Annotated in this window: 104 protein-coding genes and 1 pseudogene (2 of these 105 only partly in view); 51 read left to right on the plus strand and 54 right to left on the minus strand. The window is 40.0% G+C overall.

Annotation, left to right across the window (positions count from 1 at the left end):
* The 3 genes in view from IB67_RS02630 to aspS are tightly spaced (at most 58 nt apart) and all read left to right on the plus strand, a layout consistent with a single transcriptional unit that may run on beyond the window.
* On the plus strand, positions 1–501 hold the 3' portion of the coding sequence (locus tag IB67_RS02630; RefSeq protein ID WP_339747648.1) for a flavin reductase family protein. It extends 72 nt beyond the left edge of the window; the window shows 501 of its 573 coding nt (coding positions 73–573); its start codon lies off the left edge, out of view; its stop codon occupies positions 499–501.
* Positions 502–559: 58 nt separating this feature from the next.
* A complete protein-coding gene (gene fsa / locus IB67_RS02635) occupies positions 560–1213 on the plus strand; it encodes a fructose-6-phosphate aldolase (protein WP_339747645.1) in 654 nt (217 codons plus the stop codon).
* Positions 1214–1237: 24 nt separating this feature from the next.
* A complete protein-coding gene (gene aspS, locus IB67_RS02640) occupies positions 1238–2962 on the plus strand; it encodes an aspartate--tRNA ligase (protein WP_339747642.1) in 1725 nt (574 codons plus the stop codon).
* A gap of 49 nt (positions 2963–3011) precedes the next feature.
* Here aspS and IB67_RS02645 read toward each other — a convergent pair whose 3' ends face one another.
* Both IB67_RS02645 and IB67_RS02650 read right to left on the minus strand, forming a co-directional pair.
* Positions 3012–3305, minus strand: coding sequence for a transposase (locus IB67_RS02645; RefSeq protein WP_498875508.1), 294 nt, complete (start codon positions 3303–3305; stop codon positions 3012–3014).
* Positions 3215–4207, minus strand: coding sequence for an IS110 family transposase (locus IB67_RS02650; protein ID WP_498875439.1), 993 nt, complete (start codon positions 4205–4207; stop codon positions 3215–3217). The genes IB67_RS02645 and IB67_RS02650 overlap by 91 nt, the downstream gene beginning before the upstream one ends.
* A gap of 220 nt (positions 4208–4427) precedes the next feature.
* On the opposite strand from IB67_RS02650, the gene IB67_RS02655 reads away from it, so the two are divergent.
* From IB67_RS02655 to rpsB, 7 genes are all read left to right on the plus strand, one after another.
* Positions 4428–4757 carry an STAS domain-containing protein gene (locus tag IB67_RS02655; RefSeq protein WP_339747515.1) on the plus strand — a complete coding sequence of 110 codons (330 nt, stop codon included), beginning with the start codon at positions 4428–4430 and terminating at the stop codon, positions 4755–4757.
* Positions 4758–4761: 4 nt separating this feature from the next.
* Positions 4762–5433 carry a (d)CMP kinase gene (gene cmk, locus IB67_RS02660; RefSeq protein ID WP_072759553.1) on the plus strand — a complete coding sequence of 224 codons (672 nt, stop codon included), beginning with the start codon at positions 4762–4764 and terminating at the stop codon, positions 5431–5433.
* A gap of 20 nt (positions 5434–5453) precedes the next feature.
* A complete protein-coding gene (locus IB67_RS02665) occupies positions 5454–8021 on the plus strand; it encodes a bifunctional 4-hydroxy-3-methylbut-2-enyl diphosphate reductase/30S ribosomal protein S1 (RefSeq protein WP_072759555.1) in 2568 nt (855 codons plus the stop codon).
* Positions 7972–9351, plus strand: coding sequence for a ribosome biogenesis GTPase Der (gene der / locus IB67_RS02670; protein WP_084634387.1), 1380 nt, complete (start codon positions 7972–7974; stop codon positions 9349–9351). The genes IB67_RS02665 and der overlap by 50 nt, the downstream gene beginning before the upstream one ends.
* Positions 9352–9356: 5 nt before the next feature.
* Positions 9357–9689 carry a hypothetical protein gene (locus tag IB67_RS02675; protein WP_072759557.1) on the plus strand — a complete coding sequence of 111 codons (333 nt, stop codon included), beginning with the start codon at positions 9357–9359 and terminating at the stop codon, positions 9687–9689.
* Positions 9690–9716: 27 nt separating this feature from the next.
* Positions 9717–11438 (plus strand): HD-GYP domain-containing protein, encoded by a 1722-nt coding sequence (locus IB67_RS02680; protein WP_498875440.1) that lies wholly within the window; start codon positions 9717–9719, stop codon positions 11436–11438.
* A 156-nt stretch (positions 11439–11594) separates the two neighbouring features.
* Positions 11595–12368 (plus strand): 30S ribosomal protein S2, encoded by a 774-nt coding sequence (gene rpsB, locus IB67_RS02685; protein ID WP_072759561.1) that lies wholly within the window; start codon positions 11595–11597, stop codon positions 12366–12368.
* A 38-nt stretch (positions 12369–12406) separates the two neighbouring features.
* On the opposite strand, the gene IB67_RS02690 is transcribed toward rpsB, so the two are convergent.
* On the minus strand, positions 12407–13297 hold the full coding sequence (locus tag IB67_RS02690) for a DMT family transporter (RefSeq protein WP_072759563.1): 891 nt from the start codon (positions 13295–13297) through the stop codon (positions 12407–12409).
* Between the two features lie 262 nt (positions 13298–13559).
* Between IB67_RS02690 and hrcA the strand changes: the two genes are divergently transcribed.
* The 4 genes from hrcA to IB67_RS02710 are packed head-to-tail and all read left to right on the plus strand — an operon-like array spanning position 13560 to position 17879.
* Positions 13560–14600, plus strand: a complete 1041-nt coding sequence (hrcA, locus tag IB67_RS02695) for a heat-inducible transcriptional repressor HrcA (protein WP_072759565.1) — start codon at positions 13560–13562, stop codon at positions 14598–14600.
* Positions 14601–14659: 59 nt separating this feature from the next.
* On the plus strand, positions 14660–15343 hold the full coding sequence (locus tag IB67_RS02700; RefSeq protein ID WP_084634388.1) for a nucleotide exchange factor GrpE: 684 nt from the start codon (positions 14660–14662) through the stop codon (positions 15341–15343).
* Complete coding sequence (gene dnaJ, locus IB67_RS02705; RefSeq protein ID WP_424695329.1) at positions 15340–16482, plus strand: molecular chaperone DnaJ; 1143 nt, start codon at positions 15340–15342, stop codon at positions 16480–16482. Before IB67_RS02700 ends, dnaJ begins: the two co-directional genes overlap by 4 nt.
* Entirely contained in the window at positions 16479–17879 is a 1401-nt protein-coding gene (locus IB67_RS02710; protein WP_498875441.1) for a hypothetical protein, read from the plus strand. The genes dnaJ and IB67_RS02710 overlap by 4 nt, the downstream gene beginning before the upstream one ends.
* An 11-nt stretch (positions 17880–17890) precedes the next feature.
* Here IB67_RS02710 and IB67_RS02715 read toward each other — a convergent pair whose 3' ends face one another.
* From IB67_RS02715 to IB67_RS02725, 3 genes are read right to left on the minus strand one after another with little or no spacing between them, the layout of a single operon-like run.
* Positions 17891–18622: a LytR/AlgR family response regulator transcription factor gene (locus IB67_RS02715; protein WP_424695317.1), complete on the minus strand. Its 732-nt coding sequence runs from the start codon at positions 18620–18622 to the stop codon at positions 17891–17893.
* Between the two features lie 43 nt (positions 18623–18665).
* Entirely contained in the window at positions 18666–19655 is a 990-nt protein-coding gene (locus IB67_RS02720; RefSeq protein WP_339747481.1) for a sensor histidine kinase, read from the minus strand.
* A 36-nt stretch (positions 19656–19691) separates the two neighbouring features.
* Complete coding sequence (locus IB67_RS02725) at positions 19692–20069, minus strand: hypothetical protein (RefSeq protein WP_339747478.1); 378 nt, start codon at positions 20067–20069, stop codon at positions 19692–19694.
* 100 nt (positions 20070–20169) lie between these two features.
* Here IB67_RS02725 and nadE point away from each other — a divergent pair, with 100 nt between their 5' ends.
* The 6 genes from nadE to IB67_RS02755 are packed head-to-tail and all read left to right on the plus strand — an operon-like array spanning position 20170 to position 26948.
* On the plus strand, positions 20170–21048 hold the full coding sequence (nadE, locus tag IB67_RS02730; protein WP_498875442.1) for an NAD(+) synthase: 879 nt from the start codon (positions 20170–20172) through the stop codon (positions 21046–21048).
* Positions 21038–21547: a Mut7-C RNAse domain-containing protein gene (locus IB67_RS02735; protein WP_498875443.1), complete on the plus strand. Its 510-nt coding sequence runs from the start codon at positions 21038–21040 to the stop codon at positions 21545–21547. Before nadE ends, IB67_RS02735 begins: the two co-directional genes overlap by 11 nt.
* Positions 21544–24294, plus strand: coding sequence for an ATP-binding protein (locus IB67_RS02740; protein ID WP_498875444.1), 2751 nt, complete (start codon positions 21544–21546; stop codon positions 24292–24294). Before IB67_RS02735 ends, IB67_RS02740 begins: the two co-directional genes overlap by 4 nt.
* 17 nt (positions 24295–24311) lie before the next feature.
* Complete coding sequence (panD, locus tag IB67_RS02745) at positions 24312–24662, plus strand: aspartate 1-decarboxylase (RefSeq protein ID WP_072759593.1); 351 nt, start codon at positions 24312–24314, stop codon at positions 24660–24662.
* Positions 24663–24721: 59 nt separating this feature from the next.
* Positions 24722–26101 (plus strand): flagellar assembly protein A, encoded by a 1380-nt coding sequence (locus tag IB67_RS02750; protein ID WP_424695321.1) that lies wholly within the window; start codon positions 24722–24724, stop codon positions 26099–26101.
* A 49-nt stretch (positions 26102–26150) separates the two neighbouring features.
* The gene (locus IB67_RS02755) at positions 26151–26948 is read left to right on the plus strand and encodes a type I phosphomannose isomerase catalytic subunit (protein WP_072759598.1); all 798 of its coding nucleotides are present in this window, start codon (positions 26151–26153) and stop codon (positions 26946–26948) included.
* Positions 26949–27017: 69 nt separating this feature from the next.
* Here IB67_RS02755 and acpP read toward each other — a convergent pair whose 3' ends face one another.
* The 8 genes from acpP to IB67_RS02795 all read right to left on the minus strand — a co-directional run bounded on the left by acpP (position 27018) and on the right by IB67_RS02795 (position 36240).
* Positions 27018–27263, minus strand: a complete 246-nt coding sequence (acpP, locus tag IB67_RS02760) for an acyl carrier protein (protein ID WP_072759601.1) — start codon at positions 27261–27263, stop codon at positions 27018–27020.
* Between the two features lie 90 nt (positions 27264–27353).
* Positions 27354–29090 (minus strand): M3 family oligoendopeptidase, encoded by a 1737-nt coding sequence (locus tag IB67_RS02765; protein WP_498875445.1) that lies wholly within the window; start codon positions 29088–29090, stop codon positions 27354–27356.
* Between the two features lie 30 nt (positions 29091–29120).
* On the minus strand, positions 29121–30935 hold the full coding sequence (lepA, locus tag IB67_RS02770; protein ID WP_498875446.1) for a translation elongation factor 4: 1815 nt from the start codon (positions 30933–30935) through the stop codon (positions 29121–29123).
* 21 nt (positions 30936–30956) lie between these two features.
* Positions 30957–31739: a mechanosensitive ion channel family protein gene (locus IB67_RS02775; protein ID WP_072759606.1), complete on the minus strand. Its 783-nt coding sequence runs from the start codon at positions 31737–31739 to the stop codon at positions 30957–30959.
* A 21-nt stretch (positions 31740–31760) separates the two neighbouring features.
* Positions 31761–32744, minus strand: coding sequence for a tryptophan--tRNA ligase (gene trpS, locus IB67_RS02780; protein WP_339747454.1), 984 nt, complete (start codon positions 32742–32744; stop codon positions 31761–31763).
* A 123-nt stretch (positions 32745–32867) separates the two neighbouring features.
* Positions 32868–33320, minus strand: coding sequence for a M15 family metallopeptidase (locus IB67_RS02785; RefSeq protein WP_072759608.1), 453 nt, complete (start codon positions 33318–33320; stop codon positions 32868–32870).
* 153 nt (positions 33321–33473) lie between these two features.
* A complete protein-coding gene (locus tag IB67_RS02790; RefSeq protein WP_072759609.1) occupies positions 33474–33791 on the minus strand; it encodes a hypothetical protein in 318 nt (105 codons plus the stop codon).
* 124 nt (positions 33792–33915) lie between these two features.
* A complete protein-coding gene (locus IB67_RS02795) occupies positions 33916–36240 on the minus strand; it encodes a methyl-accepting chemotaxis protein (RefSeq protein ID WP_498875447.1) in 2325 nt (774 codons plus the stop codon).
* A gap of 342 nt (positions 36241–36582) precedes the next feature.
* Here IB67_RS02795 and IB67_RS02800 point away from each other — a divergent pair, with 342 nt between their 5' ends.
* On the plus strand, positions 36583–37800 hold the full coding sequence (locus IB67_RS02800; RefSeq protein WP_498875509.1) for an MFS transporter: 1218 nt from the start codon (positions 36583–36585) through the stop codon (positions 37798–37800).
* A gap of 62 nt (positions 37801–37862) precedes the next feature.
* Here the strand turns inward: IB67_RS02800 and IB67_RS02805 are convergent, their stop codons facing one another.
* Complete coding sequence (locus IB67_RS02805; protein ID WP_498875448.1) at positions 37863–39332, minus strand: ATP-binding protein; 1470 nt, start codon at positions 39330–39332, stop codon at positions 37863–37865.
* Between the two features lie 108 nt (positions 39333–39440).
* Entirely contained in the window at positions 39441–41375 is a 1935-nt protein-coding gene (locus tag IB67_RS02810) for a glucodextranase DOMON-like domain-containing protein (RefSeq protein ID WP_498875510.1), read from the minus strand.
* Positions 41376–41665: 290 nt separating this feature from the next.
* On the opposite strand from IB67_RS02810, the gene IB67_RS02815 reads away from it, so the two are divergent.
* Positions 41666–42814 (plus strand): IS110 family RNA-guided transposase, encoded by a 1149-nt coding sequence (locus tag IB67_RS02815; RefSeq protein WP_164542215.1) that lies wholly within the window; start codon positions 41666–41668, stop codon positions 42812–42814.
* Positions 42815–43139: 325 nt separating this feature from the next.
* Positions 43140–43628 (plus strand): hypothetical protein, encoded by a 489-nt coding sequence (locus IB67_RS02820; protein WP_498875449.1) that lies wholly within the window; start codon positions 43140–43142, stop codon positions 43626–43628.
* Between the two features lie 63 nt (positions 43629–43691).
* Here IB67_RS02820 and IB67_RS02825 read toward each other — a convergent pair whose 3' ends face one another.
* Complete coding sequence (locus IB67_RS02825; protein WP_498875450.1) at positions 43692–44621, minus strand: 1-phosphofructokinase family hexose kinase; 930 nt, start codon at positions 44619–44621, stop codon at positions 43692–43694.
* 130 nt (positions 44622–44751) lie between these two features.
* Between IB67_RS02825 and IB67_RS02830 the strand changes: the two genes are divergently transcribed.
* The 5 genes from IB67_RS02830 (at position 44752) to IB67_RS02850 (ending at position 50804) form a co-directional block, all read left to right on the plus strand.
* The gene (locus IB67_RS02830) at positions 44752–46413 is read left to right on the plus strand and encodes a sensor domain-containing diguanylate cyclase (RefSeq protein ID WP_424695456.1); all 1662 of its coding nucleotides are present in this window, start codon (positions 44752–44754) and stop codon (positions 46411–46413) included.
* Positions 46414–46581: 168 nt separating this feature from the next.
* Entirely contained in the window at positions 46582–48768 is a 2187-nt protein-coding gene (locus IB67_RS02835) for a heavy metal translocating P-type ATPase (RefSeq protein WP_072759645.1), read from the plus strand.
* A gap of 32 nt (positions 48769–48800) precedes the next feature.
* Positions 48801–49007, plus strand: coding sequence for a heavy-metal-associated domain-containing protein (locus IB67_RS02840; protein ID WP_072759646.1), 207 nt, complete (start codon positions 48801–48803; stop codon positions 49005–49007).
* Between the two features lie 35 nt (positions 49008–49042).
* Positions 49043–50134, plus strand: coding sequence for a pyridoxamine 5'-phosphate oxidase family protein (locus IB67_RS02845; protein WP_245789587.1), 1092 nt, complete (start codon positions 49043–49045; stop codon positions 50132–50134).
* A 31-nt stretch (positions 50135–50165) separates the two neighbouring features.
* A complete protein-coding gene (locus IB67_RS02850) occupies positions 50166–50804 on the plus strand; it encodes a FeoB-associated Cys-rich membrane protein (RefSeq protein ID WP_072759648.1) in 639 nt (212 codons plus the stop codon).
* A gap of 53 nt (positions 50805–50857) precedes the next feature.
* Here IB67_RS02850 and IB67_RS02855 read toward each other — a convergent pair whose 3' ends face one another.
* The 18 genes from IB67_RS02855 to IB67_RS02940 form a co-directional block, all read right to left on the minus strand.
* Positions 50858–52066 carry an iron-containing alcohol dehydrogenase gene (locus IB67_RS02855; RefSeq protein ID WP_498875451.1) on the minus strand — a complete coding sequence of 403 codons (1209 nt, stop codon included), beginning with the start codon at positions 52064–52066 and terminating at the stop codon, positions 50858–50860.
* A 241-nt stretch (positions 52067–52307) separates the two neighbouring features.
* Positions 52308–53666: an MFS transporter gene (locus IB67_RS02860; RefSeq protein WP_498875452.1), complete on the minus strand. Its 1359-nt coding sequence runs from the start codon at positions 53664–53666 to the stop codon at positions 52308–52310.
* A gap of 278 nt (positions 53667–53944) precedes the next feature.
* Complete coding sequence (locus tag IB67_RS02865; RefSeq protein WP_072759652.1) at positions 53945–54946, minus strand: 6-phosphofructokinase; 1002 nt, start codon at positions 54944–54946, stop codon at positions 53945–53947.
* Complete coding sequence (locus IB67_RS02870; protein ID WP_072759654.1) at positions 54943–56895, minus strand: sodium-translocating pyrophosphatase; 1953 nt, start codon at positions 56893–56895, stop codon at positions 54943–54945. Before IB67_RS02870 ends, IB67_RS02865 begins: the two co-directional genes overlap by 4 nt.
* Before the next feature lie 83 nt (positions 56896–56978).
* On the minus strand, positions 56979–57875 hold the full coding sequence (gene secF, locus IB67_RS02875) for a protein translocase subunit SecF (protein WP_072759656.1): 897 nt from the start codon (positions 57873–57875) through the stop codon (positions 56979–56981).
* Positions 57875–59299 (minus strand): protein translocase subunit SecD, encoded by a 1425-nt coding sequence (secD, locus tag IB67_RS02880; RefSeq protein ID WP_072759658.1) that lies wholly within the window; start codon positions 59297–59299, stop codon positions 57875–57877. The genes secF and secD overlap by 1 nt, the downstream gene beginning before the upstream one ends.
* A 21-nt stretch (positions 59300–59320) precedes the next feature.
* On the minus strand, positions 59321–59695 hold the full coding sequence (yajC, locus tag IB67_RS02885; protein ID WP_072759660.1) for a preprotein translocase subunit YajC: 375 nt from the start codon (positions 59693–59695) through the stop codon (positions 59321–59323).
* A gap of 39 nt (positions 59696–59734) precedes the next feature.
* Positions 59735–60559, minus strand: a complete 825-nt coding sequence (locus IB67_RS02890; RefSeq protein WP_424695454.1) for a bifunctional 5,10-methylenetetrahydrofolate dehydrogenase/5,10-methenyltetrahydrofolate cyclohydrolase — start codon at positions 60557–60559, stop codon at positions 59735–59737.
* Between the two features lie 29 nt (positions 60560–60588).
* A complete protein-coding gene (locus tag IB67_RS02895; RefSeq protein ID WP_072759664.1) occupies positions 60589–60945 on the minus strand; it encodes a hypothetical protein in 357 nt (118 codons plus the stop codon).
* Positions 60935–61573 carry an FAD-dependent thymidylate synthase gene (thyX, locus tag IB67_RS02900; protein WP_218587315.1) on the minus strand — a complete coding sequence of 213 codons (639 nt, stop codon included), beginning with the start codon at positions 61571–61573 and terminating at the stop codon, positions 60935–60937. Before thyX ends, IB67_RS02895 begins: the two co-directional genes overlap by 11 nt.
* A gap of 55 nt (positions 61574–61628) precedes the next feature.
* A complete protein-coding gene (gene rnhB / locus IB67_RS02905) occupies positions 61629–62342 on the minus strand; it encodes a ribonuclease HII (RefSeq protein ID WP_072759666.1) in 714 nt (237 codons plus the stop codon).
* Positions 62343–62355: 13 nt separating this feature from the next.
* Positions 62356–62847, minus strand: coding sequence for a DUF3242 domain-containing protein (locus IB67_RS02910; RefSeq protein ID WP_072759706.1), 492 nt, complete (start codon positions 62845–62847; stop codon positions 62356–62358).
* A gap of 16 nt (positions 62848–62863) precedes the next feature.
* Positions 62864–63886, minus strand: a complete 1023-nt coding sequence (locus IB67_RS02915) for a lipase family alpha/beta hydrolase (RefSeq protein WP_245789591.1) — start codon at positions 63884–63886, stop codon at positions 62864–62866.
* Positions 63883–64530 (minus strand): TIGR00153 family protein, encoded by a 648-nt coding sequence (locus IB67_RS02920; RefSeq protein ID WP_072759668.1) that lies wholly within the window; start codon positions 64528–64530, stop codon positions 63883–63885. Before IB67_RS02920 ends, IB67_RS02915 begins: the two co-directional genes overlap by 4 nt.
* Positions 64531–64570: 40 nt before the next feature.
* Positions 64571–65107 (minus strand): RsmD family RNA methyltransferase, encoded by a 537-nt coding sequence (locus IB67_RS02925; protein ID WP_072759710.1) that lies wholly within the window; start codon positions 65105–65107, stop codon positions 64571–64573.
* Positions 65108–65123: 16 nt separating this feature from the next.
* The gene (gene rsmI, locus IB67_RS02930; protein WP_072759670.1) at positions 65124–65849 is read right to left on the minus strand and encodes a 16S rRNA (cytidine(1402)-2'-O)-methyltransferase; all 726 of its coding nucleotides are present in this window, start codon (positions 65847–65849) and stop codon (positions 65124–65126) included.
* Positions 65836–66582 (minus strand): lipoate--protein ligase family protein, encoded by a 747-nt coding sequence (locus tag IB67_RS02935; protein WP_072759672.1) that lies wholly within the window; start codon positions 66580–66582, stop codon positions 65836–65838. Before IB67_RS02935 ends, rsmI begins: the two co-directional genes overlap by 14 nt.
* Positions 66583–66586: 4 nt before the next feature.
* A complete protein-coding gene (locus IB67_RS02940; protein ID WP_072759674.1) occupies positions 66587–67177 on the minus strand; it encodes a queuosine precursor transporter in 591 nt (196 codons plus the stop codon).
* Between the two features lie 321 nt (positions 67178–67498).
* Between IB67_RS02940 and speD the strand changes: the two genes are divergently transcribed.
* The 5 genes and pseudogenes from speD (at position 67499) to IB67_RS02965 (ending at position 71013) form a co-directional block, all read left to right on the plus strand.
* Entirely contained in the window at positions 67499–67918 is a 420-nt protein-coding gene (speD, locus tag IB67_RS02945; RefSeq protein WP_072759676.1) for an adenosylmethionine decarboxylase, read from the plus strand.
* 54 nt (positions 67919–67972) lie between these two features.
* Positions 67973–68851: a polyamine aminopropyltransferase gene (gene speE, locus IB67_RS02950; protein ID WP_084634391.1), complete on the plus strand. Its 879-nt coding sequence runs from the start codon at positions 67973–67975 to the stop codon at positions 68849–68851.
* Positions 68852–69209: 358 nt separating this feature from the next.
* Positions 69210–69719: pseudogene (iscB, locus tag IB67_RS02955) on the plus strand (RNA-guided endonuclease IscB); the annotation flags it as partial.
* Between the two features lie 33 nt (positions 69720–69752).
* A complete protein-coding gene (locus IB67_RS02960) occupies positions 69753–70457 on the plus strand; it encodes an HNH endonuclease (RefSeq protein ID WP_498875511.1) in 705 nt (234 codons plus the stop codon).
* 28 nt (positions 70458–70485) lie between these two features.
* A complete protein-coding gene (locus tag IB67_RS02965) occupies positions 70486–71013 on the plus strand; it encodes a cupin domain-containing protein (protein ID WP_072759682.1) in 528 nt (175 codons plus the stop codon).
* A 40-nt stretch (positions 71014–71053) separates the two neighbouring features.
* Here IB67_RS02965 and IB67_RS02970 read toward each other — a convergent pair whose 3' ends face one another.
* Both IB67_RS02970 and IB67_RS02975 read right to left on the minus strand, forming a co-directional pair.
* Entirely contained in the window at positions 71054–71890 is an 837-nt protein-coding gene (locus tag IB67_RS02970; RefSeq protein ID WP_072759684.1) for an endonuclease/exonuclease/phosphatase family protein, read from the minus strand.
* Positions 71878–72429, minus strand: coding sequence for a hypothetical protein (locus IB67_RS02975; RefSeq protein WP_072759686.1), 552 nt, complete (start codon positions 72427–72429; stop codon positions 71878–71880). The genes IB67_RS02970 and IB67_RS02975 overlap by 13 nt, the downstream gene beginning before the upstream one ends.
* Before the next feature lie 213 nt (positions 72430–72642).
* On the opposite strand from IB67_RS02975, the gene IB67_RS02980 reads away from it, so the two are divergent.
* Complete coding sequence (locus IB67_RS02980; RefSeq protein WP_498875160.1) at positions 72643–73842, plus strand: IS110 family RNA-guided transposase; 1200 nt, start codon at positions 72643–72645, stop codon at positions 73840–73842.
* Between the two features lie 32 nt (positions 73843–73874).
* Here IB67_RS02980 and IB67_RS02985 read toward each other — a convergent pair whose 3' ends face one another.
* The gene (locus IB67_RS02985; RefSeq protein WP_072759429.1) at positions 73875–75392 is read right to left on the minus strand and encodes an outer membrane protein assembly factor BamB family protein; all 1518 of its coding nucleotides are present in this window, start codon (positions 75390–75392) and stop codon (positions 73875–73877) included.
* Positions 75393–75622: 230 nt separating this feature from the next.
* On the opposite strand from IB67_RS02985, the gene nadX reads away from it, so the two are divergent.
* Genes nadX through nadC form a run of 3 tightly spaced genes read left to right on the plus strand, consistent with a single transcriptional unit; the run spans position 75623 to position 78188 of the window.
* Positions 75623–76372 (plus strand): aspartate dehydrogenase, encoded by a 750-nt coding sequence (nadX, locus tag IB67_RS02990; protein ID WP_245789572.1) that lies wholly within the window; start codon positions 75623–75625, stop codon positions 76370–76372.
* A gap of 31 nt (positions 76373–76403) precedes the next feature.
* Entirely contained in the window at positions 76404–77348 is a 945-nt protein-coding gene (gene nadA / locus IB67_RS02995) for a quinolinate synthase NadA (protein ID WP_072759427.1), read from the plus strand.
* A 6-nt stretch (positions 77349–77354) separates the two neighbouring features.
* Positions 77355–78188, plus strand: a complete 834-nt coding sequence (gene nadC / locus IB67_RS03000) for a carboxylating nicotinate-nucleotide diphosphorylase (protein WP_072759425.1) — start codon at positions 77355–77357, stop codon at positions 78186–78188.
* Between the two features lie 6 nt (positions 78189–78194).
* Here nadC and IB67_RS03005 read toward each other — a convergent pair whose 3' ends face one another.
* Together IB67_RS03005 and IB67_RS03010 are read right to left on the minus strand one after the other, a co-directional pair.
* Positions 78195–78710 (minus strand): NUDIX domain-containing protein, encoded by a 516-nt coding sequence (locus IB67_RS03005; protein WP_245789570.1) that lies wholly within the window; start codon positions 78708–78710, stop codon positions 78195–78197.
* A gap of 29 nt (positions 78711–78739) precedes the next feature.
* Positions 78740–79519, minus strand: a complete 780-nt coding sequence (locus IB67_RS03010; protein WP_072759424.1) for a hypothetical protein — start codon at positions 79517–79519, stop codon at positions 78740–78742.
* A gap of 203 nt (positions 79520–79722) precedes the next feature.
* Between IB67_RS03010 and IB67_RS03015 the strand changes: the two genes are divergently transcribed.
* Positions 79723–80352 carry a hypothetical protein gene (locus IB67_RS03015; RefSeq protein WP_072759422.1) on the plus strand — a complete coding sequence of 210 codons (630 nt, stop codon included), beginning with the start codon at positions 79723–79725 and terminating at the stop codon, positions 80350–80352.
* Between the two features lie 116 nt (positions 80353–80468).
* Here the strand turns inward: IB67_RS03015 and IB67_RS03020 are convergent, their stop codons facing one another.
* Positions 80469–83783 carry a PD-(D/E)XK nuclease family protein gene (locus IB67_RS03020; protein ID WP_498875453.1) on the minus strand — a complete coding sequence of 1105 codons (3315 nt, stop codon included), beginning with the start codon at positions 83781–83783 and terminating at the stop codon, positions 80469–80471.
* Positions 83780–87250, minus strand: coding sequence for a UvrD-helicase domain-containing protein (locus tag IB67_RS03025; RefSeq protein ID WP_072759418.1), 3471 nt, complete (start codon positions 87248–87250; stop codon positions 83780–83782). The genes IB67_RS03020 and IB67_RS03025 overlap by 4 nt, the downstream gene beginning before the upstream one ends.
* A gap of 153 nt (positions 87251–87403) precedes the next feature.
* On the opposite strand from IB67_RS03025, the gene IB67_RS03030 reads away from it, so the two are divergent.
* Together IB67_RS03030 and IB67_RS03035 are read left to right on the plus strand one after the other, a co-directional pair.
* Complete coding sequence (locus IB67_RS03030; protein ID WP_072759416.1) at positions 87404–88330, plus strand: aldo/keto reductase; 927 nt, start codon at positions 87404–87406, stop codon at positions 88328–88330.
* A 203-nt stretch (positions 88331–88533) separates the two neighbouring features.
* The gene (locus IB67_RS03035) at positions 88534–89094 is read left to right on the plus strand and encodes an ECF-type riboflavin transporter substrate-binding protein (protein WP_072759414.1); all 561 of its coding nucleotides are present in this window, start codon (positions 88534–88536) and stop codon (positions 89092–89094) included.
* A gap of 58 nt (positions 89095–89152) precedes the next feature.
* Here the strand turns inward: IB67_RS03035 and IB67_RS03040 are convergent, their stop codons facing one another.
* On the minus strand, positions 89153–93799 hold the full coding sequence (locus IB67_RS03040) for a sister chromatid cohesion protein PDS5 (protein ID WP_072759412.1): 4647 nt from the start codon (positions 93797–93799) through the stop codon (positions 89153–89155).
* 217 nt (positions 93800–94016) lie between these two features.
* Here IB67_RS03040 and IB67_RS03045 point away from each other — a divergent pair, with 217 nt between their 5' ends.
* From IB67_RS03045 to IB67_RS03065, 5 genes are all read left to right on the plus strand, one after another.
* Complete coding sequence (locus IB67_RS03045) at positions 94017–95759, plus strand: ABC transporter ATP-binding protein (RefSeq protein WP_218587314.1); 1743 nt, start codon at positions 94017–94019, stop codon at positions 95757–95759.
* Positions 95728–96561: an energy-coupling factor transporter transmembrane component T family protein gene (locus IB67_RS03050; protein WP_072759408.1), complete on the plus strand. Its 834-nt coding sequence runs from the start codon at positions 95728–95730 to the stop codon at positions 96559–96561. Before IB67_RS03045 ends, IB67_RS03050 begins: the two co-directional genes overlap by 32 nt.
* A 17-nt stretch (positions 96562–96578) precedes the next feature.
* Entirely contained in the window at positions 96579–97334 is a 756-nt protein-coding gene (locus IB67_RS03055) for a pseudouridine synthase (RefSeq protein ID WP_072759406.1), read from the plus strand.
* 51 nt (positions 97335–97385) lie between these two features.
* Positions 97386–98423 carry an extracellular solute-binding protein gene (locus tag IB67_RS03060; protein ID WP_072759404.1) on the plus strand — a complete coding sequence of 346 codons (1038 nt, stop codon included), beginning with the start codon at positions 97386–97388 and terminating at the stop codon, positions 98421–98423.
* A gap of 133 nt (positions 98424–98556) precedes the next feature.
* Positions 98557–99243, plus strand: coding sequence for an HI_0787 family protein (locus IB67_RS03065; RefSeq protein ID WP_072759402.1), 687 nt, complete (start codon positions 98557–98559; stop codon positions 99241–99243).
* A gap of 2 nt (positions 99244–99245) precedes the next feature.
* Here IB67_RS03065 and IB67_RS03070 read toward each other — a convergent pair whose 3' ends face one another.
* From IB67_RS03070 to IB67_RS03120, 11 genes are all read right to left on the minus strand, one after another.
* Positions 99246–100076 (minus strand): alpha/beta fold hydrolase, encoded by an 831-nt coding sequence (locus tag IB67_RS03070; RefSeq protein WP_072759400.1) that lies wholly within the window; start codon positions 100074–100076, stop codon positions 99246–99248.
* 96 nt (positions 100077–100172) lie between these two features.
* Positions 100173–101243, minus strand: coding sequence for an ABC transporter permease subunit (locus IB67_RS03075; RefSeq protein WP_072759398.1), 1071 nt, complete (start codon positions 101241–101243; stop codon positions 100173–100175).
* A gap of 1 nt (position 101244) precedes the next feature.
* Positions 101245–102309, minus strand: coding sequence for an ABC transporter permease subunit (locus IB67_RS03080; RefSeq protein ID WP_072759396.1), 1065 nt, complete (start codon positions 102307–102309; stop codon positions 101245–101247).
* The gene (locus IB67_RS03085; RefSeq protein ID WP_072759394.1) at positions 102306–103898 is read right to left on the minus strand and encodes a sugar ABC transporter ATP-binding protein; all 1593 of its coding nucleotides are present in this window, start codon (positions 103896–103898) and stop codon (positions 102306–102308) included. Before IB67_RS03085 ends, IB67_RS03080 begins: the two co-directional genes overlap by 4 nt.
* Before the next feature lie 109 nt (positions 103899–104007).
* Positions 104008–105123, minus strand: a complete 1116-nt coding sequence (locus IB67_RS03090; protein ID WP_072759392.1) for a DUF3798 domain-containing protein — start codon at positions 105121–105123, stop codon at positions 104008–104010.
* 152 nt (positions 105124–105275) lie between these two features.
* Positions 105276–105818, minus strand: a complete 543-nt coding sequence (locus tag IB67_RS03095; protein ID WP_245789567.1) for a thermonuclease family protein — start codon at positions 105816–105818, stop codon at positions 105276–105278.
* A gap of 15 nt (positions 105819–105833) precedes the next feature.
* Positions 105834–107060 (minus strand): M48 family metallopeptidase, encoded by a 1227-nt coding sequence (locus IB67_RS03100; protein WP_072759387.1) that lies wholly within the window; start codon positions 107058–107060, stop codon positions 105834–105836.
* A gap of 20 nt (positions 107061–107080) precedes the next feature.
* On the minus strand, positions 107081–107914 hold the full coding sequence (locus IB67_RS03105) for an energy-coupling factor ABC transporter ATP-binding protein (RefSeq protein WP_245789565.1): 834 nt from the start codon (positions 107912–107914) through the stop codon (positions 107081–107083).
* A gap of 16 nt (positions 107915–107930) precedes the next feature.
* On the minus strand, positions 107931–108785 hold the full coding sequence (locus IB67_RS03110) for an energy-coupling factor ABC transporter ATP-binding protein (RefSeq protein WP_245789563.1): 855 nt from the start codon (positions 108783–108785) through the stop codon (positions 107931–107933).
* On the minus strand, positions 108767–109549 hold the full coding sequence (locus IB67_RS03115; RefSeq protein ID WP_072759385.1) for an energy-coupling factor transporter transmembrane component T family protein: 783 nt from the start codon (positions 109547–109549) through the stop codon (positions 108767–108769). Before IB67_RS03115 ends, IB67_RS03110 begins: the two co-directional genes overlap by 19 nt.
* 24 nt (positions 109550–109573) lie before the next feature.
* Positions 109574–110146, minus strand: a complete 573-nt coding sequence (locus IB67_RS03120; RefSeq protein WP_072759383.1) for an ECF transporter S component — start codon at positions 110144–110146, stop codon at positions 109574–109576.
* A 169-nt stretch (positions 110147–110315) separates the two neighbouring features.
* Between IB67_RS03120 and sufC the strand changes: the two genes are divergently transcribed.
* The 6 genes in view from sufC to mscL are tightly spaced (at most 27 nt apart) and all read left to right on the plus strand, a layout consistent with a single transcriptional unit that may run on beyond the window.
* The gene (sufC, locus tag IB67_RS03125; RefSeq protein ID WP_072759380.1) at positions 110316–111068 is read left to right on the plus strand and encodes a Fe-S cluster assembly ATPase SufC; all 753 of its coding nucleotides are present in this window, start codon (positions 110316–110318) and stop codon (positions 111066–111068) included.
* Positions 111069–111083: 15 nt separating this feature from the next.
* Positions 111084–112493 (plus strand): Fe-S cluster assembly protein SufB, encoded by a 1410-nt coding sequence (sufB, locus tag IB67_RS03130; protein WP_072759378.1) that lies wholly within the window; start codon positions 111084–111086, stop codon positions 112491–112493.
* A gap of 24 nt (positions 112494–112517) precedes the next feature.
* Positions 112518–113663: a SufD family Fe-S cluster assembly protein gene (locus IB67_RS03135; RefSeq protein ID WP_178137753.1), complete on the plus strand. Its 1146-nt coding sequence runs from the start codon at positions 112518–112520 to the stop codon at positions 113661–113663.
* Positions 113638–114897, plus strand: coding sequence for a SufS family cysteine desulfurase (locus IB67_RS03140; RefSeq protein WP_498875454.1), 1260 nt, complete (start codon positions 113638–113640; stop codon positions 114895–114897). The genes IB67_RS03135 and IB67_RS03140 overlap by 26 nt, the downstream gene beginning before the upstream one ends.
* Positions 114894–115304, plus strand: a complete 411-nt coding sequence (gene sufU / locus IB67_RS03145) for a Fe-S cluster assembly sulfur transfer protein SufU (protein WP_498875455.1) — start codon at positions 114894–114896, stop codon at positions 115302–115304. The genes IB67_RS03140 and sufU overlap by 4 nt, the downstream gene beginning before the upstream one ends.
* Before the next feature lie 27 nt (positions 115305–115331).
* A protein-coding gene (gene mscL / locus IB67_RS03150; RefSeq protein WP_498875456.1) for a large conductance mechanosensitive channel protein MscL crosses the window boundary here: on the plus strand, positions 115332–115343 show its 5' end (the start). It continues 342 nt past the right edge of the window; 12 of the gene's 354 nt are visible here — the first part of the coding sequence; the start codon lies at positions 115332–115334; the stop codon falls past the right edge of the window.

Raw genomic sequence — 115343 nt, forward strand, 5'->3', positions numbered from 1 at the left:
TCGTCAGAAAAGGTGAATTTCATGTCTGCTGCGTGGCACACTCAGATATCCTTTGATCCACCACTGTATGGGGTTCTTATATCTCCAAAAAGATATACAAATCAATTGATTCAAAAGTCGAAAATGTTCTCAGTGAATTTCCTGAAATACAGTGATTACAAAATCGCAGGCTATGTTGGAAGAACTTCGGGAAAGGAAATAGATAAAGCAAAAGTTTTCGAGTTGAAATACTCTCAAGGACAGTTGTTGAACGTCCCTGTGCTTGAGAATGCTATTTCATGCTATGAGTGTAAAGTAGTTGAAGAACGAACATACGGTGACCACATCCTATATGTCGGTGAAATCCTCGGAGTACACTATGATGAAAACTTTTACAAAGACAACCTTTCAAAAGAACTGCTGCTTTATCACGGCAACGACAGATACACATTTGCAGTAACAGACAGCGTAAAATTTGGAAAAGAGGAAGTTTTGGAAGAGTTAAAAAAATCTAATTTTTGAAAAAAGTGATATAATTTTGATATAATTCTATCTAAGACGTGTAGGGGAGGTGGAAAGTATGAAAATTTTCCTTGATACTGCAAACATTGATGAGATAAGACAGGGCGTTGAGTGGGGGATAGTAGATGGTGTCACTACAAATCCAACGCTCATAGCAAAGGAAGGCGCAGACTTCGAGAAACGCATCAAAGAGATTTGTGAACTCGTACAAGGACCGGTCTCGGCAGAAGTAATTTCTTTAGATTGGAAAGAGATGGTCGAAGAGGCAAGGAAACTCGCCTCAATAGATGAATACGTAGTAGTTAAGATTCCAATGACGCCAGATGGCATAAGAGCAGTTAAAGTGCTCTCGGCAGAAGGCATAAAGACAAACGTAACGTTGGTATTCAGCGCAAACCAAGCACTCCTTGCAGCAAAGGCAGGAGCAACGTTTGTAAGCCCATTCATTGGTCGAATTGATGACAACGGGAACGACGGTTTGAAACTACTCGAGGAAATAATGCAGATATACACAAATTATGGATTCGAAACAGAAGTCATAGCAGCAAGTGTACGCCATCCTATGCACGTTGTTGAAGCAGCGATGATAGGTGTGGATATTGCAACGATACCTTTCGACGTTTTGAAAAAAATGTTTTTGCACCCCCTCACAGATGTTGGAATAAAAAGATTTCTGCAGGATTGGGAGTCTTACAAGGCTAACAAGAAATGAAATATAGAGCAGGGAGGAAAATAGATGTATAGAACACATACTTGCGGCGAATTAAGGGCATCTGACGAAGGCAAACGCGTAGTATTGGCCGGATGGATCGAAAGGATTAGAGACCTCGGTGGTGTAAAATTCATAGTACTGAGGGACAGATACGGTAGAACGCAGATAGTTGTGAATCCCGATTCTCCAGCTTACGAGACTGTTGCTCAACTTTCACGAGAAGACGTGATCAACATCGAAGGTGTTGTTAGAAAAAGGCCACCCGAGGCGGTTACATCCGACTTAACCGGTGAGATAGAGGTCCTTGCGGAAAAATTAAACATACTCTCAAAATCTGATCTCCCTCCATTCTATCCGGGCGACGATGTTTCCGAAGAAATGCGCCTGAAATACAGATACCTCGACTTAAGGACGCAGCGGATGACAAATAACATTATTACGAGGCACAAACTTGCTTTCGCAGCAAGAAGATATCTTTCGGAAAACAACTTCCTTGAAATAGAAACACCGTACCTTACAAAAAGCACACCGGAAGGCGCTCGTGACTTCTTAGTACCATCTCGCCTAAAAAAAGGCAACTTCTACGCACTTCCGCAAAGTCCACAACTTATGAAACAGATACTAATGGTCTCAGGAATGGATAGGTACTTCCAGATAGTACGGTGCTTCCGCGACGAAGATTTAAGGGCAGACAGACAACCAGAATTCACTCAAATAGACATAGAAATGTCGTTTGTTCATATGGAAGATGTTTTACAAATGGCAGAAGGGTTGATAAGATCAATGTACGCGGAAGTTGGAATAGAACTACCAGAAAAGTTCGACAGAATAAGTTATGATGAGGCTATGGAAAAGTATGGTTCAGACAAGCCAGACAGAAGATACGGTATGGAACTCCAAGATTTGACTCAATTTTTCAAAAGTTCAGAATTCAAAATAATCCAAGACGTCCTATCGAAAGGTGGTTCGGTCAAGGGATTTAAAGCTCGTATACCGATGAGTAGGAAAATAGCAGATGAGTATTCCGAATTTGTCAAGAATTTCGGACTTGGTGGTGTGCTCTGGTTTAGGCTTGAAAATGGTCAAATCGCATCGACAACAGTTAAATATCTTGAAAAAGAGTACACAGAGATCTCGAAAGCGTATTCAATGGAAGAAGGAGACGTATTCATATTGGCAGCACATGATAATAGAGAAAGGCTTAGCGAGGCGCTCGGAGCCTTGAGACTCAAAATCGGAAGAGAACATGTGAAAGTCGAAGGTTTCGATGCACTGTGGGTAATCGACTTCCCGTTCCTCGAATGGAGTGAAGAAGAAAATAGATTCGTCGCGAGACACCACCCATTCACAATGCCGTATGAAGAAGACATAAACAGCGGTGTGGAACTCTCAAAAGTCAGAGCTCACGCATACGACATGGTAATTAACGGCTTTGAAGTTGGAGGCGGAAGTATAAGGATACACTCAAGAGAGCTTCAAGAGAAAGTTTTTGATATAATAGGATTAACGAAAGAAGAAGCACAAGAAAAATTCGGTTTCTTCTTAGATGCTCTTAGATACGGTGTACCACCACATGGTGGTATAGCATTTGGTTTAGATAGACTTGCTGCTATTGCGGTTGGCGCGGATAATATAAGGGAAGTTATCGCATTCCCAAAAACATCGAGCGGAACGTGTCTGCTTACAAATGCACCGTCAAAAGTTTATTCATCACAACTCGAAGAACTTGGAATCGTTTTGAAGGAGTAGGTATTTTTGAGATAACAAATTAGGAGTCAACTATGTAAAATTAAAAGTTTTACTCCGAAGTAGCTAATGCAAAACCAACATTGAATTTTTCACGCTTTTTCAACATCGCATACATCGTTCTCAACAACTTGTGCGCTACTGACATTATCGCTTTCTTGTACGGTAATCCTTGCACTCTTTTTCTCTCAAAGTATTCTCTAAAGTATTCGTTGTGTATTACAACACTCACTGACATTAGCCAAATTATTCGTCTTAAGTGTGCATTATCTCTTTTGGAAATATGACTTTCAATTTTGCTTTTACCTGATTGATATATACTTGGATCAAGTCCACAATATGCAATGAGCTTTTTGTAGGAACTGAACCTTGAAATCTTGCTTCTGCTAAGAAATGCATCGCACTGTTTTGTCCAATGCCTTTAATCGAAGTGAGTAGTTCAATATCCACATTGTTCGAAGAACATTCGCAATATTGAGTAAGCTTGCTATCACATTCTTCAAGCTGTTGTTGGAAAAGTCTGAGTCTTGTAATGTTTTGAACGAGTAACATCTCTTTCATAGGCCAATATTGAGCGATAGAATTACTTGCAAGTTCTTTTAGAAAAGCAACAGAAAGTTTCGGCTTTCTTCCGGCAGGTTTTGAGAAGAAGGCATTCAGAGTATTGATAGAAGCCTTTTGAATAGCTTTAGCAGAAGGGAAAGAGGAAAGCAGGTCTAAGATAGCATCGTTGTATATATTGGTAAATCTTTCAAGCTCAGGGAAGAGGAGATTAAGAAGCTTTTCGATATTGTTCTTGATTCTTGAAATATCATGTATGATGTTTTCACGTTCCCTAACAATATCCCGGAACTCAGGATTGAGGAATGGGGAAGAAGGAAGCTGGTGTTGAAGGTAAAATAAAGTGCAAGCGATAGAGCGAGCATCGATTTTGTCGGTTTTGGTCTTTCTAAGAGAAATAGAAGGGGAATCTTTGACAATAAGAGGGTTAAGGACGATGCAAGAGAAATCGTTAAGGGCAAGGAAGGAAAGCAAATTGAGGTGATAACATCCGGTAGACTCCATAGCCAAAACGATGGAGTCTTTGGGGAAAGAAGAAAGACTGTCAACAAAGGAGGCAAATCCTTGCTTGGACATCTCGAAAACTTTCTCGAAAATGATGGAATCAGGCTTGGAAATGGCACAGACGTTGAACTTTTCTTTGGAAACGTCAATGCCAACGAAAATGGAGAAAACTTTGGTATGCATGATATGACCTCCTTTTGTTTGATAGAAAGGCGAGGGCAGGTGCCTGCTGAACCAAACCTCCATGATGACAAGGGTTTCAAACCCAATCAACTTATCATGGTTAAAGGCAGGCAACAGACTCCAAAAATGGCTTGAAAGCCAAGGCGAAAAAAGTTGTCCTGCCCTTGCCTATCTTTTGACTAAAATATTTATACCATAATTTTACGTAGGAGGTGTGGATATGGCTATTAAATTCGATAAGAAAGAATTAGCCGATAAGTTGATAGTGACTATTCATGGCGAAATTGATGCATACCATTCTGGAGAAGTGAAGAAATTTCTTAAAGATGTCATCACTGAGTCCAAAACTAACAAAATAGTGCTCGACATGTCAGAAGTAAATTACATTGACAGCGCTGGTTTGGGCAGCCTGGTTGCACTTTACAAAGATGCGCGAATGGCTGAAAAGGAGTTAGTCCTCGCGTCGTTAAAACAAACCGTAATGCGTATATTTGAAATGACAAGGCTTGATAGAGTATTTAAGATAGTTCAGACAGTCGAGGAGGCTTGATAAATTGTACTGCAAAATAGCAATAGACGGACCAGCCGGATCCGGGAAGACTACTGTTGCCAAAGAGCTTGCCAGAAGGCTTAACATAGATTACCTCGATACTGGTGCTATGTACAGAATTGTTGGGCTTTATCTTAAAGAAAGTGGTATAGGTCCCGATGCTGACGAAGAAGAAATTCAGAAAAAACTTGAGAATTTGTTTATTGAATACAAAGATGGGAATTATTTAGTTAATGGTAAGATTGTAGGAGATGAGATTCGTACCGCCGAAGCCGGAGTTTACGCTTCGCAATATGGTGCCAATCCGGCGGTGCGAAATTTTCTTACTAACTTGCAGAAAGAGATATGTAAGAATCGAAGCATAGTTGCAGAGGGGAGAGATATCGGTACAGTTGTGATGCCAGATGCACAAGTGAAAATCTTCCTTGTAGCATCTCCAGAAGTCCGAGCTAAAAGAAGATACGAAGAACTTAAAGCAAAAGGAAAAGAAATAAGTTTTGATATCTTGCTTAATCAGATCATTGAACGCGACAAAAACGACACATCAAGAGAGATTGCACCACTTGTTAAAGCTCCAGACGCGGTAGAAATCGACACTTCAAATATGACAATAGAAGAAGTGATAGAAGAAATTTTGAGAATAGTCAAGAACAAATGCAGAGTGATTGACAATTAATCTATTAAGGAGTTTCACATATGCCAGCCAAAATTTTGATTGGTCCGTATGGTTTTTGTTTTGGCGTTGAACGAGCTGTGGATAATGTAATTGCATTATTGGAAAAAGGCGAAAAGCTTTTCACAGATGGCGAGGTTGTTCATAACAAGAACGTAATTTCGCACTTGAAAAGTCTCGGATTAAGCTCGGAACCTGTTGAAAATGGCACTTTTGTAATAAGAGCACACGGACTGCCGCCAAAGATAACTCAAGAAATAGCAAAGAACCATAAAATATTGGATCTTACTTGTCCAATCGTGCTGAACGTCTTTAAATTAGCAGAAAAACTGAATTCTCAAGGTTTCACGATAGTTGTATTTGGGAAACCCGACCATGCAGAGATGATCGCGCTGAAAGGGCATGTCCAAAGCGCTATCATAACAAAAGAACCTCTCAAAATTGATTCAAAGAAGATAGCGTTACTCAGTCAAACGACAAGCTCAAGCGATGACTTCCATACATTTGTCGAAAAAATGAAGGAATTGAATTCTGATGCCGAAATATCTGTATACAACACGGTATGTGGTGTTACCACAGAACGGGAAGATGCAGCAAAAGAACTCTCAAAAATGTGCGATTTAGTAATAGTAGTTGGTGGAAAAAACAGCTCGAATACAAGAAAACTTTACGATATCTCTTCAAAAGGAACCTTAACACTTCATGTTGAAGATTTGAAAGAATTCGAAGAGATGTTAAAAAGCAAAGCAGAGATTGAAAGCATCATTACCAATGAAAATTCAACGATTGGAGTGCTCAGTGGAACGTCAACATCACAAAGAGATGTTAATATCCTTGTGAAACACATTCTTGAAAAATACGGTGGGAGGGAAAGTTTCATGGCGGAATTAAACAGAAACAGCACATCACAGGTCGAACAACAGGAAAACTTCGAAGAACTTCTCGAGCAGTACGAAAGAGCAACAGAGGCAAGCCCTGTGGGTAGGGGGAAAATAGTAGAAGGCATCGTCACAGAAATTACGCCAACAGGACTAACCGTAGACTTTGGATGGAAAGGCACAGGCGTTGTACCATTGGAAGAGATGTACAAAGAATTATCAGAGTACAAAGTCGGTGACAAAATCATTGTGAGGATAGAAAAGCTGAACGAAGATGAAGGCACAGCTCTGCTCTCCGAAAAGAAACCGATGGCAAGGAAGGTAATTGAAAACATAGGCAAAGCTTATTCAGAACAGAAAACAGTATATGGAAGAATAATCGAAAGGATAAAGGGTGGTTACAGAGTTATTCTCGAGAATATTGTCGAAGCATTCTTGCCTGGCAGCGAATCTAATATAAAAGAGGGAGAAGAGCTTCCAAGGGAAAAAATGCACTTTGCAATTATAAACTTCGAACAGCGCGGGAAGAAATTGAACATAGTAGTCTCCAGAAAGCGCTTATTCCAAAAACTAATAAATGAATTTTTTGAAACGCGTAAACAAGGCGATGTCATAGAAGGAATAGTGGAGCAAATAGATGAAAGGGGCGCGTTTGTAAAGATTGGTGGCATACTGACTGGATTCTTACCAAATAGCGAAATATCTTATAACTCATCGATCAAGGCATCCGATGTATTAAGCATAGGTAAAGTTATGAAATTCTTAGTTAAAGAATTAGACCCAGCACGAAAGAGAATAACGCTGAGCCTCAAAGCACTGATGCCAGACCCATGGGAAAGTGTTGATAAGAAATTCAAGGTCGGTCAAAACGTAACTGGCGTGGTGACATCAGTCAAACCGTTCGGATTCTTTGCCAAAATAGATGATGGAATTGAAGGTCTCGTTCCTGTTTCTGAAATTTTTTGGGGCAAACCCGGCAAAGTTACAGATGTCGTAAATGTTGGAGAGCATGTAAAACTTCAAATATTGGAAATCGTACCTGAAAAGAGAAGGATACTCCTTAGTTATAAGTCCGTCGAAGGTGATATATGGGAAAGGCTCCAGCAAAAACACCCTGAAGGTAGTGTCGCAGAAGGAAAGGTTATAAAAGTTTTACCAAATGGTGTAATAATTGAAATCGAGCCAGGACTCACTGCCTTCTGCAATATATCGGAAATTTCCTGGAATTTTGTTGACAAAATCGAAGATGTCGTAGCAGAAGGTCAGCATGTAAAATTCCAAATTCTCTCAATCGACAAAGAAAACAAAAAGGTCAGAGTAAGCATTAGAAAAGCAACCGAAAATCCATGGGAGAAATTTGCCGCAGCACACAAAGAAGGAGATACAGTCAGTGCTAAGATAATAAAAAGCGTAGATAAAGGCTACATCGGCGTGTGTGAAAATGTAGAGGTGTACATTCCGAAAACACAAGTTTACGAAAATTTAAGCATTGGAGAAGAAGTAAGTGGTAAAATAATAAAGTTGGAGAAACAAAAAGACATTTATAAAATAATCGTCAGTCCAAAAGCATACGGAAGCGAAACAATGAAAAATATGCAAAATCAAGAAAAAACGAACTTTTCAAATGTAACTTTGGAACAAACGCTGGAGGGAAAAGCAAATAATGCCACTGAATCGGAAAGAACCGAAGAAACAACCGGAGGAGAAAAGTGAATTAACTGGATCAAAATTTGGAAAAGCGCCTATAGTTTTGATAGTAGGTAAAAGTAATGTTGGAAAATCGACACTTTTTAACAAACTGATTGGAAAGAGGAAATCAATTGTTGCAGATGAACAGGGAACAACAAGAGACGCGGTCATAGACCGCGTCCTTTGGTATGATAAATCATTCCAGCTGGTGGATACTTGCGGTATATTCGAAGGAAAAGAAAATGAAATATACGAGAGAAGTAGAGACGCAACCATTAAAGCTCTTGAAGAAAGTGCTCTTGTTCTTTTTATTGTCGACGGCAAGAATGGATTATCGTCTGAAGATCACACTATAGCTTCAATTCTAAGAAAATCAGGTGCGGACGTACTACTGGTCGCGAACAAAACCGAAAGCGAGAAATACTACCAGAAGGTTTATTCTGAACTCTTTTCATTGGGATTTGGAGAGCCGTTCCCAGTTTCGGCAGAACAGAGCAAGAACTTGGACGAGCTAATAGAGAATGTGATCAGCAGGCTTGAGGAAAAAGGCTTCGATTTAGAATACACTGAAAATAACGAAAATTTGATCAGAGTAACGATAGCTGGCAAACCAAATGCTGGCAAATCCTCCCTCTTTAACATGATAATTAATGAAGAAAGGGCTTTAGTCACTCCCATAGCTGGCACTACGCGAGACACAATAGACGAAATTGTAAAAATAGGGGACAAGAATTACCTATTTGTCGACACAGCAGGGTTAAGGAAAAAAAGCAAGATTGAAGACTTCATAGAAAGAATAAGTACTTTGCGAACAATAGAGGCAATTGAAAAATCCGATGTCGTCGTTCTGGTAATCGATTCGACCCAAGGAATAACAAGACAAGATCAGAGAATTGCCGGTCTTGCCGAGAAGAATGGGAAGGGCCTCGTTGTTGTTTTCAACAAATGGGATCTTGTGAAACACGCAGACAGGCGTGTAAAAGACTTTATGGACATGTTTAAGGAAAAGCTCTACTTCGTTGATTTTGCTCCCGTAATCTTCACCAGTGCGGTTAACAAAGTTGGATATAAAGAATTGATGAAGGCTATTAACACTGCTTACGCTTCGCTCCATAAGAAAGTACCTACAAGTGCTGTTAATGCCGCTATACAAAGAATGATAGCTAAGCCACCTCACGGACTGAAGTTGTATTATGGACTTCAAGTGGATATAAGGCCTCCGACATTTTTATTCTTCGTAAACAAAATCGAAGTTCCGGAAAGCTTTCAGAACGCTATAAGGAAAAACATAAGGGAGCAAATTGATCCATTTACAGGTGCACCTATATTCCTGAAATTCAAAGAAAGAGAGTAGCGCTAATGAAGAAAGATAATGACGCGCAAAGAACAGAACCGCTTACGGATGATTTTATTAAAAACTTAGAAAAACTCATAGAAGAAACTGACTGTCCAGAATGTGTAAAATGTGGCTGGTGCTGTAAACATACGGTGTGCTATTATGGCGAATGGGATTACGAAAAGAGACAGTGCAAATTTTTAACGGAAGAAAATCTATGCAGTAAATACGATGAGATAAATGCTTTTGAGGATAAGATAAGGTTGGACAAGAAGAGCAGATTATTTGGAAGCGGTTGCTGCTTAAACTATGAAAACCCTTATAGGCTCGAAATTCTCAGAAGGTTAGGTAAATAAAATAGATCGTTTTACGGGGGGCGAAGGATGTACGATTCTAAAAAGTTGAAGAAGGTAGTAATGTACAGAAATTTGACAGTAGCCTTAATAACAACGATAGTCATTGGAGTCATATTCTTAATGTGGCTCAACGTTTTTATCACAAAGGATTCAGAAAAGAATTTTGAAATCATAGACAGTGCTTTCCAAAACATCTTGAGCGCACTGAAAGAATCGTTAACTCTTCAAACAAGTAATGTCGATAAGTTTCTCTTAAATAATCTACAACTTGCGAAATCTTTGGTATTAAACCTTGGTGGATACGACGCTCTAAAATCGATAGAGAAGATATATGAGTCTTCCTTAGAAGATGCTGGTGAAGTCTTCGTCGATATTGATGTTGCTTTGGTTGACCTAAACGGAAAGGTACTTTCCTCAACGGGATATCACTCTAACGTCAGCGAACTCAGATTCAAGCCTTCAGAACCATCAGATCAGCAAACTCCGAAATTCCTCACATTCCTGCCAAACGAAAACCGATTGGTAATCTATTCTTGGTTTAGGATAAGCAACAATGAATTCTTAACGTTTATCCTTTATCCAGACCCACGACTGTATGTGAACTTGATAAAAGGATTAGCAACACTCAAAATTGGAAATACAAAAGAAATCGCAATATATGTAGACTCGGAAAATAGACTGGATATTTCTGGAAAGGTCTTAGATTCGGTTATAGACGCGGGAATAAAAGACAAGATTATAGTAAGGAGAATAACAAGCACTACGCTTTACAAACCATACACTTTATCAACTTACGAAGGTCTGACGACGAATTTATACCTCAAAGTAACGTTTGACTACATGAACTATGTATACATCATAGCCCTCATAATAGTTTTATTTATACTTATTGTCTTGATATTCACATATCTTTCAACACGTTCGGCGATAACCCCATTTGCAAGTGACATGACAAAATTGGGAATTGCAGTTCGGGAGGTCGGAAATTCTGGAATCCTTCCACCAGCAGGAACATTCAATCTAAGAGATACTCAGGAATTTTATGGAACACTTTCAGCCATAATGCAAGAGCTCAGTGCAACTCTTGAAGAACTCGAAGCAACAAACGAGGAACTTGAAAAGGCATACAATGAAGTGTCCGCAAAAAGTAAAGAGTTTAGGCGTTTGTTGTTAAACATGTCTGAGAGACTTGCCATGATTGCGGAAGGATATGACGAGGAAACTGGTCATCATATTTACAGAGTCAAAATTCTGTCGCGCTTCTTAGGTGAAAAGTTGCAACTCGATGATGAAAGAATTGAAGAACTTGGCATGTTTGCAAGCTTGCACGATATTGGAAAGATATTCATACCGCATGAAATACTAAAAAAACCCTCGCGCCTCACACCTGAAGAATGGGAAATAATGAAGCAGCATACAATACTCTCAAAAAGAATCTTAGACGTTCCCGGCTTCGAGACAGCGCTTAACATTGCTCTGTACCACCACGAAAACTACGATGGAACAGGTTATCCATTTGGTCTGAAAGGTGAGGAGATACCTATCGTGGCACATATTGTCAAGCTTGTAGATGTATACGATGCGCTTAGGTCGGAACGGCCGTATAAAAAGGGACTTTCGCACGAAGAAACACTAAGAATTATCTTAGAAGGGGATGGTAGAACTTCACCAAGCCATTTTTCACCAAAACTTCTAGAAGTTTTTGAAACGCACAACAATGAAATAGATGAACTTTGGAGGAGTATTTAACAAAACATTAATTGACTAATTTGAAATATATGGTACAATTCTGCTTGCTGATAAAAAAATCCGCACGCTTTCCGTTTCCCACCTCGGTGCTCTGAATTCTAATCGGAGTCGGTGGGTTAAAGGGGGCGGAGGATAAAACCAAATGGAGGTGCAGGTATGCCAGTCGTAACGATGAAACAACTTTTAGAAGCAGGTGTTCACTTCGGACACAGAACTCAAAGATGGAACCCCAAGATGAAGCCGTATATCTACGGAGCAAGAAAAGGTATCTACATTATTGACCTTCAAAAGACCGTAAAGCTCTTGGACGAAGCCTACGATTTCGTTAGAGACGTAGCAAGCAAAGGCGGAACGATCCTCTTCGTTGGAACAAAGAAACAAGCTCAACAGGTTGTTAAGAACGAAGCAGAAAGATGCGGTGGATTCTACGTTAACAACAGATGGCTCGGTGGACTTCTCACAAACTTCTCAACGATTCAATCAAGGATTCAAAGACTCATCGAACTCGAAGAGATGGAAGCAAACGGGGAGCTCGACAGGCTTCCTAAGAAAGAACAAAGCAAATTGAGAAAAACGCTCGAAAAACTTAGAAAGAACCTGGGTGGCGTCAAGAATATGAGAAGTTTACCAGATGTCATATTTGTCGTGGACCCGAGGAAAGAAAAGATAGCTGTCGAAGAAGCGAATTACCTTGGAATTCCTATCGTAGGTATGGTAGATACAAACTGTGACCCAGATCCAATCGACTACGTAATTCCATCAAACGATGACGCAATAAGGGCAATCGCTCTTATCGCAGCCAAGATAGCGGATGCTTACTTGGAAGGCAGAGAAGGCGTTGCGTACTCAGCAGAAGAAGCTCAGGTAGTATCCGAACCAGAAGAGATAGAGATAAACATTCCAGAAAACCTTGAAGAAGAAGAAATATAACAATTGAACAAAATATAAAAACACAAAAGACCTCGGCGTCAAGCCGAGGTCTTGTTTTTAGCTCTCGAACTAAGGTACGAATTGGCAACAAGTGATGCAAGTATCATGACCATACCGATTATTTGAATAAAGAGTATCTTTTCATGACGAATCAGGCTACCAGCCAATACAGAAACGATTGTCGTCAAATTAGAAAATAGAGACGAAACGGTCGGTGAGACTTTGCTGAGCATGTAATTTACCAAGAAGAAAGCAACTGTTGAAGATAAAACACCAAGGTACAGAGCACTGATAATTGCTGATAAATTCGTCGTTATCTCGAACTGACCAGTGATTAAACTCATGGTTGTGAAAAACAAAAAACCTGTCAGCATCATTGTGAATGTTATTTCCATAGGTTCGAAGAGCGCTGATAACTTCCGCGAGAAAATATTATAAAGTGCTGCAGAAAAGACGGCACACAGAACTAACACCTTTCCTATGAAAGCTCCTTTTTCAAATCCGCCGCCTCCAACTATTAGAGAGACGCCCAAGAAGCTTGTGAATGCAAACAAAACCTGAAACCAGTGTAGCTTTTCCTTAAGCATGAATGGACTGAGAAAAGCAATAACAATGGGTATCATCGCTATTATCATACCAGCCTCTGAAGAAGTTGCGTACCTCAAACCATTCGTTTCAAAAATAAAATACATTATAGGCTGGAAAATAACAACTTTCCACAGCTTCCAGTAAGGCTTCCTACTTATACGGACAACTTTCAGAAAACTTAGCAACAGAATAGCAGCGGTTGCTATACCAAACCTATAAGACAAAAACGTGTAAATCCCCACGTACTCAATGCCAGCCTTTGTGAACAAAAAAGAAAGTCCAAATATCAGCGAAACGGTAACTCCAGCAAGATAAACTCTCCAGTTTCCATTCTTCCCCATTATTATTCCCCTTTCACAGGAATTCACGAAAATTCTCATGGAACATCAATGGTTCGCAAAGCGTACCATGTTCACAACAATATTTTAAACCATAATCCTGAGCTTGAAAAGATAGGAATGTTCGGACTTCTCAAAAGCTAAAGAATTGACAATAGTACACATTTATGGTAATATTTTAGCAGACAAAACATATGATTGCTAATTTGTTTGACAATTCACAGGATATACTTTTATCGATTTCGTAATATCCGGAGGTGATAGAATGGACATCACCGAAAGGCAGAAAAAAGTGCTGTACTGTATTGTACAAGAGTACATAAACACGAAAGCTCCAGTAAGTTCGAAGAGAGTCTTAGAAAACGCTGCACTTGAAAGGTCAGGCGCAACTGTCAGAAATGACATGAACAGGTTGATGAAGGCTGGTTACATATATCAGCCACACACATCGGCGGGTAGGGTACCTACCGATAAAGGTTTGAGATTTTACGTTAACGAACTCAGAAAAATAAGAGATGAGATAAAGTCAAAGAGCACCCACGTTGAGACAGTTGCGAATTTCCCAATGGGCGATATGGAAAAAGTGCTAACTGGGGCAGCCAAATTGCTGAGTTCATCAACAAAAGGCATGGTAGTTATAGAGAAGCCAAGTCCGTTGAATCTTAGGATCAAAAGAATTGTGATAACACCTGTTAGCAGAAACTTTTCTATTGCAAATGTCGTAACTTCGCTTGGTCTGAGTTCTTCTATACCTCTCCAACATGCAGAAATCGATAGCGGCGAAGAGATAACACACATTGAGGAAGTCCTGAACAAGCTGATTCAAGGTCTAACACTTAACGAATTCAGAACGAAATTGAAAGACATCTTCTCGAAGTTAAACAATCTCAATAGCATAAACGGCTTTGAAATAAGTAATATGAGCAAGGGATTCTTGGAGATAACTGAACGCTTATCGATGGAAAGCTACGAGGATTATATCACCGAAGGACTTTCAAACCTTTTAACAAACGACAGGATTAATTTACGAAAACTGCAGAATATACTTGCTTATGTATCAACCGATGTTTTCTACAAAGACCTCTTAGAACTCAAGAATGATGTCTATGTGGGTAAAGAACATGGTTTGCGTTTCTTGGATGACTTCTCAGTCATTATAGGACCATTCTATGCGGAAAACAACCCAATAGGACGAATCGCCGTCTTATTTGATAAGTTCAGCCGATATGATCATGTGTTCGAAAGCTTTGAATTCATGCTCAATAGATTGACTGAATACTTCACAATAGTCTCGAGAAATGTGTGAAATGTGTTAAATGCGTAAACTAATAAAATATATAAAAGATGAACTGAGGAGGGAAAAATATGGAAAAGGAAAGAAAACTGGAAAATTTAGAAGAGAAGGAAAGGAAAATTGCTTCAGATAACACAGATAATTTGACTGAAAATAAAGAGGAAGTTTCGAATCTTGAAAAGGAAAACAAGGAGTTAAAAGAAAAGATCTCCGAGCTCGAAGCGCAGTTGAAAGAAATCCAAAACGCGGCTCGGGTTATAAAAGCAACATTCGAAAATTACAAGTTAGACGCCGACAGGCAGATAAGAGATGCGAGCAGAGCTACCTCTTTAAGGATTATGAGAGCGATGATACCTCTCTTAGACGATTTCAAACGAGCTTTTAAACATTTTGAGCTATCAAACAACCTCGAGGAATTCAAAACTGGAGTGGAAAAGATATACGAGAAATTTGTCAGAACACTTGAAAATGAGGGGTTAAAACAAATTGATGCAACTGGCAAGTTTGACCCGTTCAATCACGAAGCATTCGAAAGGGAAGAAAGAGAAGACTTGGAAGAATACACGATCACCGAAGTTATAGAAGATGGTTATACCTTCAACGGTCAGGTTATTAAACCTGCGAAAGTAAAGGTTGCAGTCAAGCCAAGAAAGAAAAAAGAACCTGCAGAAAATACTGAGAACACAAACAGTAACAAAGACAACAGTGAAGGTAAAAGCTCTGAAAGCAGTGCGGAAAATAGAGGTGAGGCATAATGCCAGCTAAAAAGGATTATTACGAGATACTTGGCATTCCAAAAAATGCCTCTGACGATGAGATTAAAGCGGCTTACAAAAAGCTTGTCAAAGAATGGCATCCGGATAGGCACGTCGGAGATAAAAAGAAGCAGGCAGAACAGAAATTTAAAGAGATTCAAGAAGCATACGAAGTACTCAGCGACCCGCAAAAAAGAGCAATGTACGATAAGTTTGGTTATGTAGGCGAAGGTGGTTATGTATACGAACCAAACGGAACAAATTTTGGAACTGGCGGTTTTGGTTTCGGCTTTGAGGATATTTTCAGAGATTTCGATGATATATTCAACATATTCTTTGGTGGGCAGAGAACCTCAACAGCTTCTCAATCGTCCCAGAGAGGTTCACGGCGAAGCGCCCGAAGGGGTGAAGATATAAACGTTGAATTAGTTATAACGGATGCCGATATATTCACTGGAAAAGATGCAACGATCGAATACGATAGATACGAAGTGTGTGAGAATTGTCATGGCGAAGGCATTGAACCCGGCAGTAAGTGGGTAACTTGTTCAAAATGTCATGGTACCGGTGTTGTAAGAGAAGAAAAACGCACACCATTTGGAGTGTTTATTAACCAGCACACTTGCGATGCCTGTGGCGGTACAGGTTCGATTCCTGGAGAAACATGCCATGTCTGTCGCGGCAGTGGAAGGATAAAAAAACGAACCACAGCTGTGGTGAATATACCATCAGGAGTCGAAGACGGAAGCGTATTACGAATCCCTCGAAAAGGAAACGCAGGTAGTTACGGTGGCGAATACGGTGATCTGTACGTTCATATCCGAGTCAGACAAACAAGTGACTACAAACGCGAAGGTGATGATATAATAGTAACTGTACCAATAGATTACGTAACAGCAATTCTTGGAGGAGCAACGTTCGTCGAACTCCCGAATAAAGAAAAAATTGAAGTAGAAATACCTGCTGGTACACAGCCAAATGATAGAGTTGTTATCAAAGGCAAGGGAATTCCAAATACAAGAACAGGTAGGCGCGGTAACTTGGTTGCTGAATTTAAGGTTTCGATACCAAAGAAGGTATCAGGTAAAGAGAGAGAACTCTTGAAAGAGATAGCAAAAGAAAGGGGTATTAAGGTTTGAGACTTGACAGGAACAAGCTACAGAACGCTCATAAAAAAACGTACAGAAGACTTCCAAACAGTAGAAAGAACAGCAGAAATGGATCCAATAGTTTCAAGCTTTTTTCTGCTATTTTCTTGATATTAGTGATAGGTTTATTCTTCATTGGTTTTTCAACAATAATAAACTCTGACAATAACACAATGAAACTTTTTTCTTTTCTGAAGCAAGCTGATAAAACGAATAGCGAAAATGTAAATGAGGAGAAAGAAATCTTTCTTGACTTTGGGCAAGAAACACGAGTAACGAAGGTTTTGAAAGTCAACGACGAGTATTTAGTTGTAGGTGACGTACTGACAAACGAGAAGGAAAAATACCAGATCTTTTTAGCAAAGTTGGATAAAGATGGCAATATAATTTCAAAAACGTTTTTTGGAAACGATGGAGACGAATTTGCATATGATGTTATTAAGGAGAGCGACGGTTACATAGTCGTAGGGGTTTCTTCTTCAAAAAGTTTCGGAGTCCGTGGCAGGTACGATGCTCTGCTTATAAAATACAATGAACAAGGAAAAATCCTTTGGTACAAAGTTTACGGAGGACCTGACTGGGATAGAGCATACAAAGTTCTGAAAACAGAGAACGGATACGTCATCGTAGGTGATAATTACGCAAAAGGCGGAGATGTGTCGCAAAATTTTGGCGAACACGACTACTGGATTGTAAATATATCAAAAGATGGAAAAATAATATGGGACAGGAGCTTTGGTGGTATACGATGGGATAGAGCATATTCAGGCGGATATCTCGAATCTCAGAAATTAATTCTATCCGCTGGTTCTTCAAATTCATTCACAGACGGGAACCGATACGATGGATACGTTGTAGCTTACGACACAAAGGGTAATTTAGTTTGGAAGTCTACGTTAACAAACTCTTATACACTGTGGCCTCTCGATTTAGTTGTTACAAATAACTCAATTTACGTCGCAGGATATGTTTACGAAAGAATGCCGCCAAACTCTAATGGCAACAATTCGCAGAATGCCTTAGGAGTTGAGAAGGGCTTCATTGCAAGGCTTTCGGAAAGCGGTCAAGTCGTATACCTTAAAATGTTCGGTGAAAATGCAAGAATACACTCAATAGCCGTAGATTCTTCAACAAGAGATAGCAATTCTGAGAACGAGACAGTACTGTTCGCTGGTTATAAAACCGATAAAAATGTAAAGATGCCTTGGTATGGTTCTTTCATCTTCCAAGCAGATATGGAAAAACCTGCTGTGATAGAAAAATACTTGGACACAGAATATGGTATGTTGTTTAACATTCTAAAATCAGAAAATGGAGTCGTTATATCCGGAAGCATTATGAAAGAAGGGAAAATTGTTGGGCTACTGAGGATAATGCCAAATATATAAGTGTTTAAGTCTTATTCGAGCAACTCTTTTAAAGACTCCTTGTAATTTCTTCCAACTGGCACAATATCGCCATTTGAAAGCTCAAGAGCCATGCTTCCGAAGTAATTTTTGATTATCTTCGTTATGTGCTCAACATTTATAATATAAGACTTGTGGACCCTAAGGAATTGTTCTTCAGGAAGTCTTTCTTCACAAACCCTTAAGGAAGTTTTCGTAGTCAATTTTCCTTCATTTGAGACGACAACCACTTCACCTTCGTTCGCGTAAATGTATAAAATTTTGCTGATATTCAAAAACAACACCTCTCCGTCAATTTCGACGGAGAATTTTTCTTTTTTCATCCTCTTTATGAATTCCCTCATTTTTGACTGTTGAATTTCGCCCTCTTGGTTGCCTTCTATAATCTTCTTTGCTTTTCCGATAGCAGTTCTTAAACGCTCTTTTCTTATAGGTTTTAAAAGATAGTCAATTGCGTTTTCTTCAAAAGCTCTTACTGCGTATTCTGAATATGCCGTCGTAAATATCACATAAGGCCTATGCTTGATGTTTTCAAGAACATAAAAGCCGTCGTATTCTCCCAAGTTTATATCTAGGAAAACCAAATCGGGCATCTTTGTGTCGATCAACTCGATAGCTTCACGTGCGTGAGATGCTATGCCCAATATATCTAAACCTTCCTCTTTCAACATCTTTTCAAGTACAAGAGCAAGCAACTTTTCATCTTCAACAATTACGCAAGTCATATTCTCACCTTTACCTCCAATTCACTAATTTCATGTCAAACTCTTAGCGGGTAGCAAGCCATCTCAGAAATACCTTTGTTCCTTTTCCTGGTGATGTCTCGTAAATTACTTCTGAATCCTTATCAAACGTTTTCAGCAAATTCTCAACCATCTGCAGACCTGCACCCTTCACTATTTCCGGTGCACCCTTTCCATTGTCTTGAATACTCAAGAGAATAAATCCTTCAGTTAACTTAGTTTCTATTGTTATAACACCACCGTTTGTGGACTTGGTTACACCATGAATTATCGAGTTTTCCACAATCGGTTGAAGGATTAAAGACGGAATTTTCACACCCTCACATTCCGATTGAACGTCTATCATATAGTCGAAATTGCTCAACCTGATCTTTTGTATATCCAAGTATTTCTTCGCTAAGGAGATTTCATCTTTCAATGTCCAAATTTCAGGAGCTTCCAGAACTGCTCGAAAAAGCTCTGAAAGATTTATAAGATACTCGCGCAATTTGTCGTTGTTTTCTCCAAGGTCAATCATTGAAACCGCAGTGCTCATAGCGTTGAACAAAAAATGAGGATTAGTCTTGTACCTAAAAACCTGCATCCTTAACTTCATCTGGGTTTCATTAAGCTTTTTATACTCTACAATCTGCCTTTCAAGCTCTCTTCTTAGAGTAACGTAAGATATCCCGAAAGACACCAAGAGGAATGTTGAGACTACAAGTAGTGCATTCAAGAAATTGCTCAAAGTATCTATCGGGTACATGGCAATCCACATATTAAACAAATTAATAAAAAGAAAGCCCAGACCAACTACTGCAACTATAACGAGCAAAATATATGCGACTTTCATCATTTTCGTTGAATCAGCCAATTCTTTGCCCCACATTCTGAAAACATAATACGTTATGCCAACAGTATTCACAATCAGAAAAGTGGCAATTATTGAGAATAAATAAAGATTAGACGGTATGAAATACATTACATAGACAAAAATAATAAGCGATATTAGTTGTAAAAAAAGGAAAACTCGCAAAACTTATCTCCTCCTTGCTGTCTAAATTTTTCAGAATTAGTTTTTGTTTTTATAGAACATCAGATTAGAAATCGATCCAACAACAACACTTATAAGCATCCAAGCAAATCCAAATCCCGCCGAGCCCTTTGCGACAACGGTGAGCAGAATTTGGTATGTAACATACTCAGAAAAGAAAATATATGCTAAGAACTGGAGCGTAAAAAAAGAAAAAATAGGTGAAATTACAGAAATTAGAAGGATTTCCTTCAAATTTATCATTGCTCCCAAGAATAAAGCGTACAGTATAACGAATAGGACCGGAAAATATCCGAAAGAGAAATTCGGAAACAGGTTATAAAACGTTGCATATGAATTTACGACAGAAAGCATCAGCGCTTGAAATATTATAGCCAGCCATTTCTTGCTTGTCATATCTCTTCCTCCCTTTTACATTTCGTTAATATTTTACCATGTTTCATAATGAGTTATGATAAAATATTAATGTGAAGTGCGTTGACAAGGAGGTGAAAATATGAGTTTTAGTTTGGAAGAAGAAAGTGGAAGAATAGAGCATTTCATTAAGGAGTTTATCGAGAAATACGGATACAAAGGTGCCGTGATTGGAATCAGTGGAGGGATTGATTCAGCAGTTGTACTTGCCCTATTAGTAAATGCAATTGGAATAGATAAGATAAAAGCATTTATCTTACCAGAGAGAGACAGTTCGAAAAGAAGTATTGAAGATGCAAGGTTAGTCTGTCAACATTTCGGAGTTGAATACAAAATAGAAAGTATTACAAAATCTTTGTCAGGTTTAGGTATTTATAAACTATTCCCACCTGCTTTTTTCATACCCGAAAAGCTTAAAATAATCTATGCCAAAAATAGGTGGAATAGATACGACGACCCGTATGCCATGGATTTGCAAAATTCAGGTGATGAGCTCTTCTTGAAAGGCATAGCATACTACAGATCCAAACATAGGATAAGGATGTGTAAGTTATATTTCGAAGCGGAAAAACTCAACTACTGCGTCGTTGGAACGACGAACAAGACTGAACTGAAACTTGGACTTTACGTAAAATGGGGCGACGACTCTGTCGATATCGAACCTATTAAACACCTTTATAAGACACAAGTTTTTGAGCTTGCAAGGTATCTAAATGTACCCGAGAAGATTATAAAAAAACCACCGACGCCAGATCTCGTTCCCGGCTTAACCGACGAAGAGGCGTTTGGGATGAAATATCAAGAGGTCGACAATATTCTGATGGAACTCGAAAGAAATCCTGAACTCCTTGAAGAGAATATAGATAACGAAAAATATAAAAGAATTAAAAAGTTGATCGGACTTGCTAAGTACAGAGAGATTAAATCTTTGGGTATTGAGGACATGAAAGATGCTCGATAAAAACGAGAATTCATATGGCTCAAAGACAGGTTTAGTATGCGATTTGACTGTCGTCAAACTCGGCAAGAAACTCAGAATCTTAGGATACGACGTTGAAATAGTGAAAAGCTCAAATATGGCCACGATAGAAAATGTCGTCAAGACAAAAAACATAAAAAAATTACTAATTACTAAATCTCGCGAATTGGCAAGGAAGCTATCAGGCATATTAGTATTAAGCAACAATGTCAGTGAACAAATTGAAGAAGTTCTGTCAAAGATTCAAAGCACAGCGCGAGGAAATCCAAGATGTAGTGAATGCAATGCAGAATTGATAGAATGTTCAAAGGAAGATATCGTCGGAAAAGTTCCTACGTACATATTTGAAAGTTTCGAGCGTTTTAAACATTGCCCAAAATGTGGCAAAATATTTTGGGAGGGGTCTCACTTTCAACTCAGAGGAATTTGGAATTTAGCCGACCTGAAGGACTTTAAACTTCGAAGGGGTGAATCAAAATGATAGGAAGTAAAATATGCAAAGCGCTTACCGATATATTTGAAAAAAGCAAATTATCAGAATCAGCACAAAAAGTTGCCGAAGAAATTGCATCTTTTGTTGGAGTCGATAAAATTTCGATCGCTTTTTACGAAAAAAGCAAATCAGCATACCGTGTACTTTTAAGCAACTTCTTGCCAGTTCAGTCAAAAATTCATTCAAGTATTATAGACAAGCGCGATAGTTTATCGAAAATAAGGCTTGATGACGAATTGTCTGAATATGGAGAAGCCTACGTATCACAGCTTATCTACGGAGAGTACGGCGATAGTACCCCTATTGGCATCGTGCTCACGCCAAGGCTTCCTTCGAAAATCACTAATTACAGGGAGATCTTAGACTTCTTGGCATTTGCCCTGTGGTTTATTCCAACATACGAGCAATCCAGGAATTACTTAAGCAAATACAGATCCCTCTGGATGCTGACAACACTCTTCGAAAGTGCAAAATCCACCTCAGAGATAGTTGAAGCTTTTCTGAAAGTAATGGCAGATATACTGGAAGCAGAAATATCAGCAGTAGTGAAAATCAAAGACAAGGTCGAAGTGCAAGTGTATGATCAAAATTCGGGCTCGTTCGATACTTTCAAGTTCGAAATATCAGAGATGCCAAACGAAACTTTGAGATACTTCAAAGGCACAGAAAAGGTCGTTTACAAACCCGTCGGATTAAATGTTGTGCTCAAAGCGAATGTTTTATCCGCTGTTATTGTGCCTGGCGATATCAATTCAGAAGAATGGTACATTTTTGCGAACAAGAAGGCAAGGGATACATATTTGGAATCAAAGTCATTCGATTCTATGGATTTGGACTTAGCAAGAGATTCGGTAAGAAGGTCAATTCTTGCAAGGGGAAGAGTCGAGTTTGAAAAACGCTTGAGAGAAGAAATTGTAAAACTAAAAGAATTGCAAGAAAACCATGAAAAGCTAATAGAAGAACAAAAAGAGCAGATAAGGAAAATGAACGCTGTGCATTACATAAGCCAGGCTATGCGAACTATGTACAGCGTAAGAAATGTCTATAAGACTTTGTTATTGGGGCTTACTTCCGGAAGGTTACTGGGGTACAACCGAGCTTTATTACTCGTATACGATGAAAAACGAGACACGCTTATTGGAAAGATGTGGTTCGGCCCAGACAGCGAAAACGTAGAGGAAGATTGGAAGAAAGCAAATCAAAGAGCAATGAGATACGCCGATGTTGTTCAGTACCTGAGAGAAGAGGCAATGACGATCGAAATAAACAATAGACTAACAGAGCAAATCGAAAACAGAATATTTCCATATAAGGCGCATCCGATACTTGAAAAGTGTGTACTGAGAAAGAAGATATTTGTTGGAACCGAAAGATTGATCGACTCTATGGGAGTAGATGTTGCGGACATCGTTAATCTGCTCGGCACAAAAGAATTTGCTGTAATACCACTTGTAGGACGAGAAGGCACATTTGGAGTAGTGATAGTGGATAATTTCTACACAAAAAAACCTATCAGAGAAAGTGATATAGATATCTTAAAAATAATTTCTGACAGTGCAGGGCTCGCAATAGAGACCGCACTTAACTATGAAGAATTGCGTAATAAAACTGCATCGCTTGAAAGGCAGAAGAGTCTCATTGAATATTTACGCGAGTTCTCAGATTCTGTACTCCAAAACATGTCTTCGGCGATAATCGTTTTAGACAGAGAAGGGAAAGTGAACGAGTGGAACAAAAAAGCTGAAATTTACTTCGGTCGACCCAAGGAACAAATGACAGGCATAGAATTGAGGTCTCTCGGACCTGAATTTGAGGACATACAAGAAATGTCTTTTCAAAGCATGAGAATTAAAGAAGAGATAAACTTAAGTAATTACTTAATCTCATTGGGCGGTCAGGAAAGGTATTACGACATCCGCATAACACCATTTTGGGATACGGAGAGAATAATGCTCCGAGGCGTTATAATAACCCTTGATGATGTAACAGATAGAGTTAATTTAGAAAAAGAACGCAAGAAGCAAGAGAAACTTGCTGCACTTGGTGAAATGGCTGCAAGAGTTGCACACGAATTAAGGAACCCAATCTCAGTTCTTGGAGGATTTGTTAAAAGACTTCAAAAGAACGTTGATAACCCGGAAGCGAGAAGTAGGTATGTAAAAATTATAGAAGACGAAATCCTGCGTCTCGAACAAATAGTGAACGAAATACTTGATTTTAGCAGAGAACCGAGATCATTGGAATTCCGGTATTTCAATATAAACAAACTCATAAACGATGTGTATATTCTCTTGGAAGAAAAAATCCGAGAAAAGAACATACTTTTCACATTTAATGCCGATTCCGAAGAAATAACAGTATATGCTGAATACTCAAGAATGAAGCAGGTTGTAATAAATTTATTGCAAAATGCAATTGAAGCTACTCCAAATGATGGTAAGATATTAATAGAAACTAAAATCAAACTCGACAAAGTCCTGGTATCTGTCTGGAATGAAGGGAAACCGATAGACAAAGAAACTGCAGATAAACTTTTTACACCGTTTTTCACCACTAAGGTCTACGGTACCGGACTGGGACTGGCTATATGCAAGAAAATTGTTGAGGATGAGCATAAAGGAAAGATATACCATGAAGCAACCGATAACGGTAATCGCTTTGTCGTTGAAATCCCCAAGGTGGAAGACACACAAGTACCTGAAGGAAATTTGAACAGTCAAATAGACAATAATTAAAAAGGAGGAGTACAAAAATGATGGAAATTATGCTTAAAGCAAAGATTCATATGGCAACCATCACGGAAAAGGAAATTGAATATGAAGGAAGTATAGGTATCGATGAAGAACTATTAGAATTGAGTGGAATAAAGATAAACGAAATGGTAATAGTCTCGGATGTCAACAACGGAAATAGACTAACAACGTATGTGATACCGGAACCCCGTGGTTCAAGAAAGATTTCATTGAACGGCGCGGCTGCAAGACTTGTTGAAAAGGGAGACAGAATAATAATAATGGCATTTTCAATATACGATCCAAATGAATACAAAGGACCCAAGATTCTGATATTGAATCCAGACAATACTGTCAAAGAGATTAGGTGACATTCAACCAGAAAAATTATCGGCACGCTCTCTGATTTGCTCTTGCAAGGGGGAATAGCATGAATGTAGTCATTTCCGTAACACCGGACAAGATGGAAGCTTACATAAAACTTTCGAATATACTTCCGGGAGAGAATGTCACTTTAGATAAATTAACGGAAGAAATAAGAAAAGCGAAAATAACACACAACATAGATTTGGGGGCTCTTCGGCACCTGTGTGAAGAGCCGGTTGAGGACACACCTGTGCTTTTTGCCCGCGGTGATTTACCAAAGAATGGAGAAGACGGAAGAATAATATTTGAAGTACTGAGTCAAAGATCTTTCACCACTTCCGGAAACAAAGTTGATTTCAGAGAGTTTCCAGTGCAGAAAAGAATAATCGTCAAAAGTGGTCAGAAAATTGCAACCATTTATCCACCAACAGAAGGCATCCCGGGTCGAAATGTCTACGGAGAACCCGTTCCGGCTAAGAAAGGCAACGAAGCAAAAGTAGTACTTGGAAAGAACGTTGCACTTAGCGAAGATGGAATGTACATAATTGCAACAAACGAAGGAATATTAAAAATAGATATTGAAAAGGGAATGATTGAAGTAAGTGAATACTTAGAAATAGATGGAGACGTTAACTATGAAACTGGAAACGTCGAATTCCCCGGTGTAGTTTTAGTGAAAGGCGATGTAAAACCAGGCTTTATAGTTCGCGCAAAAGGGGACGTTGAAGTCAATGGTGTTGCAGAGGCTTCAACAGTAATCTCGTTAGAAGGAAATGTAAGAGTTTCTGGTGTAAAAGGTAAGGATAAAGGATTGATAAAGGCAAAAAAGGATGTGCATGTAAAGTACGCCGAAGCGGTAACAATAGAAGCCGAGAATCTCTACTTCGAATCCAATCTGATGAACTGCACTGTAAGGGTCACGAATTCTATAATCGGGACAGGACCTCGTGCGAATATCATCGGTGGCGAATACATCGCGCTATCAAAAATAGAAGCCGAAGAAATAGGTTCAGACTTTGGCGTTAATACATATCTGGAAGTTGGTGTAAACCCTTACATTCGCGAAGAACTGAAATTACTAAATGTCCAAATAGAAACAGATAAGACAAGCTTACAAAAGTTAATCAATATCGTAAAGCAATACAAGGAAATGAAAGAAAAAGGAGTGACTATACCTCCGGATAAAGAAGAACAGTTCTCTAAAGTAACAAGAACACTCATTAACCTTCGGGAACAACTCGAGAGAAATTTAAAAAGAAAGCAAGAACTTGAAGAGAAACTGTCCGTTATGCGTTATCAATGCTCAGTCGTAGCAAGAAAAGTATTATATCCTGGTGTTGAAGTCTTTATGCATGATGCAAGGTACATGACGGACAGACCATTGCCAAAGGTAGTTCTTAAATACGAAGACGGAAAGATAATTGCCGGAGGATATGGGGGGTAAAACCTCAACTCTCTTGGCTTTCTAAATTTTAAAAAATAGGAGGGTTAAGATGCAGTTCAAGATTATACCTCATTTTCGCTCAATGATCTGGGGTAACAGTGATATAAACGTTATCTTCGAGCTTGAAAATGAAATGCCAATAGGTGAAATTTGGCTTCTTTCAGGACACCCATTATATGAAACAAAGCTTGAGAATGGGATTTCCTTAAACGAATTTGGGCGTTCAATATACGACAGTAAATATGAGAGATTCCCAATACTGATAAAACTCGTATCAACAAAGCAGTGGCTAAGTGTGCAAGTTCATCCAGACAACGATTACGCAAACTCTTTCGAGAAAGAACCTTGGGGAAAAAGCGAAGCCTGGTATTTTCTTACAGACGGTGAATTTGCAATTTGCGAAGATGTTGACAAGATGAAAGAGTACATAAATAATGGCAAAATGGATAAATTAAACGAAGTTATGACTTTTGTAAAGGTTAGGAAAGGTACGTTTGTAAACATACCAGCCGGGACTGTACATGCTCTGGGTCCGAACAGCACAGTCATAGAAGTCCAGCAGTCGTCAGACCTTACATACCGCATATACGACTGGGGAAGGCCAAGGGAGACCCATATTGAAAAAGCGATTCAAGTAAGCAAAAGTATCAAAATATCCGATATACTCTCTGAAAATACAGCCGGATTACAAACACCATACTTTACTTTCTCAACAACACTACCAGAAAAAGACAGCCTCATAGTCGAAATACCAACAGAAATTACTAAAGATTTCTGTGCGAAAATAATCCTAAAAGAAACGGTTGACAACCAGAGCGATAAGATATATGTATACAATTTCTTATAGTCTTGAGAGCTTGGAATAAAAACATGCGGGTAAAAACCCGCATGTTTTATTTTTTCTATTCACTTTTGATTAATCGCTGATTTTTTCTTCAAGCAAATCAAGAATATTTTTAACTGTCACAAGTTTCTCGATTTCTTCGTCTTCGAGCTTTATACCAAACTCGTCTTCAAAAACCATAACAAGATCGAATGCATCGAGTGAATCTGCTCCCAAATCTTCAATCAAATGGCTATCTTCGTCAATATCTTCGATGGGTACGTTCAGCTTCTCAGAAATGATTTCCGCTACTTTTTTAAAGAGCTCTTCTCTATTCACATTAATCGCCTCCTACAAGGATTTTCTATGATGTCTTGCTATATTTTAATAAAACACTTCCGCTTTGTCAATATTTTTAAAATATTCCTTTTAATCCCGAGATGCTTCTTCTAACTCATCTACAAGGTGCTCAATGAACCTAAATGCCCTTTCCCAGAATCCTTCTTCCTTGACATCAATTCCAACACTGGCTAATAATTTTTCCGGTGTATACTTGCCTCCGCTTTCAAGCAATTTTAAATATTTCTCAGGAAATGTTCTTCCTTCTTCCAAGTACTTCTGATAAAGCGTAATCACAAGGCAGTGCGCAAAATTGTATGCATAGACGTAGAATGGTGTTTCAAAAAAGTGAGAAACCATCGCCCATTCATTTTTGTACCATTCAGGAATTTCGACAACATCTCCAAATACATTCTTCAGTTCATCGTGGTATATCTCATTCAACTCATTCCAATCGGCGTACCCATCTGCACTAATCTTCTCATGTGCTCTCAATTCAAACTTAGTAAACATATTCTGCCTAAATGTTGTTGCTATTGTATCTTCGATTTTCGAAGCAAGAAGTGCCATTCTTTCTTCCTTTGAAAGCTTATTCTTGAGATTATCAAAGACTAAGAACTCTCCAAAAACAGAAGCGAGTTCAGCAAGAGTCAGTGGTGTGTCGTGGTTGAAAAATGTCTGCTTTCTTGACAGAGTGCCATGTAATCCATGCCCAAGCTCATGTGCCAATGTCATAACATCGTACATATCGCCGTTAAAATTCGTGAGAACGTACGGAGGTAGTTTCGTCGTTGAATATATACAGTAAGCACCTCCAACCTTTCCCTTCTTAGGTAGCAAATCAATGCGCGAAGTATCGAAAAATCCTTTTACAATATCACCAGCTGATTGGTTAAATGCATAATACGATTCCAAGATAACGTCCTTAGCTTCATCGAAAGTGAATATTCTCCTCTCAGCACTTATTGGCGCGTATATGTCTGCAAGTGTCAGTTTTTCGCCCAGTATTTTCGATTTCCAATCATAATACCTGCGCACCAGATTTGTGTATTGGTCAGTAACTTCTATTAATTTATCTACAACTTCGTCGCTCACTTCATTTTCAAAATTCATCATCGATATCGGCTTTGGAAAGCGTCGAATTTTGCTCTCTGTGTCGTAGTTTTTGACTATCAGGTTATAAACTTCGGTTATCACCATTGAATCGTTTTGGAACCTTTCAAAGAACATCTTCATTGCTCTTTTCCTGAGCTGGCTATCTGTCGACCTGCGCAGCGCTTTAATTTCTTCGACCGTTAACGTTTTAAACTGACCATCGATTTCTATATCAAACGTGTAAGCACTCTCTAACCTACTATGAATCTTAGAAATCGCTCCTCTTCCGGAGACGGACATTAAAGCCAGAACTTGCTCAGCTTCCTTAGATAGGAGGTGTTTTCTTCTTTCCATAATCCTCCTGAGTTCATGTTCGTAGTTTTTATCTAAATCAATCATCTTTTCAAGCGATGCATCATCGAGAGCAGCAAGTTTAACCTCCATCTTCACGAGGCTCTCCGAAAGTTCAGTCTCAAGCTGTTGAATACTTCCGATGAGCTTCTGGCTTTCTGAACTCTCAGTATCCGTAGAGTACCTCATCCACGCATACTGAGAGGATTTTGCAAAATTATCGGTTGAATCTTCTATCTTTTTAATCAATTCAACTAATCTTCCTAATTCCTGTTCATTTTCAAATTCCTCAACGTATTTTTTTATTTCGTTCAAGCGCAGTTTTGCATTTTCAGTAGCAGCTGTATCGTCTTGAAAAATCTCTTTCAGATTCCAGTTCAAGACAGCTCCCTCCTATCCTTAGAAAATCTCTTATTCTTCCTCCTCACCAATCCTGAGCATTGCTAAGAAAGCTTCTTGAGGTATCGTCACGTTACCAATTTCCCTAAGCTTTTTCTTACCTTCTTTCTGCTTTTCAAGAAGCTTCATCTTCCTCGTAACGTCTCCACCGTAACACTTCGCCAACACGTCTTTTCTCAGTGCCTTAACTGTTGAACGTGCGATGAACCTACCGCCAGCTTTCGCTTGGATAGGAATTTCAAACTGATGTTGAGGTATGAACTCAGCGAGTTTATCGACAAGCTTTCTTGCTATCGTGTATGCTTTGTCGCGGTGCGCAACGAACGACAGTGCATCAACAGGTTCTTTATTCACGTATATCGCAATCTTTACGAGATCACTCTTTCTGTATTCAAGGAACTCGTAGTCCATTGATGCGTATCCTCTACTCACTGCTTTCATCTTATCGAAGAAATCGAAGATGATTTCCGCAAGTGGAACTTCAAAGTGCATAACAACACGCTCGTGACCGGCGTTTTCCGTTGAGATCATCGTACCGCGCTTTTCGTTCTGCACCAAGTTCATCAACTTTCCTATATAATCTGGTGGCGTAATTATCGACAACTTAACGTACGGCTCGTAAATCTCTCGCACTTCTCCTTCTTCTGGGAACTTAGCCGGGTCGTTTATGAACACCTCTTCGCCCGCATGCGTGATTACCTTGTACTCAACGTTCGGCGCAGTTAATATGACAGCCATATCGAACTCTCGCTCAAGCCTTTCCCTGACAACATCCATATGAAGTAGTCCAAGAAAACCGCACCTGAAACCAAAACCAAGCGCTGGCGAGTGATCTGGTTTGTAAACGAGCGCCGCATCGTTGAGCTTGTATTTATCCAGTGCCTTTCTTAACTCTTCGTAGTACTCAGGCAATCCTGGATACATACCCGCAAATACCATCGGTTTTACTTCCTTGTATCCCGGCAGTGGCTCTGGAGCTGGGTTATCAGGTTTTGTTATCGTATCACCGATTTTGGCTTTGGAAACGTCTTTCAACCCTGCAATGATATAACCGATATCCCCTGCTTTCAGAGAATCGACAGGCAACATATCAGGAGTGAACGTACCTACCTCTATGACTTCATAAACTTCGTTTGTAGACTTCATCATTATCTTGTCGCCTGATTTAATCTCGCCATCGAAAACTCTAACGTACGTAATTGCACCGCGGTATTTATCGTACTTCGCATCGAAAATAAGCGCACGCAAATGCCCATCATCGGATGTTTCCGGTGGTGGAACGAGCTTTATAACCGCCTCCACAAGTTCTTTAACACCAATACCTTCCTTGGCACTTATCTTAAAAATATCCTCGCCTGGAATACCTATCAAATCTTCAATCTCTGCAACAGTCTCTTCGATATTAGCAAGTGGCATGTCGATTTTATTCACAGCTGGTATTAACTCTAAATCATGTTCGAGTGCCTTATACGTATTCGCAACTGTTTGAGCCTGAACCCCCTGCGTTGCATCAACTAAGAGAATAGCACCCTCGACTGCCGCCATGCTTCTGTCAACTTCATAAGAAAAGTCGACGTGCCCTGGTGTATCGACAATGTTTATTTCGTACTCTTTTCCATCTTCTGCTGTGTAGAAAACTCTAAGTGGGTGTGATTTTATCGTTATTCCGCGTTCTCTTTCGATATCCATACTGTCAAGGTACTGTTCTCGCATTTTCCTCTTCTCAACGGCATTCGTCATCTCTAAAATCCTATCGGTAAGCGTCGTTTTACCATGGTCAATATGCGCAATTATACAGATGTTCCTAACATTTTCTATTTTCCTCATCTATCTCCATCCCTCCGAAAATTATTTCACAAGCTTGACTTCAACGATACTGAATGGAATCTTGATACCATTCTTATCGATTTCCGACTTAATTCTGTGCGCGACTGCATTTAGCGTGTCAAAATATGTTTCTTTTTCTGTCCAAAAACGCACCGTGTAAACAACGCCATTAGAATCGAACGATTTGAAGACAACATTGTTCTCCACAGAATTATCCTTTACCACCAACGGCTCTTCTTCGAGGACTTTCTTCAAGATTGAAACAACTTTATCAAGATCAGAAGAGTAATCGACCGTAACATCCACATCTATTCTTCTGTACCTACCGGGCCAAAATTTCGTTACAGTGCCTGACCAAACCTTCCTGTTTGGAATCAGTATCATCTTGCCGTCAAAAGTCTTCAGATGAACGTGGTTCATCTTAACTATATCGACAATCCCCGTCAGGCCATCTATATCGACCACTTCGCCCTCAAAGACCTTGCGCGTAACAAGAACCAGAATACCGGACATAAAATTCGTTAATGGTTCTTGCAACGCAAGACCTATCACTATACCAGATATTCCCAAACCTGCAAGGTATGGAGCAAGGTTGACATCCCAAATAGCCAAAATACCGGCTATCGCAAAACCATAAATCAAAAACGCAAGGATTAAAGACAAAGTTTTCGGTGCTTTAACCTCTTTACCTAATGTTGAAATGAATTTATTGATAGATCTCATTATAATTCTGTGAACAATATACGCAATGACTACAGCCAATATTGAGAAAAGTATGTTCTTCAAAATCACTGGTTCTAACATTTTTACCCTCCTTCATCCAGATCAGTACATTATCTTGATCGCTTCTCTAACTTCCTCCATCGTCTCTTGTGCAACTTTCCTTGCCTTTTCGTTCCCTTCTTCCATCGCTTCTTTGACTTCAGCATCGGTTATTGAATTGTACCTATCCCAAATCGGCTGCAATTTCTGCACCATGTTCTTTAGCAATAGTTTTTTACAATCGATACATCCTATCTTTGCCTGAGTACAGCCTTCCACAACCCACTGAGCTTCTTCTGGCTTATCCGCTGTGCCGAAAGCCTTATGATAATCCCACACTGGGCACACTTCCGGATTGCCTGGATCAGACCTTCTCTTCCTATTAGTATCAGTTACCATAGGCATTACCATCTTTGAAAGCTCTGCTTCCGTTGTGATGAGTGGAATCGTGTTGCCGTAGCTCTTGCTCATCTTCCTTCCGTCGGTTCCAAGGAGTTTTGGAACTTTCGAGAGTAATTCCTTCGGTTCTGGAAAAACCTCTCTCTTGAAGATATAATTGAACCTTCTTGCGATTTCCCTCGTAAGCTCTACGTGGTAGACTTGGTCTTCGCCAACTGGAACGCCATCTGCTTTGTAAATCAAAATATCGGCAGCTTGCAAAACCGGGTACATTAAGAATCCAGCATTTGAAAGGTCTCTGTTTGTGATCTGCTGGCGCATTTCTTTATAAGTCGGCACGCGCTCGAGCCAGGAGAGCGGAGTAATCATCGAGAATAAAACCATCAACTCTGCGTGTTCTTTAACAGCGGACTGGACAAAGAGCGTAGACTTATCGAGCCCAACAGCGATGAGAGTTTTCATTAAGTCAAAAGTAAATTCTTTTAATTCGCTCGTATCTTCGTAGTGCGTAGTCAGTGCGTGCCAGTCTGCTATAAAATAAAACGTGTCATTGCCTTCGTCTTGTAACTTGAGCCAGTTTTCGAAAACACCAACAAAATGACCAACATGCACTTTCCCAGTTGGCCTAATACCGCTCAAAATTCTCACAAACTTCAACCTCCCAGTCACATGTTCAAAATTATTGTCTTTCGTTATTATACCACATTTTAGAAAAATAAAAACGGGCGGATATCTTCCGCCCAGCATACATACGAAATCCTTTTATGAATCTCACTCTTGCTTGCCATTCTTCAAAAACCGCCTCCAATTTTTCATCTGCAGGTGTGGATAGTCCGGAAAATCCTTCCAAGAGCCGCCCCACTCCAGCCCAACTCTCTCTGCGATTTTCCCGCAAATCGCCCAAAGTTTATGATCATTCCAAACAACTTTTCCATCAACAACAGGTACGAAATCAGCTGCTAAGCCGTGACAATGCGGAGAATCTCTAAGATTAGTGACTACTCGATTTTCTGATGAACTGATAGGTGGTAAACCAGCCTTCTTACGGGCTTCGTTTACTTTCTCAACAGGTGCTCTGCCTTGCAAATACAGTGCATATTGTTCCTCTTTTGTTCTCAAAGTGTTGTAAATCAATACCTTTACACCAACATTTTGGCACTCTATTATGAATTTCTGAAGCAACGTTCTGAACTCAAGATTCAGATCATCTAAACTTCTGTTCATTCATTTCACCCAAGAAGATATATCTACAAGAATTAAAAATAAAAGGGTGACTACACCCCCCGAAATCTATATGCCGTATAGTATATATCTACAAGAATTAAAAATAAAAGGGCAGTTCTTCAAACTGCCCTCGCTTTTTGAAAAACATACCTATTAACTTTTTTCAGTATCTTCCTCTAATACGATTTTTTCAAACTCGGTCTCGGCAATATCCTCCGGGTTTCCACGCTTTACGACTATTGTTTTCTCAGTTGGGAGAACCTTGAATCTTTCCCACGGAAATTCGTAAATTTCGCGAAGGTCTCTAACTTCGTCAGGCACTTCGATTAATTCTATTTCCAGTTTCGACTCTTGGAAAACCCAATCACCTATTTCATACGTTCCGTAGACGGTAACAAACTTCGTTGCATCCTCCCATTTGAACCAACGTGGGATGAAATACCCAAATGAGTACAAGTTCCACTTAATCATCATAAAACCTCCTTTGAAATCAACAGGTCGCAAATAACCTTGACACAGACTTTAACATGCACATGTAAATTATACCACAAAAACAAAAAAGTGGGCTCTCGCCCACTTTTGTAGCAATTAAACTTTAGCAACTCATTTCTCCACATTGCTTTTTTATCTCTTCCAACAACGATATCAATCTATTTGCAGTTCCTTCCACTTCTCTGTAAGCCCTTTCTGCCTCCTGCAATTTGCCATGTTTCACGTATTCCATCACTTTCTCACCATTGTAGTGTACCTGTTCGTGCAATTTCCCAACTTCTTCCCACATGCTTTCCATGCCTTCTGGTGGTCTTGTAAAGTCATATATTGTTCCGAACGCACACCTGTGTGGGTTGAATTGTAGCATCTCTTCTCTCCCGTTCTTCACCGAATTGTATAGCCTCTCCAGCCAAGTTCTGTGGACTTTAATCGCTTTTTCTATTTCTTGCACATAATCTTCTTTCTCAGACACCACTATATTTTTTCTCACATTTTCTGATATCCTCAGGATCGTGTTACTAACTTCTGTATCCGCTTTGTGAACCTCTGGAAGCAGGTTTTTCACTTTGTTTATCTCTTCTGTAAGTTCACTCGTCCGTGCAACTATTTCATTCACGTTGTTCGTTGCGCTCTGCATTGCCGAGCTTATCTCTTGTGCAGACGCACTTTGTTCTTCACTTGCGGCCGCCAGAGTCTCTGCTTTATTGTTTATTATTTCCATCAATTTGTATATATTATCAAAGACATCCCTAACCTTTTCCACACTCTTTCTTGACTCGTTCAGTACACCTGCATTTTCGTTTACCGACATGCTGACTTTTTCTACACCAATTTGTATGTTATTCAGTATACTCTGTATATCACTCGTTGACTTCTTACTCTCTTCTGCCAGCTTCCTTATCTCATCTGCGACGACTGCAAATCCTCTTCCCGCTTCTCCTGCTCTTGCCGCCTCTATCGCCGCGTTTAAAGCGAGCAAATTTGTCTGCTCCGCTATAGAATTTATTGTTTCAACAATCGTCTGTATTTGCTTTGAGTAGTCCACCAACGACAATGTTACTTCCAGTGATTTGTTTGATGAATGTATCGTACTCTGGATGCTTTCTACTAATTTTTGGACATTCTCTCTGGAACTCACAATCTCGTTAAATGCCCTCGCGGTTACCGATGAAATCTCCTGAGCACTATTCGAAACGTTCTGAGCTGCTGTCGCTGTCTCTTCAGCACCAGAGTTTGTCTCCTCTATTGCCGCAGAAACGCTCTCTATCATGTCTGTTACATTTTCTATAACACTCACAGTTTGATTTACAACATCTTCAACCTGGTTTGTAACCATGCTGTAGTTGGAAACAGCTTTGTTAATATCTACAAAGCTCATTTGAGAATCTTTGAACAAAGCTTGTAATTTGCGCAGCGTTTCATTCAACGTGTTTGCTATAGCACCTATCTCGTTACTTGTTCCATGCAACTTAACAGTAAGGTCTCCGCTTGCAACTTTCTCAAGTGTTAAGTTAATTGACTTAACTTGTTTATTGATACTCCTAAGGATCATGAAAAGAACAACCACTATAACAACAATTACCAAACTCATTAAGAAAGTTGTCATTAAATTGCGCTTTTTCTGGAGTGCAACCTCCTCTTTAAGTGATGTCTTGCTGATGAGCAATCCGACTACATTCCCCTCAACGTCTTTCATGTGAATCACGTTGTACAAAAATCCATTATTCAGAAAATAATAATCCTCGTTTTCGATAAACTTTCTAAGGTCCTCGCTACTTATTTCCTTTGTCAAATCTTCATTTTCGGTTACTACTATTGGCTTTTCTAACTTTTTGCCATCTTCATCGTACAATTGCACAAAATTCTGTTCATTCGGGATGTCTTCTAAAAAACTCTTGTTCAAGTATAAACCAAGTTCAGCAATTGCTATAAACTGCCCATCTTTGAAAACCGGCTTTATACTTCTTAACCCAATGCCGCTTGCACCAATTTCGTACGTCACCACATCTGATTTATTGCTTGCAACATTCAACAACGCTTTTCTGAAGCTTAGATCATCACCATACTTTTCTGGCTTGTGCATTCTTAGAAAACTCTTCAAATCCGGAGTGATAAACTGAAAGATCTCTATTCCGTTTCTTTTGAAATCTTCGTAGCTTGGAATCAAATAATCGCGCAGCGAGTCTCTATCACCGTTTGCCAGATATTCGAGTATGGTCGGGTCATTCAAAGAATCAGTTAGAACCGTTTTCAACACTCCAGCAATTCCATCCACAACTTCTTGCACGACCTCTCCGGCAACCGTATCGTAAGTTTCGATCCAATGTTCCTGAATTTTCTTTGAAAAGTTCATCTGAATGATAAATGTGACAACAAATCCGGCAACTACAATAGTAGCAATCAAAACAGGAAGATATTTTAACTTCATAAGTCTTTCCCTCCTCTTGTAAGTGATATATATCCCGTCTAAGTATATTTAACATAGGATTATACCATAAAGTTACATTTTAAGATGATTAATTTAAACACCTGCATAAGTTTATTAAACTATTATTCAATGTAAGAAAAATCACTATAGAGTTCATACTCGTGCCTCACATAAACGAGAGATTAAATTTCAGTTCTTGGGAATTTATAGTGCAAAGGTTGTATTTGACAATACTTTACATGTAGTGTAAAATAAATATACGTTTTCCAAAAGGAGGGATAGCGCTTGAACACCGTCGACAAGGTTATTGAAACGCACGTTGGTTTAAAGCTTCAAAAGCTCATGTTACTCATCACTTCCGTTCTTTGGCTGTTCGACGCAGCAGGTGTGCTTGTTTTGTCTTTTACACTTCCTTCGATTGTTCAAGAGTGGGGATTATCAGTCCAGCAGTCTGCCAACATTCTGAGCTCCACGTTTCTTGGAATGCTTGTGGGAGCTCTAAGCGTTGGTCTGATCGCTGATTTGTTTGGCAGAAAGTTGTCGAATATTTTCTATTTCTTATTCACCGTTGTTTTTACAGGGTTGCTCGGTTTTTCGAAAACTCCAAGTGCGTTTTTATTTTTAAGATTTCTTGCTGGTATAGGCTATGGTGGGTTGATGCCGTCTGTAAATGCGTATCTGTCTGAATTCATAGGGAAGGCTATAAGAGGGCGTTATCTGGTACTTTTGGAGGCTAGCTGGGCGATTGGCAGTATCGCAATTGGTCTTGTAGCAGTCTTGACAACACAACACTCTTGGCGGATAAGTTATTGGAGCTTCTTCTCCGGAATTGTCATGTTACCAATACTCTTCAAACTCTCAGAATCACCAAAGTTCGTATTCAAAAAGCATGGAAAGAAAGGTTTAGAAAATGTCCTCGGCATCAGCATACAGGCTGAGATTGAACCTCTACCAAAAAGTAAGTTCAGCATAGCCGATATTCTTAAACCACCTTATTTAACCAAAACAGTTATGATTTGGACTTCATGGTTTGTCGTTAGTTTTGTGTACTACGTGCTCTTCTCATGGGCTCCGAAAATCTTCGCACAGCAGGGGCTCAGCACTACAAAATCGCTCTGGTTCACGTTCTTCATGATGGTTGCTCAGCTTCCGGGCTACTTGTCTGCTGCATACTTCATTGAGAGGATAGGCAGGAAGAAATCTCTCGTGATTTATTTCATTGGAATGGCTATTTCGTCTATCCTGTGGGCTTTTGTAACAAGCTCAGTACAACTTATTTTGACGGCACTGCTTCTTTCATTCTTCACGCTCGGTGTTTGGGGGCTTGTGTATGCGTATACACCTGAGCTGTACCCAACCCCCATGCGCGGGACTGGGAATGGGATGGCTGGTGTTATCGCAAGGATAGCAGGAATATTAGCCCCTCAGTTCGGGGGCTACATGCTATCGCTGAACAAGTCCTTGCTCGAAATCTTCTCATGGCTTGCAGGGTTATCATTATTGGCAGCAGTCGTTGTGGTGCTTTTGGCAGTTGAAACGAAAGGTAAGGAGATACAGTAGAAAATTGAAAAGGGCGGTTTTTGAACCGCCCTTTCACGTTTTTGTCTGAGAAAATGCATATATTATATTAACAGGAACCAGCTCAGCGGCAGCTTTACGGTATTTTCACTGAAGTACACATCATCAAATGCTTTTGAAATCAATATACCATACCTATAATCCTTTATTTCACTGCGGTAGATTTGTTTAGCTGTTCGTTTTCCTTTACCAACTTCAAGCAGAATTGGCCTGTCTCGAGTTTCCAAAACAAAATCTGGGGTCTTTTCCGAACTTGTTGTAACGTAACTGAGGAACCCGTTTTGTACCCTCCTCCTTACATAAAGAACAACTATATCTTCGTATATCTTATCCACAAATTGTTCAGGTATATCCATTTTGTATATAGAATAAAGTAGCGCCATCCTCAGTGTCGGGGACATAAAGAAGGCTTTTTTATTCTTCGTTAACTTTGAATCGATACCACCGTATGGGTTCAAAACGTTTAGAACCTCAGATTTTTCGAGTACACTTATAATATTTTCAATTTCTTTTTTATTAATGCCATAGTTCTGAGAGATTGAATCGATATTTATCTCATCAGAGCCAGCAATTCGGATAAGCAATTTCAGCATTTGCTCTGCATTAATCTCAGTATCTGACAGACGTCCTACATCTTCGTGTATAATTCTGGTAAACAACGTTTGAACCTCTTCGTATATTCTGAACTTATCTTTATAGAGTATGAAGTAAGGAATGTTGTAGAACTTGAGATAATCATCAACGTAGATGTATATGTGGTTCTCTTCTTTTCCGTTTTTAGAAAACACCTTAGAGACTTTGGAAAGATAATCGCTGATTCTTGGCTTTATATCTTCAATTCTTTTTTTTGCTTCTTCGATTGTTTGACTGTAAAATAACGCATTCTCAAGTTCAAGTGAAATTCCCTTTTCAGGTAATAACCTCTCTTCGTTGGCATAGAAAGATTTTGCGGTTACAAATTCAGTGAAGCTAAGAGGATAAAGCCTTTCTGTTTTAATCCTCCGAGCGATATCTGGGGTTTGATTTATCAAAAGTGCAGATGAACCAGTACACAATATGAAAGCTGTTCTTGCCTCATCGTACAAGATTTTCATCGCCTTTGCCCAATTAGGGTCGTCGTGGACTTCGTCGAAGAGCAGAACAATTGGTTCATTGTATTCTGAAAATCTTGCTTTTAAAATATGATTTTGGAAATCTTGCATAATTTTTATTATATTGCTGTTGATAGCAGTTATTGTGTTGACGTTAAAGAAGTACATATTTTTAGTTATATTATTGTAGATGTATTCTGCAATTTGCCACATCAACGTTGTTTTTCCAACACCACGCAACCCAACAATTCCGATAAACCTCGGCTCTGTTCCTGCTTTGAAAAAATCTTCTGCATATTTCCTGAGTAAAACATACATGTGCCTTTTTGGATATTTCTTCTCCATGATTGGATGCTTTGTATAGCTTTCCAGCTGCTTTCGTGTAACCTTCGTATTTTTCAGAAATTCATTTATTAACTCCATCAATCAATCCCCCAAGCTTCTCAAAGTTTCTTCAATTCTATTATATCACTCAAGGATTTTAAAACAAAAGGGCAGTTCAAAACCGCCCTTTTGTTCTTTCCATTTTCGTTATTTGATTACTACCGGTATCAACTTTGCGTATTCTTTTTCCGGAACGTATGATTTTAGAACTTGTTCTTGAGTGTACCCTTCTGGAACAATTGTATCAAGCACGAATGGTGCGTAGTCTTTGGAATCCATTGGATATCCGCCGAGTGTCCACTGTGTTGAGTCTTTTGTGATGGGTCTTATGTGGTCCGCTCCGAATCCATCTTGACTCATAGATAGGACGTAAGCCCTTATTCCTGTTTTCACTTCTAAGTATTTTTTGAAGACTATTATGTAAATAACCTTCTCAGCTGGGTCCGCTTCGTATGTTATGGCTTCTGGAATCTCTTTACCATCCGCCGTTGCAAAGACTATCCTATCATCAGGCCAACCCGCAACTTTTACAAAATAATCCCACGGCTGTGTAAACTGCACTCTCGCACCCTCTTTGTATGTGTTCGTTCTTCCTCCGTCTTTTGTATCAAGGTAGATGTTTATTAGCTGGTGTGAGAACCCCTTTGGAGATGCCCATGGGTTCGTCATTTCACCAAATTTTATCGCAAACACATATGCATCTTCATTTTCAAGTACTTGCATCTCAACTATGTCCCAAAGCCCTTTGTAAGGTGCGAAAGCTGGGTCCTTTGGATATGTGTACGTTCCAAAGCCGTAATCGTCGCCAATTTTGTCAACAAACTTTGCAATTACGTTTCCGGAAATCATCGTTGGAGCCTTGATTGCCACACCATCGGATGGCACCACTTCGTCCTTACCTTCTACAGATACAACAACATAAAGATTGAACGTTTCTCCGCTCTTCACACCGAGTATATCGTACGGTATTTCGAATTCGACAGCTTCATCCACCGCAACTCTGAATGGATTAGCTTGGAGTATCCATGAATCGTCTCCGGCAGCCGCAAAGAACGAACCTCTCTTTCTTGCTTGCCATGTTCTCATGTTTATTGAAAATCTAAATCCAACTGGTTTTGAAAGTTGCGTTCCGTTATATGTCTTTTTGTTAAAAGACGTCATTTTTGGAGCATCGGTGTAAACTTCAACAAGCACACTCTGACCAAGATATTGCGTTGCTGGTTTATCCAAAAGAACTCCAACGTAAGCAGCTGTTGACGTCCTCGCGACGTATGCGACAACGCCTTTACTTTCAAAATATGCTGTTGCCTTTTCTGCTTCGGAGATCTTTCCGTCAACTGCGTACTCAACAGACTTCACAATGTTTTCTTTTGGCAATTCGGCTTTTGGTTCTTCTTCCTTCTGAATTCTTGGTGCTCCAACTTTCAGAACGCCGTCTTCTTTCCAGACTTCAAACACACCGTTCTTTCCACCGAAGCCATCGTCAACGTACGCAGGAGCATTCGGATCTACTACCCAGTCTTTTCCATCAACTACGAATTTGTATTGGTAAATCCCCTGTGAAAGCTCTAAAACCGCTTCCCACCAACCGTCGCCTGCACTGTAACATTCCGTATCTGTCGAGCTCCAATTGTTGAATGAACCAGCAATAAAGACATATTTTGCCTCTGGTTTGTAGAACTTTATTACAACATACGCGTTATCTTCGATATAGAAATTTTCTTCTCTGTCTGCATTAATCTCGATCTTTTCTTTTATCTCAGCTGCAGGGGCGAGGATAATTAATTTTCCATCCTTAAGAGCAAGTGTGAAGACTCCATTCTTTCCACCAAAACCATCGTCGGTGTAACCTGGTGCATCCGGGTCTTCCTTCCAAGTTTTTCCACCATCAATTACAAACTTGTACTGGTAAGTACCCGGCTTGAGCTCGAGCTCTGTGACCCAAACATCGCCTTCTTTTTTCATCGGATTGGCAGTCGTGGACCAGCTGTTGAAAGTTCCAGCAAGATGGACAGTGTTTGCTGTAGGATAGCTGAAAGTGAAAATAACCTTGTTTCCCTCAACTTTCAGAGCACCAAACATGAAAACAATTGAAAAAACAACAACCAGCAGAGCAACAACTGAACGTCTCATCCTACTCCCTCCTTCGTATAATAAGTTCGGTAAAAATTAAAATTGGTCTTTGAAAATTGAATGCATATTTTTTAACACCTCTGGTAAAATAGTTTCAGGTTGCCCCTCCTTGAGACTTTGTTCTCTTAAATAAGATTGCCTAACTAGAGTACAGCTTTTTACTTGCCGGAAAATGTTTTGCCTCGTTTTCTTATGTACCGCGAGGTTGTAAGGCTGTACTCAATCCGGAGGTGATTCCTTTGGCTATTTTAGCTATTGATGTCTCAAAGAACTATCTTTCTTTCTTTTCTGATTTCATCGGTAGTGGGACTGTTGAGAACTCTCCTCAAGGCATTGTTGAACTTTTTAACAAAGCTTTTGCTTCTTCTTCCGATTTTTCTCTTGTCCTTGAATCAACTGGTGTTTTTTCTTTTAATGTCGCTAACTTCTTCTTTCAAAACAACGTACCTGTCTTTTGGGTTAAAACTGATAACATTAAGCTCTATCGCAAAATTCTCAATCGTCCTAAAACTGACAAAATCGATGCTGAACTTATTTTCTCTATCGCTTCTAAATTTCCTGAGTCTTTAGTCCCTTTTGTCAATAACTCATATATCATCTCTGAGCTTCGTAATCTCACCAGACTTTATTTAAAGTTCAACGAAGATATCGCTCGATTGAAACTTAGGCTCTATTCGTATGTTTCTCTTTATTTCCCTAAACTTGACTTTAAACTAAATAAGACTTTCGAATGCCTGCTTAAAGATTATACAATCGAAGAAATCGCAAACATGCCAATTGAAGAGTTATTTGAATATATTGCGAAAATTTCCAGACACAATGTCTCTTCACAAGTCTTAGCAGAAAAACTCCAAACTCTTGCTAAAGATGCCTTGAGGTTGTCTGTTAATCCTTCAAACACTCTGAGAATATCTATTGTTTCCACTATCGATTTGATACAGCACTATGAAAAACAAATCGAACTAGTAAAGAAAGAAATAAGTAAATTACTTAAAGTAATTCCGAACACACTAACAACAGTCAAAGGGATAGGAGAAATAACTGCAGCTGGAATTATAGCCGAAATAGGAGACATCAATCGTTTCGAAAAAGCCTCAGCGTTAGCATCATACGCAGGGCTTGTATGGACAATCAATCAAAGTGGAAATTACAAATCAGAAAACAACCAACTAACGAAAAAAGGGAACAAGTATCTAAGAACATACCTAGTAATGGCAGCGAACGGAGTAAAGACATACGATCCTGTATACAAAGAATATTATCGCAAAAAGTACGCAGAAGCAACAACACACAAACACATGAGAGCGCTAATATTAACTGCAAGGAAATTAGTAAATTTAGTGTATTATTTACTAAAGAACAACGTACCGTATGTACCGATGAAATAGGTAAAAAGAACGAAATCAAGTATGTGAAGAATGAAAGTGAAATATTAAGTTATTGAAAGTCAAAGAGTTGACTAGGTTTTTTATTTTTCTATTTTTTCTCCTCTTGACTTATTACCGGAAATCTTAAGATAGATTGCCGAAGATATTTTCTCACAAATTAAGTATCTTTTGACATATCAATGGAAATTTTTCACAGCTGTGATTATTTAGAAACTCTAAGCATCTTCTAAGCTCATGATAAGTATTTTCTAAGGTTATTTAGCTATACTATGATTGCCCACGATGAAAATGGCAAAAAAGAAAACAAAACAGGAGGCGAATGTATATGAAAAAGTTCTTAGTGGTATTGGTTTTAGGAGTCTCAGCGGTAAGCAGCATCTTCGCATTCGGTCCAGCGAGAGGTTTCAGAAGTGGCTATGCACAACAGCGAGCACCACAAACATCTCAAACAGCAACGGCATCTCAGGTAACAAGACTTTACAGAAACTTACCAGCGGGCACAACGTTAGGTTCGACAGAGACATTCAAGGGTACAGTCAAAGAGTTCGCATTCGCCCCACAATCTGGACTCACACTGAAAGTGCAAGTTGGAGATAAGGTATACGATGTTCACGCAGGTCCAATATTCAGAGTGGCAGAAGTTAAAGCCGGACAGTCGATAGAAATCGTTGGAAAACTCGCAACCTCAACAAGTGGAAGCTACATAGTCGCAGAGCAGGTAAAACTTGAGGGAAAATCAATAGACGTTTCAAGCCTCAAAGGTCCAAAACATGCACAAGACAAAGGAAACTTTGGAAGAGGATGCAAAAGATAAGTTAAAATAATCCAAAGGAGTTAAGAAACATCGTGCCTGAAATGGCACGATGTTCTTTATTATTTACTTTACCTCCTCAATCTCCACTTTCTCAATCAATTTTTCAACATCATTCCTTCTACACAACCTTGTTCCAGGTGTCATAACCGCAGCGGTACCTGCGGCGTTTGCCCACCTTAATGCTTCCTCATCTGACGTACCTTCTGCTTTCTTAAGTACAAAACCAGCTAAGAATGAATCTCCTGCACCTACTGCACTCTTTACATTCACTTTTATTGTTTTTGTATAAAGAACCTTATCTTTTGATATAAAGTACGCACCGTCACCGCCAAGGGTCAACAATATTCCCTTCAATTCATGGATATTAATTATCTTCCTTGCTTCTTCGACAATTTCTACATGTCTTGAAACGTGTTTTCCAATCAGCCTTTGGAATTCGTGAAGGTTTGGCTTTATATAGTCCGGCTGTCCAATCAATCCTGCTTTGAGCTTATCACCATCAGCATCGAAATATACTGTTGCTCCCCACTGCTTCAGCGAAAAGACTATACCTGTGTAGAATTCGGCAACAACTCCTTTTGGCAAGCTACCTGAGACGACTACAACATCCCCCGGTCTAACAAGTGCATTGAGAACTTCAAGTACAACCTGCAACTTCTTGACACTTATCTTCTCACCCGGCATGCTTATTCTGTACTGACCTTTGTTAGTTTCTAATATAACATTCATTCTTGTTTCTTGTGGCACGCGGATGGAAGAGTAGATGACCCCCTCTCTATCTAACATCTCTTCGAGCTTGCGACCATTATCTCCACCAACGAGCGCTATAGCAATCGATACTCCGCCGAGTTCTTTTATTACTCTTGATACATCGATTCCTTTACCCGCTGGATAATCTACCACTTTCTGTGCACGGATAGTATCGTCCAGAATAAGCTCGTCAACGTAGATGTACCTATCAAGGCAGGGATTCATAGTTAATGTAAAAATCATGATATGCACCTCCAGGGCAAAAACCTTAAGTTGATAATCGTATATTATTTTATCAGATATTTTTAAATATAAAAATTAAGAAAACATGGTAAAATATTATCGAATAAAATTCCTTCTCGGAGGGAACGATGTGAAATCAAAAAGTTGGATTTATTTTCTACTACTTGGGATTATAACATTCTCATTCATCATATTTCTGAGAATATACCTTGAAAATGAAGATAAATCTTTCAGGTTGCTATTCAAGAACATTATGGAAACTCAAGCAATGGAAGTATCGCGAGCATACTTTCAATGGGACGATATGTACAATGCTGTCTCAAAACAGGACCATGAAAGCATGAGAAAGCTTCAAAGAGAGATGAAAAAGGACTATCCGTTCATTGTAGACGTTACTTTTGAAAGTGCTAACCCTCCGAATGGATTTTACTCAATAAGAAGTGAAGGGACATTCCTTATCGTTGAATACAAAATATTCGATTCTTTTGGTGAGAGATTTCTACCTGACAAAAGAGCCAGTATCCGAATTGATGTAGGCCCTATTCTAAGAAACTTTGAAATACACAATATACGAATAACAACTGCGAAGAGTAACTTAGTAAGAGATCTAGCATATGGTTTGAGATACGAAAGATTACTCACAATTAGCGAAATTCCAATAATCATGTCTTTCGTTCTACTGTTATTGATAGCAATTACTGTTGTTTACGAAATGTACGTACGTCGAGAATTAGATATAGAATCAACTCTTAATAAAGCGCTAAATTCAGTAATCCAGCTAAGCCAAGATATGCTAAGAGGTTCCGTAAAACCTTCATATCAACTGATATTAGAAAAAGCAATAGAAATAATTCCGGGCGCACAAGCAGGCTCGGTTCTTGTGAAAGATGGCGATAGATATAAATTTAGTGCTTGTGTTGGATACAACTTCGAAGAACTGAAAAAGGTCTGGTTCCTTCCTGAAGAGCTGGCGCAAAGTATGGATCCTAAAGTAAAAATAATAACGCACCTTCAGGGTTTCGACTCAGAGAAGCTCAAAGATGAGAGGTTTCAAATATTAGACAAATACGGAAGAGTTAACGAAATCAAAGCTATGCTTTCTGTTCCAATCATTGTAAACAATGAAATCGCGGCATTTTTAAATATCGACAATTTTGAAAAAGTACATACGTTTAATGATTTTTCAGTTAGAATCGCCACACTCTTCGCTACCCAGATAGGTGTTGTATTCGAAAGGTTAAAACTTGAAGAAGAGTTGTTGAAACAAAAAGACATGCTTGAATTCTTATCCACAAGAGATGCTCTAACACAACTACCAAACAGAAGAGCGCTTGAAATTGAAGCTGAAAGAATGATGAACCTTGCAAAAAGGGAAGGAAAAAACATATGCGTAGTGTACGTTGATCTTCTGAGATTCAAAATTGTTAACGACTCTTTTGGCCACAGAGTAGGAGACTATCTACTTAGAGTGATCTCTGAAAGACTCCAAAAAGTTGTAAGGAAAAGTGATTTTGTCGCACGAATCGGTGGGGATGAGTTTGTCTTCTTACTATATGATTGTAAAGAATATCTACAATTTGTGGAAAGAACGCTCCAAGAGATAGAAAAAGATATAATCTGGGAGTCGCATGTATTCAAAGTCTCCGCAAACTTCGGAATAGCAATATATCCGCATGATGGCATTGACTTTGGGGATTTACTAATTAAAGCTGATATGGCAATGTACTACGCGAAAAACAGCGGAAAAAGCTACCATCTCGCCTCGCAACTCAGCATCGATAACATTGAATAACATGAACATATTTTAGAAATGGCATTTTCTAAAATAGTAGAAACTTAAAGCCCTGTGTTCTTACCGAAAAAAACATGGGGCTTTTTAAATTTTCTTCACTGACTTAGTGATAACTAATTTACTTTTTCAGATTATCGTGTATAATATAAATTGTAAGGAGGGAGCGAAATGGAACATGTTGAGAAGAAGAAAAGCTTACGCATCACAGGAATGACGTGTGCGAATTGCGCACGAATCGTTGAAAAATCTCTTTCAAAAGTCGAAGGTGTCAAATTCGCCGCTGTTAACCTTGCAACGAACACCGCTTTCGTTGTTTTAGAAGACGATGTAGATGATGAGATTCTGGCAAAAGCGGTTGAAAGCGTTGGATATGGTGTTACTGATGAACCAGTCGAGGCAATCGAGGAGAAGAGATTGAAAAGGATAAAGACAAACCTGATAATCGCACTCATCATAACCATCCCTCTATCAATTCTGATGCTTTTCCACATGAATAACGTCCACATACCTTACTTCAAAGAACTCGAGCTTATATTTGCAGCACTTGTCATTTTCTATGCTGGTCGCGATACTATTAAAGGTGCTACAATCGCCCTTTTGCATAAGCATTCAAATATGGATACTTTGATACTCTTTGGCTCTGTAACAGCTTGGTTGACGACGCCTCTATCTTATTTCATGGACATCCACGCATTTGGCAGTATCGGTGCGATGATAGTATCTCTCCACTTGCTTGGCAGATTCATCGAATCCTACCTTAGGGATAGAGCATCTAAGCAAGTGAAAGAATTACTTGCGCTTCAATCAAAGGATGCGCAGGTTATAACGGACAAGGGAGAATTCACAGTTCCCATCGAGGCTATAAAGGAAGGTCATATACTATTGATAAAACCAGGAGAGCGAATTCCAACAGATGGAGAAATTATAGAAGGAACAGCACTGGTAGATGAATCTATGATCACCGGAGAGCCCATACCTGTTGAAAAAGGACAGGGCGACTCAGTAATAGGCGGATCTTTGAATGTGAACGGTGTTATAAAAGCTCGTGTCACTAAGACTGGTGAGGATACCTTTTTGTCAAAAATGATTTCGTTAGTCCAAGAAGCTCAAGGAGCAAAGGTGCCAATTCAACAGCTCGCAGACAGGATTACGAATTATTTCGTGCCCACCATTGTGGCTCTTGCTCTCATAAGCGCTTTTTTGTGGTATTTCAATTTCGAGAATATGAACATGCTGACTCATTCAATACGCGATATCCTTCCGTGGACTATCCACACTGAAAACATACTTTCGCTGTCTATATTCGTATTCTTAACCACGGTTGTCATCGCTTGTCCGTGTGCTTTGGGACTGGCAACTCCAATGGCATTGATAGTCGGAACTTCTTTGGCAGCGAAAAGAGGATTGCTCATTAGAAATGCGGAGGCTATCCAAACCGTCAAGAACGTTGGTTATGTGCTCTTCGACAAGACAGGAACGATTACGGAAGGAAAACCGAAGGTTTCCGTTGCGCAAATCGAAGATTCATTGAAACCGATAGCCTACAGCTTGATGAGTTTATCAACTCACCCGCTTTCAAGAGCAGTTGCGGAATATTTGTCAAACCATAAGGCCACAGTTGTTCAAATCATCGAGTTTACCGAAATTCACGGAAAAGGTGTTCAGGGTAATGTAGATGGAGTGACTTATTTTCTTGGGAAACCGAAAGACATAGCTTCTTATTCGATATATACATCTCAAGGAAAATCGATCGTCGAGTTTAGGAAAGATGACGAGATATTGGGCTTCTTCGTCATCGAAGATGCTATAAGGGAAGATTCTGTCAGAGCAATTACTGAACTCAAGAATTCAGGTATAATTCCTGTCATGGTTACAGGCGACAATGAAAACACTGCAAAGTACGTTTCAAATATCGTTGGCATAGAGCAAGTATATGCAAACGTTAAGCCCGAGGAAAAACTGAACATTGTGCGGAAATTCCAAGCGTTCGGCAAGAAAGTGATTATGGTCGGTGATGGAATAAACGACGCAGCGGCGCTGAAAGCAGCGGACATAGGCATTGCAATTGGAAGCGGAAGTGACTTGGCAATCGATAGTGCTGATATAATAATAACAAAGGGTGGTATATCAAAGGTAGCTGATGTGATAAAGATATCGAAAATAACATTCCAAGCTATCAAGGTCAATTTGCTATTTGCGTTCTTCTACAACGTCATCGCTATTCCGCTTGCAATGCTTGGGTTGTTACATCCGGCGATAGCTGAAGCTGCCATGGCTATGAGCTCAATCACGGTGATTTTTAACTCAATAAGAATCAGGAATAAGTTCGAAAGGGCTACTCACTTATCTATTTAATTATCCCCGAATCTCAAAGGAGGCGAAGACGTATGGCAAGGTATCTGTTGAAAGTTCCTGACATTTCATGCAACCACTGCAAGATGAGAATTTCAAAGGCACTCGAGGAAATTGGAGAGAAGGACTTTGAAGTTAGAGTTGCCCAGAAAGAAGTCATTATCGACACAGATAACATTGAAAGAGTAGTACAAAAGCTCGAAGAGATCGATTATCCGGTAGAATCGGCAACCATTCAATGATTTTCAAAACTTGAACTTATTTTGAGGCGTGCGCTATGCCCATCGAAAGAGAAAAGAAGTATCTGATTGACGAAAACCAAGCCACGAAACTTAAAAATATGGCAAAATTTTCAATTGGTGTGGTCCAGTGGTATCTGCCGGACTGCATTTTGTTGTTGGAACTTCTTGGCGAACGGGACTTTTCAAAAAGTCGAGAATGGAGAATTCGCTACACAGTGGATAAAAAAGGAAACGAAACTTGGATCGCCGCATTTAAGTCTGAACTCGTGGAAGGTTTTCAACGAGTTGAAGAGGAGTACGATTTAACCAAATTTATCAGGAAACAAAATACAGATATGTGGGAAAGACTCTTCAACGAATTATCAAGCAAGCCCGTTGTAGTGAAGATCAGACACTACATATCCGATACGCCCACAGAAATAGTGCTCGATGAGTTCATGCAGCTTGACATTCCTTACAATATCGATATTAAGTACATGGTAGAAATCGAAACTGAAGACGAATTTGAAAAATACGAAAAAGAGTACGACTTAGGTGAAGGAATAAGCACCGAAGAATTCGACATTTACACGAACAGAAATATCGCTATCGAAAGTCAAATTCCTCCGAGAGTCTTAATCACACTTGTCAAACAGGCTCTTGGAATATCTCCATTCCCAAAGATGAGAAGAAAAGACAGAGAATTACCTATTAGAGATGCTATCGAACTTCTCAAAATCGGCGAATATGGTTTTTTTACAACCTACGACGGTAACTATCCGTACGCAGTGCCAGTGAATTATGTTTATAAAGACGGTGCGATTTATTTCCACTGTGCGAGCTCTGGAAAAAAGCTTGAAAACATTTCTGTGCACAAGAACGTAAGTTTCTCAGTAGTAACAAAGGCAAAAGTTCTTCCAGAACAACTGTCGACAGCTTACGAAAGCGTTATAGCTTTCGGTCAAGCAAGGGTTGTTGATGGTGAAAAAAAGAAGATGGCACTACTTGAACTTGTCCGGAAGTACTCGCCGCAAACGTACGGAAAATTCACTCAATCAAGAGCTGAAGAATTTGAAAGTGAGTGTTCTAACACAACAGTGGTAAAATTGATAATAGAGTACATAACAGGTAAGAGACGAAATGAATAACAATTTCATTACTTAAATGGTGGCGCTGTATATGGATTCTACATTTGTAATACTATTAGTAATTTTCATAATAGTCTCCGATGCTATCGTTCTATTTGTGATTTACAGATTCAGAAAAAAGAAAAAGGAACAAGAAAACCTCGTAGAGGATTACATCAACGGTCATGGATACAGATACATCGCTCGAGAAGATAAAACATTCCAAAAGGAGTTTTCAAAAACATTCTCAAAACTCAACCCGAATTTCAGATGGAAGAATCTGAAAGTACAACACTTGTTCACATACCCCACAGAAGAGCAGGAAGGTAAATCACTTTGTTTTGAATTAGAAGTAACCGCGAGAAATTACTATAAAAAGTATTTCTGTTATCTACTTGAAAATTTTCATTCCCAGCTTCCGGAATGCAGTATAATACCTCGTTCGCCATTTGAAATTATTTTCTTGAGAAAGAATACTGCCTTCGATAAGACTTATAAAGTTATTCCAAAAGAAGTAAGCGAAAGACTTCCTTTAGATTTAAAAGAACAGCTTGTCAGGTACTTCGGAGTGTCTGTCATTTACGCTAATAATCAACTTCTCATTACAAAAGAATACAAATCAAAAGAAGAACCTTTACAGGCGCTATCTACGTGCGAAGAGATTTTTGATATAGTAAAAATGTACTCTTAAATATTGAACGCCGTTAAAAGCAAAAACCGGGCGTAAATCAGCCCGGTTTTTTGTCACATTCTCCTCAATGATGTCTCATATATCCTCTTTATAACTTCCCTCTCAGCTTTTATCGGTGCTTGGCTAAGCAACAATCCAAGTGAAGGTGTCGTCATTGCAAGTTCTGTGAGTTTGTCAACGTGACCTTCGTTGAATCCTATATCTGAAAGTTTTTCCGTAACTCCCATGTTGAATAGCCAGTTTTCTATTCCCTTGGCTATAGCTTCTGCTTCGCCTGGATTGCCTTTCAATCCCGGAACAATTGGTTCATACACTTCGGCAAGAATGTCAGCTACAGAAGGATATATTTCTTTGACAACAGCAGGAAGAAGCATCGCAAGTCCGAGTCCATGCGCAAGGTCTGGCTTAACTGCACTCAGCGGGTGCTCAAGTGCGTGCGTGAAGTGGAGCAACCCATTGTCGAATGATATACCCGCTATTGCGGATGCATACAACAGCCAGTATCTTGCGTTCAGGTCGTTTGGATTGCTCAATGCTTGAGGTAAGTATGTAGCTATAAGTCTAACCGTTTCTTTTGCCAAGAGTATCGAGTATGGGTTTCTCGAAAGTGTAGTAGCTGCTTCTGTAATGTGGTTCAAAGCATCAATTGACGTGTAGAGAGTTTGCTTGTATGGAAGTGTTAGCATCAGTTTGGGATCGTCTATTGCAAACAATGGATAAATGCAGTCGTATGCTATCGCTGGTTTGTATTCCTTTTCCAAAATAGAGGCTACAGCAAATCTGTCGACTTCCGTACCTGTTCCATGTGTCGTGTTAATTGCGATTATCGGTTTTGCTTTTGTTGGAACGAATTTTCCTTCATAAAGCTCAGAGCCAGTCTTTCCGTCGTACTCAAGCAAAACGGCAACACTCTTTGCCGTATCGATTGGACTACCTCCGCCTATGCCGAGTACTGCTTTCGCACCGAATTCCTTTCCGAGTTTTGTCGCTTCGTCTATTTGCTCAACCGTCGGGTTTGGTGTAACCTTATCGTACAGAACGTACTTAATTCCGTATTCTTTAAAGTACTTTGTCACAACATCCCATGCACCCGTGATTTTATAAGCAACAGGGTCTGTAATAACGATAACTTTCTTCATGTTGTTATTTTTAAGATATTCAGATATATCCTTCATCTTCTCAATAGCGCCAACTCCAAAATAGCATGTTGTCTTGCACCTAAGCTCGAAAACGTTGTAGATGTTAACTTTCTTTTCAAACATGTTAGTCTACCTCCTGCACTCTAAGATTGGAATAAGCTATACTTAGTATTAAATAACTAACTTTGTGATATATTTCACGTTCCATTAATATTTTAATACATACTCATTATACTGTCAATATCTTGTTGTTATTATTTTCACGATTGCTGAAAGTCTTAAGTCTTGTTGAGGTTTTCAAAAGGCAAAAAAACAACCGAGGCTTTCTGCCTCGGTTCTATTTAATGAAAGAAACTTTTTAGACTTATTCACTATGTACTGTTTGGAGATGCTTCAATATAAATTTTTCATCATAGAAGAGCAACAGAACATATCCGAGTATCATCAGGGCAAGTGAAACTATCGCACTTACTCTTAGTCCAACTTCATTAACTTCATTTGAGCCGAGTATGAATAGCGAAGGGAATATAAGACCTGCAACTGTTTGGCCCATCTTCTGCACGAATGTCCTTGCGCCAAAGAAAACTGCTGCCTTGTAATTTCCAGTTCTCTTTCCATGGGCTTCAGCTATATCGGCAACCATTGCATTTGGAAGTATTCCGAATATGGCTAACGGTATCGCTGCGAGGACTGCGACGATGTAGCTTTGCGCAACCGGTGATAATGCCAGTCTTCCAAGCATTGAAGTAAATCCGAAGTTTATAGCAAATATTATGAATCCAACCATTAGCAGTCTTTTTTTACCAAGTTTTTTCGCAAGAATATTCACAGGTGCATAGAACAGGAACGAAAGCAAAAACATTATGAGCTGAACTTGTGAAGCGTGTTCTTTTGGCAATTTTAGTAGAACTGTTATGTAGTAAACAAGTCCAAGGCTTATGCCGGTTAATCCGACCCAGTAGAGCAGGTCTTGGAGGACAAATATAAAGAACGGTTTATCCTTTAATGCTGTTTTGATCGCTTCAAGTCCACCTTCGTTTACTGTATGTGCCTCACAGTATTTTCTCTCGTCTATAAATATTATTGGTAGCAGCATGAAGATAAAACCTACAACACCGTAAGCTATTGTAACTGTCTGGAATGCTTTTAGTGGTTCAAAACCAGCTTTTTCTAAGATGGTTTGGAATAGGTATATCTGCGTTCCTATAACGTACCCTATTGCCCACGTAACAGAAATCATCGTGCTCAGTCCGAGCCTTTCATCTGGCGTGTGCCCAAGCTCACTCATCCATGCAAAAAACGGTGTAACATACATTGTCATGAACCAGTAAAAAGCTATTACTGTAGAAAAGAGCCAGATCGTGTTTATTAAATAATTGTTCGATGGTGGCAAGAACGGCAGAAAAGAAAGAACGGCGAAAGGTAATACGCTTATTGCCAAATAGCCTCTTCTTCTACCGAGTTTCAGTTTGCTCCTATCAGACAAAGTCGCAACGAGAGGATCCGTGATAGCGTCGAAAAGCCTCGATGCGCCAAGCGCTAATCCAACTATCGTGAGTCCTGCGAATACTATACCCTTTTGAATAAACTGCGTAAAATTCACCCCCTCGGGCGGCATGTAAAAATAAACAAGTGCGTTTCCAATCGCAAAGCTTGTGAGTGACCATCCAAGCTGACCGAGTGCGTACATCCACTTCTTCCACAACGGCAATCTTTCAGCCATATAGCAACCCCCTTTGTTATTTAAGACTTACATCTCAATTGTCACCGTTTTTTGTTATTGGTAACGTTACCGAAAACTAATTTCATTATATCATGTTAAAAATATAATAACAAAATCGATACGTACAGAATAAGCACATGATAGTCTTTCAAATGTTGTCTTTCTTTTTATTTCTCTTTATTACGCTCATTTTCTTTTCTCATAATTGTCATAATAAAAAAAGTCGGTGTCTTTTTCACACCGACTTTTTCAGGTTTTCCAAGAATTAATATTAAATATTAATAGAACAATTTTGCAAGTTGTTTGATGTAGAAATCTACTGGCCTTACGTTAAGTAGTGTATCGCTGTACGGCACTTCTGTGACGATGAATCCCTTTACACCAACTGCATGGTAGAATTTACCCATTTTGACGAGTTCAACCGCTCTTGCACTCATCTGGGTTGCAATTATCCTGTCTATTGCAGCAGGTGTTCCTCCTCTTTGGATGTATCCAAGGTTTGTATATCTCCATTCAAGATTCAGTTTCCTACCTATGTAAAGCCCAACGACTTCTGCCGGATCACTTTCATTCGAGCATTTACATTCGTCGATTATCTCATCTGGAAGCTTTACACCATCTTCGACAACGACAAGCGAGAATCGTTTTCCACTCTCATACCTATGCTGTATAGTTTGAACCAATTCTTTTGGATTAAGCACATCGGAGCTCGTGATGACAAAATCTGCACCGCCTGCCAATCCTCCAAATGTGGCGAGCCATCCACCCGGTGCACCCATCGTCTTGACTATCATGACTCTATGGTGCGATTCCGCTGTCGAGTGGATTATGTCGAGTGCTTGTGTTACGTGCTCAAGTGCTGTTATGAATCCTATTGAAAAATCTGTAAATGAAAGGTCGTTGTCTATCGTTGCAGGAACTATTATTGATGGTATTCCGTATTTTTGCAAATTTAAAGCTGCTCTGACAGCATTCCTTCCGCCAAGGATGATATATCCCGTAATTCCGTATTGTATCGTTTTGTTCTTTATTGCTGTCAAATCTTCATCGCTCTCTGGAATGAATAAAGAGGTGCCGAGTATTGTACCGCCCTGGTGAAGTATACCTGAAACGTTGTTTCTTACAAGTATGTCAACCTTATCATTCAATAAACCTTCAAAGCCATCTTTGATACCCATGACTTCGACTTCTTTCTCTATAGCGTTGACAACAACTGACCTTATCGCTGCGTTTATACCCGGGCAGTCGTTTCCAACTGAAAGTACTCCCACACGTCTCATTGAATCCACCTCCCCACAATTGAGTAAAATACTATCGATGTAATTGCCATCAATTTTATAAGTATATTAAGTGCTGGACCAGCAGTGTCTTTGTAAGGGTCGCCAACTGTATCGCCAACAACGGTTGCCTTATGTGCGAATGATCCCTTACCACCGAGGTGTCCTTCTTCAACGTACTTCTTAGCGTTGTCCCAAGCTCCTCCTGAATTTGCCATGAATATAGCGAGCGCAACGCCTGTTACGGTTGAGCCTATCAACAATCCAGCTACCGATTGAACGCCAAGACCTAGCATCAAGATAATCGGTGAAGCAATTGCAAGCACTGATGGTAAGACCATTCGTTTAAGTGCACCTTTTGTGGCGATTTTTATACAGCTTCCATAGTCAGGTTCTGTCGCGCCGGCAAGTATTCCAGGCATCTCTCTGATCTGTCTTCTTATTTCCTCAACCATATCGTTTGCAGCATCGCCAACTGCGTTCATTGCAAGCGCTGAGAAGAAGAACGTAAGCATTGCACCTATCAGAGCACCGATGAACATCTTTGGGTCTTGCAGCTGTATCTGTTGAATGTGTGCAATAGAACCAAAGTTTGCGAACAAGGCTATAGCTGTAAGTGCTGCTGAACCTATCGCAAAACCTTTTCCCATAGCCGCGGTTGTGTTCCCAAGTGCGTCGAGTTTGTCGGTAATATCTCTTACGCCTTTTTCCAATCCTGCCATTTGAGCTACTCCACCAGCATTGTCTGCAATAGGTCCATAAGCATCGACTGAAAGGTTCATCGCAAGTGTAGCAAGCATACCGACCCCAGCCATCGCTATTCCGTACAGTCCGCCTAATTTGTGTGAAATAAGTGTTCCAACCGCTATGAGAATGGTTATCACCGCTGTCGATTCCATTCCAAGCGCTGTACCGCTGATGATAACGTTGGCAGGTCCCATCGCTGCTGAGTGTGCTAATTTCTCAACTTTCTTTCCGGATGTGTACCATTCAGTGATGAGCCCTATTGACACGCCCACGATGTTACCAACTAAAACTGTCCAGAATAGGTTCATGTTCTTATCCATGATTGCATATGAAAGCGAAAACGCCAAAAAGATTACGCTCGAAGCAATTGTACCGCTTCTTAAAGCGAGCGCTGGTTCTGTGTTGAGCCTTGATAAGACTTTAACCAGTATTATCGCAAGTATCGACGAAATCAGTCCAAAAGAGATTATGTAAAGCGTGCTCGTTATTCCACTCGCTCCAAAGAGTGCATATCCAAGAGATATCGCGGAGAATATTGAACCAACGTACGATTCGTAAAGGTCTGCACCCATGCCAGCAACGTCTCCAACGTTATCACCCACGTTGTCAGCGATAACTGCGGGGTTTCTCGGGTCGTCTTCCGGAAGGTTCGATTCAACCTTTCCAACAATGTCAGCACCAACATCTGCCGCTTTGGTATAGATACCGCCACCAACTCTGGCAAAGAGCGCAACAAAGGACGCTCCAAGTGAATAATAACTTACCGCTTGGAGACCAAACAATAGATACACTATCCCGAGACCTGCAAGTCCGAGGACCGATACAATGAGCCCCATAACTGCACCGCCAGAGAAGGCTATGTCGAGCGCCTCTCCTATTCCCTTTGTAGCACCCCAGGCAGTTCTCGCGTTAGATTTTGTGGCGATAAGCATTCCAAAGAATCCTGCCAAAACAGAGAACGAAGACCCTATAATGAAAGAAATTGCATTCACCCAACCGGATGAAAATCCAAAGAGAAGTGAGAGCAAGAAGACTATTGGGAAGAAGATTGTGTACTCTTGAAACAAAAACGACTTCGCACCACGTTGAATGATTCTTGATATCTTCTCTGTCTTTTCGTTTCCTGGACTCTTGTCGAGCACGTTTAAAGTTAGGTAAACTATCAAAATAGTTCCCGCCAATATTGATGAAAATAGTATAGCCAAAATCCCACCTCCGTTGTCGAATTTTATTATTACAAAAAGGGGGCACGCGGTCAACATGCCCCCGTATCCATATAGTCACCCAATTATAGAGACTTAACCCATTTTATTACTATCGGTGAAGCGATGAATATCGATGAGTACGTTCCGACAACCACGCCTATCGTCATTCCAAATGCAAATGACTTTATGCTACCAGTTGAGAGCAAGAGCAACATCAGTATGACAAAGAACGTTGTTAAAGATGTGTTTATTGTTCTAAATATAACAGAGTTTATACTGTCGTTAACAACACTTGCCATTTCTCTACCTTTGAATTTCCTTCCGAATTCCCTGATCCTATCGAATACTATAATCGTATCGTTGACAGAGTATCCTACGAGTGTCAAAACAGCTGCAATCGCCGCAATGTTCATTTCTATGCCGAAAATCGAGTAGAAGCCGAGTGTTATCACGACGTCGTGGATAAGTGCCAAAATTGCACCTATACCAAATGCGAATTTAAATCTCAAAGCTACGTATATAAGAATTCCGAGGAGTGTGAATACCACTGCTTTCCAAGTGAGGTTCTTGATTTCGTTCGCCGCGTCTCCGCTGACTTCTGTAAATGAAACGACTTTACCGCCGAGTCTTTCTTCTATTGCTTTCGACAATGTTGCCTTTTCATCAGCATTGTACGTTCTCAGATTACCTTTTTCATCCTTTGGTGCAACAACGATTGAAAATGTCTTTTCCTCTTCTTGTCCAAGAGCTTTTACTTCAAGAACTCTTGCGTTGTTGAATTCTGGAGCTAAGTCAGAAATCTTTGCCCTGACATCTGCAATTTTCATATCTTGCGAAGTCTTAACTACAACTTCGCTTCCACCTATGAATTCCAAGCCAACATTGAATCCTTTGGTGAATATGCTTATGATTGAAATAACTATTAATACTGCGGAAAGCGCAATGAAGTAATATCTTTTTCCAACGAAATCGAGTTTCATTATTTTGCACCCCCTGCTTTTCTAACTCTGATAGCCCCAGACATTGCATCGAGCAAGAATTTGCTGAATACGAGGTTCATGAACATTGCTGCAAAGATACCAACGATCGTTGTTATAGCAAATCCTTTGATTGTACCAGTACCGAAGTAGTAGAGGAAAAGTGCAGCAATTATAGTTGTAAGGTTTGCATCAAATAGCGTCCAGAAAGATCTTGAAAATGCCATTTCTATCGCTGCCTTTATAGTCTTTCCGCTTCTAACTTCTTCTTTGATCCTTTCGTAGATGATTATATTACCATCAACGAGAGTACCTATTGTGAAGATTATACCTGCAATACCTGGCAACGTGAGTATTGCACCAGTTCCGGCAAGGAATCCAAAAATTATTATCAGTGCATAGAATATACCGATAACAGCAACAAATCCCATAACTCCGTAAATGATAAGCATGTAGAGTATGACAAGTATTGCACCTATTATACCTGCATTGAGTGATTGATTGAGGACATCTTTACCAAGAGTTGGTGAAACAAGATTGGCTGTCGTTTTTTCCAACCTTGCCGGGAGTGCACCACTTCTAAGTATTGCGGCCAGTTCCTTTGCTTCATCGAAAGTGAAGTTTCCTCTAATTTGTCCTTTTCCATCTTCGATTGGACTGACGACAAATCCAACAAACTGAACTTTATCATCAAGAACTATTGCAAGTCTCTTCTTAAGTGCAAGTTGATACTGCGTTGTACCGCTATTAAGAACCTGTTCAGGTACGTAAAGTTCCTTTGTGATATTTTTGAAAAGTTCGACAAATTGTCTGTCAAGCGTGAAAGAAACTACGTAATTTGCAACACCTTTTTGATCTATTGTTGGTACCGCCTCGACAATTCTTGGACCTGAGAGTACAAGATCTTTCCTGTTGTTAATTTCTTTCTTGATCAAGTACCAAGTCTTTCCATCTTTGCTCTGATACCATTCGGCGTTTTCTCTTAACGCAAGATTCACATCGTCTGGGTTTGTCGTTGGGTCGTACGTTCTTTCGTCAATCGATTGACCAAACCAGAGCACACCAGTTGAACCAACTAGCTTTTCTGCTCTTGACGTATCCGTTGCATCTGGGATTTCTATAATCACAAAAGAATTGTTTTCTCTGAAACTTTTCTTTACCACCGCTTCAGTGTATCCTGCTGAGTCAAGCCTGTTTCTCAAAACCGTCCAAACATCATCAACTACCGCACTTGGATTTTCCGTACCTTTTTCAATATCAACCTTGTACTCGAGCCTTACTCCACCGCTTAAGTCAAGACCAAGTTTGATGCGACTGAAAAACTTCGCAAAACCACTTGCCGGTCTTCCACCGGGCAGCAACATGGCTACAACAGCTGCTACAAGTAGTGCCAATGAGATGATAAGTCTTATGCGATCACTCCGCATTCCGAAACCCTCCCCCGCTACTTATTCTTTGGAATCTTCTTTTACTTCTTCTTTGGCTTCCTCTTTCTCTTTAATTACCTTAGCTATGTAAGCCTTATGAATTTCAAGCTCAGTTGAATTTGCACTTTTGATCTTGATTACGTCTTTCTTGATATCAACTATCTTGCCAACCACACCACCAGTTGTGATTATAGTATCACCTTTTTTCAAGCTCTCGATCATTTGTTTGAATTCCTTTTCTCTTCTTCTCTGCGGCAGTATCACCAAGAAATACATCATCGCAAAAAAGATAAGTAGCATGATGAGCATCTGCATCAATGCTCCAGAAGTACTTGTTGGTGTAGCTGTTCCTGTTGTTGCTCCTGCATCTGGCGCTCCTGCGAATATAAGTTTCACTCGTACACACCTCCTAAGGGTTGATATGTTTTTATCTTTTTATAAAATGTTCCTTGCTATTTCAACTGCTTTTACTGTATGCTCCATAAGAACCAGTGTTGTGATCCTCCCGACTCCACCCGGAACAGGCGTTAAGTCACATATCTCGGCGACACTGGGGTCCACGTCTCCAAAAATTTCGTCGTTCTCAACGTTTATACCCACATCTATGACAGTTGTTCCAGGCTTGAAATAATCTTTGTTGAGGGCCTTCGCTCTTCCTATGGCAACAACCACAATATCCGATTCGCGCGTTATTTCAGCTATATTCTTGGTCCTTGAATGACATACAGTTACCGTTGCGTCAATACCCTTTTGCAACAAAAGAAGTGCAAGCGGTTTTCCAACGGTAACACTTCTGCCTATAACGGAAATTCTCTTTCCGGTTGGATCTCCAAGATATTTTATTATTCTTAACACAGCCTCTGCAGTACATGGCGGAAAGATGGGGCTATCGTACATTATTTTTCCAAGGTTCGCTGGATGCCTGCCCTCAACGTCTTTGTCCGGAGAGATTAAAGAAATCGCCTCGATTTCAGAAATCTCCGGCGGTAGTGGATGTGTGAGAAAGATTCCGTTGATAGAGTCATCAGCTGATAACTTAGGCAAAAGCAATTTCAAATCCGACGCTTTCGGTGCCTCATATACCGCAAATTCAATACCAAATCTTTTAGCCTGTTTTTCCTGACTTCTCAGATAACTCAGCGTTGAAGGTTCTGGCTGGCAAGTGACAGCTACCAGCTTCGGTGTTCTCGGTAACCTTGCCACACGTTGTTTTATATCTTCAACAATTGATGAATAAAGCGGTTCTAAATTCAGAATCATATGTCCCCACCTTCCACCAATAGCAGTTATTATCCTTGGTTAAAGACAGGTTGAAGTCCTGCGGTGTACAGCAACCCGCAGACTTCGTACATGCCTTTTTTCGTTACGCAAAGCACAACACCAGCCGTTTCTGCGGCTTTCAATGTTTCAGGCATTATGTCCCTGTTGCGCACAATGATAACAACAGGAATGCCGACAACCCCCGCTGTCCTCACACATTGCGGTGTTGCAAGCCCTGTTACAAGCAGTGAACCGGGTTCTGTAAGTGCGAGCACGTCGCTCATCAAGTCAGAGGCTGCAACTTTACTGATTTCTATGTTCAAATCGGCATCCTCTGGTGCAATTACTTTTCCTTCTACTATTTCAAGTATTTCTCTAAGCTTCAAGGATATCACCTCGGTAGGCGTATTTTACAAATGCCTCGTAGGTCCACGGGCAAGTTGCTTTAAACATCTTCGCAATAGCTATGGCGTACTGCTCTATTTCCCACTGGGCGTGAGAATCCGCTCGCAAACTCAAGAAATTCATCAAACTTCTCGCGTTAACCGTCCAATAAAACTGCGTGTAAGTTGAAAGAGGTAGAACGATACGTGCAAGTTCTCTTGCAACACCCATGTTGAGCAATTCTTTGTAAGTGTGATAAGCCTCCTCGAAGGTCTTCACCATTGCTTCCTTAACTTTCTCAAGAAGTTCTGTGTCATCAACAACTATCGCCTTTTGCCTGTCCTCAGGAACGTTAATTCTTATGTTTTCAGGTATGTAAAATTCTTCCTCTTTTATTTCCGTATACCTCTGGCTTATCTCGTTAAATGAACCAATCCTGTGCCTAAACCACTGCCTTGCAACGAAAAGCGGTGCTTTAACGTGAAATGTAAAGACTATATGTTCAAAAGGTGTCTCGTGCCCGTGTTCCATGAGATACATAATTAGTGCCTTGTCGCGTTCGGGTGTTTTCAACCCTTGACCATACGAAACTCGAGCGGCTTTAACCGCTGCGTAATCATCCCCCATCATATCTACAAGCCTTACAAAACCCTTGTCGAGAATTTTTTCTTCAAGATTCAATTTATCATTTGTTTTTTCGATGTGTTCGATGTTTTCTGAGATTCCCAAAGAGATCCACCTCCAAAAGACTCGAAACTTTCTTGTATCTTTCTTCTGATATAAGACCTTCTCTTAGCCATGAATCTAAAAGCTCTATCGATAATATCTGAGTAACCGGTTCAAAAGTTAATCTGTGAAAAGGTGTTGGACCGTAAATTTTCAGCAATTCAATGTGTTCTTCTGTTGGATAGCCTTTGTGTACCGATAACTTGTATTGTGGAAATTGCAAATCGAATTTCTTTATTATCTTGTCCCTTGTTACTTTTGCCAGAATCGATGCAGTGGAGATTTGATAAATTTCGCCATCGCCTTTCACGATGCAAGTTGCCGGATAGTTCAATTTCAAATTCTTACCGTCAACAAAGACATTTTTTATTTCAACAAATTGACTAAGCAATTCAAGTGCCCTGTTCATAGCAAGTTCCGTTGCGTGGAATATGTTGTACAGATCAATTTCTTCTGGTGTTGCCAATCCTATTCCAAACTTCGCTTTTGAAAAAATTATCTCGTATAGTTCGTTTCTTTTTTTCTCGGACAGCTTCTTACTGTCATCTATGCCTTCTATATAAACATCATCATCGAGAAAAACCGCCGCTGCAACAACAGGTCCAAAGAGCGGTCCTCTTCCAGCTTCGTCAACGCCTATTATTGTATAATCGATAGATTTATCTTTACTCATATTGCAATTTGTCCTACCTTTTTACCGTATTGTATATTTCATTAACATCCCTTACAAACCCTTCAATCTTGTCACCAGTAACAACTATAAGCCAATTTTCTTTGAACCAAGCGTACAGATCAGTACTCTCAAGCCTTACAGTGAAAACTCCATAGTCGCCCATGTTTACTTTCATGTACTTGATCTTCAAAGGATTACCGTACTTTTTCGTTATCTTGTTCCAATTTTCTTTCGCTTCTTCATTACTTTCGTATTTGAATAGCATGAAAAATCCATCAACACCGTCGAAAATAGCAAAACGACCATCTCCGAGTTGAATATCTCCAAAACCGTTAATCCAACCGCTCTCAAGCAGTGTGTACTTGTTACTAAGAACGTTGACCGCCGCTTCTAACGAATAGCTCGATGGAGGAACTTCTGGAATGAACGGTATAGAGCACGATGAAAGAATTAAAATGATCACTAAAACTACAAAAGCTGTTAGAAGTTTTCTTATATCTCTCATCTTATCACCTGCCGAGTTACTTAACTTTTTCTCCATAAAAGTATTCAATCGCCTTCTTGATTATTATATCACTCATAACGAGATCTGCATGGTCGAAACCTCTAAAAATCTCGCATTTTCCATAATAAGTTGCGCTTTCAATTGGAACCATTCCATCATTATCGGTGAATTGCTTATCTGAAAATAAAATATCTGTGACCGATTTCAAAAATAGAAGTCCTGTCGTTGAGAACATTTCGGTTGTCACAAGGTTTTCAAACATCACATCAGCTTTTTGGGTTATCACAGCTGCAAAATTTAGAAATTCAACATCATTTGGTACTTCTGGATATCTCGAACCATACATTAAATATCTATAATTCGGTGCGTACGTATATCCACCCGAAATGTTTGAAGCTATGAGCACGTTCTTTATAAATCCCCAGTCTTTCCTGAGCTTAAGCAAACTCTTGTTCATGACTATGAAATTTGCCAAAGGAGATCCGATATGCGGTGTACCAGCAAAGATGATTTTGTTTACATGTTTTTTGAATTCATCTTCTTGTAATGCGTATCTTAAAAGTAAACCGCCCATGCTGTGGGCATATATATTGAAACGAACGCTCGCATTATCATAATTCTCTTCGAACTTCTTGGAAATATTTTCAATTTCCCTGACAAGTGCATCTGCACTTTCTTCTAATGGTATGTCCAACGAGGGATAAATAAAAAAATACAATCCATAGTCTTCAGGCAATATTTTCGTCCAAGAATCTCGGAAGATAGCTTTGTAACGTGTCCACGTCCCATATATCTCGTTTGGATCAATTCCATGAATCAACAGTACCGAAGGTGCATCATTTTTCGGTTTCCTTATCTCGTAAATCTTAGCTTGTGGTCTCTCCCAATCGTATTCTACAACTTTGCTGTATTCAAAAAATGGCTCTATTTTCGTTAATGATATGTAGATCGGAACAAGTGAGTTATAGTAAACATAATATTTTGCACCGTAAGTAATTGAAGTAAAAGCGATAGCAAATAAAGATAAACAGAATATCAATAAGCGAGTTTTAATAGCAATACCTCCAATATATCCGAGGCATCTTCTGTTCTATCGACTATATCACCAACGTTGATAACGAGCTCCTTCAACTGCATCTTTTCAGCCAAAGTTATCTGCAAAGAGAATATATCCCTCAAAACTTCTTCTTCGATTACGTCTTCATTGTGTTCAAACCTTTCAACCTCAATTACATAATGCTGGACTTCGTCGATGTTGTCAAATAGCTTTTCGACGGCAGTAACGAAAGCTTGCGCTGCGCTGACTGCACAATCAAGTTGTCCTATAATCTTCTCTTTAAGGTGCTCTGGAACATTCGGGTGTTGGTAGTCCACAATTTTGCTTACCGATTCGCACTTGTTGACTATTTTATCTATACCTTCGGTAAGAGAGTGTATAACTTCTCTCATATCCGGAAGAAATAGACCTTTGTATATATCAGATATAATCCCGCGCCTTATTTCATCAGCTTCATGCTCAATACGTTTTATGTCTTTAAAAAAATTCTGCTTCTGATCACACTCGTTTTTGAAATAACAGTCGAAAAAACTTCTAAGAGTAGAAGTCGCTTCTACTGTTTTTCTTGAAAGTTCTCCAAGCTTTGCAATAACTTCACGTTCTTTCTTTGCGAATGAAATTTGCATACCAACACCCCCAGACAATTATACCACAAAAAGCTGAAAATTATAACCTTTCGAAAAATAGCAAGAGCGTATCGCCGTAATCCTTTTCTTTTATGATTCTTAAATTACTTATCTCGCTTTCTTTAGGTCTTTCTCTCTTAGAGCACTGAAGGATAAACATTGAATTCACGTCCATTATTGCATGAACACGTTCGAGTATATCGCGTACTATTCCCAGCTCGTAAGGCGGATCAGAGTAAATAATGTCAAAAACGCCGGCATGTGTTTCCAAAAACCGGCGTGCGTCTATCTTCTTTATATCAACTTTATTTTCAACTCCAAGGTTGATAGCATTCTTTTTAATCGTTGCCACAGATAATTTTGAAGTATCAACAAATGTCACATGCGCTGCACCGTTGCTTATCATCTCAAACCCAACAGAACCGCTCCCTGCACATATGTCAGCACACACTTTCCCTTGGAAATCAACCATATTTGCAAGACTTCTTCTAAGAATCGCCGAAGAATACCGCGTCCTTGGATCAGGAACAGTTTCTATTGCTCTCCCTCTAAGCTCACCTGTCTCGATTTTCAACATACTTTTTCCACCTGCATCATTCAATAGCTTTTGACTCTTCTGGATTCTCTTGACCCTCTACTTTCTGAACAACAACGGTCAATTCTCCTTTGACATCTTTAAAATGTTCGAGTGCGCTCGTCACTGTACCTCTGAAGCTCTCTTCGTGTAGTTTTGTCAACTCTCTTGCGATGAAAACCTCGCAGTCTCCCAAAATCTTCAGTATATCATCAAGCGTTTTTCTAAGCCTTTCAGGGCTTTCGAAAAAAACGAATCTTTCTATCAATTCATTATCTTTTATCTTTCGCAAAAGCCTTCTTCTGTTCTTGTCTTTCGGCATGAATCCGATGAAGTAGAAGTGCGTACCCATAAACCCGCTGAGCGCAACAGCGCTTGTCAATGCACTCGGTCCCGGAATTACTTGAACAGTGATTCCTTCTTCATGGCACTTTTTGATTAGTATAGCTCCCGGGTCCGAAACCACAGGCATTCCTGCATCTGATACTTGGGCAATATTTTTTCCTTGTTTTAGCAGCTCTATAACCTTATCAACCTTCTTATGTGAATTATGCTCGTTGAAAGACTCCAGCGGTTTAGATATTCCGTAGTGTGTTAGAAGATTATGAGTCCTTCTCGTGTCTTCAGAAAGTATCAAATCGGCATCTTTCAACACTTCCAAAGCCCTTAATGTTATATCCTTCAAATTGCCGATCGGTGTACCGACAATGTACAGAATACCCGCGATACTATCACTTCCCAACATTTACTATAAAGTTTTCAATCAGATTTTCCGAGTTGTCCATAACTTCATTTATCATCTCTTTGCTAAGTGTCTTTGCCTTTCCAAAACGAGACTCAAACGACAACCTTATGCTTTCTGCGATTTCTTCTATCGGTTTGTGCTGATAATCATACAGACCTATCAAAGGTATATCCAAGTTCTTCGTACTTTTGAAGCAGTGCTTAACCTCATCGTGCGGTATCAGAACTATTGAGCCGTGTTGCAAGATGTAATCCTGGGTCCTTGTCTGAGCGCTGCCAACAACCTTTACACCATTCATAGTTATTTCGTACGTCGATGGAACTTGGAAGCAGACATGTGTTGATGCTTTCTTTTTGCCCTCTGTTAATTCAACTGGATACCCTAAGCGCCTCAAACCTTCTATTAGTAGCCTTGAAATCAGATTATACAGTTCGAGGACACTTGTTTCGAAAAGCTCGTGATTCCTTGGCACTACAACAGAGTACGTCAATTCATCCCAGTGTAGTACAGCCCTTCCGCCAGAAGGTCTTCTAACCAAATCAAAATTATTCTCTTTAAGATAGTCCACATCTATATCATCGGAATTTTGATGCTTTCCCAAAGAAAGTGTTGGAACTTTCCAAGTGTAAAAGCGCAATATGACATCGTTTAATTTTTCAGAGAACACTCCTAAAGCAACATCTATACCCATGTTCTTCAATCCATCAAAACCGTACGTTTCAAAAAAGTACAACAAATCACCCTTTCATCTTTTTGGTGAGCATAAAAACAGGATTTGCAACTAATACTATTATAATCTTTATTACGTACTGAGACAATACCATAGAGATCAATTGATTGTACACTCCGAGGAACGCAACAAGCGTGAAAACAACTGTATCAAAGAATTGAGCAACGAGGACTGAAACAAGATTTGCTACTGCTGCACTCTTAAATCTCTTAGAATTGAATATGTAATAATTCATGAATTGTGAAGTTCCATACGCCGCTAAACTCGCAAGTGTGAATCTCCAGTTCATTCCCAAGATTATCCTGTAAGCCTCTCCCCTGTCGACAGAAGCAGCAGGCATGAAGAGCCCGAGCAAAATCAATCCACTTGCAGTCGCTTGTGCTAAGAATCCCATCCAAACAAGGAACTTTGAACGTTCCTTTCCAATCACGTCAGAGACCATGTTTGCAATTATGAATGTGAATGTATAACTTATAATCGATGCTGGAAATAGGAAAACACCAAACTTAACAACCTTCGCTGCGATAACATTCGAAACAACAATACCTGTTATAAATAGCGTAGTAAAAATCATGCCTTGCCTTTCCTTTCGTTCCACCTTCTCAACACTCCTTTCGGTCTTATATGCTGTATTAGCTATTCTTTTTTCAGGGCAAATTATTATACTCTATTAGATTTAAACTAAGCAAAAACCGACAGAAAAATTAGTAAAAGTGTTACATATCAGTAACCAAAAAACTGAAACATGGGGTATATAATATTGTCCGTAATACTGACGGTTTATGTTCACTTAACTGAACATGCCGACTTATATGGAAATGTCTGGTCTACTTAAGTGAACATAAACCGCAATAACGAAATTCATTTACTGACGAGCTTTTAGAACATGAACAAAAATCTTACATGGGGAGGGATTACCATGAAAAGCTTGGGAAGACATATCATAGCCGAATTCTACGACTGTGACAAGGAAATACTTGACAGCATCGATGGTATCGAGTTTCACATGAAACAAGCAGCATACGAGACTGGTGCCACAATAGTTAACTCTTCTTTTCACCGGTTCCTCCCCTACGGAGTGAGCGGTGTGGTCATAATAAGCGAGTCGCACTTAACAATTCACACATGGCCAGAGTACGGTTATGCAGCTGTTGACCTATTTACCTGCGGTGACCACGTTGACCCATGGAAAGCATTTAGCTATCTCAAAAAGGTATTCAGATCACAAAGAGCTCATGTAGTTGAACACGTAAGAGGAAGATACGACGAAGTAGGCATCCCCGAAAACGCACCGCACAAGACTGTAATCGAAGAAGAAAAGATAGCAGTAAGCTTGTAATTGCAAACCCAAAATCCGAACCGATTAAATTAATCTGAGAAGGAGGGAATGCCTATGGAAGAAAAGGAACTTAAAACAGGTAGGCACAGTATATATATGGAATGGTATTCAAAAGATCCTGGCGGATTATTCATGAGGGTTAATAGATGGCTTTACTCAGCGCAAAGCCCATTCCAGAGGATCGATATATTTGAAAGTCCATTCTATGGTAGAGTATTCTCTCTTGATGGAATAACGATGACTACAGAAATAGACGAATTCATGTACCACGAAATGCTTGTGCATGTACCGATGTTCATGCACCCAAATCCAAAAAAGGTCCTTGTCATCGGCGGTGGCGACGGAGGAAGCATAAGGGAAGTTTTGAAACACCCTTCCGTAGAAAAAGCCGTAATGTGCGAAATAGACGAGTTGGTTGTCAAGGCAGCTATCGAATATCTGCCATACACGTCAAACAAACTCAGCGACCCAAGGGTTGAGCTTGTCTACGAAGATGGTGCTAAATTCGTAAGGCAGTTCAAGAACGAATTCGACGTGATAATAATCGACTCGACAGACCCAACAGCTGGTGAAGGCGGACACCTCTTCACTCTTGAATTCTACAAGGCTTGTAATGAAGCACTCAAAGAAGATGGTATCTTGTGTGCCCAGACAGAAGGTATGACTTACGACTGGGAATGGGGCACAACAGCCTACAAGAGAATTAAGGCAAATTTCCCGCTTGCAAAGATGTACTTAGGCTTCATGCCAACTTACCCCGGCGGAATGTGGTCGTACACATTCGCTTCGAAAACCGGAATTGATCCAATAAAAGACTTTAATCCTGAAAAAGTTAGGAACTTCAAAGAACCTTTGAGGTACTATAACGAAGAAATTCACAAAGCGGCATTTGCACTTCCAAACTTTGTCAGAAAGTACATCGGAGAAGACTAAAGAAAATTGAACTTAAAGGCGGCAGGCAAGTCCTGCCGTTTTTGATTTTTCAAAGCTGTTGTGATAAAATAGGTGAGAAAATATATTAACAAGATACTCATATGTGGCTTGAGGTGAAATCGTCAACGCCCCACCACTGAAGTGGCGGGCTTGAAGCCCTCGTTGACTAGCCTCAGCCAAAGCCAATAGGCTTCTTGGCTACGTTAGATGGGTCATGACACCATGGAATGCTGCTCAAGTTCCATGCTCTGTCGTCTGTCATTAAACAGTCCTGAGGGGTAGGGACAGTGTGGCAGACATGACAAGCCCATCTAACATTGGCGATGAGCTCCTAACTCCGCAAGGAGGCTTACACCATATGGTGTATGCTATTTCTCAACAGGGGAAACCTCTCGTGCCAACTAAAAGGCATGGAAAAGTAAGAAGACTTTTAAAACAAGGACTTGCGAAAGTTGTCAAAAGAGAGCCTTTCACAATTCAGCTTTTGTATGATACAACCACATATGTACAGCCAGTAACAGTTGGCATCGACATTGGTTCAAAAACAGTCGGTGTCTCAGCCATAACAGATAAGAAAGAAGTATTTTCATCGGAGATAGAACTCAGAACTGACATCAAAGACTTATTGTGCGAAAGAAGAGAATACAGACAGTTAAGAAGGTATCGCAAGACGAGGTACAGAAAAGCAAGATTTTTGAATAGGCGTAAACCAGAAGGATGGCTTGCACCAAGTCTAAGGTGAAAAGTAGATGCACATATTAGAATAGTCAACATGCTCAGCAAGATACTGCCGATATCAAAGGTTATCGTAGAAGTTGCACCGTTTGATACCCAAAAGATATTAAATCCAGATATCCAAGGAGAAGAATATCAAAATGGAGTGCAGAAAGGTTTTTGGGATGTGAGAGAATATTGTCTATGGCGAGCAGGATATAAATCGGAGGTATCTGGCAAAAAAGGAGTTTTGGAAGTTCACCATATAGTTCCAAGAAGCGGAGGTGGGACGGACAATCCTTCAAACCTGATAGTCTTAACAGCACAAGAGCACAAAGCAATACATGAGGGCAGGTTGAAGATACCAAAGAGCAAGATAGAGAAGGTAAGGATTCTCAAAGATGCGAGTCACGTATCGACGATAGGTTGGCATATAGTTAATGAGCTAAAGGAACTGTACGAGGATGTCAGAGTTACATACGGTAGTATCACCAAAGCAAAGAGAAGTGAGTTTGGATTGGAAAAGACGCACCGAAATGATGCATATGTCATAGGGGGAGGGACAGTTCAGAAGAGAGCGAAAGAATGGTATTTTGGTAAGTTTTTCAGAAGACAAAATAGGTCATTGCATAAAGTCAATCCAATCAAAGGTGGTATAAGACCGGTTAATACAATCAAACAATCATACGGTTTCAGAAGGTTTGACAAAATAGAATACGAAGGGAAGATAGGAATCATAGCTGGAACAAGAAGTAGTGGATATTTTGTAATAAGAAGTCTTTCAGGGGAAAGAATACACGATAGTGTGAAATACAGCAAATTAAAACATTTCGAGAAATCAAAGACGATAATGTTGGAAAGGAGGGAAGCGGCTATCTCCTCACACGACTAAAGTTGCGTGTCTCCGAAGCCGTAAATTGATGAAATTGGGAAGTAAACTTAAAAGACTTAGACTCGCAAGAGGATATACACAAGAAGAACTCGCCGATAGATGCGATCTGTCGAGAAGTTTTATCTCTCAGCTTGAAAGTGACAAAGTTTCTCCATCTGTTGAAACTCTCGAGAGAATTCTCAGAGTCCTTGGGACAGATTTGAAACATTTCTTTTCCGAAGAGCAGAAAAAGATCGTATTCAAGAAAGACGAAAGGGTACCTGTATACGATTTACCAAAGGGAGTAAAGATAGATATACTGATGGACGCTGTGGAAGACAAAGAGCTCGATGCAAAGATAGTCGAACTTGAACCCGGAGCCCAGACAGATAAAGAAGACTATCACGACGGCGACGAGTTCGGATACGTTGTAGAAGGCTCTGTCGACATATATATAGATGGAAAAAGGTACAGAGCGAACGAAGGAGAGTGTTTTTACTACTCAGGCGACTGTGTACACTACATGAGAAACCCGGGCAAAGAAAAAGCTGTCATACTGTGGATACAGACAATTTGAAATTCAAAAAATAGGTGGACGTTCGTCCACCTTTTGTTTTCTATTTTTGTGATATTTCTACGTCAACCAAAACCCCTTTGTGATCCGATACCCTTTCACTTTCAAAAACAATTCTCGCACTCTTTACTAAAAAATTTTCAGGAACTAAAATGTAATCTATCCTTGCACTCTCTTCGCTTATCTTATCACCAATAAATGTAGGTCTATCAGGTTCATTTGGATTTGCAACCATCCAAGAGTCTAAGACGCTCAAACCAAGAATTTCCCTTTTCATCACCATTTTATATTCTTCTGAACCGTACGAAACGTTGAAATCACCTGCTATTATGAATCTCTCGTTTCCAATCTCTTCCACCCAGCTAACAAAGTTTTCATATTCATCTTCAAATCCAGCTTCTTTCCAATTAAAGTGCACTGAATACAGATCTATAGGTCCACCTTTGTCCTCTATCCTTGCTCTGATGATTTTCCTTGTGTAAAATGTGTTTACGTCTTGATTTCTTGAAACATATCTTGATTCAAAATCAACGATTGGAAATTTTGAAACGATGCCAAGTCCTTCCTCCCATATACCAAACCCGTAGTGCGCCATGTCCCAGACAAAATGATAAATCTTCCCATATTCTGCAAGCATTTCAACAAGTCTTCTGACATAGTTGCTCTTCTTGATGTCGACTCCATGTAAAAAAATATCTGGTTCTTCATGCATATATTGACCCGCTTCTTGGAAAAAACATATTTCCACATCTTCATTTGCAATTAGCTCGACGATCTTTCTTTGAATGGACTTATACTTTTCCAAGAAACCCTCAATCGTATCTTCATCGTTGTATACGATTTCTTGGTATGTGTGCAGATTGAGTGTCAATAGTTCCACGTCTCTTTCCCCTTTCTAACTACGATCAGTGTTATTCCAGCAACAATTAGTATAACAGCTAAGAAAAGCAAGATGAACTTCGCTGGTGTGAAAATCATGAGTCCAATGCAAACTCTTTTGAAATTAATGCTGTGTTGTGTTAAGAATGCCATGATTATAAGCGATATGTTTTCCAGAATATCGAACATTCCACCGAATAATCCAAAAGCTGTTAGAAATGAATTTCCAAGATTCAGCTTCATCAGGAATATCCTTACAAGGACTGACCAAAGAAGTATAGAATAACTCAAAGCAAAAAAAGAATCTATGACGTGTAAGTATACGAACCTGGAAACTCTTTCTTGCGTAATTAACTCAAAGCATTTCACTACATATTCTCTGCCAAGGCAGATCTCTGAATCTATGATGTTCTTATCAATCTCTTTGTTAAATCCCGCACCATATGGTCCGAAAACAAAATATCCAAGAGCCACTGAAAAAACTAAGCTCGTTATTATCCATTTCCAGCTCCCTATCCTATAGATATCTATTCTTTCCATATTATTCACCTCCTACATAAAAATATGGTATAAATAATTTAGCTTAAAAAAATTGAGGGCAGGACAACTTATGTCACCTTGGCTTTTAAGCCATTTAAGGAGTCTGTTGCCTGCCTTTAACCATGATTAGTTGGTTGGGCTTTCAGCCCTCGTCAGCATGGAGGATTGGTTCAGCAGGCTCCCTGCCCTCATCATTCGAAAGGAGGATTTTTCATGGATAACTTCCCTGTTTTCGTCGGCATCGATGTTTCCAAGGATAAGTTCAACGTCTGCGCTATCTCTAATCCCAGTTCCATCATCTTCGAATCTTCTTTCGATATGTCCCAGCAAGGCTTTTCCTCCTTCGCAAACAAACTCTCTGCCTTCCCAAAACAATCCATCATCATCGCTATGGAATCTACTGGCTGTTATCATCTCAACCTTCTGGCTTTCCTTTCTTCCAACGACTTTGCTTGCGCTGTTTTTAATCCTCTAACTGTTAAAAACTTTGCTTCTCTTCGAAAGACCAAAACCGACAAAATCGATGCTCGCATTATCGCTACTGCTTTGTTTTACCTACAACATCAAATTCCTTCTTCTGCTTTTGTCAACTCTGAGCTTCGTGATATTGTCAGAGCACGCGAAAACATTATCCACCGCATCGCAAAAGTTAAAGGCAATATCGAAAAACTGCTCAACGTTCTTTTCCCTGAACTCGAAAGAGTTACCAATATCTACAGTGACACTATCCTCAATCTTCTTTCTCATTTCCCTTCTGCCAAGGCTATTCAAAAGGCTCGTAATCTGGATGTGTTCTTTTCCAAAGACCGTGGCAGAAGTACAAAACTTAATGCTCAAAAACTTAAAGAACTCGCTAATAACTCGATTGCTCAATATTGGCCGATGAAAGAAAAGATTCTTGTGCAAAATATCAAAGAACTACAATTTTTACAGCAACAGCTTGAAGAACACGACAAGATGATGAAAGAATATTGCGAATGTAGTGCGATAAACCTTGATATCGAGATACTCACGTCAATACCAGGTATTGGTGAAAACAGCGCGATGCATTTCTTGGCAGAAGTTGGAGATATCTCAAGATTTAGTACATACAAAAAACTCATTGCGTATTGTGGACTCGATCCAAGCATTGCCCAATCAGGCAAAAGCAAAGTAGAAGGACACATATCGAAAAGGGGCAATGCCCACCTAAGACGAATACTATGGCTAATGGCAGTGAGTGTAGTGATTCACAACGAATATTTCCGAACATACTATGAACGAAAAAGGCAGCAAGGTATACCGTACAAAAAAGCGATAATGTCAGTAGTACACAAGTTATTGCGAACGTTGTACGCAATGTTGAGAAAGAAAGAGAAGTTCAATATTGATTATGCTATCTCACACTCAAAACAAAAATTTAATTTTGCATAGTTGACTCCTTGTATTAGTGAGATCAAATAAAATCACCTAAAAACATATATTCCCCCATCCAAAGAGGAAACGTAAATTTCCTCTTCGCCTGTAATAAACGGGTCCGCATATATCGTACCACCAATTTTTGTATACCAACAGACTTTTCCTTTTTTGTCTAATGCATAGAACGCTCCATCGTCACAACCAAAATATACATATCCTTTTTCTGAAACGCTCGGCGTAGATTTCACTTCCGCATTTGATGAAAACACCCATCGTCTTACACCAAAACCATCCACACAATAGAAATTCTTATCTCTTGAGCCAAAATAAATTGCTTCACGATCACATTTAGGCGATGAGAGTATCTCACCTTCAGTTTTGAATTTCCACAGACACTCGCCATTAAAATCCACAGCGTACAAATTCTGGTCGTTTGAGCCAAAAACCACGAATCGATCTCCACAAACTGCCGGCGAAGTGTGAACATCGCCACCGGCTACAAATTTCCATAGAATCTTGCCATCTAAAGATACCTTATACAACCTCCCATCATTCGTTGTCACATAGATATATTCTTCGAACACAACAGGTTTAGAATCACTTTCAACTTTTAGTTCAACTGTTAAAAGTTTCTTCCCTTCTGAATTTATTGCATACAGCTTTCCAGTATGACTTACAACGTAAAACACTTTATTCAAAAACTCAGGGGTTGACACTACAATATCTCTCAAATTGCAAAGTTTTTTATATTTCCCATCCTTATTAACAACGTATATCTTTCCATAAAGTGTAAAAATGTAAACATTCTCGTCCTGATCCAATACAGGTGAAGCTATTATATCTTCATCGAAGCACCTATTCCATATGACATTGCCTTCACTCGAAAATTTGTAAACACACCCATCGGTAGATGTTACATAAATCAAGCTGTTGCTCACAACAGGCGAAGAATATACATCGCTCCGAGTCCAAAGAACCTTGGCAGGGCTCTTGTATGTGAGATTGCTTATGCTATCTCCATCACTCTTCAGACTCTCTGGCTCAACTTTTTGAGAGACTTGGGCAAGAAATTTGAAATCAACGTATCTAAAACGCGAATAAACCCAAACGTGGATCCAGCTGTGCACGAACACAAGAATATTGATTAATATATTAAGCTTGAAAACATACAAGAGAGTGCTGAGAAGGGCTAATAAGATGGCTATTGTTCTGAGAACCTTAAAACCACTTTGGAGGGTAATATTATGCATTTTCGAATAAGATAAGAACAAAGGCAAGTAAAATAGCGTGCAAAAGATCCAAAGCTCTGAACGGTACACCAAGCTAATTAGGAATATAGATGAAAGGAGATAATAAAGTCCAAAAATGCGATATCCCTTGACAAAGATAATCTGAAATATGCCTGTTAGAATAAATAACTCCCCAAAAACAACCGCGAATTCTCGATACTGGCTTAAGAAGAACGCAATGCTAAGAAGAACTAATCCAATCGAAACTTCTAAACAGAAATTGTTTGCTAATCTCTTCCCGGTCCGTTGCTGTTTAGTTTGTCCTTTTGGATGCACTTTTTTTCCTCCTCTCAAAGGAGGAACTAGAATTATTAATTTTATCTTTACACACTTTGTCTATACACCTGCTACAGCTCAATCCTAGACACCTTGAGTCAATCCATTATACTACCAATATCAAAATTTTGTATACTTTTTTCAAAAATTTTTTGGTTTTTACATTGATTGACAATAAATAACATTAAAAGTATAATACTGTCAAAAGAGATAAATGTGGAGGGGGTTTGATGATGGAAAAACAGAAGCTCAACATCTTATTCATCGGCGGGGGAAATATTGCGGGGATACTTAAGAGTGAACTCAAGGACCATATTGATCTCTGCTGGTATTACGATTTGAAAAAAACAGACCTTGATTGCCAATACTTAGAACGCTTTGAAATACCTCGCGAAACAGATATCGTTGTCGAATGTGCATCAGTTGAGGCTGTCAAAGAATTCGGGATTGACATTCTTAAAAGCGGTAAGGATTTTTACATCATCAGTTCAGGTGCATTTGCAGACGAAGAGTTCAGAGCAACTTTCTTAGCAGAACTCAAGAATTCTTCCTCAAATGTATATATCCCATCCGGAGCAATAGGCGGAATTGATATTGTCCGTGCAGTGAGAAATTACGTAGAGAAGGTTGTACTAACCACAAAAAAGCCACCAAAGGCATTTGGAATAGAAGAAATACAGGAACCCAAAACAATCTTCTCAGGAAACGCTGTAGAAGCCATTAAGAAATTTCCGCAGAACACAAACGTTTCAGTCACGCTCTCTTTAGCCCTCGGCAGTTTTGAAAAGGTCACCGTCAACGTGGTAGCTGATCCAAATGTTAATGAAAATATCCATGAAATAAATATATTCTCCTCCGTAGGAAATTACACAGTAATTCACAAGAACAAACCGTCTCCAAACCCGAAGACGAGTTACCTCACACCGCTCTCACTCGCGGCGGCTATAAAGCGGAATATAGAGAAATTCAAGATTGGATGATAAGAAAGAATGGATAAGTGAGGTGGAAACCATGGGTCCAACTTCCGCACTTGAAACGTTGAGAAAAGGATTAATAACACCAGAGGAAATAAGAAGATTAGCTGAAGAGAAAGGATACACCATCGTTGCGCACAACTACCAGATTCCGGAGCTCCAGCAAATTGCCGATTATATAGGGGACTCACTTCAACTTGCAAGGCTTGTAACAACTATACCTTCTCAAAAAATTCTCTTCCTCGGCGTGGACTTCATGGCTGAGATGATGAAAGTTCTGAACCCAGAAAGGAAAATCATAGTTCCTGTTAGGCATTCCACCTGCCCTATGGCAAACTCTCTGGAAGTCAAAGACGTGATTGAAGCTAAGCAAAAATACAACGCTCCATTTGTCGTGTATGTGAACAGCCGCACAGAAGTAAAAGCATACGCTGACGTAGTCTGCACTTCGGCAAATGCTGTTGATGTCGTAAACAAACTCGATTCAGATACCGTTCTCTTCGGTCCTGACAAGAACCTTGCTTCGTACGTTGCAGAAAAAACGGGAAAGAAAATCATACCAATCCCCGGTGAAACAGGGTACTGCTACGTGCACAACTATGTCAAAGAAGATGAGATAAGATTTCTGATAAGCAAATATCCCGATGCAAAAGTGATGGTACACCCAGAGGTGCCGAGCAATATACGAAAACTGGCTGACTTTGTAGGCAGCACTTCTCAAATGGAAAAGTATCCAACAACAACGGATGCAAAAGAATTCATCGTAGTAACAGAAGTTGGCATGCTCTCCAAACTTGAAAACCTGTACCCAGACAGAAAATTTATCCCGGTGAGTTCAATGGTCTGCTACAACATGAAGAAAAATACATTGAAGAACACATATTTGGCACTGCTTGAGGAAAAATACGAAGTCCTCGTCGATGAAGATATAGCCCGGAAAGCAAGAAGAGCCGTAGAGAAGATGCTGGAACTAACGAGGTGAGTGGCTGTGTACGAAAAAGTCATAGACTCGTTAGTCGAGTTGATCCGAAAAGACGAACAGTTCATAGACTACGCTTCATACCCACTGCGAGGAAAAGAGGCAAAGGCTGTCATTTTACTTAAAGAGGAAAACATCGTTATTTCAGGAATAGACATTGTCAGAGGTGTACTTTCAAAGTTAGGAATAAAACACGAATTTTACTATAAAGACGGTCAAATCGCTCAAAAAGGCATCATTGGAATGATTGAAGGAGATGCGTACAATTTATTGATTTCTGAAAGAAGCATTCTTAACACGTTATCTTTTATGAGTGCAATCGCGACAAAAGTTCGAAAGCTTGTCGAAGTGATTGAGAAATCAGGAAAAAATGTAAAGATCGCTGCAACGAGAAAGACTATACCATTCACTTCGGAAATGCAAAAAATCGCAATCATGCACGGCGGAGGGGATACCCACAGGCTTAACCTTTCAGATTGTGCTATGATAAAAGACAACCATCTAAAACTGTACGGCTCAGTTAGAAAAGCTGTTGAAGAAGTGAAAAAGGTAATATCGTTTTCAAAGAAGATAGAAGTCGAAGTTGAAGATGAAGAGAGCTCGTTTGAAGCATGCGAAGTGGGAGCAGATATAGTCATGCTCGATAACTTTCCTCCGCAAAAAGCTTGCGAAGTTGCAAGAAAAATAAAAGAAAAATTCCCGCACGTCTTGATAGAGCTCTCCGGCGGGGTTAATCCTGAAAAACTCAGCGAATATCTTTGCGAATACGTCGACGTAATCTCCATAGGCAAACTAACAAGCGAAGTGAAATACGTAGATTTCAGCATGGAGATTGAAGATTAGAAAGCATCACAAATTCAGTTCGTTTATTTCCAAATGTTCAAAAGACTTTTCATCGTTGTACTTAATCTTCGCAAACCATATTTTATCGCTCCCGTCCATAATATACGGGAAAAGCTCTTTATCAATAATGGAGAGGTTATGCTGCATAACCTCTTCTTTTTTTATCCATACGAGATTTCCCTCTTCACTCTCCACAAAATCATCTGAAAGTGTACTACCTGTGAATATGAAAAGCACCCAATTGTAGTGCTCAGGTCCTTCTTCGGAAGTGACCATTTTTAATTTCAAGTTAACAAGTTCGAGCCCAGTCTCTTCCAAGAACTCTCTTCTTATAGCATCCTCAACATGCTCTCCGTCTTCGACATGCCCACCCGGTGGGACTAAAAAACCGGCAAACGGTTCTTTCTTTCTGTGCAGGAACAATATATTTCCGTTATTCTGTGCATAACAGATAACGGCAAGCTTTTGCTTTTCGTTTTTTCTCACTTTTTCTTCTAAAGCTTTGTAATCTATTTTTCTCAAAGTCTATACCTCCAATATTTAAGCAATAATCAAATCCTGATGCTATTAAAGAGTTCATCAATCGTTCTAAGTTCTTGAACAAATTTTGAAAGAGGTTGACCAGATAGAAGCATCTTTACAACAAAGTCTCTGTTTTCAATTAGTGAAACATTCTCCATATTCGGCAAAAGCCTTAGCATCAAATCATATAATCCGTCAATTACATCTACCATCTTAAGGTTAACATTCTTAAACATCTCTTCCAGCATCAAAGCTTTCTCTTCACTAATCTGGCTCAAGTCCATTTTGTACATAAGTGGCTCAGAGCTCGCGATTTTTATATTCTCCCCTTTCATCATCTGTCCCAGCATCCAAGCAATTAGAAAATCTAACAGATGAACAAAGCCCTTATTTGAGAAATATTCAGTATGAGCGAGCATGTATTGTTTATTTAAACTCAATGATATCTCCATACCGTATACCGTGTTTTCTACGGAAAGAAGCGGTACAGAAGTGTAGCCTTTTTGCATCTTTACATGCTTTACAATGACATTCGCAACTTTGAAATTCTCAAAGCTCTTTTCATCAAGAGGGGTTAAATCTCTGAATTCCACGAAGTTCGTTTGATTTTCATGGAGATATTCAATGCATTTCAGCTCTCTGCCAAATAATGTATCAGTGTACTCTCTAACCGAGTCCAGCATCAGAAAATTGAGTATGTTGGTAGAGTGCAGGTCTACATACAGATTGCTACCAATCTGGACTATGCAAGGGCCGTAGTACTCCATCAGATCATTAATCTGCAGTTCCTTATCAAAATAAATCTTCATATTACACTACCCCCCTTCCATACACCCTACATTAATTCTATCACCAAAACCCAGTTTTCCATAAAGAATTTCTAAGCCAACTCTAAGGATACTATAAGAACTTTCTAAGGTTGCATAAGTATAATCGTACCGTCCACCATGAGAATAGGAAGTCCAAAGAAAGGTGGCAAAACTAAAAAAAAGAAAACAGGAGGTTGATGAGTATGAAAAAGGTGTTAGTAGTTTTAGTCGCAGGTGTTGTGTTGGCAGGAAGTCTATTCGCATTCGGACCAAGCTTCGGACCAGGTTATGGTGTTCAACTTAACCAGCAGAACGTCGCAGCTCAAACAGTACAGCAGAGGCTCTATCAAAACTTACCACAAGGCGTTAAACTAAGCGATACCACAACACTGAAAGGGACTATCGAACAATTCTCTTGGACTCCAGAAGCAGGATTCATTTTGAAAGTTAAAACAACCGACGGTGTCATCGACGTTCACGCAGGACCACTCTTCAGACTGACAGAACTCAAAACAGGGCAAGAAATCGAACTCACAGGAAAAGTAGCGGAAACAACTGAAGCAAAGTTTTTCATAGCAGAGAAGGTAGTATTGGGAGACAAGACATTCGATTTAGCAGACAAAGGCAGATTCGGATGGGACGAGCAGAACACAAACGCTCCGAGAGCGCAAGAAGAATTTCAGAATGCACAAAGATATGCGAATCAGAATAGGAACGTTGTGATAATCATCGTCAATCCAAACGTTCAAGCACCAGCGCAAGCTCCTGTTCAAGCTCCTCAAATGCAACCGAACCAGCCAAATATGAACATGAGAGGTGCACCGAGAAGATAAGGGCAGAGAGGTAAAGGAAAAACACCCCCATGTGGGTTATATTTTACCACACTCGGGGGTGTTTTTGTTTTTTACTAGTTCGTTATTAGGGTTATGTGCAAAATAGGTCCTTACTACTATTTCTTCAGCCTCACATTATAAACCTCAAACATCGCACAGATTGGCTCATACGAACACTCCTGCCCAAATCCTCTGCACTTGCGCGTATGTTTTGAGCCCTCAGGTGCGACAAGTTCGATTTCTTCTCCATCCGCTGTAATGGAATTAATAAAGGAGTTCATTTCATCACTCAAGAAAACGGGAACGAATTTCCCTTCTTCAGTAATGCCTTCAATCAAATTCATCAACCAGTCTTCAAAGATTTGATAGTCAAATTGGTAATATTTGCTTATCCTTCCTCTCTTGCCTCCCGGTAAAAATATCTTGGCTTCTCCGTTGTTTTGCCGCTTTGCGTATTCATAGGAGTATTTTTCCTCTTTCTGATCAAACCTGAGAGAGAAGAGTACAAAGTATACATCACTTCCTCTGTACTTAGTGTTTTTCTCCGATTTCTGAATAACCCAGTCATAGAAAAGTAGTTGCTCAATTGGAGAGTTCTTAACTTTTGAATATTTGTAGTCTATTATTAAGTAATCGCTACTTCCGCCTGTTTCTTCAACTGTGTGTCTCACATTTTCGTCTTCTGAAAGTACAACTTTCGGCGATATTCTGTCTATCCGGTCTACTCTGACTGTGAATTCATAACCTTCATGGTGAACTACAAATTCCGATTCGAGTTCGGCAATTTCATCAGAAACTAAGTCTACCGTCGTGACTTTAGTGCTGTTCTTTTTGCGAGGTTTTTCATCACTTTCTTCGCTTGATTGCGACATTCCAAGACTCCTGTTACCTAAGGTTATAACCTTTTTGCTCTGCACAAAAAGGTTCATCAAAGTTAAGAGGTTCTCCTTGAATTCTTTGATCTTCAATTCTTTTGGTATAGAATAAGCATATATGCCTTCGTTGTACAGTTTGACATACTCTTCTTCCAGCCATTCGTCTATTTGTTTTTCATCTATTTCAAAAATCGTCTTTTCTTTCGTAAGTTCAAAGAACCTCTTCACAATCCTATGTGCAATAATTCCATCGTTGATGGATTTCTTATTCTCAATAGCCGCGCCAGGTTTGTAAATATTGAGAACCTGCTGGTAGAAAAATTGGAGCGGGCATTTCATGTATGTGTTGATTTTGCTGAAGCTGAATTCTTTCATGTCCACTGGTCCGACGATGAAGTCCGATTCGCTTAACGTTTTTTTCGAATGTTCGTCAGCTTTCAGTCTTTCGATTTCGTAGTCTATTTCTGAATACACGTCCTCAAGGGATGGTACATATTTCTCAGTGCGCCTTTTGTTGGCAAATTCCGATGTGTATTTGGACGGAACGAGCATGTCGCCCGTGTTCGTTGCAAGCGGGACGATGAGCTGTGATATGTCGCTGAACAATAACGACAGTATCAGAGACCTTCTCTCTCGCTCTTCAACGATTTGATATATCCTCGACCTTTCGCTGTTCGTCTTGAACAATAGCGGGTTTATCTTCTCTATAGATGGGTAGTAATCATCCGTGAATTCCAAGAAGAATTTGTATTTCTTGTTCAAGAACCTCGCATTTGAAAGGTCGACTATGTCAACGACGTTCGCCGATTTGAACGTCTCTCTGTAGCCTGAAGAGTTGAGCAGGACTGTGAGAAGTCTGTATATTTTCCTCCAGCTTTCCAAGCTCTTTCTGTCACCCAATTCGACAATTCTCTTCGTGTAGTCCTCAAGTTTGTCGATTATTTCTATGAATTTTGAGAATGCATTAACCTCGTTGCCCAAGCTGTGCGACACAAGCCTGCTGTCTTGAGATTTTTCAAATGCTTTTGAGAAGCTCTTTGAGTATTTCAATATGAACGCGCGATACCATTCGAAGAAGTCTTTCTCCTGAGCACTCTTGAAGATGTCATCGAGGATTTCAAACAGGTCGTTCATTATCCTCTTGAATTCTTCAAGCTGTTCCAATCTCTTGATGGTGTCGTAGTAGACATCCTCTTCTATTTCTATATTTTCTTTCTCAGCCTTTATCTCCTCTATCTCTTCTTCCAGTTTTCTGAAGAATATCTCGTTCCTCTTCTCTTTGTCCTTCAACAGCGACTGTGTCAAGTTCACGGAGAAGTATCCGAACTGTTTGAATAAATCCTCTATCTCGTCCATTGTAAGTTTTCTTTCAGGAATAAGCGGGGATTCAATAATTGCCAAGATGTTTTCGTAGTTCAGGTCGTTGAAATATGTTTCGAGCGGTTGAATCAATATCTGAACGACTTTGCTTTGCGTTAGTGGTATCTTCCCGCTGTATCTGTAAGGCACTTTCGCTTCGTCGAGCTCCTCCATGAGCCTTCTTGCGATGGAAGAAGATGGCGTAACCACGGCTATGTTGTCGGGATTCTCTCCTTCGATGAGTAATCTCTTAATTTGAGACGCAGTATAGTTGTACTGGTAAATTTGGCTTTCGATTGGTACTTCTTCGATCGTTTTCCTATCTTTCAGCTCTCCTAAGCTGACAAAGCGTTTGTGGCAGTAATCTGTCTTCAGTTCAAAGCCGCTCTCTTTGATAAATTCGCAAACCTCGTCGAGCTGTTCGAATGAGAAATCGTGCGGTCTCTGCCAGACGAAGAATAAAACTTCTTCGGCCTTTTCGAACATTTTGATTAAAGATTTTTGCATCAGCGGTGGTATGTCGAAGAATCCGCTCAGAGCGAGTGTTTTCCGCTCAGGTTCAACATGCTCAGCTTCTTCAACGTACCATCTGTATACGCTTATGGGGTCGTATATTTTCCTGCCTTTCAATTTTTCTGCTGATTCCTGCATCTTGCGGATGATTTCGCTGAGTATCTCGGCAAAGGGCGTTTCAGGATTCTGGAGTATTTCGTATATGATAGCGTACGTGCCTTTGAGTTTTTCTTGGTTTTCGTTCAGCTCATCTCCGTAGAGCGTCAGTTCCCATACTTTTTCGAACAAGTCGACGATGTATTCAATTATCGTCGGAGATTTGGAGAGCGTTCGCAATATAATCTCCTTTTGTGAATCGCCTGAGAATTTTTTATCCGCTGCGAGTTTATCGATGACGTCTGTGACGTAGACTGTGTAAAAATCTCTGTCGAAGACTTCCGCATCGTAGTTGTTCAGTTTAAGTATTTCGGTAACATACTGGTTAATGACTCTGAACGCATCCCTGTTTATCGCTTTCCCAACCCTTCTTGCTACGCTGTCAGCCACTTGCCTGACATAGAATCCGGATGGCCCGATGAAGAGAAAATCAAGCGGGTCTCTGAGGTACATCGGAGCGATCTGTTCAGCAATGAATTCGAAGTGGTCTCCATCTATCGGGATAAGATAGGCAACTTTCTTCGTCATATTTTCATCATCTCCTCAAAGCTCTCGATCTTCTCAACAATCTTATCGAAGAACCTTTCATCGGGCGGGTCGATTCTCAGAGCCTGCCCCCTCGGAACGCTGACTAAGTACCCACAGTGGACTTTTCCAATGTCGGAGAGCAAGTACATGTAGAATTTCAGCTGGAATTTGTAGCGTTCAATTGCATCTGAGTTACCGTAAAGGTCTGCGCTTTTGAAATCGACAACGTAGAACTCACCGTTTTTCAAAAATACCTTGTCAGGCACGCCGAAGAGTACATAGCTCTTGCCATCTATTTCGATATGCTTTGCGATTCTCCATTCGGATAATATCTTCTCGTTCTCGTTGAACAGGGGTTCTAAGATGTGAACGTTCAATATCTGCTCAGGTATACTCCCTCGCTCCACGAGAGCTTTTATATGCTCGTACTTATTAACGCTTGTGAGTATCGAGTGGACTTTTTTACCGATGTTTATCTCCGACGACCTTTCAAGCAGTTCGTTGAGTGCTTCAAGCCTTGCCATGCTGCCTCTACCTTCGTAGTTTTGATACGCTCCAGCGGAAGCGAAAGAAATACCTTCCGAAACTTCAAAATCCTGCTCCAATTCGTTTATCGCTTCCAAATCGCTCTTTTCATCTCTCAGGTTGTAAATTATCGTTGGTGAGATGTACCTTTTGTAGGCAGTTTGTGTGAAATCTGTTTCGATAAGTTCTTTGTTGAACTTACTTTCTATCTCTTCTGCACTCGCCTCAGCCTGTTCAAGATGAACCTCTTCATCACTACCAACAATCTCCCCAATGAGCTTTTCAATTTCTGAGATGTTTTCGATGACTTTTACGTTCTCTTCATATCCTTTATAATCTAAATACTTAATTGCAGGCGTTCCTTTCTTGTTGTCGCTCTTTTTTTTCTGCAAGTCCAAGACAAAGAGCATTTCTTTAGCCCTTGTTATCGCTACGTAGACTTTTCTCAGGATTTCGGTTTCGTCGTATATGATTTCTGCTTCCAATATTTTCCTCAATTCTTTTTCCAACTCTGCTGTCAATTTCCCGTTTCCGAACTTCTCGATAACTTTATCCAAGAACTGACTTATGTATATGTACCTCACACTCTCAATTTCGTTCTCTGAGTAAGGGAATAGCGTCTTCTCTTCGTTTCTATCCCCGTAGTCGTTGTTCACCAAAAAGACAATGTTGAACTCCAAACCCTTAGATGCGTGCACAGTCATCATGCGCACGACGTCTTCTTCTTCAGAGATTTCAGACGCTTCAACTTCTTGGATTTCAGAGATTTTCTCAAGCAGTCTTGTCAGTTCAAGGAATGTCGGTGCTTGGTCGTTAAAGTCGGAGGCTTGCTCGAGTAGTTTCCTAACGTTCCTGAGCCTCTGGCTCGAGTTGGGATATTGTGCAAGCTTTCTGAGGTATTCGCTCTCTTTGATGAATAGTTTGAGTGTTTCTGCGGGCTTCAGGTAGTACTTCAGCTCGTCGTATTTTTCAATCAGGTCGAGCATCTGGCAGATGTGATGAGGAAGTGCCCCTTCGTTTCTCAAATCTTTTGCGCACTGGAAGAATGATTTCTTTATACCCGACTGCGCAGATTCCCTGTATCTTTGTGTTATTCTGTTCAGCATTTTAAGCCTTTCATCCGAAGAGTTGTCCGCATTTACGGAGTTTTCGGAGATTTCCTCGAAAAATGGGCTCAAGAAGATTTGGACGAAGTGGTAGTTGTTGTTCGGGTTTTGGATAACGTCGAGAGCTGATATAACGGCTCTTATTTCGGGTCTTCTGTAGAAGCCTCTTCCTTTGACTATGTAAAGTGGTATTCCTTCTCGTGCAAAGACTTCTCTGTAGACATCCTCAACTTCTTGGAGTTTGTAAGAAAGTATGGCAAAATCTTTGTAGGTTATCTTTCTTACAACCGGAACATGTTTTCCGTCCTGTTTCTCGTAAAACGTCATTTCTTTTCCGACAAGCGCTTTTATCATCTTGGCAACGCTCAGAGCTTCAATCTCTCGCTCGTTTTTCTTTTCCTCATCGGATGCGGCGTTAACCTTGATGTAATTCACTCTCTTAACTCCATCAGGTACATTTTCATTTGGATCTGGCAAGAAAGCTGAGGAGGATTTGTCGTCTGATTCTATGAACCAAAGTTTATTGTAAAGATCTGGATATTTCAATCTAAAAACTTCGTGTACGAAGATCTTTTCTTCTTCATTTTCTTTACTGTTCTTATTTGTGTTCTTGTTTGTAGCAAGTCCTTCGTAAATGACATTGTTGAAGATAACATTCTCAGAGATGTAGTTAAAGTAATCAACGAGTTCTGGATGGGAACGGTAATTCGTCTTCAGCGAAAGTATGCTGTACTTCCCATTGCCATCCTTGATTTTCTTTTCGAATTTGTTCATCGTTTTTACAAAGACGGAAACATCACCGCCTCTGAACCTGTATATCGACTGTTTCCTATCACCAACGTAGAAGATGTAGTTTTCATCGGTATGTATTAAGTCGAATATCCTTTCTTGGAGGTCGTTCGTGTCTTGAAATTCATCGACTATGATGTATTTAAACCTCTTCTGGTAGTATTCTCTTATGCTCGGTTTTTCCAAGACCTTCAGCGTTTTCTCGAGCACGCCTTTGAAGTCGTATTCGAAGTTGTCTATCGTTTCAGATTCGTAGAATTCAGCGGCGATGAGTGCTATGTTTCTAAACGCCCTCAATGCGCCTCCGGCCTCTTCAAATACTTCAAGTAGCCTTTCGCTTACTTTTGAATCGTTGAGCTCCAACCTCCAGCTCCTGACAACTTCTTCTATCTTCTCCTTAACCTTGAACACATCTCCAAAGATGTTGAAAAGATGGAATATATCATCTTTGCTCTCTGCCAAGTCCTTTACAAGCTCTTCTATTCGCTCTCTTCTTTCTGTTGTGAGACCGTACAAGAAGGGAGATAACTTATCCGCAATTCTCTCGCCGTCTTTCAAGTCGTATACTTCAAATGCAATCTGTATTGCCTTTTGCGTTGCTTTATCAACTATCCTGAGCATCTTCAGTTCGTTTATTATCTTGAAATTCGGGTCAACACCGGCTTCCACATTCTGCTCGATTAAAACTCTTCTGCAGAAGCTGTCTATCGTTGAGATGATGGCCCTTGACATATTGCGGTAAACTTCGTTCCAGTATCTGTATTCTTTTGAATTTGGGTCAACCGCTGTAAGTTTTTTCTGAATCTCTTTCATTATCCTGTCTTTCATCTCATTTGCGGCTTTGTTCGTGAACGTAACGGCAACAATTGAGTCGACAATGTCGCTTTTTCCTTCTTGTTCGTAATGTTCTAATATGCCAATGTAGTAATTTGTGAGTGTGTAAGTCTTTCCGGTACCCGCAGAGGCTGAGATGAAGTAATTACAATTTGGATTCTGTCTTACTATTTCAGCTACGGAGCGGTTTTGTTGATTTTGCAAAATTTCCATATTATCACCTCGCTAAAAATTTCGGCAAAAGTATATATTTCACATTCAATTTTAGCACAGAATTATTTTTAATTTGGCATACAGTGAATTAGATTGTAACATATTAAAGTTGTATAATTGAGTTGATACTTTCATACTTTGGAGGTGAAACTTATGAAGAAACTCAAACTTGGCAACGAATTGGAAGTTTCCGTTATTGGCCTCGGTTGTATGAGAATCTGGAATAAACCGCTGAATAGCATTGAGGAGCTTGTTTCAACATCTTTAGAACTTGGAATAAATTTCTTTGACCATGCGGATATATACGGTGCTGGTAAATCTGAAGAAGTGTTCGCACAGGTTGTGAAGAATCTGAAAATATCGAGGGACAAGATAATAATCCAGACCAAGTGCGGAATTAGGAATGGATTCTACGATTTATCGAAAGAACACATCGTCACATCTGTTGAAAAAGCTCTGAAAAGATTGCAAACAGACTATATCGACATACTCCTGCTCCACCGTCCTGATACGTTGATGGAGCCAGAAAAAGTTGCAGAAGCATTCTCATATTTACACTCAAAAGGTTTAGTCAGATACTTTGGCGTGAGCAATTTCAATCCGATGCAGATCGAATTGCTAAGCAGTGCGTTGAATTACAAGTTGCTCACAAACCAGCTCCAGCTAAGTTTGACAAACACGGGGATGATTGATTTTGGCATATTCACTAATACGAAGTTCCCGCAGTCGGTTAACAGAGACGGAGAAGTGCTCGAGTACTGCAGGCTCAAAGGAATAACGATTCAGGCATGGTCACCGTTCCAGTATGGAAACGAACAAGGTAACATACAGGGCGTGTTCATAGACGATCCCCAATTCCCAGAGCTAAACTTGAAGCTCGAAGAACTTGCAAATAAATATAACGTCTCAAAAGAGGCTATTGCAACAGCATGGATTCTGAGGCACCCTGCGAAAATTCAACCGATAGTCGGCACGACGAGTGCAGAGAGGCTTAGAAAAATCGCCCAAGCGGTCGGAGTTAATCTAACAAGACAAGAATGGTACGAACTCTACAGCGCCGCGGGAAACAGGATACCGTAGACTTCGTAGAAATGGTAGCAATGTAAATAAACGAAACAATTGGCATGCCATCAACTTGGCTTTAACCGTATTCTGTTCGCACACTACTTGTCATTGTGATTATACAATATCACGTTCAAAAAGATTACTTGAACGTGATATATGGTATAATATTTAGGTGTGCGTCACATTAATTAATCCATGTTAAAAAGGAGGCATCAGGCATGAAAAAGCTCTTCAAGTTCTCAACCGCCACGGTGGTAGCGTCTGGTATTGGTGCTGCGATCTTTATGCTTCTGTTCATGTTCGTTAAGATCCCATCACCAGTTCCACAGACGAGTTTCCAAACTGCTTACGGTTTTGCACTCTTCTTAGCTACTCTTTACGGTCCTATTGCAGGTGGGCTTTCAGCTTTCATTGGACATGCGCTCAGCGATGCGATCCAGTATGGTTCTCCGTGGTGGAGCTGGGTTATCGCAAGCGGTATAGCTGGTTTCATATTCGGATTGGGTTATAAGTTCACAAAGCTTGAAGAAGGGGAATTCACCTTTAAGGATGCACTGAAAGTGAATCTTTTCCAAATAATTGCCAATGCTATATCTTGGCTCGTCATAGCACCTGTGCTCGACATAGTGATATATGCAGAGCCAGCGGATAAGGTTTTCATCCAAGGTGTCACAGCCGCAATTATGAACATCATCAGCGCTGGTGTGATAGGTACGTTGCTTATCTTCGCTTATGTCGCGACCAAACCAAAGAAGGGCAGCTTAAAAAAGGCACAATAAAAATTGATGATTTTCTAAATATCAACCCCCAGCAGGTATGTGCGCTGGGGGTTTTCATTTAATCATCAAGCTCTTCTCTATGTTCCTCCCACCATTTCTTCCATTCTGAATAGTTCAGACCAAATTTCTGACCGGTTATTTCCTCAAGGATTTGTAACGCAGTCTTGCAAACACCTTCATCTTTATCCTCCAAAGCTTGAAGGATTGCTTCTACCGATTTTCTATCACGTTTGCTACCTAAAGCCTTTATTGCTTCTTTACGCACGTAAGTACTTTCATCTTTGATCCCTTTGCAAAGTAAGTTATACGCGATATCTTCATCTAAAGCACGAACCTTTGCGATACCCCAAATAACTGCGCCACGAACTTCTGTATTTTCATCATTTAAAGCTTCAGCAAGTATGTTTAGTGCATGTTCTCCACCTATGTTTCCTATAGCCTCAGCTGCAGTTCTGCGAACCGCGTAATCCTTATCCCTCAGCAATGCAGAGAGAGGTCCAATAGCTTTTGGGTCACCCACCTCACCGAGCGCCTCTGCCGCTGACCATCGGATACTGAATATTTCGTCGTTCAATGCTTCGATAAGTGGCTCGACCACTCCTGCCCCACCAATCTTTCGAAGAATTTGGATAGCAAGCCACCTTATGTTCGGCTCTTCGTCTCTGAGTAATTTCCTAATCAAATGCACGACGCTGAAATCTGATATCTGAAAGAGTCCTTCTTGAGCTAAGAGTCTAACATCCGGATCAGGATCTTTTAAAGCTGTAAGGAGAGCTTCTACCGCCTTCGGGCCGCCTATTTTCAGAATCGATTGCGTAGTAATCTTTCGAATATCCGGGTTGCTGTCAAGAAGAAGAACTTCGAAAGCATCTAAGGCAGCGTAATCTCCTATCTTGCCAAGTGCCTCAATAGCAGATTTTCGAACTTCGAAATTCTCATCTTTCAACACTTCGATTAGTGGTTCAACTGCGCTCATGTCGTTAATATTTTCCAACGCTTCGATTACTGCTTTTCGAACTTTCCAGTCCTCATCTTTTAGTTTTTCGGCAAGCAGAGGTACAGCACTAACATCTCCTACTTTTCCAAGCGCCTCGGCAGCAGCTCTTCTCACGTTTGGAGACGAATCTTTTAAGGCCTCCTTTAAAATTTCTACAGCGGTCCAATCGCCTATTTTTCCAATAGCCTCTATAGCAGCCAACCGAACCCACGAGTCATTGTCTTTTAGCAGTTCGCTGAGTGCATCAATTGTTCCAGAATCTCCTATAGCCCCCAACGCTTCAGCAGCTGCAATTCTTACGGTTGGAATTTCGTCTTTTAAAGCTTCAATAAGACTATTTACTACTTTCCGATCTTTAATTTTCCCAAGTGCTTCTGCAGCAGCTTTGCGAATTTTCCATTCTTCATCTTTCAACGAATCAGTAAGCAGTTCAGAAACTTTTTCGCTATCTATCGATGCCAAAGCTTCTATCACTGATAGACTTATATTAGGATCCTTGTCTTTTAAGAGTTGTCCAAGAGGTTCTATTATTCTTTTGTCCTTTGTTCTACCAAGTGTCCTGATGGCAATTAAACGGATATCGTTATTCTCGTCTTTCAGCACTTTTATGAGTGGTTCTATTATTGAGATATCATCTATCTTCTCGAGAGCTTGAACCACTGCAAGGCGTACACTGGCGTCTCTATCTTGTATTAATCGAGAGAGCGGCTCAACAGCTTTTAAGTCCCCTATCTCGCCAAGTGATTTTATTGCTACTTTTCTTACATTGGAATCTTCGTCTTTTAACAAGTCGATAAGTACCTCAACAGCTTTAGTGTCGTGAACGTTTCCAAGGATTTCTGCAATTGTTATACGTGTATCCATGTTTCCATACTTTGCTGCCCGTAAAAGCGATTCTGTTACTGAAAGTCCTGATTTAATAGCTTGTTGAAGTTCAATCTTTGCTGCATTCCGAACTTGGTAATCTTCATCGTTCAAGGCTAAGATAAGGTAGTCTATTATCTTTGTGTCTTTTATTTTTCCAAATGCACCCACAACAGCCTTTCGGACGGATGAGTCGCTGTCTTTTAGAGCTCTCGATAATATATCAATAGCTCCAGGACCTCCAACCTCACCTATGGACCAAGCAGCGGCTTTCCGTACGTTGACAACTTTGTCGTTTAGAAGGGGTATCAAGTGTCTAATTGCTTCGGGTGTTTTTATTTTTCCAAGAGAACACGCTGCTGCTTCACGAAGCACATCGTTTCTGTTTTTGGACAGCCTAACCAATGCCTCTATAGCTTTCGGATTTCCCATTTCGCCCAGTATAACCGCCGCTCTTCTACGCATTTCTTCATCCAGTGTCTCGTCTTCTAATGTTAAAATGAGCGTTTCGAGAGTCTTTTCGTCCCATGCACGAGAGCGTTTTTGTACATTTTTCTCTTGATCGAATGTCAAAAAGGTATCTAATACATTCCCAAAGTCCACAGATTCTTGGAAGGATTTTTGCAATTCGCCGTATTTTGATGAAGTCTTGTCTTGGAGCGTAATGAGTAGAAGTTGCTCAAAAGCAGTGTTATTGCCTAACTTGACAAGTGCATCTGCTGCTGCCATCCTTACTGTTGGTTCTTCGTCTCTTAAAGCTTTTGCAAGCGCGTCCGATGCCTTGCTACAACGTATCTCTCCAAGTGCCCAAGCCGCACTCCTTCTGACGCTACCATCTTCGTCATTCAGCAATTGAATCAATGCATCTATCGCACTTTCACTTCCAATATTCCCAAGCGCTTGTGCCGCAGCCTCTTTTATCTCCGGTTCTTTGTCATTTAGTAAATTAATCAATGGCTGAACTGTTCTAAAATTTTTGCTTTTTCCAAGCGATTCAATAACAGCAAGTCTTAAACCTTTGTCTGTATCATTAATTTTTTCGATAAGAGCCGTCACGGCTTTTTCAGATCCAATTTCGCCAAGAGCCCACACAGCTGCCTTTTTAATCGCCAGATCTCGTTCCTTCAGAACACTAACGAGTTGCTCAACAGCTTCATCTTCCCCGATTTTTCCAAGCGCTTTTGCTGCGGCTTCTCTAACTGCTAAGTCTTCCTGTTCATCCATCAAAATTTCAGCAATCACTCCAGTAACCCTTATATCTCCAATCTTCCCAAGCGCTTCAACCGCAGCTTTTCGAATCTTGACATCTTCTTCATTCAACATATCAACGAGGGCTTCCGTAGCTATCATTTCTCTTATATTTCCAATAGCATCCACCGCAGCTTCGCGCACATTTATTTCTTCAGCAGTATTTCTTACCACCTCAATCAAAGAATCTACAGACGATACATCGCGAATTTTCCCAAGCGCTTCAACAGCTGCCTTTCGCACTTTCCAGTCATCATCTTTCAATTTTTCGATAAGCATGCCAACAGCTCTTTCATCGCCTATCATCCCAAGTGCTTCCGCAGCAGCTATTCGAACATTACTAATTGGATCAACGAGTGCATCAATAAGCGATGGCACAGAAGATGGATCATTCATATTCGCAAGAGCCTTTGCAGCGCTAAGTCTTATCCAAGAATCTTCATCTTTTAAAGCATTAACGAGTATATTCGTAACCCTTTTATCCCATACGTTTCCAAGTGTTTCAACAGCAGCTCTTCTCACACTCGGGTTTTCGTCTTTTAGTGCCTCTTCGAGGTAATCAATCGCTCTCTGATGTCCAATATTCCCAAGAGCTTCAACCACCGCTTTTCGAACTTTCCAATCTTTATCTCCCAGCAATTCGACAAGTGAATCGAATACTTTTGGATTTCCTATTGAATTTAAAGCTTGCACGGCTGCCAATCTTATATCAGCACTCTTGTCCTTCAACAGTTTCTCAATGGCATCTACAGCCTTCGGCGCTCTTATATTCCCAAGTGCCTGAACGGCTTTTAACCGAACGCTCATATCATCATCATCGAGTGCTTCGACTAAAGGAGCAACAACGTTTGAAGTGTTCAAATTGCCGAGGATTTCAACTAACGATTTTCGAACTTCAATATTCTTATCTTTTAGTGCCATGAAGAGTACTTCATTAACAGGTAACCCTGCCTTTAGCGCGTTGAAGATACCTATTTTCGCTTCTACACGCACTACATAATCTTCGTCTCTCAAGAATAAGACAAGCAATCCGACTACGCTGGGATCGTTTATCTTACCAAGAGCTTCTGCTAAGACTTTTCTGACTGTCGGATCCGTATCGGACATAGACTTTGCAAGTGATTCGACGGCCTTCGGATCACCAATGTTACCAAGCGCCTTTATGATAGCTTTTCTTTTATCGGAATCTTTATCCTTGAGAAGTGGAAGCAAGACTTCAATGCCTTTCACTATGCCGAGGATTTCGAAGATAACGGATTCGAATTCGTAGGTAGGCAGATTTTTTGAGCCTGCGGGAGGGATTTCAATAGAAAATCTGAATTTTTGTGCGTTACCTGATACCTTTAATGTTACAGTTCCTTCTATCTTGTTTGGTAACTCCTTCGTTTCTACTATCAGCTCTGCATCAGCGCTTTGAAAATCACCTTCGACAACCTTGAGACTTCCATACGTTTTGAGTATGTTCTTAGCTAATTTAAAATAATTTATGATTGCTTTTCTAAAGAAGCCAAACCGTTTTTCTACAGCACCTTCATTAACGGTAATTTTTACAGACTTAATCTCCTTACCAAGTAACTCTTCGCTCCTTTCTGACATAAACGTCAGCTCCTTTGAGCTTTCTAAATTGTCTATATATTATCGGCGATATAATATTTTAGCACACCTTCCTAGTATTCTACACACCAAATCGTCTAAATGGTGAAAAATTATCTACTTGTATATATGCATATATTGAACTGAGAATGCCACGGTGGTATTATATGTTCGTAAAGAAATTAAGAAGATGTCTAACTTGCGTAGGAGGAATAAAAAAGTGGAACCGATTATAGAATTTAAAAACTTCACGTTTAGGTACCACGTTCAGTCTGAACCGACGCTGTACGATATTAACCTCAAGATATTCCCGGGCGAGAAGGTACTGATACTGGGTCCAAGCGGGAGTGGAAAGAGTACTCTTGTCCACTGCCTCAACGGGCTCATTCCTTTCGCTTACAAAGGTGAAATAACTGGTAGCTTGAAAATCAAAGGTTTTGAAACGCGAGAACTCGATATTTTTAAATTATCGAAAATCGTTGGAACAGTCCTCCAAGATACCGACGCTCAATTCGTAGGACTTACTGTCGGCGAAGATATAGCCTTTGCTTTAGAGAACGATAACGTGCCGCACGAAGAGATGAAAAAAAGAGTCGAAGAAGCAGCGAAGATGGTCGGAATGGAGAAATTTTTGAACCATTCACCGTTTGAAATATCCGGTGGGCAGAAACAAAGAACAACAATTGCAGGTGTGCTTGTTGATAACGTCGATGTACTCTTGTTCGACGAACCGTTGGCAAACCTCGATCCTGCAACTGCTAAGAAAGCTATGGAGATAATAGATGAACTCCATACCAAAACTGGTAAGACAGTAATAATTGTTGAGCATAGATTAGAGGATGTGCTCCACAGGGAAATTGACAGGGTTATCGTACTAAAGGACGGAAGGATAATATTCGACTCAAATCCGCACGAATTGATGGAAAGCGATGTATTGTCAAGCGCTGGATTAAGAGAACCGCTGTACGTATCTGCTTTGAAGTACTCAGGTTTAAAGATTTCTAAAGAAATTAAACCGGGCTACATATCCACTTTAAGCCTTCCAGATAAAGAAAAGGAAAATGTTAGAAAGTGGTTTAACAGCAATTCAAAGGATGTTCAAAAAATGACCGATGAATCAGAGCCTATTCTAAGGGTAGAAAATCTGAACTTTTCTTATGAAAGAGGTAAGCCTGTTCTGAAGAATATAAATCTTGAAATAAAAGACGGAGAGATGATTTCGATAGTTGGAAAGAACGGTGCCGGAAAATCGACATTTGCAAAGGTGCTCTGTGGCTTTGTAAAGGAAGATTCAGGAAAGATCATCTACAAAAACGAGATTTTGAACAATATGACGATAAAAGAGCGAGCTCAGTTCATAGGTTTTGTGATGCAGAATCCTAACCAGATGATAACAAAACCTATCGTGTACGATGAGATAGCGCTCGGGCTGAGGCTCAGAAAAGTTCCGGAGGATGTGATTGAGAGAAAAGTGGACGAAGTTGCCCAAATATGCGGACTTAAGCCGTTTATTAAGTGGCCCATTTCTGCACTCAGCTATGGACAAAAGAAGAGAGTTACAATCGCTTCGATTCTTGCGTTAGATCCGAAGATAATCATTTTGGACGAGCCAACTGCTGGGCAAGATTTCAGCCACTATTCCGAAATTATGGAGTTCCTCGCCGAGCTCAATTCGAACGGGATAACAATCATACTTATAACCCACGACATGCACTTGATAATGGAATACACGCACAGAGCTGTCGTTTTTGCAGATGGTGAAATCGTGGCAAACGATGAACCGTCGAAGATACTTACGAATTTTGAAGTTATCGAAAAGGCGAATTTGAAAGAGACTTCGCTGTACTCTTTAGCAAACATCGTCGGAATAAACGAGACTTCAGAGTTCGTCCAGCACTTCATAGATTACGACAGGACGGTGAGAAAGAGCCATGCAAGAAAAGCTGATAATGTACACATCTGAAGAAACTTTTATACACAGGCTATCTGGATTGACGAAACTCATATCCTTTTTGGTTCTCACCTCGGCAGTTATGTACACGTACGATATTAGAGTAATCGTCGGCATACTGATATTCTCGTTTGCACTGATGAAGGTAGCAAAGATAAAGTTCTCAAAGGTAAAGACAATGTTCTTGTATGTTTTCATCTTCTTGCTCTTGAACGAATTTATAACTTTTCTTTTCGCACCTACTGAAGGAGTTAAGATATTCGGAACGAGCCATGTTCTTTTTGAGCTATCTTCAAGATACGTCGTCACGCTCGAGCAGATATTCTACCAGACAACGAAGTTTCTGAAATACATTTCGGTCATACCGCTCGGTATGATATTCCTTTTCACAACAAACCCGAGCGAGCTTGCTTCATCGCTTAACCGGATAGGCGTTCACTATAAGGTAGCGTACGCATTCGCACTAACTTTGAGGTATTTCCCAGATGTTCAGAGGGTATACACAGATATAAGCCTTTCACAGCAAGCCCGAGGCGTTGACCTATCATATAAAGCGAAGTTCAAGGATAGATTTAAGCATTCTCTCTTGATTTTGATACCTCTCATATTTTCAAGCCTCGAAAGAGTTGAAAAAATAAGCAATGCAATGGATTTGAGAGGTTTTGGAAAGCACAAAAAAAGAACATGGTATACGACGAAGAAATTAAGAAAGGAAGATTACGTAGCCCTCGTCATATCTGGAATGGTATTATTGATTTCGGTACTTATCGGCATGTTCGTAAACCATGGTAGGTTCTATAATCCCTTTATTTAAACTGAAAGGAGTAAATTATGAAACTTCAAAAGTTCCTTCAGTCGAAGGGTTATTCGCGAAGAATGGCTGATAAGCTTGTATTTAATGGTGAAGTCTCTGTAAATGAAAAACAAGTTTTTGAGCCTTGGTACGAGGTTAATTTTGGTGATAAAGTGCAAGTGGAAAATAAGAATTACACGTTCGATGATAGAAATCAAGATTACTCGTACTATGTACTCCACAAGCCTAAAGGATACTCAACAACACTTTCCGACCCAAAACAAAAGCACACAGTAGCAACGCTCTTGCAGGAAAAGAATCTACAGCATTTGAACCATCTCAAGCCAGTTGGAAGGTTGGACAAGGATGTAGAAGGAGTGGTTATATTAACTGATGATGGAGATCTAATAAACATACTCACGAGTGCAAGGTACGGCGTGGAAAAGGTTTACGTTGCCAAAGTGCGAGGAAAGGTTAAGAAAGAAGATTTGGAAAAGTTGAGGAATGGGATTGAAGACAACGGAGACTTCTTAAAGTGTGAAAATGCTGTTGTAATTGAGATGCATAAAGATTATTCGATTGTAAAGGTAACAATGATAAAGGGCAGAAAACATGAAGTCAAAAGATTGTTCTCATCAATTGGTAATCCTGTGGTCAATCTGATACGGATAAGTCATGGACCTGTTGATATCACCCTTGTTCCAAACCCTGGCGATATAGTGGAGATTCGAGCGAATGTTTTAGACAAGCTCTTAGAGATTAAAAAGAAGAATCAAAACAAAGTCCGTTCATGATATAATTCAAAAGTGAACATCAAACATTAGAAGAAGGAGGTTGAGAGTGAGATGAAAAGGATAAACCGCGTTGTTAAGTTGGTACTCTTTGTGGCGCTCTTCGTGTTGGTGGTTTTTGTTTTAAACGCGTGCAACAGACAGTCGACACTTCGCATATACAACTGGGCAGATTATATTCCTCAAGAAGTTATTGAGCAGTTTGAAAAAGAGTACAACTGTAAAGTCATATACGATACCTACGCATCAAACGAAGAGATGTTTGCAAAAATAAAATCCGGTGGTTCTGGATACGATATAGTTTTCCCGTCCGGAGACCACGTTAAGATGATGATAAATGAAGGATTGCTCGAAAAGCTCGATTTGAACAAAATCCCGAACTTCAAAAATTTGTCCGAAGTTGTCCTTTCAAAGACAACGTACGATCCTAACCACGAATACTCTGTTCCTTACATGATGGGAACGACGGGTTTAATTGTTAATAAGAATTACTTAAAAGAATACGAAAAATCTTGGAGTATATACGAAAGGGAAGATTTAAAAGACAAAATTACACTCCTCGACGACATGCGCGAAGTTTTCGGTGCTGCGTTGAAATACTTAGGATATTCTGTAAACACAACAAATCCTGAAGAGATAGAAAAAGCTAAGGAAGTAATATTGAACTGGAAGAAGAATATCGTGAAATTCGACGCTACAACTTACGCACAAGGCGTTGTGAACGGTGAGTTCTGGGTTGTACACGGTTATCCTGAAAATGTCTTCCAGCTAATTCCGGAAGAAGGAATGGAGAATTTTGAGTTCTTCGTTCCAAAAGAAGGTGGAACGCTCTGGATAGACAGTATGGTTATATTAAAGGATGCCAAGAACAAAGAGCTTGCGTATAAGTTCATCGACTTCATACTGAGACCTGAGGTAGCTGCAAAAATCGCCGACTTCCTCATGATTCCATCACCTGTTGCTGATGCTGTAAATTACCAAGAGGTTGAACCACTTTACACAGTCGAAGAACTGGCAAATTGCGAGATTATAGACTACATAGGTGAAGCAATCGACCTTTACAACAAAGCTTGGGAAGAGATAATTAAGTGAGTATTCTAAAATGATTTATGGCAAAGCGGGGTATTTCGCCCCGCTTTTTATTTGTATATTCATCTAAAATTTTTGGCACTAATTGAACGTTTTTGGTATAAAATTGCATTAGAAACTTCAAGAGGTGATAAGTGTGGTTCAGGTGCTGAAAGAACAAGTTGAATCGGCAGTGAAGTTGTATGAAAGTGTTGAGGATTTCCAAAACATTGATAAAGCTCTGAAGAAAATTCGAAACACATTTCCAGATTTCTCATTGCAGTCAAGTTTGGTAAAAGTGGCTGTTGTAAATTCTTTGTACAACACGAATATCTTTCGAACGCTCGATGTCGCTAAGCACATTTCAGAAGTCGTCGCAAGCGATGGCATAAATTTGGAACCTGATTTTGTTGATAAATTATCTTTAATAGTCCTAAAAAGCAATGGAGACGATGGCAAATCAAAACACTACATCAGCTTCACATCTATATTCGCACACAACTTCTTGAGCGAGAAGTTTCCAATATATAATTCCTTTGTGACTAAAATGGTAGCGTACCATCTTCATGAAGAAGCAAAGAAATACGGTTCGTATGCAGATTTTTATCACGATTTCTACATGCTCCTTCATTCACTGGACTTCAAAACTACCGTTTCTGATATGCACAAGTACTTGTGGATATCCGGCGAGTACAGAAAATTCTGTGGCCTGAAGCCTTGGGAAAATCCGAGCCAAGAAATAAATCCGGATCTGAAAAGGATTTTCCTCAAGAAAGATGATTCTACCAAAAATCTCTTAGATGATACAGTTAAAGATTTGTACGGTCCTCTCTTTAGAGAATAAACCTAATAAAGCTCACCAGTTGCAAATGTTCTTATTAGATATCCCACCTCTCTTGGTTTCTCAACCACCACCGCATGTCCTGAGTTTGGAATCGTTATGTGCAAAGATTTCTTTATGTTTTGATATATCTCCTCACTGAATCTTTTTGGCTTTATGCCATCGTATTCAGCCGAAACTATGAGCACGGAAAATTGAAATTCCCTCACCTTTTCAAGCAAATCATACTTGTTCAGCTCAAAGAAAGCTTCGAGTAGCCTAACTGCGCCCCTGTAGTTGAAACCTTGGAGTCTTGATGAGATGATATTAGCTAAGTTTTCAAATGAACTTATGTACGTTTCGCTGTACACATCCGTTAACCAGTTTCTCACAAATATTTGGGGGTCTTCGCTTGCAGCACCATCTTTCCATCTGAGAGCCTTAACTTCCATAACAGAATCTGTTCGAGCGGTGGAGGTTATTATCATCATTGAATCAACGTACTCAGGGAACATATAACCAAATAGCATTCCTACTTCCCCGCCATATGAAGTGCCAACAATCTTCGCTTTCTTTATTCCAAGAAAATCAAGAAGTTCTTTTAAATCTAAAGTGTGTCTTTCAAAAGAACACTTTTTTGTATCGTTGCATCCAGAACCCCACTGGCATCGAAAGTTATGGAAAAGCACCGGAACTTTCTCGTTCATACCTTTAGTCAAAATCTTCCAACTCTCATAATGCATGAATATGCCATTTAAAAACACCAACGGAATTTCTGAGTGCGTATCTTGATTTATTATCCCGGTATATTCGTACTCAATTCTTGTCCCATCGGAAGTCTCAAACAGATTTTTCATGGTTAGTTCCTCCTCCTTGGCACATAACAGCATTGAAATAGCTTTGAAAGAAAAAGGGGGATTTTCATCCCCCTGATATAAATCTTTGCGTGCGTATCAGTGCTTTGCCTTCCTTGCCCTCCATCCGTGCATTGCAAGTGCGAATGCGATAACTGCATATGCCACGAATTCTCTGAAGAATTCTCCAATCTGAGGCTGACCGAAGAGCTTGTTTCCAGCGCTCGGTGCGACAACGAAGAGTGCGTGGAAAAGTATAACACCGATTATTGCGTTCCATATGCTCGCTTTTCTCACCGAAGCACCGCCAACTAACAGCGCTGCAATTGAGAACAGTCCTATCTGCTCATGACTGTTGTACGTGTTTATCGTTCCTATGTCCTGAAGATAGATAACCTGCCCGATAGCTGCTAATACGGTTGAAATGATTACCGCTATTATACGCGTCTTATCAACGTCTATACCAGATGTCCTCGCAATGTGCATGTCCTGTCCAACTGCTTTGAAATCCTGACCGAGCTTTGTTTTTAGCAAGAATGTTATAAACAAACACAGACCAACGACTATGAGCAGTGGAACCATGTAGAAATTGATAAATTTGATGTTAACAACCCATATGTTGTTAAGCGCCCCATCTAATACACCATACAAATCAACTGTGTTGCGCAACCCAACGCCTTGCGGAAGGAGTATATCTGTCTTTGAGAATGGAATCAGAGAGCCGATGAAGAACAAGAATATGAGCTGGTAAACACCATTTGCAAAAAAGCCGAGAATCATCGATGTTATCATTTCTCTTCCCTTGGCTCTGTTAAGTGTTTTACCCACGAGCCAACCTAAGAATACCGATAGAACACCTGCTATGAGCATTGAAAGGAGAACACCTTTTAGGCCCGTGATGTTCCAGTCCACGACAAAGAACATAGCAGCTTGCGCAGCCATCGCTCCGAGCACGATTGCGAAGTTGAGACCAAGACCAGCTACGACGGGTATAATCAGCGCAAGGACCAAGAATGTGTTTCTGCTGAGTCGTCTAGCTATCTCAGAAAGTAAAAATAGTGGTGGAATTTTCGCGACAAGCACAGCACCGAGTGTTAGTAAGAAGAAGACTATCGGAACTATATTGCTTATTAAAATTGATTTTACAACTTTTCCTGCGTTCTTTTCCATGTCAGTTCGCCTCCTTTGGAGCTCTTGTCAGCGCGTAGAGTATCATACCATTACTCACTATCAACCTCATTACCTCGGTGATGTCACCTCTGGTAACTTGGCTGAGTACAGGAAGCGAAACGGTAAGCAGTGTTTGGAAGACAATAGTTCCTAAGACAACATTAGTAATTGATGCACGCCTTATAGAAGCTCCACCTATAAGGATTGAGGCAACTGCTGGAAATGTCATGAATAGAGGTGCTTGATACAGCTGGACAAATCCGTAGCTCTGAGCGTAAACTATAATACCTATACCTGCTAAGACTGTTGAAAGTATTACAGCATTTCTCCGAGCCTTTTTCGGTTTTACACCGGAACTAATCGCGTAAAGTTCGTTCTGACCAACCAAATCTATCCCAAGACCGGACTTTGTTTTGAAAAATAGATATACCACAAAACACATAAACGCAAAGAAGAGTATCAAACCGGTTGGAAAGTAGAATTCTCCAAAGACTTTGAAGCGCCAGAAGTTGTTCAAAACTTTGTCAAAGTAGTTCTGCAGGGTAAGCGTATACCTTAAACCCTTTCCTCCTATAGCCCATACCATCTCTGGGCTCGAAAATGGTAGGACTAACCACATGATTGACATAAACGCAACTATTGAGTATCCAACATACGTCTCAACCATCATCTCTTGACCGCGAACCTTATCGAGCAACCATGCGTATATCAAACCAAAACCTAAGTTGAACGCTATAGAAATTGCAATAGCTATGAAGAACCCAGCTGGGCCTGTTATTTGATTTTCCATCACTATAAGCATACCAAGTAATCCACCAATTATCCCAACAGGTAAACCGAAATTCGGACCTATTCCAGCTCTTATAGTTGGCAACATTGCGAGCACTAATACACCATTCATTCCTATCCTCACAAGTGAGTCGTTTAAAAGCGATGATATAGAAACCTTCGTGATGCCAGCCAAAACAAATAAGGACAATAGGAAGATTACGATAACAATTATTGGCAAATCAAGTTTTTTCAAGCTCGTGAATATGTTCTTAATACTTGCTCTTGTATCGCTCATTTTACATTTACCTCCTTTACCTCTCCAGCCATTGCAAGACCGAATTCAACATCGGATGCTGTTGGTGGAAGGATAGCGGAAACTTTTCCTTCTGCCACGATGGCAATTCTGTCACATATCGATTTGAGCTCTGCTAATTCACTCGATGTGAGAACTATTGTAATTCCATGCTCGCGGTTCAATTTGACAAGGTAATCCAAAACGAGTTTCTTCGCACCAACGTCAATACCGCGCGTTGGCTCAGAAACGAAGAGCAATTTCGGATTAAGGGTGAATGCTCTTGCCAGACAGACTTTTTGCTGGTTACCACCGCTCAACCTCCTCACAGGTTGCGTTGGTCCTTTACAGCGTATGTCAAGCTCATGAATGAGTTTTACAGCATGTTCGCGAATAGCCTTTCTATCGTAAATTGTTAATCCGAGAAACTTCTTTGTGAACATATTGAATGCAGAAATTGCCGTCGCAACTATGTTCATCTCCACAGATTCATCTAAGAGCAATCCTACACCCCTTCTGTCTTCTGAAACGTAAACTATTCCATTTCTCAAAGAATACAACGGGGAGTTAAGCTGGAACTCTTTCCCATTGTAAGTTACTTCCCCTTCGGCTGGATACAATCCAAATATTCCGTTTGCAACACCAAGCTTACCTTGACCGGCGAGACCACCTATTCCAAGTATCTCACCTTCGCGAATATCTATTGAAAAGTCGCGGACTTCTTCACCAGGCATATGGACTTTCAGGTGCTTTATTGACATTATGACATTTTTTTCATCTATTTCTTTTTTTCTTGGCGGAAGTTCTACGTTCTCGATTTTCCTTCCAACCATCTTTTCTGCAATTTGATAAATAGTAAATTCTTCCTTCTTCCCTTCTGCTACTAACATACCATCACGCAGTATAACAATTCTGTGCGCTACCTCCAAAATTTCGTGTAATCGGTGCGATATAAATATTATTGCGATTCCCTTCTCAGAAAGCAACCTTATTACATTCAACAAGTTTTCTGCTTCCGATTCAGTCAAAACAGCAGTAGGTTCATCAAGCACGAGTAGCTTCAAACTTTTCTTATCGATTTCACGAGCAATCTCAACGAACTGCTTGTGTGCAACGGGAAGTCTTGCTATTAGCTCAAGTTCGTCAATTGAGTGCATTTTTATAGTATCCAAAGCATTTCGTGCTTCTTGCCTCATTGTGGGCATATCTAACGTCTCTAACCTTTTACCGAACATTTGGCTTACAAAATTCGGTTTTGTTATCTCTCTGTTGAGCTTGATATTCTCTGTTACTGTAAAACCGGGCAAGAGCATGAATTCCTGGTGGACCATACCTATTCCAAGTTCCATCGCTTTCAAGGGAGAATCGATGTTCACCTTCTGACCGTTGAAAATTATCTCCCCTTCGAAACCACCCGTTGAATGTATGACAGGCATCCCGAACAAGATATTCATCAATGTCGACTTACCAGCACCGTTTTCGCCGACTAAGCCGAGCACTTCACCTTCGCCAACTGATATGGAAACGTTTTTAAGAACTTGGTTGCCGTAATAAGACTTAGAAATCCCCTTCATCTCAAGCACATAACTCATCCGGTATCTTACCTCCCCGCTTCGGAATGGTTAAACTAATGCACGGTTATTAATATAAGGTGTCGGCAAAATGCCGACACCTATTTAGGTTTAAATATGGATCACCGAATTAGAATTTGTCAACCCCAAATATTACTGACTTGTGGATGAACATGTAGTAGTTCTTGTATGGGCTGAGTGTTCTTGCCTCAAGTGCTGCTTTTGGATACTTTGTCTTTGCGGCTTCTGTAACGATGAGTTTTATACCATTTAAGTTTGTTGGGCTGACTTTCTTCTGGACCAAGTTCTTAGCAATTTCCACGCCTGCTTCAACAAAGAGCATGTTCATTGGAACTGGCCATGTTGCAAATCTTCCTGCACCGCCCATTTCAACGATCTTTTGGTTGACTACTTTCAATATGTATGTCATATCGCCTTTCTTGTCTTCAGGAATGGATATACCAAGAGTTCCAGGGAATCCGTGCGTTGGTGATGGACAGCATGGTTCGAGGTAGTAACCGCCATGTTTAAGTATAGCTTTCTGGAGAGGTTCTTGCATACCGCAGTTTGTTGAGAAGAAACCTGTCTTTGGACCGTATTTTGCGAGTTGTCTTGGAACGTCTTCAAGAATGAATTGTTGTGCACCTGTTAAACCCTGTTCTCCAAGTGGGTCTGGAGCGGAAACAAATACGAAGTTTATGCCCATTTCCTTAGCTGTCTTTTCCATTATGTCTCTTCTTTCAGCTAAGAGTTTGTAGCTCATGTGTCTTGGGAAAGAATAGTGAATTATCGTTTCGACACCCATCTTCTTTGCAAGCTCGACTATCGTCTTTCCACGACCTGGGGTATCAACCTCAAGAATCACATCTGCTGCTGGTGAGATGACACCTGGATCTTCGTGTGGCACTCCGACAACAAAGACAATATCTTTTCTCATTTCTTTAACTCTTCTTATTGCCGCTGTTGTTCCTGGTACTCCTTGGCATATGACGATAGCCTTTACCTGTGGGTCGTACGCAAGTTCCACAATTCTTGCTATCGTTGTTTCTTGCTCTTGCATGAATTTGTCTGGATATGTCACGTGGATGATCTCTTTACCGTACTTCTTAACTACAGCCTCAGCTCCGCGGTACTCATCTTCACCTTGAGAAACCGTTCCCGTAACAACTCCGATCTTGAATCCAAGAGCTGCGTAAAGCGATGAAACAAGAAGAACAGCTACAAGCAAAACAAGAAGTTTCTTCATATCCTACCCCTCCCTCGGTATAGTGTGGAACACTCAAATTATATCATATCATTGTGGAACGTTCCAAATTCTCTATGTAACATATATTACTGCTCTCGGCCGTTTTAAATGTCAGATTCCAAAGCACTGATAGAATAATGTTTTCAACAACTTTATTTGCTATTTCTCTTCTTGTTATACCCCCACAATCCTTTGTTATTTTCTCTCGCTTCGCGTTGGTATTCTATAAAATAATCCACATATTTAACATTAGGTTGAACTGTCATTACTTGCGCATACCCTTCGAGCAACAATATGGCATTGAACATTTTCTTTCTAATTTCTTCATTTGTTCTATCTTTCGGTTTCTCGAGCCAGACATACGCAAGAAGTCTTCCGTACCTATCCTTTTCTCCAACATCAAATTCAAGATATACAGTTCTGCCCGTTAAGAACTTTTTTGTAAAAGCCTTCGCTTCCGGACCGTAATATTCCACTTTCTTCACCGGGTGTTTCGTTTCAGGTGTGTTAACACCTATAAGCCGGACTTTGTACTCTTCCCCGGCTATACTGACTTTGATTGTATCTCCGTCTATAACTTCTAATACTGTTGCTTTTTTGAATTCACCCTGTTGCTGTAAGAAAAGAACAATCAGCACAATTATCGCTGTAACTAAGCTTCCGAGAGATATGGTTTGCTTTCTCCTTCTTGCCACACGCATTACCCCTTTTCAAATTTTCAGCTCCAAAAGATGTTTTATTCTCTCTTCTGGAGCCGGATGCGAGTAATGCCATGCTTTGTATAGAGGCATAGGGTTCGGGTTGGACAGATTCTCTTTTACAAGCCTTTTCAAAGATGAGATCAAAGGCTCGGATGTTCCTAAGAGCTTTGCGGAATATTCATCCGCTTCGTACTCCATTTTTCGAGAGAAGAAGTTAACCAAAGGCTCAATGAAGAACATCAAAGAAGAGATGAATATGAAAGCGTAGGCAAAGTTTGTGTATGGTTGTGATGCTCCAAAAATTTTGGCACTGTTTATAAAGTTGTACGTCCAGTTTGTGAGATATAAGACGAAAGCTATGAATAAAGCGTTGAGAATTATTAGCTTAGGCAAGTGCCTTCTCACATGATGTCCGAGCTCATGTGCTACAACTGCTAATATTTCGTCATGCGAATAGCTCAGGATTGTATCGAACAACACAAGTCTTCTCGATTTTCCTATGCCTGTAACATATGCATTTTGCTTCTTAGTTCTTCTTGATGCATCCATTTTGAAGATATTTGGAACTTTGATTTTTGCTCTATTGAGTATCTGATTTATCTTCTCTTCAAGCTCTTCATCTTCAAGTTTTGAGAACTTATAGAACAGCGGAGCTATAAGTATGGGCTGTATGAAAGAGAAGAATAAAATGAAAAGAATTGCGAATAGTGATAGCTGCCACCACCACACCGTATATTTGATAACCATCATAATTACAGCAATTATCGGAAAGCCTATTGCAGCTGCCAACAATGTGCTTATTATTTCATCTCTCGCGAATAGTTTCGGCGTAGTGGTGTTGAATCCGTATTTCTGTTCTATCACGAAAGTTGAGTAAACCTTGAATGGCAATTCGACAATTTTCTCGATCAAATAATACAAAGCAAAGAACAATATGGCTTGAAGTATCACTGAACTTTTTGCTGATACAACATTCTCTAACAGCGGGAAAATTTTCAAGATAAGAACCAAATCAACAGCAAGGCTCACAAGTTTGCTAAGAATTCCGAAGTAGGTCCTGTCTTTTAAATAGCTCTTCGCCTTTGCAAAATCTTCCATTGTCAATTTGTCTTTCAAAACTTCAGGAATAATCGAAGCTGGACTTAAAGTATACCTGAGATTTAACCAATCGAGCAAGATATCCCAAACAGCTCTTACTACAATTACGGCTACGAAAATAAGAGCGAAAGTGTTCATAAAACTCCCCCTTAGATGATTTATATATTTTCTTGACCTCTCTCAAGAATTTCAAAAATACTTCTCGGTGTTCTATCTAAAACCCTGCTCAATCTTATTATCCAAGGTGTTTCAAGATGCGACTTTTGGATTATTTCGTCATCGCCCAATACTTTCTCGGTCTCACCATCTGAGACTATAATCCCTTCGTTAAATACTATTGTTCTTTCAAAATTCTCAAGGACAAAATCCATATCGTGCGTGATAGTTATAACACTCTTTCCGTTCTTTATAAGCTCTTGGATAATTTCACCCAATCTCTTTACAGAATACCTATCCTGAGCGATCGTTGGCTCGTCTAAGATCAGAATGTCTGGCTCCATAGCAAGCACCGATGCAAGACAGAGGAGTTTTCTCTCAGATAGTGTCAAATCGTACGGATGGTCATGCTCACGGCCATTTAGCCCGACAATTTCAAGAGCTTTGATAGACTTTTTGTAAGCCTCCTGCTTATCTTTTAAAATGTTTAGTGGTCCAAACATAACTTCATCTATCACTTTGCTTTTGAATATCTGGTCTGATGGATTTTGGAAGACGAGCCCTATGACTTTTGAAAGTTCTGCCACTGTCTTATCCTTTGTGTTCATACCGCAGACAAAAATATCGCCCTTAGAGGGTGTCAGAAGACCTTTTAAAAGCTTGACGAATGTTGTCTTACCCGCTCCGTTTTGCCCTACGATTGCAGTAGGCCTGCTGTCGATTTCAACGGATATATTTTTTAATACATACTCTTCATCTTTGTAGGTGAAGTACAGATTCTGAACGGTTATCAGTGATTTTTCAAATTTAGATTCTAAACTGCTCGTAATGTTCACCTCTTGAAATCTAAGTCTATGCTATACCATTCAGCGACCTTATCAGTTGAACGGTTTCATCAAACTTCACCGGATAATATCCGCTTTGATTTCTAATATTCAGCTTTTTGCAAAAAGACGTGTAAATTGGCATACCTACTCCATAAGTCTCAACCTCTTCCATTGAGAATACCTTCTCCGGCTCATCGTATGCTATTAATTTTCCATCATTTAAGAATAATATTCTGTCTGCATATTCCACGAGTTTTTCCAATTTGTGCTCAACCAAAATGATTGTGAAACCGCTTTTTCTCAGCTCGGTTAATATCTCGAAGACTTCGACAGTTCCCTGTGGGTCGAGTTGAGATGTAGGTTCGTCCAAAATTATCACTTCAGGCTCAAGCACCAACATACTCGCTATTGCCAACCTCTGCAATTGCCCGCCAGAGAGTTCAAATGGATTTTCGAATTTTTTCTCCCAAAGCCCCACTCTTTTCAAAATGGCTTCAACTTTCTCAATCATCTCATCTCTCTCGATCCCAAGGTTTTCAAGACCGAAAGCAACTTCTTCGAACACCGTCATTTTTGCCCCACTTATCTGTGAAAAAGGATTTTGAAGCACTAAACCTACCTTTTTAATAACATCTCGCCTTGACATTTCAAGCACGTCTACACCATCGATAAGAACAGAACCAAGGCGCTTACCACGGAAAAGCTTTGGTGCGAGCCCTGATATAGAGAGGCATAATGTCGATTTTCCAGAACCATTTCGCCCGATGACTCCAACAAATTCACCTTTTGAAACGCTAAACGAGATATTCTCTATGGCAAACCTCTGCGCAGTTGGATAGCGATAGCTCAAGTTATCAACAACTATCTTTGGATTATCCACAACAAGCCCCTCCATGCAATTGCAAATATAACCAATGTCTTTGTAAACATTTTTATCCATCTATCAGCATGGCTCTCAACAACAGGGTTTACAAATGTTCTTGTCCCTTCAATGCTGAAGCCTCTCAGTTCGATAGCTACCGCCCTCTCACGTGCCTCCACAAGCGAACTCAAAACGAGAGGTCCTATGAGTGCGAAGAACGCTCTCAATTTTTTTAAAACACTACCTTCTGTATCGAGTCCCCTTGATTTCTGCGCATCTATTATCGTGTAGGATGTTGAAATCATCTGGGGTATGACTTGAAGAACAGAAGACAAGACGTATCCAAATCTCGGTGAAAGTCCGTTTTGAACAAGATCCGTAACCAAATCAGAAGGTTTGGTTGTGAGAATCAATATTCCAAACGAAACTATCATGTTGAAAACCCTGAGTATCAATAATAAAGCGTGAATCAGACCCTCTTTGTAAAAATGAAACTTCCAAAGCGAAAAAACGAGTGTTTCATTGCCTTGATAGTACATGCCTTGTATGAAGAGCATTGTAAGAGAAACGATAAGCACAGCACCGATTAGCTTTAACATATGTCGAAATACCTTTGCTACTAAAGATAGTAATAAAGATATGGATAGGAGCACTGCTCCTATCCACAATGAACTAAATAAGAATGCTATTATAACTGATGAAAAAGCGTACCAGAGCTTCGTGGAAGGTGCAAGCTTATGAACTGGCGTATCATTTTCAACATAAAGACTCAGTACCTTCAACTTTTAATCTCCCCAAGTTTATGATTATTCTTCTCTGAACGAGCTTACCAACGATTTCGGAAGCGCTTTGAATATTCCAAATGCTATGTAGACGGTGAGTACCTTATCGACAAGGTCAACAACAAGCTCATCGAAGAACGAAGCAGGCCATATACCCACATTCTTTGATCTCAGAAACGCAAAGAGTGCATCTCCCCAAACATTGCCTGTCTGTCCTTCCCAGAATATCACGTTGATTGGAACAGATATAACCGTCGCAACGAGTGCAATAATTAGACCGCTTATGAGCGCCCTGAGAGCGTTCTCAAACATCTTGCCCTTATAGAGCAAACCAGCTGCTACACCTATACCTATGCTCGTGAGCGCGTAGATGAAGGAAACGGGTCCCATCGTCAAGCCGTATATTATGTTGTTGATAGCACCGCTTATTCCGCCGACAACTGGACCGGCAAGCATCGCCGCAAGAACTGTACCTATCGAATCAAGCCAAAGTGGTAACTTGAGCAATTCGGCAAAGAACTTACCCGCATAGTTTATACCCACCGCAACTGGTATAAGTACAAGAACCATCGTGTTGAACTTTGAAGACTTTTCCATACCCTTCCCCTCCTTAAAATCAGGTAGTCTTTTCTATATCAATATTATACCATTTTCTGCTTTCTATTCAAAATTTGTACGTTATCTACTTTACAACTCTGAATGGTGTGGTATAATAAATTAGGAAAACCTAAGTAACTAATAAAATTGAATATACGGAGGTGCTTTTATGCTTCTGCAAGTAAAGGATTTAGTGGCGAAGTTGAGCGAATCGGATAAGGTAATTCTCAAAGGTGTGAATCTTGAAATTAATCCCGGTGAAGTGCACGCAATAATGGGACCGAACGGTTCTGGAAAGTCTACTCTGGCAAATGTGATAATGGGAAATCCGAAATATGAGGTTGTCTCTGGAGACATATTTTTTGAGGGCGAATCAATACTCGAGCTGAGAACGGACGAGCGCGCTCAGAGAGGTATAATGATGACATTCCAGAATCCATACGAAATAGAGGGCGTTAAACTTGACCAGCTCCTGCTCATAGCTTACAGAAAACTCCACGGAGAAGATAAGACTTTCTTCCAGCTCGATAAGGAGATGAAGTCCATATTAAACGATGTTTCTCTTCCTTCTGAGTTCCTTGAAAGGTTCGTAAATCTTGGATTTTCTGGTGGGGAAAGGAAGAAGGGCGAAATTCTCCAAGCAAGGTTCTTAAAACCAAAGCTCTTAATATTGGACGAAATAGATTCTGGACTTGATGTCGATGCGTTGAGAATAGTCGCTTCTCAGATTAACAAGCTAAAAGAAGAGGGAACTTCTCTGCTCATAATAACCCACTACGCGAGGATTCTTAATTACTTAGACGTTGATAAAGTGCACGTTTACGTCGACGGTAAGGTTGCTCTCACGGGCGACAAGTCGTTAGCTTATGAAGTTGAAGAGACTGGCTATGCAATAGTCAACGGCTCTTCGCAAAATGCATAATGAGGGGGCGAAAATATGAGTGACCTCCATGAACTTCTGTACGAATTAAAGAGAAAAGAGAATTTCGAGCTGAAAGTCAATGTACCCGCAGCGTTGAGACTTCCTGCAGGGCTCAACAAGAAGTTGGTGTATGAAATATCCGAGGCTAAAAATGAGCCAAGCTGGATGTTAGAACACAGGCTTAAATCATTCGATATATTCGAAAAGTGGCACGAACCGGACTGGGGCGTTACAAGAGACGAACTCGATCTTTCAAAAATAGTTCCGTACGTTAAACCGAATGCCAATAAGACAACGACGTGGGAGGAAGTTCCTGAAGAAATCAAACAAGCGTTCGATAAACTGGGAATTCCAGAAGCAGAACGCAAGTACTTAGCTGGCGTCGGCGCTCAGTTCGATTCCGAAATGATATACAAGAACATAAAAGAAGAGCTGAAAAAGCTCGGAGTAATATTCATAGATATAGAAACAGCGGTTAAAGAGTATCCTGATCTTCTGAAAGAGTATTTCATGAAGCTTGTTCCACCAACGGATAACAAATACGCTGCACTGCACGGTGCTCTGTGGAGCGGTGGAACGTTCTTGTACGTTCCGAAGGGCGTGAAAGTTCCTCTACCGCTGCAGTCATACTTCCTTTTTGGAAATCCCGGCGGTGGACAATTCGAACATACCGTAATAATAGCCGACGAAGGTAGCGAGGTAACTTACATCGAAGGTTGTACTGCTCCAAAGTACGATGTTGTGAACCTGCACGTCGGAACAGTTGAAGTGTACGTCAAAAAGGGCGCAAAGCTCAAATACCTGACGATGCAAAACTGGAGCAAGAATATGTTCAATTTGGAGATTAAGAGAGCGATAGCTGAAGATGATGCCGTAATGACCTGGGTGTCAGGTTCGTTTGGAAGTTACAAAACGATGGTCTATCCAGCAACGATACTCAAAGGTGACAATTCTGTCTCTGAGAACGTGTCTATATCGTTCGCAGGACCGGGTCAGCATATAGATACTGGCTCAAAGGTTATACACATAGGTAAGAACACCCGCTCTACAGTTGATGCAAGGAGCATAAGCATCGGCGGTGGATGGTCTTTCTACCGAGGACTGTTAAAGATCATGGAGAACGCAAAGCACTCAAAAGCGAGCGTCAGCTGTACAGGTTTAATGATAGATAATAAGTCTAAGAGCGATACAGTACCAATAATCGAGATACACAACACCGACTCAGATGTAGGGCACGAAGCGAAGATCGGCAGGATAAAAGACGAGCAGATATTCTACCTGATGAGCAGAGGATTGAGCGAGCTTGAGGCAAAGGGGCTCATTGTAAAAGGATTCATACAGCCAGTCGTGCAGGAACTTCCATTTGAATATGCAATCGAGTTGAATAGGCTCGTCGATATGGAAATAGAATCGTCCATAGGCTGATGGATCATAAGGATGGTGAAGATAATGGAGAAAGTTGAAAGAATAGAAAAGACATTAAGGTTGAGTCATCAGAATCTCAGAGCAATAGTGCCTCAAAGGAAGACGATGGACATTGCTGATTATCCTGTCGATGATTTTAAACCGAGCGGGAACAACCTCTTGGACGAATGGAGAATAAAAAGGCTATCTGAATATCTGACATACAAGTTTCCTGTATGGAAGAGAACTGGCTTAAAGAATCTTACACTTCCAAATATTCTTCCTTATAAGGGACTTGAGACAATAGACGAAGAAGCTCTTGAATTGCTCGAGAGTATGGATTTCGAAGGTAGCGATAGGAAATTTGTTCTTCTTGCAGATGTTTTCTCTTCAAGCGGAGATTACATTGTAGTCGAAGAAGACACCAAGCTTATCATAAACGACATTAGCCAGTACGATAACACTTTAATCGATGTCAGAAAAGGAAAATTAGAACTCGTTAGACTCGTACAAAATCCGTTCCATATAGGCAATTTAAGGATTAAAATCAGAGAAGGAACAGAAGTAAATCTATATAACTTGTACATTGGACCATCGAATGGAGAATTGATCGTCTCGAACGTTTTCATAGATGTTGAAGATAACTCAAAATTGATAGTGAAAGATTTCTATTTTGGTGGTAAAATAAATGCTGGATACTTCGGTGTCAGGTTGAACGGCGAGAATTCTTACGCAGATGTGAAACCTTACTATCTTGGGAGCACAAAGACGGTCATTGATATTCTCTATCTAATGAGATTTTACAAACCGAACAGTTACGGCAATGTAGATGCGAAAGGTGTCTTGGCTGAGGAATCAAAGGTCGTATTCAGAGGCATAATGGACATACTCAGCGGTGCAAAGGAAGTTGAAGCACACCAAAGCAACCACGCAACTCTTATTTCTGAAAAGGCAAAAGTCGATGCAATACCGAGCCTTATGGTCGACGAAAACGACGTCGTAGCTTCACACGCTGCAAGCAGTTCACCAATAGACGAAAGTATGGTGTTTTACTTGATGACAAGAGGAATACCTATGAAAGATGCGCAGAATTTGATAGTTAGGGGTGTATTTGAAACACTAAAAGAAGAACTAACAGCTTACAATCTGGAAGGGGTTGTTGAGAATGCACTCAACAGTGTGGTCAGATGAAGATTTTTGTAAAATATTGTCTGATTTTCCTTCATTGAGCAGAGAAATAAATGGAAAGAGATTAGTTTATCTTGATAATGCAGCAAGTACTTTGAAAAGTAAATCCGTCATCGAGAAGATGGCGGATTTTTACCTTTACCACTATTCAAATATCCACAGAGCTGTCCACACACTGGCAAGCGAAGCTACCGTCGAATACGAAAACGCTCGAGAAAAGGTTGCCAAGTTTCTGAATGCAGAAAGCACTGAAGTCATCTTCACAAGCGGGACAACTATGGGAATTAATTTTTTGGTGAATTCTCTTGTTAAAAGTGGATTGTTAAGCTCTGGCGATACTGTATTACTTTCACAAGTTGAGCACCACGCAAATCTCGTTCCTTGGGTCAGGCTTTCGAAATTCTATGGCTTCAAGGTTGAATATATCGAAGCTGACGAGAAAGGGGTAATAACAACCGAAGCTATACGAGAGGCAAAGAAGCACAAGCCGAAAATCGTATCTATCACAGGCCAGTCGAACGTAACAGGTCAACAGATGCCTCTGGAACTCATCAGGGAAACTTTTAACGATTCGATTTTAATAATAGACGGGGCACAGTTAGTCCCGCACAAGAAAATCGATGTTAAAAAGTTGAACATAGACTTTCTCGTTTTTTCAGGGCACAAGATGATCGCTCCAACCGGTATTGGTGTGCTCTATGGTAAGAAGGAGCTCCTTGAAAGGCTTGAACCTTTCTTTTATGGCGGAGAGATGATTGATAAAGTAACCTTTGATGACGTGTCATTCAATGTCCTGCCTTACAAATTCGAAGCTGGTACTCAGCATATAGCTGGAGCTGTTGGACTTGGCTATACTTTAGACTACCTCGAAAATCTCGGTTTTGAAAAGATAGAAAGGCATATTGAAGAGCTGTCGTCTTACATACTCTCCGAGCTCATGAAACTCGATTTCGTGGAAATATATGGACCGATTGATAATTCGCACAAGTCTTTGGTATCATTTAATGTAGCTGGCGTGCATCCACACGATGTTGCACATATCCTCGATGAAAACTTTGGCGTTGCAACAAGGAGCGGACATCATTGTACACAACCGTTGATGAGCGTGCTTAGAAAAGGGTCAAAAATTGACTTTCCAAATTCTACGGTAAGGGCAAGCGTGTATTTCTACAACACGAAGGAAGATATTGATGTTTTGATTGAAGGACTAAAAAATGTGAAGAGGTGGTTTGAATGATATATTCAGAATTCATCATGGATTACTCAAAACTCAAGAAGTTCCATGGAAAGATAGAAAATGCGCATAAGATTGAGGAAGGTAAGAACCTATCTTGCGGCGATGAAGTAAAATTGTACTTTTTGTTCAATGGAGATAAAATAGTCGATGTAAAGTTCGAAGGGCATGGATGTGCAATAAGCCAAGCTTCGACAAATGTCATGATTGAACAACTCATAGGAAAGACAAAACAAGAGGCAATCGAAATAATGAAAAACGCAGAGAATATGATGCTCGGCAAAGAATTCGACGAGAACGTACTTGGACCTATCGTGAATTTTTACGATGTGAAGAACTACCCGATGCGCGTAAAGTGCTTCTTGCTTCCTTGGAAAACACTCGAACTTGCTTTGAATGAGGAGAAATAGGATATTTTATAGAGAGGGGGATGGAATATGAAAAAGATC

Origin of the sequence: Fervidobacterium riparium, from assembly GCF_025370035.1 — a bacterium.
GTDB lineage: Bacteria > Thermotogota > Thermotogae > Thermotogales > Fervidobacteriaceae > Fervidobacterium > Fervidobacterium gondwanense.

What these genes read in the sequence shown, in the direction of transcription:
- fsa (WP_339747645.1), top strand. Translation starts at nt 560, where the DNA reads ATGAAAATTTTCCTTGATACTGCAAACATTGATGAGATAAGACAGGGC.
- aspS (WP_339747642.1), top strand. Translation starts at nt 1,238, where the DNA reads ATGTATAGAACACATACTTGCGGCGAATTAAGGGCATCTGACGAAGGC.
- IB67_RS02650 (WP_498875439.1), bottom strand. Translation starts at nt 4,207, where the DNA reads ATGCATACCAAAGTTTTCTCCATTTTCGTTGGCATTGACGTTTCCAAA.
- IB67_RS02655 (WP_339747515.1), top strand. Translation starts at nt 4,428, where the DNA reads ATGGCTATTAAATTCGATAAGAAAGAATTAGCCGATAAGTTGATAGTG.
- IB67_RS02665 (WP_072759555.1), top strand. Translation starts at nt 5,454, where the DNA reads ATGCCAGCCAAAATTTTGATTGGTCCGTATGGTTTTTGTTTTGGCGTT.
- der (WP_084634387.1), top strand. Translation starts at nt 7,972, where the DNA reads ATGCCACTGAATCGGAAAGAACCGAAGAAACAACCGGAGGAGAAAAGT.
- IB67_RS02675 (WP_072759557.1), top strand. Translation starts at nt 9,357, where the DNA reads ATGAAGAAAGATAATGACGCGCAAAGAACAGAACCGCTTACGGATGAT.
- IB67_RS02680 (WP_498875440.1), top strand. Translation starts at nt 9,717, where the DNA reads ATGTACGATTCTAAAAAGTTGAAGAAGGTAGTAATGTACAGAAATTTG.
- rpsB (WP_072759561.1), top strand. Translation starts at nt 11,595, where the DNA reads ATGCCAGTCGTAACGATGAAACAACTTTTAGAAGCAGGTGTTCACTTC.
- IB67_RS02690 (WP_072759563.1), bottom strand. Translation starts at nt 13,297, where the DNA reads ATGGGGAAGAATGGAAACTGGAGAGTTTATCTTGCTGGAGTTACCGTT.
- hrcA (WP_072759565.1), top strand. Translation starts at nt 13,560, where the DNA reads ATGGACATCACCGAAAGGCAGAAAAAAGTGCTGTACTGTATTGTACAA.
- IB67_RS02700 (WP_084634388.1), top strand. Translation starts at nt 14,660, where the DNA reads ATGGAAAAGGAAAGAAAACTGGAAAATTTAGAAGAGAAGGAAAGGAAA.
- IB67_RS02715 (WP_424695317.1), bottom strand. Translation starts at nt 18,622, where the DNA reads ATGACTTGCGTAATTGTTGAAGATGAAAAGTTGCTTGCTCTTGTACTT.
- IB67_RS02725 (WP_339747478.1), bottom strand. Translation starts at nt 20,069, where the DNA reads ATGACAAGCAAGAAATGGCTGGCTATAATATTTCAAGCGCTGATGCTT.
- nadE (WP_498875442.1), top strand. Translation starts at nt 20,170, where the DNA reads ATGAGTTTTAGTTTGGAAGAAGAAAGTGGAAGAATAGAGCATTTCATT.
- IB67_RS02735 (WP_498875443.1), top strand. Translation starts at nt 21,038, where the DNA reads ATGCTCGATAAAAACGAGAATTCATATGGCTCAAAGACAGGTTTAGTA.
- IB67_RS02740 (WP_498875444.1), top strand. Translation starts at nt 21,544, where the DNA reads ATGATAGGAAGTAAAATATGCAAAGCGCTTACCGATATATTTGAAAAA.
- panD (WP_072759593.1), top strand. Translation starts at nt 24,312, where the DNA reads ATGATGGAAATTATGCTTAAAGCAAAGATTCATATGGCAACCATCACG.
- IB67_RS02750 (WP_424695321.1), top strand. Translation starts at nt 24,722, where the DNA reads ATGAATGTAGTCATTTCCGTAACACCGGACAAGATGGAAGCTTACATA.
- IB67_RS02755 (WP_072759598.1), top strand. Translation starts at nt 26,151, where the DNA reads ATGCAGTTCAAGATTATACCTCATTTTCGCTCAATGATCTGGGGTAAC.
- lepA (WP_498875446.1), bottom strand. Translation starts at nt 30,935, where the DNA reads ATGAGGAAAATAGAAAATGTTAGGAACATCTGTATAATTGCGCATATT.
- IB67_RS02775 (WP_072759606.1), bottom strand. Translation starts at nt 31,739, where the DNA reads ATGTTAGAACCAGTGATTTTGAAGAACATACTTTTCTCAATATTGGCT.
- IB67_RS02785 (WP_072759608.1), bottom strand. Translation starts at nt 33,320, where the DNA reads ATGAACAGAAGTTTAGATGATCTGAATCTTGAGTTCAGAACGTTGCTT.
- IB67_RS02790 (WP_072759609.1), bottom strand. Translation starts at nt 33,791, where the DNA reads ATGATTAAGTGGAACTTGTACTCATTTGGGTATTTCATCCCACGTTGG.
- IB67_RS02795 (WP_498875447.1), bottom strand. Translation starts at nt 36,240, where the DNA reads ATGAAGTTAAAATATCTTCCTGTTTTGATTGCTACTATTGTAGTTGCC.
- IB67_RS02800 (WP_498875509.1), top strand. Translation starts at nt 36,583, where the DNA reads ATGTTACTCATCACTTCCGTTCTTTGGCTGTTCGACGCAGCAGGTGTG.
- IB67_RS02805 (WP_498875448.1), bottom strand. Translation starts at nt 39,332, where the DNA reads ATGGAGTTAATAAATGAATTTCTGAAAAATACGAAGGTTACACGAAAG.
- IB67_RS02810 (WP_498875510.1), bottom strand. Translation starts at nt 41,375, where the DNA reads ATGTTTGGTGCTCTGAAAGTTGAGGGAAACAAGGTTATTTTCACTTTC.
- IB67_RS02820 (WP_498875449.1), top strand. Translation starts at nt 43,140, where the DNA reads ATGAAAAAGTTCTTAGTGGTATTGGTTTTAGGAGTCTCAGCGGTAAGC.
- IB67_RS02825 (WP_498875450.1), bottom strand. Translation starts at nt 44,621, where the DNA reads ATGATTTTTACATTAACTATGAATCCCTGCCTTGATAGGTACATCTAC.
- IB67_RS02835 (WP_072759645.1), top strand. Translation starts at nt 46,582, where the DNA reads ATGGAACATGTTGAGAAGAAGAAAAGCTTACGCATCACAGGAATGACG.
- IB67_RS02840 (WP_072759646.1), top strand. Translation starts at nt 48,801, where the DNA reads ATGGCAAGGTATCTGTTGAAAGTTCCTGACATTTCATGCAACCACTGC.
- IB67_RS02845 (WP_245789587.1), top strand. Translation starts at nt 49,043, where the DNA reads ATGCCCATCGAAAGAGAAAAGAAGTATCTGATTGACGAAAACCAAGCC.
- IB67_RS02850 (WP_072759648.1), top strand. Translation starts at nt 50,166, where the DNA reads ATGGATTCTACATTTGTAATACTATTAGTAATTTTCATAATAGTCTCC.
- IB67_RS02855 (WP_498875451.1), bottom strand. Translation starts at nt 52,066, where the DNA reads ATGTTTGAAAAGAAAGTTAACATCTACAACGTTTTCGAGCTTAGGTGC.
- IB67_RS02860 (WP_498875452.1), bottom strand. Translation starts at nt 53,666, where the DNA reads ATGGCTGAAAGATTGCCGTTGTGGAAGAAGTGGATGTACGCACTCGGT.
- IB67_RS02865 (WP_072759652.1), bottom strand. Translation starts at nt 54,946, where the DNA reads ATGAGACGTGTGGGAGTACTTTCAGTTGGAAACGACTGCCCGGGTATA.
- secF (WP_072759656.1), bottom strand. Translation starts at nt 57,875, where the DNA reads ATGAAACTCGATTTCGTTGGAAAAAGATATTACTTCATTGCGCTTTCC.
- secD (WP_072759658.1), bottom strand. Translation starts at nt 59,299, where the DNA reads ATGCGGAGTGATCGCATAAGACTTATCATCTCATTGGCACTACTTGTA.
- IB67_RS02890 (WP_424695454.1), bottom strand. Translation starts at nt 60,559, where the DNA reads ATGATTCTGAATTTAGAACCGCTTTATTCATCAATTGTTGAAGATATA.
- thyX (WP_218587315.1), bottom strand. Translation starts at nt 61,573, where the DNA reads ATGATGGGGGATGATTACGCAGCGGTTAAAGCCGCTCGAGTTTCGTAT.
- rnhB (WP_072759666.1), bottom strand. Translation starts at nt 62,342, where the DNA reads ATGAGTAAAGATAAATCTATCGATTATACAATAATAGGCGTTGACGAA.
- IB67_RS02910 (WP_072759706.1), bottom strand. Translation starts at nt 62,847, where the DNA reads ATGAGAGATATAAGAAAACTTCTAACAGCTTTTGTAGTTTTAGTGATC.
- IB67_RS02920 (WP_072759668.1), bottom strand. Translation starts at nt 64,530, where the DNA reads ATGCAAATTTCATTCGCAAAGAAAGAACGTGAAGTTATTGCAAAGCTT.
- IB67_RS02925 (WP_072759710.1), bottom strand. Translation starts at nt 65,107, where the DNA reads ATGTTGAAAATCGAGACAGGTGAGCTTAGAGGGAGAGCAATAGAAACT.
- rsmI (WP_072759670.1), bottom strand. Translation starts at nt 65,849, where the DNA reads ATGTTGGGAAGTGATAGTATCGCGGGTATTCTGTACATTGTCGGTACA.
- speD (WP_072759676.1), top strand. Translation starts at nt 67,499, where the DNA reads ATGAAAAGCTTGGGAAGACATATCATAGCCGAATTCTACGACTGTGAC.
- speE (WP_084634391.1), top strand. Translation starts at nt 67,973, where the DNA reads ATGGAAGAAAAGGAACTTAAAACAGGTAGGCACAGTATATATATGGAA.
- IB67_RS02965 (WP_072759682.1), top strand. Translation starts at nt 70,486, where the DNA reads ATGAAATTGGGAAGTAAACTTAAAAGACTTAGACTCGCAAGAGGATAT.
- IB67_RS02975 (WP_072759686.1), bottom strand. Translation starts at nt 72,429, where the DNA reads ATGGAAAGAATAGATATCTATAGGATAGGGAGCTGGAAATGGATAATA.
- IB67_RS02980 (WP_498875160.1), top strand. Translation starts at nt 72,643, where the DNA reads ATGGATAACTTCCCTGTTTTCGTCGGCATCGATGTTTCCAAGGATAAG.
- nadX (WP_245789572.1), top strand. Translation starts at nt 75,623, where the DNA reads ATGATGGAAAAACAGAAGCTCAACATCTTATTCATCGGCGGGGGAAAT.
- nadA (WP_072759427.1), top strand. Translation starts at nt 76,404, where the DNA reads ATGGGTCCAACTTCCGCACTTGAAACGTTGAGAAAAGGATTAATAACA.
- IB67_RS03010 (WP_072759424.1), bottom strand. Translation starts at nt 79,519, where the DNA reads ATGAAGATTTATTTTGATAAGGAACTGCAGATTAATGATCTGATGGAG.
- IB67_RS03015 (WP_072759422.1), top strand. Translation starts at nt 79,723, where the DNA reads ATGAAAAAGGTGTTAGTAGTTTTAGTCGCAGGTGTTGTGTTGGCAGGA.
- IB67_RS03020 (WP_498875453.1), bottom strand. Translation starts at nt 83,783, where the DNA reads ATGACGAAGAAAGTTGCCTATCTTATCCCGATAGATGGAGACCACTTC.
- IB67_RS03025 (WP_072759418.1), bottom strand. Translation starts at nt 87,250, where the DNA reads ATGGAAATTTTGCAAAATCAACAAAACCGCTCCGTAGCTGAAATAGTA.
- IB67_RS03030 (WP_072759416.1), top strand. Translation starts at nt 87,404, where the DNA reads ATGAAGAAACTCAAACTTGGCAACGAATTGGAAGTTTCCGTTATTGGC.
- IB67_RS03035 (WP_072759414.1), top strand. Translation starts at nt 88,534, where the DNA reads ATGAAAAAGCTCTTCAAGTTCTCAACCGCCACGGTGGTAGCGTCTGGT.
- IB67_RS03040 (WP_072759412.1), bottom strand. Translation starts at nt 93,799, where the DNA reads ATGTCAGAAAGGAGCGAAGAGTTACTTGGTAAGGAGATTAAGTCTGTA.
- IB67_RS03050 (WP_072759408.1), top strand. Translation starts at nt 95,728, where the DNA reads ATGCAAGAAAAGCTGATAATGTACACATCTGAAGAAACTTTTATACAC.
- IB67_RS03055 (WP_072759406.1), top strand. Translation starts at nt 96,579, where the DNA reads ATGAAACTTCAAAAGTTCCTTCAGTCGAAGGGTTATTCGCGAAGAATG.
- IB67_RS03060 (WP_072759404.1), top strand. Translation starts at nt 97,386, where the DNA reads ATGAAAAGGATAAACCGCGTTGTTAAGTTGGTACTCTTTGTGGCGCTC.
- IB67_RS03070 (WP_072759400.1), bottom strand. Translation starts at nt 100,076, where the DNA reads ATGAAAAATCTGTTTGAGACTTCCGATGGGACAAGAATTGAGTACGAA.
- IB67_RS03075 (WP_072759398.1), bottom strand. Translation starts at nt 101,243, where the DNA reads ATGGAAAAGAACGCAGGAAAAGTTGTAAAATCAATTTTAATAAGCAAT.
- IB67_RS03080 (WP_072759396.1), bottom strand. Translation starts at nt 102,309, where the DNA reads ATGAGCGATACAAGAGCAAGTATTAAGAACATATTCACGAGCTTGAAA.
- IB67_RS03085 (WP_072759394.1), bottom strand. Translation starts at nt 103,898, where the DNA reads ATGAGTTATGTGCTTGAGATGAAGGGGATTTCTAAGTCTTATTACGGC.
- IB67_RS03090 (WP_072759392.1), bottom strand. Translation starts at nt 105,123, where the DNA reads ATGAAGAAACTTCTTGTTTTGCTTGTAGCTGTTCTTCTTGTTTCATCG.
- IB67_RS03100 (WP_072759387.1), bottom strand. Translation starts at nt 107,060, where the DNA reads ATGAACACTTTCGCTCTTATTTTCGTAGCCGTAATTGTAGTAAGAGCT.
- IB67_RS03120 (WP_072759383.1), bottom strand. Translation starts at nt 110,146, where the DNA reads ATGGAAAAGTCTTCAAAGTTCAACACGATGGTTCTTGTACTTATACCA.
- sufC (WP_072759380.1), top strand. Translation starts at nt 110,316, where the DNA reads ATGCTTCTGCAAGTAAAGGATTTAGTGGCGAAGTTGAGCGAATCGGAT.
- sufB (WP_072759378.1), top strand. Translation starts at nt 111,084, where the DNA reads ATGAGTGACCTCCATGAACTTCTGTACGAATTAAAGAGAAAAGAGAAT.
- IB67_RS03135 (WP_178137753.1), top strand. Translation starts at nt 112,518, where the DNA reads ATGGAGAAAGTTGAAAGAATAGAAAAGACATTAAGGTTGAGTCATCAG.
- IB67_RS03140 (WP_498875454.1), top strand. Translation starts at nt 113,638, where the DNA reads ATGCACTCAACAGTGTGGTCAGATGAAGATTTTTGTAAAATATTGTCT.
- sufU (WP_498875455.1), top strand. Translation starts at nt 114,894, where the DNA reads ATGATATATTCAGAATTCATCATGGATTACTCAAAACTCAAGAAGTTC.